Genomic DNA, 115343 nt, shown 5'->3' on the forward strand with positions numbered 1-115343 from the left:
TATTTCACCGACCAAACCATATGGTAGTTAATATTACACACACAAGTCCTATAATGTATAAGATTTTCTTTCATACATATAGTATATCATATCGAAATGTAATGCGCAACCATTATTCGAACGTATTTTCGTTTTTATTGTATGCCGGTTACGGCATTACTATCAAAGGATGAGAATTATTATACTATTTGCATTGTGCAGATATGCACACTACTGCGCTTTCATCTCGGTAATTGAATTGCCGAGGATTCCCGCTTATTGTCCTAAGAACTTCCGCACGCACTCCAGAAACCGTTCTCCATATTTTTCAAACTTATACGCACCCACGCCGGACACCTCCAGCATCTCCGCTTCCGTGACCGGTTTTAAAATACACATATGCGTCAGCGTCTTATCAGAAAATACGATATACGGCGGCACTTTTTCCTCGGATGCGATCTCGCGGCGCAGCGCGCGGAGTGCCTCGAAGAGCGTCTCTTCCTTCTCCGTAAATTCGGCTGCCCCGGCTGGAAGCTTCGCGCCCCGGCGGCTCTTTTTGCTGCTTCCAGCTGCCTGTTTCTCCCGCTCCTTCGCCATCTTCATCTCGATTGGCTCCGGTGCTTCCAGGAAAGCAGCACCTTTTTCCGTCAATTTGACAATCGAATACTCATCCGCCATGACAAACAGATACTCCTCCACCTGGAGGAAATTAAACATCTGGCGCAGATGCACAACACTCTCCTTCGCCAGCTCCCCATAATGCGGATTCTCATCCATCCGGTAATTGCGGATCTTAACCGTATTCGCCCCGTGAACCGTGTCGAGAATTACCGTTGTTCCATAGCGCTGTCCGCACGACTGCACACAGCCTAAGAGACTCTCTGCCGCCGCCTGAATGTCGATCGTGTCGAATTGCGTCATACAATTCGAACAGTTTCCGCAGTAATTACTTCCATATTCGCCGAAATACCGCAGGATATAATCACGCAGGCACTCATTCGTAAAACAATAAAACGTCATCTTTTTCAGGCGTTCCCGGTCACGTTCCAGCACCACCTGCCGCGTATAGTCGTCAAGCTCCTGATTGTCCTGGTTCCGCTCAATAAAGAGCCGGTTCGTCACCACATCCCGCCCGCTATAATACAGGATGCACTCCGCCGGTTCGCCGTCACGCCCGGCACGTCCTGCCTCCTGATAGTAGGCTTCCAGGTTCTTCGGCATCCCGCAGTGCAGGACAAACCGTACATCCGACCGGTCGATTCCCATGCCGAACGCATTGGTCGCCACCATCACCGGAACCCGGTCATAGATAAAATCATCCTGATTCTTCTGCCGCTCCGCATCAGAAAGTCCCGCATGGTAACGCGTCACTGAAAATCCATCCCGGATTAACTTCTCACAGATTTCCTCGACATTCTTGCGGGTCAGGCAGTAAATTATCCCCCCCTGTCCCGGATGTGCTTCCAGATATGCCCGGATTGCCACATAGCGGTCCTTCGGCGTCTCCACTGCAAAATACAAGTTTTTCCGGTCAAATCCCGTCGTCAGCATCACCGGGTTCTGTAACTGCAAAATGTCGATGATATCGTCCCGGACCTCCTTGGTCGCGGTCGCCGTAAAAGCACTGACCACCGGACGCCTCGGCAGCTTCTCGATAAAATCAACAATCTTCAAATAACTCGGTCTGAAATCCTGTCCCCACTGGGAAATGCAGTGCGCCTCATCGATCGCCAGCATCGCAATATCCACGTGCATCGCAAAATCAAGAAATGCCTCCGTCATCAGACGCTCCGGCGCCACGTAAATGATTGGATAACGCCCCTCGCGCGCATACCCAAGCGCCTTATAATACTGTGCCGTCGTCAGCGAACTGTTCAGATACGCCGCGTGGACGCCCGCCTGATTGAGTGCCGTAACTTGATCCTTCATCAGAGAAATCAGCGGTGACACCACCAGCGTGATTCCCGGAAGAATCAATGCCGGAACCTGATAACACAGTGATTTTCCGCTGCCCGTCGGCATGATTCCCAGCACATCACGCCCATCAAGAATCCCGTCAATCAGTATTTCCTGTCCTTCGCGGAAGCTGTCATATCCGAAATACCGCTTGAGAACTTCATATTTTTCCGATTTCTCATAATTCATATATCTTTATCCAACACCCTTTCATTCTAGTTCTGTCTCAACTATCCACAATCTTGAGCATTTCAAGTCTCAGACATCCACCAGGTCAATCTTTCCTGAAACTTCTCTCCACAGGATGTTTCTCTGAACTCCACACATCCACACAAATTTCACTCTTTATACATATATATCAAACACCAAACCATTGCTTCCTTACAAAAGTCCCAGCTCTTCCATCGCCCGGTAAATCCCATCTTCCTCCACGGTCTTCGCCGTAAACGTCGCATACGGCTCCAGCCCGGCATCGTGTTTTCCCATGACAACCGCATTCGGCACATACTGGAACATCGACAGATCGTTCATGCTGTCTCCAAAGACCCACGCGTCCTCCAGCGCGATCCCATATTGCTTCAAAATCCACTCGATCGCACTCGCCTTAGAATGCCCCATCGGCACACACTCATAGAAGCCGCCGCCCCGGTCAATCACCTCAAAATCCCGAAGTGTCTCAAAAAATCCCGCCGGATCACTGTCTGCTCCGACTGCCACGCAAAATTTACTGATCGAAAAGGACGGATCCGACCAGTCCTTCGCCGAAACAGATCCGCTCTGGTCGAGAATCGAGCGGATCGCCCGCATCGTTTCGGTCTGCACCCCATCTGGCCGGAAAAAGCAGGCGTCCACGCCCTCCATCACTGTATCCATCCGGAACTGCAGAATATCCTCTTTCAGTTTCTCCGCCCGTTCTGGCGAAATTCTCTGGTCATAGAGTGTCTTTCCATCCACGGAAATATAGGTACCACAGCCGCAGAGCAGCCCGTTTACCGGCGCTTCCTCCCGGATTTTGGACGTCTGGCACCAGGTCCGCCCCGTATTAATAAATGTCAAATTTCCCTTTTCCATTGTTTTTTTTAAGGCAAGCACCGCGCTTTGCGGTACCTGCCTTAATTTTTCACTAAACAATGTTCCATCAATATCAAAAAACAATGCTTTTTTATTTATCTTCATTTCTGAATACGATCTCCCCAGTCTCTGCATTCATGCTGTCTACGATCGCCAGTGACTCAACGCGGATGCCCTTATCACGGATGCGTTTGCCGCCGTCCTGAAAACCTTTTTCAATGACAATGCCCGCACCAACTAATTCTGCTCCCGAATCCTGAATCAAAGTGGTCAGACCGTCTAATGCCTTGCCCTTTGCCAGAAAATCATCGATAACCAGAACCTTATCGCCTTTTCCAAGGAACTCCTTGGACACAATAATATCATATACAGTGCCATGGGTAAACGATTCAACCTTCGTTGTATACACTTCTCCGGCAATATTTTTCGTCTTTGTTTTCTTGGCAAATACAACCGGAACATCAAAATATTCGGCTACGATACAGGCAATACCAATACCCGACGCCTCGATCGTCAGGATCTTGTTGATCTCCTCACCCTCAAAACGGCGTTTAAACTCCTTGCCGATCTCCTGGAACAGATGAATATCCATCTGGTGATTCAGGAAACGATCCACTTTCAATACATTTCCTGCTCTTACGATTCCATCTTTACGGATTCTGTCGTATAAAATCTGCATATGTCTATCCCCTTATCTGTATTTTTATGAGACGCTTTCTACTCCGCCTCGTCCTCGGCTGCTTCTGTATTCAGCGCCGCATTGTTCTCCTCAGTGCTGACGGTGATCTTGGCATTTTCTACCAGAAAATCAAGTGTCTTCTGCATCAGTGCCGTATCGTCCACCATCTTCTGATCGATGTTATCGTTCTGAAGCATCGTCTCCAGGCTCTCGTAGCCATAGCGTTTCGCCAGTGCCTCCTTGTCCGAATCGTCGATCGTGATATTTTCCTGCTTCGCAATCTCATTTAAAACGATGGACTGCTTCGCCATTTCCTTGGCTTCCTGGCGGATCTCCTGCTTGAAGCTGTCCTCGTCGCTTCCAATCATGCCCGCATAGGTCGCCAGATCGACGCCGTAGGAGGAAAGCATGTTGGTGTATGCCTTTAACTGTGTATCATATGCCTCGTCGATCGATGCAGTCGAGCATACAACTTCTGAATTGTCCACAACCGCATTGAGAATATCCGTATCTCTCTGATTGTCAATCGAGAGCTGTTTCTGCTCTAAGAGGTTCTCACGGGTGGATTCACGGTATTTCTCCACGGTTCCATCATCCGGTGATACGGAAGCAACAAACTCATCCGTCAGTTCCGGAACGGAGCGCTCCTTGACCGCATTGACCGTTACCTCAAATACAACCGCCTTACCTGCCAGATCCGGGTTGTTCGGATACGGATCCGGGAAGGTCAGGTTTAAGTCTTTCTGATCGCCCTTCACAGCGCCGACCAGCCCATCCTCGAATCCATCGATAAAGCTGCCGGATCCCAGTGTCAGGTCATAGCCCTCGGCGGTACCGCCCTTAAATGCCTCACCGTCCAAAAGTCCCTTATAGTCAATGTTGACCTGATCGCCCGTCTGGGCTGCCCGGTCTACCTCGCGGTACTCGGCCTTTGAATTCAACACCTGCTGAATCTGGTTTTCTACTTCCTCGTCCGTCACGGATGCCTCGGTCACGGTCACAGCGATGCCTTTGTACTCGCCCAGCTTCACGCTGCTCTCTGCGACATACTCCTCTGTCTCTGCAGCCGTGCTCTCTGCTGCGGTCGTCTCAGTCCCTGTCTTTTTTCCGCATCCAGATGCCGCTGCTGCTACCGCAACCGCCAGACAGATGCCTGCTATTTTCCATCTCTTCATTTAGTCGTCCTCTATCTCTCAATTTCCTGCCTGCGCCATCCGGCACCTGGCTTTCAAACGCACATATGATATATCTGCACGTATGTCTTACCAATCATCATACCACAAACCAGCCTGTCGCAAAAGCGATTTTTCAATATTTTCAATATTTTACATATTCTATCTTTTCAACGTTTCTTTTTTCATATTTCATCACTTTTTCCAATTTAAAGAAGCCGGATATGACTTATTTGATAAAAAAGAATGTGCCTTTTTTGTAATAGGAAATTCCTTGGAATTTCCTATTACAAAAAATTCCGCCAGAAAAAAACATTTTGTCTTTCCTGACGGAATTTTCTGGCTATTTTTTAGCTGCAAAATGCTGCAAATGCCAGATATGTGTTATAGATATCCAGTTTCGATGCCAGCTCAAATGGGGCATGCATGGATAAAATCGGAACACCCATATCCACAACGTCTACATCCATGCCAGCCACAAACAGGGCAACCGTGCCGCCGCCGCCGACGTCTACTGCGCCCAGCTCGCCGATCTGCCAGTATACGCCTGCCTCATCCATGATCTGGATCACTTTCGCCATCGTCTCCGCGCTCGCGTCGTTGCTGCCGGATTTGCCACGCGCACCCGTATATTTCGTCAAAACGACACCCTTATTCAGATAGCAGGAGTTTTTTTCTTCAAATACACTCGCAAACGTCGGGTCATACGCCGCATTGACATCCGCCGACAGGCACAGAGAATGCTTCAGCACTTTGCGAACATCCACATTTCCTGCCTTGCACAGTCCCTCAATATAATGCAAGGTAAAATCGGAATTTAAGCCAGTATTTCCAACGGAACCGATCTCCTCTTTATCTGCCAGAATCGTAACAGTCGTATATTCCGGGGACTTGGCTTTCATCTCTGCGGTCAGTGCCGTGTACGCGCACACCTTGTCATCCTGTCCGTAAGCACCGACCAGGCTGCGGTCCAGACCAACATCTGTTGCCTTTACTGCCGGCACAAACTCGATCTCTGCACGCAGGAAATCCTTCTCCGTCATGCCAAAGCGCTCATTTAAGAGCGACAGCGCCAGCAGCTTGACCGGCTCCTTGATCGAGTCTTCTTCCTCGCACGGATACGGCAGGGAGCCAACGATGATATTTAATTCCTCGCCCTTGATGCCGTCCTTCAGTTTCCGCTCATTCTGTTGTGCGGCAAGATGCGGAAGCAGATCGGTCACGCAGAAGACCGGATCACCCTCTTTTTCGCCGATGCAAATATCCATCGATGTGCCGTCCTTTAAAATCACAACACCGTGCATCGCCAGCGGGATCGTCGCCCACTGGTATTTGCGGATACCGCCGTAATAATGGGTCTTGAAATATGCCGCCTCTGCCTTCTCATACAGCGGGTTCGGTTTCAGATCCAGGCGCGGGGAATCGATGTGAGCCACGTTAATGCGGACGCCGTCCTCCAGCGGACGTTTTCCGAACGTGCTCATCAGAAGCGCTTTCTTGCGGTTGATCTGGTATACCTTGTCGCCCGGCTGATAGATTTTTCCTTCTTCGAACTCCTCATAACCAGCCTCTTTCAGGCGGAGCACCGCTTCGCGCACAAATTCGCGCTCGGTCTTTGCCGCATTTAAAAACTCCTTATATCCCTCGCAATACGCAAATGCCTTTTCCTCCTGCTCCGGGGCTTTCTTTCCAATATTAGGAAATTCCCAGATCAGTTTTTCTCTCTGTTCTTTCGCTACTGACATATCCTTCCTCCTTTTGCAAATCATTTCTTTTTCACTATCGTATCACTATCCAGCAGAATCGTAAATGGTCCATCGTTTAAAAGCTCGACCTTCATATCTGCCCCGAAAATACCGTGCTCGACCTTCCGCACCTGTCCGGCGCAGCGCGCCAGCGCGTGTTCGTAGAGATGGTTCGCCAGTTCTGGATTTCCCGCACCCGTAAAGCCCGGGCGGTTTCCGTGGTTGCAGTCCGCGTACAAAGTAAACTGGCTGATCAGCAGGATCTCGCCATCCACATCCGCCAGCGAACAGTTCGTCTTGCCGTTCTCATCCTCAAAAATACGCAGCTTGCACATTTTATCCACCATTTTGTCGGTGATTTCCTCCGTGTCGGTGTCGCTGACGCCCATCAGCACCATATATCCACGGCCGATCGAGCCGATCAGCTCGCCGTCTACCTTTACACTCGCGTGTTTGACTCTCTGTAGTACAAATCTCATGTTTTTCTCCTGATTTTTATTTTTCCTGTAATCTTTCTTTACCGCAGCAGCGCCCTCAGCCGCGCCAGCAGATTCTCCGCATTTTCCTCGCCCAGAATGACCTCCCGCGCCAGGATCGGCCGGTCGGTGATGATGTTATCGACGCCGATCATCTTCATTCGCTCCAGTTCACTCTTTTTATTGACCGTCCAGACATGGACCTCCTTACCACAGGCATGGACGCGCTCGACCAGCTTCCGGTTCGCTGAACTGGAGATCAGGCTGATAAAATCGATCGCATCATCCTCGTAATAGCTTCCATATGCTGCCGACAAAATATAGCCCGTATAAATATCTGGATCCGCCGCCTTCACCCGCTTTAAATAAGAAAGACTCGTCGATGTCACGACGCACTGTTCCACGAAATCATTCTCCCGGATACAGTCCACGACCTTTTCCGGCAGATCGCTCGACGCGCCGGCATATTTGATCTCGATGTTCAGCATCATCCGTCCCCTGACATATTCGATAACGTCCTCCAGCTTCGGAATCCGCGTCCCGCTGTACTGCTCCGAATACCAGCCACCGGCATCTACCTGCTGCAGCTCATCCCAGGAAAGCGATCGGATCGTCCGCCGCGTCCCGTCGATCCGCTCCAGAGTGCTGTCATGGAACAATACCAGCACACCATCCCGCGTCTCCTGCACATCCAGCTCTGCAAAATCCGCCATCTGATCGACCGCTGCCTCCATCGCAGGCATCGTGTTCTCCGGTGCGCTCGTCGATGCGCCCCGATGCGCTGTGAGCTGCACTTCCCTCAGCTGATCCGCCGCCAGCACATTGCCCCGGTAAAAAGCGTCGTACATTGCTCCGGCGCTCAATGCCGTCAGAAGTGCCAGCGCCGCCATCCGGTTGCGGCGGCTCATCCACGGAAGACCCGCATGTTCGCCAGCTTCAAACTTCCAGCGCTCTTTGTTCTGACGTTTCCGGTCCAGCTGCACATATAACACCGTCAATGCGCCATAATTGACCGACATCAGCGCGATGCTCATGAGCGGCATCAAAACCATCTCGATCCGGTCGCGCGCCTCTAAAACCAGAATCAATTCCAGACGCCGGTCCGCAAACCAGACAGCAAACACCGCCACAATCACAACCGCAATCAGATAGAGCACCACCGTTACCGCCGTAACTGCCAGATTGCACAAAACAAGCGTCCCAACTACCTGTACCCGATTACCGCGCAGCAGCTCCCTGCTTCGCAGAAATCCGCCCCGAAACGACCGCTGCTCCAGCATACAGCCAAAACAGATAAAAATCGTCGGAAGTGAAATCACAACCGCGCCAACAATCACGCCAACCAGTAAAAGCCGCCCCCAGTTCTCCGCCAGAAGCGCTGGAAGGATAAATTTGACCGCCTTCACATGACATAACATCCGGTAAATCAAAAATGAATGAAGCACCAGGCCGTGAACCGCCAGCACCAGAAACAACCTCAGATTCCGCTTTCGGATCTCTGATACCGTCAGACGGATGCCTGCCGCAAACATCGAAAAAGCGCTCATTTTCCGCGAGAGTGCCGCCGCCTGATATGCCGCCAGAAGTCCCGCCGCCTCGATGGAAACTCCCACCAGTAGGATCGCTGCCATCAAAACCAGAATCGCGATCGTAACCGGCCGCAGCAGGTAGGAAACCAGATTGCTGACCGTCACATAACTGTAGCCAGACGCGCGCACCGACAGCCGGAACAGCGCCGCCACTGCCTGCAAAAGAAGCGGCAGCGTGAGCAAACGGAAAGCCAGCTCAAACAGCAGAATATTCCCCCCATTTACCTGAACAATCTGCTTTGTCTCACCCATCCGCCTGCGTATCTTCATTTTCTTCGTCTCTTACTCTCCGGCTTCTTTCCGGTTCCCGGACGCAGATTCCCCGCTCCGTTTCCCGTCTTTCGGCTCCTGCTCGTTCCCCGCGGGCACATCCTCCCGCTCTGCTTTCTTCATTTCCTCCGCCACTTTCGCAGCTTCCTTCTCCTTCGCCTGTTCCTCCGCAATCTTCGTGATCGCCTGATTCAGGGAAAACATCTTATTATCCAGCATATCCGCCATATCCGCGCAGGCTTTCAGTTCCTGCTCCAGATAATCCGGCGCATTTCCTTCAAATTTATAATAAATCTTGTGTTCCAGACTTGCCCAGAAATCCATCGCTATCGTCCGTATCTGGATCTCCACCTTCGTATCCACCGGACCATCGCTTAGATAAATCGGGATCGTCACAACCATATGGTAACTCTTGTATCCGTTCGGCTTCGGATTCTTGATATAATCCTTCACCACCAGCACCGTCACATCTGACTGACGCGCGATCATCTCCGCGATCCGGTAAATATCCGGGCTGAACGAGCAGATAATACGGATGCCCGCAATATCGCTCAGATGCTCAATCATGTTCGGGATCGTTACCTCATATCCACCGCGTTTAAGCTTCTTGACAATACTCTCCGGCGTTTTCAGGCGCGATTTGATGTGCTCGATCGGATTGTAATTATATAAATGAATAAACTCGTTATTTAGAATTTCAATTTTCGTGTTAATCGCTTTCAGGGCAGAATTGTACAGAAACATGACTGTCGTCCACTGGTCAAGCTGATTATACGTCTCAGGGATATTCAATTTTCCCTCTCCTTTACTGCTATTTAGTCAAATTTAAAGCCCTTTAACAGCTCGGCAAACCCGGTTGTCGCCTCGCCTGACTCATGATAATTAAATACTTCCTCTTCCGGCGCTTCGTCCGGCTCTACCTCTTTCATGCTAAGGCTTAGTTTGCCATTTGCGGTAGACAGGATTTTCACCGTCACTTTCTGTCCCACCTTTACGACTGCACCCGGATTCTCCACGCGCTTTTTACTCATCTGGGAAACGTGTACCAGTCCGCTTAAGCCATTTTCCAGCAGGACAAACGCGCCGTATGGCTTGATTGTCTCGATCGTTCCTTCCATGATCGCGCCGGTCTCACAACGCGCAATCCGGCTCTTCTTCTCCGCATCCTGTTTTTCTCTCGCCAACTCTCTGCCGGACAGGACGAGACGTTTCTTCTCCTCATCCGCCTCAATCACCAGCACCGGAATCTTCTTTCCATTCCAGCTGTCCAGATCCTCGACATACGCTGCATCCAGTCTCGACGCCGGTATAAAGCCGCGCACGCCTTCCACCATCGCAACCGCACCGCCGTTTACGACCTCGGAAATAGTAACCTCAAGCGGTGTGCGCTCATCGAGCAGCTGGCGGAAATGTTCCCACGTCATCCTGTCATTCGCCTCCTTGCGGGATAAAACGACATTGCCCTCGCCGTCGTCGGTCTGAATTACCGTTGCCGTGAGCAGGTCGCCCGGCTGAATCTCTTCTTTCATATTAAAATCCGGATCATTGCTCAGATTCTCACGGTCAATCACGCCCTGAGCAAAATATTTCAGATCCACCAGCACCTGGTCGTCCGTCACTGCAACAACCGTGCCAGTCACAATATCGCCCTCATGCAGACGCTTGAAAGACGCCTCCAGCTCCTCGGCATAGTCCTCCATTGTCTCTACCAACTCTTTATTCTCATCCATCCTGGTATTTCTCCTTTCCGTTCCTTCTACACTCTTTTGGGTGGCAAAACTCTATTGACTATTTAACCATATTCCACCCGATATTTCCAGAGTGAATTTGTGAAAATTATCTTAAAATCGATTCGCTACCGCCCGATTCACAGCCTCTGGTTTGCAAACATCCCACCGGAAACAAAAAACATACCTTGCTGAAACCGCACGAAGTTTCCTATGCCACAAAAGACCGCACATGCCTGCGCCTGTGCGGTCTACGTTTACACACACTTCACATCACAGTTTACACGTTATGTAAACTGCAATGCAAATTCATTCATCCAACACCCGTCTCCGCATCTTTCTCCAATCCATGGTTCTTCTGCCAGAATGTCACACCGCCAACCAACACAAGTCCCAGAAGATCCGTCCATGCGCCCGGATCCATCATGCACAGACCGCCCACGATCAAAACCAGCCGCTCTACAACGGACAGCCATCCAAACAGAAAACCGTTAAGCGCCGCCGCAATCCCGAAGATACCGAGCAGCGAGGTGATGCAGATCTGCACAACCTGCAGTGCATTCGTGTCGATGAATACCATCGCCGGGTTAAATGCCAGAATATACGGCACGATAAAAGCGGCAACCGCCAGCCGCGTCGCATTGAGCGCCGTTTTCATCGGAGGCGCTTTCGCGATCGCGGAACCCGCATAAGCTGCCAATGCCACCGGCGGTGTGATATCCGCCACGATTCCGAAATAGAAAACAAAGAAATGCGCGCAGACCAGATTGATCCCGATCTCCGGTGCAATCAGAATCGGCGCACAGGTCGCCGCCATAATACAGTAATTTGCCGTCGTCGGAACGCCCATGCCAAGCACGATACAGCATAACATCGTCAGGAACAGCGCGATCAGCGGTTTTCCCTGGGAAACTGCCACAATTGCCGTGATCAGCTTCGATGCCAGACCGGTCGATGTGATACATCCAGCCACCAGCCCCGCCATCGCACAGGCAACCGCCACCGTGATCGTGCCGCGTCCGCCTGCCTCCAGCGCATCCACAATCTTTTTCAGCGTGATCCGGTTATTCCGGTTCAGAGCACCGACCGCAATCGCGGCAAAGATCGCTACCGACGCAGAAAACTGCATCGTAAATGTATTTGTCGATACCAGCACCACCAGCACAATCAACGGTGCCAGCAGATAGATCTGTTTCATCAGCACCCGCATCTGCGGCAGTTCCTCCCGCGGAATTCCACGAAGTCCCAGTTTCTGTGCCTCCAGATGCACTGCGATATAAATACCCGCAAAATACAGCACTGCCGGAAGAATCGCTTTCAGCGCCACCGTCGCATACGGCACGCCCATATATTCTGCCATCAGGAATGCTGCCGCGCCCATGATTGGCGGCATGATCTGCCCGCCGGTCGAAGCAGCCGCCTCCACTGCTCCGGCAAATTCCGGGCGGTAACCACATTTTTTCATCATCGGGATCGTGACCGAACCCGTTGTGACAGTATTTCCAACCGAAGATCCCGATACCATCCCGCAGAGCGCCGAGGAGATAACCGCCACCTTCGCCGGACCGCCCGCCGAGGAACCGCAGAGACAGTTCGCCAGGTCGATAAAAAAATTCGAGATCCCCGTCCGTTCCAGAAACGCCCCGAAAATGATAAAGACCACAATATATTTTGCACAGACATTGATCGGCGTATTCATAACTCCGCTCGTCGTGTAAAATAAATCATAAATAACCTTTCCAAAACGCACCGTCGCAAATGTATATACAAGCAGTGCACCGACCACACAGAGAATCGGGATTCCCACACAACGCCTGCAAAGTTCCATCAGCGAGAGCACCGCCAGAATCGCCATCAGCACCATAACCGGATTCTTCGTGACCCGCGTCGCCAGCTTAATGATCGCATGCGCGTTCGCCGCAAAATAGAAAAATGGAACCGCCCCCACTGCCATCAGAACCCAGTCGTACCACGGCATATGGTTGATGCGTCCGTCTCCCTTCTGAACCGGATAATGCAGATACCCGAGAATCAGAATCATTCCCAGAAACATCGACAACCGGATTTCCGGCAAGGCGGTACTGAAAAGCGTCACATAAATGCTGTAAACGGAAAATAATACCGACAGCCACCGGATGATCAATGCTGGTTTCCCCTGCCAGACGCGCGTGTTGGACTCGCGGTCATATTTTTTCATGACTAACTCAACATCCGCAGCTGTCCCTGTGTCCGAATCGCCCTTTTTCAGGCTTTCACGTTCCAGGTATTTTAGATCTGGTGCCCTGTTTTTCTTTTCCTTCCATTCACCCATTCGTATAACCCCCTTTCACACTTCATTTCTGGGTTTCCCCCTTATTTCACCGGCACCTCCATCCCTTTCTCTGCGAAATAATCCGCTGCTCCCGGATGATACGGAACCGCTGTGACCGAAGTGGCAAATTCAAGGTTCAGCTCCGCTCCCTTCGCATGCGCCGTCTTGATGGAATCCATATTTTCAAAGACGCCATAGCAGAAGTTATAGATATCCTCTGCCGGAACGTCATCGCGCGCCACTACTACCGCACCGACAGCCACCGTCCTGATATCCTCATCCGTTCCATACGCGGACGCTGGGATCGTGTTTTTGCTGTAATATGGCGATTCTTTAATCAGCTGATCCATATGCTCATCGTCCAGGCTGACGAGATACACATCCTTCGTCGCTGCCAGGGAGGTGATTGCGGTCGTCGGTGCACCCGCTACGACAAATGCCGCATCAATCTTGCCATCCTGCAGCGCCTCTGCGCTGTCCCCAAAGGATTGATACGTCGGATTTATATCTTTTTCGATATCCAATCCATATGCTCCCAGCACATCCACCGCATTATAATAGACGCCTGACCCCGCCGCGCCGACCGAAACATTTTTGCCTTCCAGATCGGCTACCGACTGAATCGACGGATCCAGCGTAACAATCTGCACCTGCTCCATATAGAGCGCCGCCACGGTCGAGAAATCAGCAACTTTTCCATATTCTTCAAAGAGATTCGTACCATTGTAGGCATATGCCATGACATCCGACTGCACAAACCCCAAATCCGCATCATGTGCATCCAGCGCCTCGATATTTGCCTGCGAACCGCCCGATGTGATCGCCGTCACCGAAGTGCTGGTCGATTCCCCTATCTTTCCTGCAAGCACGCCGCCAAATCCATAATATGTACCCTGATCGCCTCCCGTCGTGAAAATGAGGCTGGTTCCGCCATCCTTTCCGCCCTTTTTCGTGTCTGTCACCTGCGCAGCGCCAGCCCCACTCTGACTTTCTTCCTGTCCGCCTGCTGTGTTACCGGCAGTATTCCTCCCGGCTTCATTTTTACCTCCCGCAGATGTCTCTGCCGATACTCCTGTCGTTCCGGTACTGCCGCATCCCGTCAGCGCCAGCCCTGCCGCCATCGCCATGGAAATTGCTACTGCCATGTGTCCCTTCATTCTCGTTTTTTTCGTCTTTTTTGTTCTTCTCATTCTCTCATTCTCCTCCCTGCTTGAACATTTACGTCTTAGATAGACTGTCAAAAATTACCATTACTATTTTATGTGTGGGAGGTAAGAATTATTCCTTGGCACGTTAGTGCCTTTTTGCGTAATAGGGAATTCCAAGGAATTTCCTATTACGCAAAAAAGACCGCTGAGCCGGACTTCCTGTCGCCAGGTTGTCCGAATCAGCAGTCTCTTTATGTAACTGCGTTATGCAATTATATTACTTATACATTCACTCCATATGGTATGGGGAACTACTGACTACCAGCAGATACCCTGAGCCATCATAGCGTCAGCAACTTTCTGGAAACCAACGATGTTAGCACCAGCTACCAGGTTGTAGCCTAAGCCGTATTTCTCAGCTGCTGCTGCGGAACCATCATGGATACCAGTCATGATCTGATGCAGTTTGGAATCAACTTCCTCTGCTGTCCAGCTGTATCTCTCGCTGTTCTGGCTCATCTCAAGACCAGATACAAGAACGCCACCTGCGTTAACAGCCTTGGACGGAGCTACTACCATGTTCTTCTGCTCCATTAAGAACTTAAGAGCTTCGTTGGTAGTTGGCATGTTAGCAACCTCGATGTAGTACTTAAGGCCGTTAGCAACCATCTTCTTAGCCTCTTCCATACGAACGTCGTTCTGAGTAGCAGCCGGCATAACGATGTCAGCCTTAACGCCGAACGGTTTCTCACCTGGGAAGAACTGTACGCCGAACTTGTCTGCGTAATCCTGAACTTTGTTACGTCCAGATGCTCTCATCTCCAGCATGTAGTTGATCTTCTCTTCAGTTACAACACCTTCCGGATCATAGATGTATCCGTCCGGACCAGACAGGGTAACAGCCTTAGCACCCAGCTCAGCCAGTTTCTTGCAGATACCCCAAGCAACGTTACCGAAACCAGATACAACAACGCTCTTGCCTTTGATGTCATCGTTCTCATGTTTCATAACTGCTTCTACATAGTAAACAGCGCCGTAACCAGTTGCTTCCGGACGTACCAGAGAACCACCGAAGGACATTCCCTTACCAGTGATAGTACCGTTCTCGAATGCACCACGGATCTTTCTGTACTGGCCATACAGGTAACCGATCTCACGAGCACCTACACCAAGGTCACCAGCCGGGATATCTACGTCCGGTCCGATGTGACGATATAACTCAGTCATGAAGGACTGGCAGAATCTCATAACCTCTGCATCGCTCTTGCCGTTCGGGTCGAAGTCAGAACCACCCTTAGCACCGCCCATCGGCAGGGTTGTTAAGCTGTTTTTGAAAGTCTGCTCGAAGCCTAAGAATTTCATGATAGACAGGTTTACAGAAGGAGCGAAACGTAAGCCTCCTTTGTACGGTCCAATAGCGCCGTTGAACTGTACACGATAGCCACGGTTTACATGAACAGCACCGTTGTCATCAACCCACGGTACACGGAACTCGATAGTTCTCTCCGGCTCAACCATTCTCTCAAGAAGAGCAACCTTCTCGTACTCCGGATGTGCATCTACAACCGGACCCAGAGTGGATAATACTTCCTCTGCTGTCTGAAGGAATTCGGCTTCATGTGCATTTTTCTCTTTGAGTTCTGCAAGAACTCTGTCAACATACTTGCTCATTGGATAATACCTCCTGATATGTATATAAGTTTGAATAGTTCACTGAACTATGGTTACCACAAATACTTGACGATGGTTTCATCAATCTTGTACATAATTCCCTCTGGTTCCAAATTGTTTTTGTGAACTTTTCTGTTTCTATAATGTATTATAGATCATTTCTTCGTCAGAATCAAATAAAAATAGTGTTATAGATGTTATTATTATTTGCTTATGGAGTTATATTGTTCCTGATTATAACTCGGAGATGGACAACGAATGTGTCCTGGCACATTCGGGCGCCTCGCGCGGTCGCTTGCAACATATTTCTGCTTCGTGTGAGTGCGCATCATTGGCACGTTAGCGCCTTTTTGTGTAATAGGAAATTCCTTGGAATTCCCTATTACACAAAAAAAGAGGCCTGCCGAAAAGCAGACCTCTTGAAATTCGCATCTATTAGCCCAGGAAGCTGATGAATCCTGTCAGGATAGTTGCGTTTACAAAGTCGATGAATAAGGAACCTACCAGCGGAACAACCATGAATGCAGTCGGAGCCGGACCATATACGCCGGTGATTGCCTGCATGTTTGCCATAGCGTTCGGGGTAGCACCCATACCGAATCCACAGAAACCACTGGTCATAACAGCAGCATCGTAGGATTTGCCAAGTACGTTGAATACAACGAAGTTTGCATAGAAGAACATAAGTACTGTCTGTGCAAGAAGCATAACTACCATCGGTACAGCCAGCTCAGCTAACTGCCACAGCTTCATATCGATCATAGCCAGACCCAGGAATACGGAAAGGGAAGCACCGCCCAGTGTGCTGATCTCTTCCATCGGGATCTCTTTGTTCTGAACATCCATGATGTTACGGATGATAGCACCAACTAACATTGCGCCGATGTAGAACGGGAATGTCATAAACTTGCCAAGGAACATGGATACGATAGTACCAGCACCGATAGCAACGATTAAGTACAGAAGACCGTCAAGGATTCTAGCGGAATCGATTGCACCAGTCTCATCTGTCTCTACAGTCTCAGTCTTAGTAGCTGCCTCAGCAACTGCGGACAGTTTGTACTTACGGATCTTAGCAGTTGCAATAGGACCACCGATTACGCAGCCTGCAACCAGACCATAAGTAGCGGAAGCGATAGCTACAACGCTCGCATTTGCTACGCCTAATTCCTCAAGTAACGGTCCGAAGGAACCAGCAGTACCGTGACCACCTACCATCGGGATGGAACCGGTTGCCAGACCCAGACGAGGATCCAGACCAAATACGCTTGCCAGACCAGCACCCAGAACGTTCTGAAGAATTACCATAACAGCTGACAGAGCCAGGAATACAACTGTCTGAACGCCGCCCTTCTTCAGCATACGGAAGGATGCTGTGAAACCTACGCTACAGAAGAAAGCTACCATGAATACGTTTTTAAGTGTCATGTCGCAGGAAATTTCCAGAATGCCCATGCCTCTTACGATGGTATGAACAATTGCATAAAGGAAACCACCAACTACAGGTGCCGGAATACAATACCGACGAAGAATAGAAATTTTAGCTACCAGAACACGTCCCAGTAACAGTACAAGTGCCGCAACTGCGGTTGCCTGATACATATCAAGCTCGATTGTCTTCATACAACTACCTCCAACCTATTTTTTTTCTTGCTCGCAAGTGTATAATACTGTAGCCCCGACAAAAAACTACAAGATCCATCATAAAAACATAAAATTTTTATAACATTTTTTTAACTTATGATAAACAGATTGGAAAGTTTTGTAAATCTACCCGTTATACCTCACGATCTACCGCCAGCATCAGGCTGTCGATGAACTTTTTGATGCTGACTTTGCCGCCGTAACGGCGTTTACCGCGGATGTGATCCATCTCTGCCCGGATTTCCTCGAATGGGAACAGGGTGCTGGAGTATGCAGTAAAGGTTTCATTCATGAAATCCTCAATACCCAAATGTGCCAGGTTCGACATGCCGACCGCGATCGCACGGCGGACACGCTGCTCCATGTTCTTCGGCGCATCGCTCAAAAGCTCGCAGAGCTGACCGATGCTGACCTGGGAGATCGGGCGTCCGTTGTTGTGCAGATACTCGCAGATCCGAAGGATATCGTCGCCGCCCTTCTCGCCGGACATGCCAAGACGGTTTAAAATGTAAAGCACCTTTCTGCCGTAACCGTCATCTTTTTTCTTCTCCTTCGGCATATCCGCGATCTCTGCCATGAACATTTTCTTAATATTCGTCAGTGTTTTCTCATTCTTGATCTGCTCATCCACATTGCGGATGACCGATTTTACCTCAATGATATTGATTGGCTTGCTGATGAAGAACTCAACGCCCGCATCGTATGCCTTGCCGATCAATTCTTTCGCCGCCACCTGGGAAATCATGATGCATTTTGCCTTGCAGCCTCTTTCCCGCAGCTCACGCATGACCTGAACACCGTCCTTTTCCGGCATCAGAAAATCAATCAGAACCATATCCGGGTTCTTTGCCAGGATATCATCCACATCCGCCGGCTGTCCCTCTGAAGTTCCGCAGACGATTCCCAGATCATTATCTTCAATAATATCCTGCAGGACGCTGATCACTGACATATCATCTTCAACAATATAAATCTCCATTTACTCTATTTCCTCCAATTTCGCTATCGGTATCTCAATATGGAATTTCGTTCCTCTTCCCTCTTCCGAATCCACTGAAATACTACCTTCAAACTGCTCCTCTACCGCGTTTTTCACACCGCAGAGCCCGACGCCTCTATATATATTGCCGGTTTTTTCATCAAACTTCGTTGAATATCCCATATTGAAAATCCGTGGGAGATGTTTTTCTGAAATTCCCGGTCCGTCGTCCGCTACTTCAAACACATAATTACCATCTTTTTTGTACTCCCGAATCCAGATCATCCCACTTTTTTTCGTCGATTCGATCGCTTCCACCGCATTTCCTACCAAATTTTTGAGAATCGTCATAAGCTGGTAGTGTTCCTGCGTCATAAAATTGTCCCGGCAGTCAAACATCAGACGGATATCCAGCTTTTTCTCCGCCATGGTCCGATAGGTGGATGATTCCAGAATCCGAAGAAGATCCTGCAGGCTCATCGTTTCCTCGTTCGACTCTTCCTCGATCGCCTCCTCAATGCCCTGAATGATGCGGATGTAATCTTTCTTGATCTCATGGACATCCCGCGCTATCTCAAGTCCCATCTGCTGCATTTCCCGTGGAAGATCCTTTTCCAGAATCTGCTCATAGAGCTTGTATGCATTGCTCATGACGCGCTCGATCTCCTCGGTGTTCTTATGCATCAGGTAAATCTCAGTCTTGAGTCCCGTTGTCATAAGAAATAACCGCTGATAACGGCTCTCATGATCCGCTTTCGTAAGAAGAAGCCGGTACTGCTGTTCTCCGATCAGTGCCAGTGCCACAAAAAGTGTGCGGACTGCAGCGATCATAAAAAGCTTTTGAATTATATCCGGTCCCGGCATCGCATTGTTTTTAAGAAGCGCCGCCAGGAAGTTTTCGAATATATTCGAGCATAAGTCACAGAAAAATGCCGCCGCAATCACATTTTCCAGATTCGCGATATGTTTATTCCGGATCTGCAGCTTGAACATCATGCCGTACACGATATAAAAGAATGCTCCGGGCATCGCAAGCTGTACCAGCATCTCGGATGGCATTCCCTGCAGATAATATATCACAATTCGGAATAAAAAAACAATGATCGACGTCACCGTACAGATCGTCATCGTGTGAATCTGGCTTCCGACTGTCATAATCAGCACCGGAAGCAGGATAACCGACGCTGACACACGGAAATTGTTGACAAATACGTTCCAATAAAGCTGCGAAGTTATCGCTATGATAAAACCTATCGCTAATGTTCGTCTCCAGGATTTCATTTCTGCCTTTCTCCCTCTTTAAACGGTACGATTTCACATGGCCTTTAGCCTGAGTAAAACAGTTTTTACATATTCATATAGTATACTTAGTTTCGTGAAATCTGTAAAGAATTTTATAGCAGATGTGAAACTCTCGTTACTGTTCACACACGTGTGCCCAGCAACGGGATTTTGCCGATGCTACGCATTCCAAATCGGCAAAATCTGCTGCCGGAACTGTATCGTACGGAATTTTCAGTTCAAAAAATTCCTACCTGTGAACAGTTACAAACTCTCCCAGTGACGCTGCCCTGCTTATAACCCCTCTTTACCTATATAATAACGTCTCCCGGATTCTCTCCGCAAACGCTTTCATCCGCTCCTCAATCCCCGGCAGCTGCATCGCTGCCCCGGCATTGTTTGCCGTCTCCATCATCGCAAACTGCCCCGGTAGATAGAAGGTTTTGTTCATATTTAACGCCGCGATAAGCTGTTCAGCCACGATATCGCTTCCGGAATAGCCCGACACAACCACCGCAAACAGCGCTTTGTCATAAAACCGCGTCGTCCGGAACAGCGAAGTCAGGCGGTTGATGAACGCAGTCAGGTTTGCCGACAGCGCATCGTTGTAATTTGGACAGAGCATCACGATCGCATCCGCCTCGCGGACCGCCGGATAGACATCCTCGACCATCACTCCACCGTAGAAACAGCTTCCCTGCTCGCCAAAATGCAGACACATCTTGTAAGGGCATCCGGCACAGTCGGAAAGCGTACCGTTTCGAAGCCCTATCTCCCTTATCTCCATCTCCGGGAGCTGTTCTTTTACCCGGCTCCAGATCGCATAGGTGTTGGAGGTTTTGTGGCTTGACGCGTGCAACACCAATACTTTCGGACGTTTTTTCCTGACACAATCCATTCCCAGCACTTCTTTGACCAGCCCCGCCGCGCTCTCGCGGTATGCCCCCATCAGATCGGTTCCAAGATTATTGGAAACGATCGTGTAATTGGAAAGTGTCCGCGTGCCTTCGACGAGCGGACGCCCCACGAACGCGCAGCCCGCGCAGTTAGCGGCAAACACCAGATCCTTCGCCGCCGATTTGGAATAGAGGTCATTTTCACTGTCCACCAAAAGCCCGCCGACAAAACCGTTCAGAAAATCCGGATGTTCCCGCAGAAAGCGAATCAGGCGGTAAAGCTCCAGGTTGATACCAGATGTGCCAAGCGGCACGGCAAACAGGATACGTCCCTGGACTGGATTTTTTCGATTCTGTGTCTTTTTCAGGCGCCTCCATCGGTTTACATAATCTTCAAACGTGCTGATTTCCGTCGCTGTCTCATAGACGTAGCCGTCCAGCGCATAGGATAACACCTCCGAAAGGCGCGCATCCGCACCTTTTTCCTCCTCGCGCAGATGGACGAGGAGGAGTGGCATTTCTTCTATATAAATATCTCCTTCTGAATTTGAATGAATCACTTGTTTTCGCTTCCTTCCTGCGATAAGACTCATTGATCAGACAATCCTTTTCAGATTTTCCTCCGCCGTCACAATCCGCTCATACAGCGCATCCGGCAATGGCAGAATTTCTGTTTCCAGACCATATTCGGTATAACGGTTTTTCACGCCCATGAAGATACCGCCCATGAAGACGGAACCGCAGTGCCATTCGCCGCGCATCATCAGAATCAGGGAGATCGCGCCGGAGGAATATGCCGGTGCGATAAACGGCTTGAAACCGATCGCACGCATATGCAGGTTTGCCGTTACCGTCAGCTGGGTCAGTTCTTTTGAAAGCTCGTCGTTGTAATTTGCAATGGAATCTGCGATGACGAGATCCTGTCCATGCGGTCCGAAGGAACGCCCCTCCGTCAAAAACTGTGAAAACCGCCCGTCGCGCTTCGCATAATAAGCCGCGCGCGCATTCATAACGCCGAGTCCGAAGCCCTGCACCTGTTCCGGGCGGAGTCCCTTTAAATCAAGGATGCCGTTTTCGTCCTTGTTGCTCTCCAGCCATGCCGTCTTTGTCAGCGGGTCAACCGGATCGGAGACAACGGCAAATAAGCCCTTGAAATGCTCGGCTCTCGCCTGTCTTGCATACTGCGCAACGATCTTGGAGTTATTTTCAAACTGGTACATCCGCACATCCTTGACGCCAGAACCAACCGGCGGGATTCCCTTAGAAGCGACAAATACAAATACATCACACTTGAAGAGGTCTTCCGGTTTTACCACATCGACCTCCGGCAGCGCGTCATATGCCCACGGATACGCGATCTGGTTTTCCTCAAATTCCCAGCGTGCGGTCACTTTATCGGAAATATCACAGATGCCGATCGAACTGATGCAGTCGCCGCCCAGAAGATGAAGCCCGGTCAGAAGCGTGCTTCCGACGTCACCGATCGCCAGCACATGGACTCTTTTCTTTGTTTTCTGCGGTTTTTCTGCCAGAATTGTCTCAAAATCCGGATGCAGACGGTTGACTGCGCGCATCATACCCTGATCGATCGCGGCTTTGACAGCCTCGTCAAGTTCGCAATTCATCTTTGCTGGCGCGCCACTCTCAGATGCACCGCTGCCTGCCGCTTTTTCCGTCGATTCTGCCAGCTTTTTCTTCATCGTCTCCGCCTGCGCTTCCAGCTTCCGGCTGCTCAGCCAGGAAACATTCTCTGCCTCCTGGAATAAAAGCAGCGGCGAGTTTACCTTAAAAGACTCTCTTCCTGTTCCCGGCTCGCGCTCGAATAAGAATGTGAGCGGTGTGCCCGGGTGCGGCATTTCTGCCCTTTCGTATGATAAATTTCCATTGAAGGAACAGCAGATTTTATCTCCAATTATATAATAGTACATATTGCATACCCCCTGCTCTTTTTTGATATCTTATATAATATTATTTTGCATTATTTGACATAATTTCTCACTTCCGCGTCCGATACAGCATCTCCAAATCATTTTCCAGATACACCGACGCTGCCAGATTCGGATCGTAGCTGACACACTCGCCTTTATCCGGGCAGAGCGGCAGGATGACCGCTTCAGACAAGCGGCTTAACGTCAGGTTTCTCGCAAACAGCGCCCGGTACTCGGATTCGAGCACCAGAAGGATGTTGCGCGCGTTGCGGATGCAGCACGCGGAGAACTCAAACGCGGCTTCCGGCGTACTTCCCTGTACCGGCGGTGCGGCATACGGCAGGATCATATTGATCGACGGCGTCAGTCCCGCCACCTTCACGGTATCGCGGCGCACCGTATCGCCTCCGATGAACGGGTACAGTGTGGACTCAACAAACCAGTTCCGCAGATTCGGAATATAATAAATACTGTCTACCGGCACGCCCTTCGTCGCCATCGTGTCGCGCCCGTAGCCTGAAATCATACCTAACACCAATTTTTTGATTTCCACGCCCTCTTCGCGCAGCATCGGTTCCAATGCCTCGAAACGTCCGCCGTGATGCAGCAGATCATCAACCAGAATCACCGGGCGGTCAAAGGACTTGATAGCCTTGATCTGGCTTCGCAGCGGTGAATAGTACGGGAACGCTTCGATCGACTTCTCTTTCAGCTCCGGATCGTACACTTTATCTGTATGCAGCGTCTTCGTCACCGTATTCGGAATAACTTTTCCACGCAGGATCTTGCCGAACGGCACGCACATCGCCCCGCCGAGGTGTCTCGGCGTCACTGGGTCACGCGGCACACCATTTAACGCCGTGATCCGTTCCACCAGACGATGGTAAATCACGCTCGCAGACATCGAAAGAACCAGCTGTCCCGGATAGAAGCGCGTCATCGCCATCTGCAATTCCCGATGCGCCTTGTAGATCGCATCCAGAACGCGCGGATTGCTGGAAAATGGTTCTTTTAACGTCGTTTCCAGATTCTGCACTAATACAAGCGGCGCATGCATATCGACCAGATAGAGCGGCGCGTCTTCCGGGGATTCCGGCGCCTTCACAAAGCCCTGGCGGACCACCGCCGACAGCACGCGCTCCGGGCAGTAACCGTCTGCCGGGAAGAAAAGTGCATAGCCGCATTTATACTCAAAGGACCGTGCGATCGCCTCGGTTAAAAGCAGCTGTTCCGCGTCGTAGATCATCGGATCGCGCTCGACATAGATACCCGAAATCAGAAGAATCTCACCGTAGGTATGGCGCCGCACCTGATCTGCCAGACTGACCTGTCCCAAAACGGCAAACAGTTCATCCGGCGCCAGATAACGAAGCCGTGCCACGCCGACCAGCCGGTTTTCCTGCACAGTATTCCTAAGAAGCAGCAGCCGGTCGCCCGACTCCTTCATCGAATTCAACAGGTCCTCGCGATCTTCTTCGTCCCGCAGAACGAAATTCGAAATTTCCGCCAGAAGCATTTCATCCGGCATCTCCACCTCCTCATAGGAGATCGCACGCGCGCGGATATATGGTTTATATTCCGGCTCGCGCAGATACAGACCATTGTAATAGATATATTCCTGCACAGACGGGTCAATCAGGTTCGAAATATCTCGGTTCAGATCGACATTTTCACGGATTCTCGTCGAACTGATGTCCTCCAGATGCTCCGGAAGCTCCAGCTCCACGACCTTGCCGCTGATCTGATCCATCATCTGACGGTTGTATTTATTGTCCGACTTGACATCCCCCACGCGTCGGAACGCGATGTGGTTCATCGAATGAATCGAATTTTTGACCGGTTTCTTCTTATAAGAAGAGGCATTGGCAATGACATCGCTACCGACCACGATATACAGCTCTTTTCCGGAAAACACCTCTCTCAGGCGTTTCAGATCCGCCGGATTGGCGATATTGACCGGAATATCATCCGGGAACAGGTTCACATGGAACTCATCCGCCACCGACATACTCACAATCTGACGGCGGATCAGATGCGGCTGCGCCTTTTTCGACCAGGAAAATTCATCGACCGCCAGAAATACCTCATAGCCGAGGTCGCGAATCTCGCGGACAATCTCCTTGTGTGACAGCGTAAACGGGTCAAATGTGCCTGGGAAGAATGCCACCTGGTTCCGCTCCTTGATCTCTAAATTGCCCTCGGTCATATGATACTGCGTGATGAACCGGTAAATATTAGAAAGGGACGCCGCACGATAAAATGCCGTCAGCTCATTTCCCTTATTTTCATTGAATAAGAACAGCATCTTGCGGAAGGACAGGGCGAACAGCTCTTTTTTCTCCCGGCACTCCATCCAGGATGAGCCGAAGACGGTCTGCCCCAGCACCAGCATCGCCTCCTGGCGCACCGACTCGCGGTAATTCGCCAGACCGCTGAGCAGGATGCCAAGCAGACGTCCGCGCCGTTCCTCGCATATCTCTTTTTCCTCCGCAAAGCGCTCTGGGTAGCACGAATACCGTTCCAGCAGCACGCCGACCGTATCAAGCGCAACCGAGACTATCTGGTCGTTTGCATTTGCCATCATGCCATGCAGGTAGGAAACGATCTCCTCCAGCTGTTCCGGCGGCAGCCACAGCGCCGCCTGCCCCAGATACTGCGGAATATATTTGGAAAATTCGTACTCACCGACTTCCAGCCCCTTCATCAGCTCAACCACGATCTCATTTCTCTGATCCGGTGTCAAAAGCCCGATGATGCGAAGCAGGGCGGTTCCGGCATCATGGCGCACGATCACGTGCTCGCTGACTTTTACAAGGTTTGAAAGATGCGCTGCGATATGCAGCATATGTTCCTGTTTACCATGCGCAATCTGATCGACGAGCAGCTTGATATTGGCCGACTTGATGACCCACGGCGTCGCTGTTTTGAGGTTATCCAGGAAAATATCGGAGACAACGTCACGGTCGTACAAAAGTTCCTGTTCTCTCGCCGTGTCCTCTCCGAGGTTATTTAACACGCGGTATTTGAGAAAGGTCATCGTGATATTGTCCTCAACCTGCGCCTCCTTCACGCACATGCCGATCTCGGCACAGCACGGATGATCCGGCTGATACGCCGTCAGAAGCTTGAACGCGCGCCACGATGCGATCCGCACATCCGGTTCCCCGCTCTGCGACTCAATCAGGGCAAATTTTGCGATTTTCCCCAGTTCCTCTTCACTCAGCTTATCAAACGGCATGAAATGCACCGTATCCAGCAAAGAAAATGCCTCGCCCGGATCCAGCTCATCCGCCCGGTCATACCAAACCAGAAATGCCTCCAGAAATTCCCGCAGATCGCCCGGCGTCGCATGATCAACCACCGATGCCAGCACATTTTTCAGGTGATAACGGATGCGCCGTTTCTGCTGCAGCATCAGCTTGTGATCCGGCCGGATGATCATTTCCAGATATTGCTTCCAGATCTCCATCACCCGCTCCTCGGCAATATCCGGCATACCCGCCGGGCGCTCCTTGCGGTAACCGGCGTTGAACTGCGCGATCACGTGTCCGAGCAGCCTCGCCGCCTGCGCGCGGATGTCGCCCTCGCGGTGCATCAAAAGCTCATATAAAAAGCCCAGCGTCTGCTCTTTCTGCTTGTCGTTTGTATATGTAAAATATTCACGGAAAATGTTTAAATACGCGCGGACACTCTTCCAATCCTTCTCGCTGCGCGCCGCCTCAAGGAGATTGCCAAACTGGCGTTCCGCCCCCATCTGATGCATGACACGGATATTATGCTCAATACCCATGAAAATGAGGGACTGCACCGTCTGCTCTGCGTTCCGAAGGGAAATATCCGGCAGCACCTCCGGCTTTTTCGGGTGTCCATTCAAATCCACATCCACACCGAGAGACCGCATATAATCCTCAAAATCATGCAGTTTGGAATAAACAAAGCGGTAACGGTTTAATTTGACCTCGTCCACGTTGTCGAGTTTCGAGAGGATGACGTTGAACGCCTCATCCAGATTGGAAATGTAGGTAATCTCGCGCCCGTCGTCGCCGCGGCTCTGTTTTACACGGAAATCGGCATAGATCAGCACCAGGGATTCAACCGACAGGTTTTCCGGTTCCAGATCCCAGGTCGAATGGTTCGCCGCGATATGGCCGATGTATTCCATCGAATGGTTGTTGAACCACTGGTTTGTATAATAGTAATGAAGATACGGAACCCGCTCATTTGGCTTGCAGCCGAATTTGCCGAGATCATGTCCCGCAGCCGCGCCCGAGGTCAGCGTCAGATCGATCGGAACACCCGCCTCGTAAAGCCCGCGTGCCACCGTCATCGCGACGTAATGCACGCCCGCGATGTGCTCCAGCGTCCGAAACGGCGTCACCTCCGCATTGAGGCGCATCATCTCATAGATGTATTCCTGTGCGAAAAACTTCTTGAAACGGCTGTATTCTGCCGCGCACTCAAAGCTTGAAGCTTCCTCATCACCCAAAAATGCAAAGTCCTCCATCGGTTTGTACGGAAGCACCGCCCGCTCGCGGTCAAACACGAACTGAAGCACTGCCAGATAGAACTCCGCACCGGCGGAAAAAGCAGCATTTTTCTTCTTAAACTCCGCATCCGGGTAGAGAATATGGCACACATACTGGTAGGTAAACTTCATCCAGCCCTCTTCCGGCTCATGCCCTAAAAGGCTTAACGGTTCCTCGCAGATTTCGTAAACCGCCCTGCAGGAAATCCGTTTTTTAATCGGGAAAATATGGGCAAACTGTTCCTCCCAGTGATCCTTGTTCATGAGCATCATGACATTTTTCCGGCTCAGCCCCGACCGGTCTAAAAAGTCTTTTTCACAAAGGCGCTCGGTCAGTTCCGCAGCCGCCTGACGTACCTCTTTTTTACTCATCCACATCCCTCACATTCTCTGGATCTCTCAGATGCTTCTTTGCTGTGCAAAAACCATCTGAGTCATTGCAAATATTCTTTTCATATCAAATTTTATAATACTTGAATTATACCACCAGGTGGGGAAGTGCGCCATACAAAATAACGGATAATTCATCGCCATACGGCACAGTAAAACCACAAAAGACGCCTGCAAAAATGCAGATAGCTCATCTACCTTCCATTTCTGCAAACGTCTTTGTTTTTACAAGTCAATCGTTTTATGGCTGCTCTTTCCGAATCTCCGGAATCTCAACTCCCAGCTGTTTCGCCATCGCATCCGCGATCACCTGATGATCGTCCCAGTGTTCCATGCCGGATACCATCACATAGGCAAAAGGACGGCTTCCATCTCTCATGAAAACCGGAATGCAGCCGCCGCACACGAAGAAGTTCTCCTCGCGCACTTTCCAAGATGCTTCCAGTTCTCCGGCTCTCGATGCCGTCAGCGCCCGCAGCGAGCTCATCCCCGTGAGCCGCGATGCTGCCAGCTTGTTGGTCATCCACCAGTCTGCTTCCAGCGTCGCGCCCTCCATCTTGTAGGCAAAGACGGTCGTCTCGTCCTCCACGATGCGGACAGCGACCGAACCGTGATATTTTTTCTCCGTGACCTCTGCAATCAAAAGCCCCAGCTCAAGCGCCTGTTTCCGGGTAAATGTATCGTAGCAAAGTACGGATTCCTGCTGTTTCAGAATCTCATTCCACTGTTCTTCGGTGTAGAAATTCTTCATGTGTTCCCCCTCCTGTGTCGGTTTGTTTTCCCCTTGTGAATCAGATTATGATCCCCCAGGTTTCATTATATCATACGTATTCTCACCCGTCCACTCACGAACCCGCGCTATCGCGCTCTACCGCCCTGCTTCGCATGGCTGTTCGTTCGTTAATGGCGCAAGAAAAGAATATGTCTGCTTCGCAGCCGCATTCTTTTCTCCTGCGCTCATTATATTTTTTCATGAATACAGCTGTAAACACATTGGAATTTCATTTTGACTCGGCTTCATAAGGTATTTAGATAGAAGCCGCAATCAATCAAACTTCGACCTAAATGTTCTTTTTACTGTCTGTCTTTCCCATCCCACACACCATTTTCATCTACATAGTAGCCGTCCGGTGTCAGACGTCCGACATACAGGATACCTTTTCTTCCGTCTGAGGTCGGGTGGAAATAGTGCCATTTGCCGTCAATCAGGACCCAGCCGGTCTGCATGCCGTGTTCCGGATCGAGGTAGAACCAGCCGCCATAGTCTTCGTCGCGCATCCAGCCGGTCTTGATATAGCCGCTTTCATCGAACGCCCACCAGTTGCCGTTTACCTGCTCCCATGCATATGCAATGCCGTTTGTACCGCGTTTTTCTGCCTTCGGGTAGCTGCTGTCTGCGAAGCGCAACCACCATCCATGTTCATCCTGCATCCAGTGACTCTTTCCGTCATTGGCAGTGCTGTTGGCAGTTCCTGTGAGAATACCTATGCTGCTGTTGATTCTTCCCTTCACCGGATCCTGCCTGGTCGCTCCGCTGCCAGAAGACTTGTCACGTCCGGAGGAAGAACTCTGGCTGCCTGATTGGTCTGGCTTGTCGGAGTTATCTGGCTTGTCGGAGCCTTCTGGCTTGTCGGAGTTTTCTGGCTTATCCTCTGCCGGTGGAGCTGCCTTACTGATTTCAAATGTAAGGGATGCCGGAGCTGGTGTGTTGTATCTGGATTCCCACGTATCAAATTCACCAAAATCAAACTCGGCTTTGATTGCGTGGGTGCCTACAAATGATTCTCCCGGCTTCGTCCACTTGAGTACAGCGGTTCCATCTTCCCCTACCGAAACTATATCTGCATCCGGATTTTCATTATCATAGAAATGAACATAACCCTGCAGCTTGTCCTGATAAACTCCCTGCACTCTGGCAATGATGTCGAAATCTTCTTTCTCTGTTCCGAGAATTCCTTTCGCAAGCTGTACTCCGGTCGTCCGGTTCACAGCTGTTAAGGTAAGAGTGGGGGTTCCTTTTTCAATGGTTATGGTTTTCTCTGCCGATGTGCTTGTACCGAGATAATTCGTTCCCTCTGCCATGGTGATGCTTACCTTTGCAGAACCGACACCTTTGATGGTCACCTGTCCCTGTGCGTCCACGGTGAGAACCTTTTCATCCGAGCTTGTATAGTTCAGAACTCCATCTCCCACTTTCTTCACACCTGTCAGTGGAAAGCTGTCGTCTCCATAGGTTTTTTCTCCGGTCCATGCTTGCCGATCGATCGAAACCGAACCCTGTATCTGATGGATCGTTCCGGTCTGGGCTGGATATATGATACGGTAATTCTGCAGATTCACTGCACTCTCGCCTGTCTCAACCTTTGCCTCTGAGGAATCAATGGTTACCGTCTTACCGGTTCCGGCATTGGCATCTTCAAAGTTTCCTTTCAGACCGCGGATGGTATAGATTGGGCCCGGAGTTCCTATCGCTACCGTCGCCGCTAATGCGATGTCGGTATTTCCGTCATAAGGCTTTTCAATAGGTGTCGTAACAACTGCGGTCAACTCTTTCGGAGATATCTCCGGAATCACACTTCTTTTCAAACTATTTCCATACTGCCCTTCCGACGCTCCATCCGGTATAAATTCTGCCTGATATGCAGTGGTTCCCGTTACCTCCGGATAAATGGAGGAAGCGGACTTTCCGCTCTGATCCGCACTGAACTTCCATGTTCCTAAAACCGGTGATCTATTATAATTAACAACCTGAAATCCTTCTGCCAGCCGTACCGGAATCTCTGAAAGTGCCTGTCCATAGGTTCCATTCGCTTCAAAGGATACGTCGCCAGCGGGACCTTTGAACTGTAAGATATCCGGCGTTGTCACAGATAAGCGATCAGCCGACTTCGATGCAAAACTGTTGTCTGTTGCTTTCACGCGAAGGGTTATATAATAGGTGTTAGCCGGCTTCGGTGACGTAAACGTCTTCTCCGTCCGCCATTGAAGCTCACCAGACTCAGATTCAGCAATTCCATACTCATACTTGGCATCAGTCGGCTCGACAATTTTGATAGAGTTGCTGGTTTTCGTTATCTTTGTTATCTTATCCGGTTTTGCCGGTCTTACCGGAATCGTTATTGCGGCTGCTTCACCTGCTGTGGAACCTGCGGCTGCCTTTCGCACATACAGGGTAATCTCTCTCGCATTCTCCGGCTGATTGTCCAGAATTTTCGTCAGAGAAGCTTCGCCTCCTGCCCGGATCTTCGTCCAAGTTGCAGAATTCTCGGATTCCGCATATTCGAGCTCATACAGAGCCGTATTTTTCAGGACTTCCCTTTGATAATCAATAGAAGTCTGTTCACGCTCCAATACATTCTCATCTTTACCTGCCTCAACCTTTCCGGTAAATTCCACACCGCCAAAGGAGGCTTTCACTGCCTCCGAAGCCGGAAGGTACATATAGAGCTTTCCGCTGGAATCTGTCCGGACATCCTTAAAGCCGTAGGAGCTTTCTTCAATACTTGCATCTCCAACCAGTGTATTATTATCATAGATACCGGTCAGATCCGCTGTGGTGTAATAAACCGGGGTACCGTTCCCATCTTTTATTGTATTATTCTTCTGCCACGTTTTGCCTACCTGCTCCCAGCCATAAATGATCGGTCGCGGTATATATCCATCCGCCTCCTTCAAACAGATCGTTCCACCCGTAATCGTCACATCAGTTTGTACCTGTGTATTACTACTTTCTCCCATCCCAATATGTGCTACTTTCCTATACCCTGTCGTTTTTTTATCCAGACATATGGTACCACCGTCAATCAGCACCTTCGACGAACTATCCAAACCACTTCCGATGCAGGCTCCCCGTTCAGAATAAGCTGTAATCATTCCGCCATGAATCCCAATCTCTGCAGTTATCGCCGGTTTACTACGGGCATATCCAATACCACTTCCAATTCCGGCACCGTTCTCCGAGCTTGCATTCACCGTTCCGCCTTCTATCACGATTTTACCGGTTCTTTCCTGGCTATCAGCACTTCCTGTTCCGATTCCGGCACCCCAACTACCTTTTGCAGTTACAACTCCTCCGCTAATCCGTATTTCTTCTACACTTTTTCCTGCCGAAGCACCGATGGCAGCTCCCCTAGGATTGTAATCCGTCATTTTTGCAATTACAGTTCCCCCCTTGATGTGAATGATTCCTGTATCCTGTCCTACATTTCCTCCAATTGCTGCACCCGTCTTGCTTACCTTTGTGTTATTGAGCACCTCTATGGAGCCCTGCTGTTCCGGTTCACTGTCAATCGTAAGCTTCGCACCTTTTGCCACGCTGATGCCGGCAGGTGAAGATGAAGATTTCCCTGATTTATTAATCAAAATCTTGTTTTCCCCTTCCAGATAGGTAGTCACATGGGACGCTCCGTTTATCTGAATCGGTGCGATAGCCTCTGCCGGTGTAATCGTAAGGTTCCTTAATACGAGCTTTAATTCCTCGGAAGCTGGGGTATTCACAGAGAGATGATAATTCTCTACTTTCCCAGATGAAGTGATCCGATAGCATTTACCATAGGACTGGTCTATTAGCCTTGCTGTAACCACCTTGCCGGAATCATCTGTTTTAGAATATGAAATTGCCAACTGACCATTTTCCTCGGAAAAAGATATATTTCCAAGGGACAGATCCAGCTCTCCCTCCAACGCCTCTGCATCATTTAATATGATGATATCCGTTCCTGCATCCTCTGCCTTTACCGTTCCGCTGTCTATAGTAAATCTTCCACCGGAGCTGCCTAATTCTCTGATGCCTGTATTTATCAAAAACCGGTAATTTCCGGCCGGAAGATATGCCAGAGCATATGCATGATTGCCTGCTGCTTCATCAATTGTCAGCTTCCCGTCAAAGGCAAACTGGCCTTTGTCCTGCTTTAAATCCACCGAAGCTTCTGAAGCAGCTCCAGCCAGCCGTTCGGCTGTCAGGGATACATTCTCTGCCGCCTGCACCTTTGATGAGTAGAAGTGGAACCGGACAGGATACAGGGATTCTCCGATGGTAAGGGAAAGATTCGTTTCCTTCTCTGACTTCATCGAGAGGGATCCGGTTACTGTAAAGCTATTCGTATTTTCTCCTTCTTCCTGTACCTGAACCGATACCGGAATCTCTCCGGACAGAGGCGTATACCAGCTGACTTTACCAGTCTTTATCTGATAACCGGAAGCTTTTTGAGATAAATAGGTTACTACATCCGGTGCAGCGCCGCCTTCACTTGCTTCTTCCCCGATTTGAACCGTCAGTGTATAATTCTTATCGTCCCTCAAACGGCCATCATGGATGGTCAGATCCATTGCCTTCTGGTAAGCGGCTTTTCCCAGCGTGACGGAGATGGTTTCATCCTTTCCTTTGTTTAGAACAACGCTTCCCTCCATCGTCTTAACTGTCCCGCCACCGGAAGGCTCCAGCGCTACAACCATCTGCATATTTCCGGAATAGCCCATCCACTGGGTTATATCCGGTATCGTTCCCCTGAATCCTGAGACGGTCATCTGAGTGCTTTTTTCATAAACCGGATTTTTTCTCTCTGTATCATTTTTCCAATACAGGGCTATGTCAGCCTGATAGGTTTCATTTTGTAGCTGGTTATCATAAGCGGTGATCTGGAATGTTTTTTTCCCGTAGGTACATTCTTCTCCTCGGGGCGCAATCTTGCTTTCAAGCGGCAGCTCCAGCTGCACCTCCTCGGAAATAGTGACACTGCCGCCTTCCATTCCATTTCCATCAAGAGGCCATAACTCTCCATAACCAATATTTCCACCCGTTACCTTCACAGATCCACTTAATATCTGGATATCGCCACAGGATAATTTTAAATCAGTCACTCCATTCCATCCGCTGCCGATGGCAGCTCCCAGATATTCTGATTTTTCATTCTTATAAAAAGATACGGCTATATTGGGAGCTTCGTCTTTCCTCCCGTCGATCACGATCGTGTCTACACTTCCACCCATTCCGCCTCCGATTCCAGCTCCTGTCTGCCTTCCTCCTTTTGCGGTTATCGTTCCACCCAGTATTTTAATGGTTCCGCCGATTCCATAGCGACCGGTTCCGATTCCGGCTCCTCCATGATAATCCCTCGAATAGGAAACCCAATAAGCTCCACCTTCAGCTTCGATAGTTCCGCCCTTGATTATAATCGTTCCTGTCCTACAGTTATTATCTGCACCTTCGTCACTTGCTGTTCCTTTTCCTCCGATACCGGCGGCCCCATAGGCACCTCCCACTGCCTTCAGGCTTCCGGTACTATTCTCCGTAATAACCAGTGTTGCTCCTTTTCCCACCTCAATTCCGGCTCCCTCATCCAGTCCCACAAGTGTATTGGTTCCTTCTAAGGTCAGATTCAGCTGGGCATTGCCTTTCAAGTAAATACCGGCCAGATTCCATCCTCTGGCTCCACCAGATTGGATCGTTACATTTTTAATCGTCAGATCGACCGTAACATTATCAATTATGATGCCGCCCTTGATGTCTGTATAAGTGGCCTCCGGTCGATTGGTAGGGCAATATCTGCCGGTTATGGTTTTTCCGTTAAACTCATTTTTGTTAGCACTATTAATGAGTAGCGGCTCATTATTCAGATCATACTCCTCGCCTGCCAGAGTCATCAGCTGCATCTCTCCTACGAGAACGCAGATTTCCGGAAGCTCTGCTTCCTCTCCCATCGGATATTCCTCCGGCAGAACCGGTGTGTAGACATAGGCACAGCCGTTGTAGTCCTGATTTGCCTCCTCATAGCCCGCCCAGGTCTTCGTCGAAGTCTCGACCGGCTCTCCGTCCTCGTCAAATTCTTCGAAATAGTCTTTTTCGGAAATGCCGCCGTGAAACTCCGGAAGATCACTCTGCTCTTCGTCCAGTTTCCAGGTTATGCCTGAAATCTGCCAGACTGCCGTTTCCGCATCTGTATCTTTCTCTGTGCCCTTATCCACTGCTTTCACCAGATGCACATTCTGGCTGTCTTCCGCCAGCGTTTCATCCGCCTCTTCCACCTCAACCTCCAGTATATCCGGCAGGATGATATCGCTTTCTTTGGCACCCAGAGGAAGCTTCTGCACCGCAACTGTCTCATCTAACTCCGAAAATCCAATGATTGCCGGACCTTTTTCTTCTGGCAGCACCGTCACCTCGATGCTTGGCAAAAAGCCGGTATCCAGTTCATAGCGGCTGCTTTTCAATTCCGCATCAAACACATAGGTACCCGGTGTTTCTCCGTCGTATGTATCTTTCTCACTGAAGGTCTCATCCAGAACCCAGCGGACCTTTACTTCCTTCCAGTTTTTATCGGTTTTCGTCCCGTCCGCATCGGATGGGGATGCTTTCTGCTCAGTGTCATCCACCCCCCCTATTTCCGATTTTTCTGTAGCATCTGCCTCAGATGGGGATGCTTTCCGAACTGTACCATCTGTTTCAGATGAAGAAAGCGTCTGAAACTTTTTTTCTGTTTCCACTTTACCGTCTCCGCTTTGAAGCTCCGACGGCGTAGCAATCTTTTCTGCACCGTCTTCTTCATCCGATGCTTCTTCTGCCAAAACCCGCACCTTCAGCTTGTCCGGCAGCTCCAGATCCTTATATTTCGTTCCATACGGAACCTCCTGATGCAGGATTTCATCCGAAAGCTCCTTCACTTCCTCGATATACTGCACCGAACTGCCTGCCAGCACCTGCGGGTGCCAGTCACAGGTATTCCATATCATCACCGCCGCCAGCGCCGCTGCCAGGGCACGCTTATATTTCTTTTTCATGCTGTTTTCCTCCATTTATTCTGAGCGAATTTTTCTATTTCAGTCTGTTTCCCACTTGAACAAAATACTCTTTCTTCCGATCCAGCAGGCTTTCGCTGCACGCCGCCAGAAGTTCTTCTAATTCTTCTTTTTTCGTCGGAAATACCCCGAATGCAGTCACATGGATCCGCCAGGATTCAAGGGCATTGTCTCGGTCGGAAAGCCAGATTAAGGACGCCGCCGGGTTATTTTCCCGGATTTTTTCTACGATTTCCACTCCCTGTCTGCCCTGCACGGACGCCAGCATAATGAGGTAGGGATTCCCCTTTACAAAGTGCAGATATTCGTCCAGATCGCTGATATACGTGTGAATCATCGGCCATCTGCAGTTTTCAGTCAATATTTCACGCAGCATCATTTCCAGACCTTCAATGTCGGTCGGTTTTTCTCCATATATCACTACCCGTACCATATCCCACCTGCCTTTTTTGATTTATCTGTAACAACATTTCATTTACATTTCAGGTCATAACTTTTATACTATAAGCATACCAAATGAGCGATTTAATGAAAACCACATCGACGCAAACGGTCAAACCTCGACCTAAATGGTCACGGTTTTGAATAAAGGAGGCGGTTGAGCTTTGATGCATTTTGCGATTGTTGAGGACTTGAAAATAGATCAGAATCATCTGATTCATTTGATACAGGAGAACTTGGAGAAGCACGGGGAAACGGCGCACTTTGACTGCTACGAGAGCGGCGAGGCATTTCTGGAAGCGTTCCGTCCGGGACTTTTTAATGCGGTTTTTATGGATATTATGCTGGACCGGAACGGGCGCAATGGCATTGACACGGCGCTGGAGCTTCGCAAGAGCGCGCAACGTCTCCCGATCGTTTTCACCACATCGGAACGCGATTATTCGCTGCAAGGCTATCGTGCCCATCCCCTTGATTATCTCTTAAAACCGGTTGAGGAAAAGGCGCTTGCCTGGTGTCTCGATGAGATCCGGACATTTCTTGCCGCGCCTGCCTACATCGAAATTCAGGCGGCGCTCGGACGGGGACAGTCATCCACGCAGCGGATTCTGCTTGATGATTTTCTGTATGCGGAGACGCAGAACCACCGGCTGATCATCCACACCAGTTCCGGTGACACCGCCACACGGATTTCTTTTTCGGAGCTAATGTCGCTGCTCCCGAAGGGCAGACGTTTTTACATGAGCGGACGCGGGCTGCTTATCAATTTTTCACAGGTTGCCTCGGTGGACGAGGACGGTTCTGTCCATCTGAAAAACGGCAGCTGCTTTTTCTGCAGCCGCCGGAAGAAAAAAGAGACAAAAGAAGCATTTGCAACCTACTTGTTTGACACATTGCGGAAGGGAGGTACTCTATGAACTGGTCTGTGTTTGGCAAGGCATTTCTCGTTGAAACCGTCTATTCCATTCCTTTTTTTATTTTATCGATTCTGCCATTTAAAAAGCAGCTTCGATTTCCGATTAAAATCCTGATTCTGTTCATTTTTATCGGTCAGCTGCTCCAGTCCTCCCTGTATACCTACCTGATCAGCCACGGTAAACCGACCCGGGTCACCGACACGGTATTTGCCTTCGTTTCCCTGGCGATCTATTTTTTATGTGTGAAGGCTAATTTCTGGAAACTTCTGTTTCTGGGAAACTTCATCCTGAATTATTTTGTCACAGTCCGGGGCATCTGTTTCTTTCTGGAAAGCCGTCTGTTCTACGATCCCAGCATTACCTATTATTCACTCCGCGATCAAAGCCTGCTGCTCATCTCGATTCTTCTGCTTCTGACGCTCCCCCTCGGGCTCAAATTTATGAAAAATGCCACGGAACGCGTTTTTCAGGTAGACAGCTCCGCATTCTGGCAGAAAGTCTGGTTTATTCCATTTTCATGCACCCTGATTATCTGCGCTTATAACTTTGATTTAAACATTGATACCGTCCGCAAGTTCCGTTTTATCCTCACGCGCCTCTGGCTCTTTGCTATGACAATTCTCATCTACTATGTCCTTTTGGAAGCGCTCAATGCAGTCCGCCAGCAGGCGCAGCTGGAAGAACGCGCGGCGCAGCAGGACACCCTCCTGGCGATGCAGTACACACAGTATCAGCAGCTTTCCCGCCACATCGAAGAGGTGCGGGAGGCGCGCCACGACCTGCGCCAGCACTTAAATCTCATCGAGCATTACCTGCAAAGCGGGAAAACGGAGGATCTGAATACCTACATCGAACAATACCGTATGACGCTTCCACCGGACACCGCGCGGACCTGGTGTGAAAATTATGCGGTCAACACGATTATCAGCTATTACGGCGAGGAGGCACGCAAGGCGTCGGTCGATTTTTCGGTCCGCATCCAGCTTCCGCCCTCTCTCCCGCTGGGTGAGCCGGAGCTCTGCTCGATCTTCGGCAATCTTCTGGAAAATGCCCTCGACGCCTGTCGGGAATGTACGGACAGCGCGCCGTTTATCCGCATCTGCGCCCAGGAGGATGCCGGTCACATCGTGATCGCCGTTGACAACACCTGCTGCCATCCGCCGATCGAGGAAAATGGGCGGTTCCGCTCGACCAAACATGACGGCTTCGGCACGGGAACCGCCTCCATCCGTTCGATCGCTGAGCGGTACCAGGGTCTGGTGGATTTCCGGTATGAGGACGGGATCTTTTATGCATCGGTGATGTTGAAATTTGACTCTAAAATTTCTCACGGAAATCTTTGAAAAAAGATTGACTTTCATCGCGTCAGGACGCATAATATAAATAATAATCATTATCAATATTATTTAGAAGGATTGGAGTGTCGCTTATGAAAACCTTAAAATACAGCCGTCAGCGCGAATCGATCAAAGCCTGCCTGATGAGCCGGAAGGATCATCCGACCGCCGACGCCCTTTACACCAGCATCCGGGAACAGTTTCCGAATATCAGCCTTGGAACCGTTTACCGCAATTTAAACCTGTTAGTTGAGCTGGGCGAGATCCGGAAGCTGTCCTGCGGCGACGGCACGGATCATTTCGATTATGATACATCCCCACATTACCACTACGTCTGCCGCCAGTGCGGACGGGTCATGGATATTCCGATGGAAGCAACCAAGGAGCTGGAGACAGCCGCCAAAGAATTTGCGCCGGGAACGATCGATGACCATACCGTGTTTTTCTATGGGATATGCGATGAGTGTCTGAAAGGGGAAAAACACTAATATAGAAGCGGCTGATTTTGTATCGGAACAGACGGGACCAAATGAGCCGCTTCCCGATTTCTGCCATGCGCTGACCGGGTATGAATACATCACCAGCGAAAAAGTTCTGAGAATATCCAGGTTATCGATAAAAATGAAAAAAATAAGAATTATTTCTATTTTTTTATTGACAAACACAGGAATCTATGATATCTTAATATCAGTAATCATTACTGATTTCATTTAAGCCAAATAAACGATTTCGTTTTAAAAGCTCCTATGAAACAGAATGGTTGCAAGCAACTTTACTATCTATTTATTGTTTCTATAAAACACGAAATTAAAAATTTATTTTAGAAAAGGAGAATTGACTATGAAGAAATTTGTCTGTACAGTATGTGGTTACGTATACGAGGGTGAGGCTGCTCCGGAGAAATGTCCAGTATGCGGCGCTCCGGCTTCCAAGTTCAAAGAGCAGTCCGGCGAGATGACATGGGCAGCTGAGCACGTAGTTGGTGTGGCACAGGGTGTCAGCGAGGATATTCTCGAAGATTTAAGAGCTAACTATGAAGGCGAGTGCAGAGAAGTTGGTATGTACCTGGCGATGGCACGTGTAGCTCACAGAGAGGGCTATCCGGAGATCGGTCTGTACTGGGAGAAGGCAGCTCACGAAGAGGCTGAGCACGCTGCTAAGTTTGCAGAGCTTCTCGGCGAGGTTGTAACTGATTCCACCAAGAAGAACCTGGAGATGCGTGTAGAGGCTGAGCACGGCGCAACCGAAGGCAAATTTGACCTTGCAAAACGTGCGAAAGCTGCTAACCTGGATGCAATCCATGACACCGTTCATGAGATGGCTCGTGATGAGGCTAGACATGGCAAGGCATTTGAGGGTCTGTTAAAGAGATACTTCAACTAATCTGAGTGAATGAATGGACAGCGCATTACGGCGCTGGTGAATAAAAGAGAACGGATGAGGGCGTGTGAAAATGGGAAATTCCTTTTTCACACGCCCTGTTTATTTTATGCAGATTTGTTTTATGTCTCTGTTCAAAAAGACGCCAAAATCTTATCTACCGTCTCCTTCTCCATCTCCCCAATCGGAATCATCTCCGCCGGTACGTCCTCATACGGCAGCAGCGCTTTCTCATACCAGGTAACATCGTGCCATTTTCCGCTCTTATAACCGGTATTTTTGCACACGCCCATCGTCCGGAATCCGCATCCGTTATGCATCGCATCGCTCTTCACATTCGGACTTGTCACCAGACTGTAGACGGTGTGGACGCCCTGCGCCTTTAAAAGTTCCAGAAGCACCAGAAGCATCCGTTTGCCGATGCCCTTCGACGTCACCCGACTGTCCAGATACTCAGAAAGCTCTGCATTCCAGCGGTACGCCGCGCGCTCAAGCTGCTTATGCCCATATGCATAGCCAATGATTCTGCCCGTTTCATCCTCGCAGACAATCCACGGATATTCTGTCGTGATCGCCCGGATGCGCCCCTCAAATTCCTCCAGGGACGGCAGCTCCGTCTCAAACGTGATCGGCGTGTCCATATATTGTGCATAAATTTCCAGTATCGCAGGTGCATCGGCGATGGCGGCCAGACGCAGGCGGCAGGATGTATGGTCCATAAACTGGTTCCTCCCTATCATTTTCGGTCATTTTTCCTTTACAGGCAACTATATATGAATCTTCCCGTTTCGTCAACTATTTGCAACCGGATTCATGCCTGCCCGTGCCCCCCTCAATCCACCAGCTCATTCTGATGCCTCGACAAATGCTCATACGGCAGAATCAGCCGCCCCCGGTACAGCCCGCAGCCGTCATTGACAAGGTCGTTGTTGATTGCCGTAAACATATTGACATCCACTTCAGCTAAATTGAGCGATACCAGGCGCTGGCAGCGTTCATATGCCTCATCAAAATAAATACATGCACCTTCCGGTATCTCATCCCGCCTGGCCCGCTCGCCCTCCTGGCGCTTTTCGTAGCTTAAATGATTGGCCACGCCGATCTCCGCGATATCGTCCATGTGCTTCGTGCGAAGCTGGACTTCCACGTAGCTTCTGGAACAATTATCATAAAATGTAATATGAAGAGACTGGTAATCATCCGCGCTGTTTCCGCAGACATAATCCCGGTAGTAAGGTCTCACATCCTCATCCATCATCGGGGAGGCGCTTTCCTTGATCCCATAGGCCGGTTCTGCTGTAAACCCGCGTTCCTCCAGAAATCCCGGAAGTTCATTCGCAATCTGGTAGAGGTACCGGATATCTGCCTCCTGCTGCGATTCCCCCGGTTTCAGGTAACACTTCGGCAGTGAAATCACGATCCGGTACGCGATCAGATCGCGGAAACAGCTCAATCTCTGCTTCAGCAAAAAAGGGACGGTGCATAGGATAACAATGCCCCAGATGCACCAGCCCCCTCATTTATAAAATAGAGCTATTTATTTTCCGTAAACCTTCTTGATCCGCTCCATTGCCTCTTTTGTATTCGCAGTCGTACCAAATGCAGTCAGACGGAAGAATCCCTCTCCATTCTTACCAAATCCGCTGCCCGGTGTGCCGACCACATTTGCCTTGGCAAGCAGATCGTCGAAAAACTCCCAGGATTTCATGCCGTTCGGGCACTGCATCCAGATGTACGGTGAATTTTCGCCGCCGATGTGCCAGATTCCAAGCTCTTTTAAGGTCTCTGTCATGATCTTCGCATTGGTGCGGTATACGTCCAGGTGCTCGCGGCACTGTGCCATGCCCTCCGGTGAAAGAGCTGCCTCTGCGGCGCGCTGTACCGGGTAGGAAACGCCGTTAAACTTGGTTGTCTGGCGGCGCAGCCACATCTTGCGGATGGAAGAACCACCGCGCTCTAATTCAGACGGAACCACAGTATAGCCACAGCGGGTTCCGGTAAAGCTTGCCAGCTTCGAAAGGGAGCAGAACTCGATCGCGCAGGTCTTTGCGCCCTCAATCTCAAAAATACTTCTCGGAAGCGCCGGATCTGCTACGAAGGACTCATACGCCGCATCAAATAAAAGAATCGCATCCTGCTCGTTCGCATAGTCAACCCACTCTTTTAACTGCTCACGGTTGTACACACCGCCAGTCGGGTTGTTCGGGGAGCAGAGATAAATAATATCCGCTTTCTGTCCCTTCGGAGGCATCGGAAGAAAGCCATTTTCCACATTGGCATCCATAAATACGATCTTTCTGCCTGCCATCACGTTCGTATCCATGTAAACCGGGTATACCGGATCCGGGATCAGGACCGTGTTGTCCGCATCAAAGAGATCGAGGATATTTCCGACATCACTCTTCGCGCCGTCGCTGATGAATATATCCTCCGCCGCCACCTCAACCTGGAAGGACGCATAATACTTCTGAACTGCTACGCGCAGAAAATCATATCCCTGCTCCGGACCATATCCATGGAACGTAGCCGCCTTGCCCTGCTCCATAGCTGCTTTTGCAAATGCGTCAGCTGCTTTCTGGCAGATCGGAAGGGTTACGTCACCGATACCCATTTTGATTACTTTTGCCTCTGGATGGGCTTTGGTGTATTCATCTACTTTTTTAGCGATGGTGGAAAACAGATAGCTTTCTTCCAGATTTTTATAGTTTTCGTTGATCTTCATACTTTATTTTCTCCATATTTTAAGAATTTTTTTCCTTTACCTCCAGAGCCGCTTTCACAAACTCCCGGAAGATCGGATGTGCGCGGTTCGGGCGGCTCTTGAACTCCGGATGGTACTGAACTCCCAGATAGAACGGATGTCCCGGAATCTCCATCGCCTCTACCAGCGTACCGTCCGGAGACTGTCCGGAAAAGATAGCGCCATGCTCCATATAAACTTCCCGGAACTTGTTGTTAAATTCATAACGATGGCGATGTCTCTCTTCGATCAGACCTTTTCCATACGCTTTCATCATCAGCGTATCCGGACTGATGCGGCACGGATATGCACCCAGACGCATCGTTCCGCCCATGTCAGCCAGATCCATCTGCTCTTCCATCAGGGCGATAACCGGATGCTTGCTGTCCGGCGCAAACTCGGTTGAGTTCGCATCCTCATAGCCTAACACGCCTCTGGCAAATGCGATCGCCGCGATCTGCATACCAAGGCAGATGCCAAAGTACGGGATATTGTTTCTTCTCGCATAATCAGCTGCCGCAATCATGCCCTCGATGCCTCGGATGCCGAAGCCGCCCGGCACGATGATACCAGTCGAACCGCCCAGGATTTCCGGCGCTGTCTCCGGAGTGATCGTCTCACTATCCACCCAGTTGATCTCCACCTGCGCTCCATTTTCCCATCCGGCATGGTGCAGGGATTCTACGATAGACAAATAAGAATCGTGCAGTTTGACGTACTTGCCGACCAGGGAAATCTTGACCGTCTTGCTGCTGTTCTTGATGCGGTCCAGCATATGTTTCCACTCAGTCAGATCGCACTCCTGCGGCGCTTTCTCGATGCCCAGTTCGCGAAGCACGATCTTGGCAAGTCCTGCTTCTTCCAGCATGATCGGCGCCTCGTAGAGAACCGGAAGGGTCAGGTTCTCGATGACGCAGTCCTCTTTGACGTTACAGAACAGTGCGATCTTGCGGAAAATGGATGGATCGTCCACCGGACGGTCACAGCGCGCTACGATGATATCCGGCATGATACCAAAGGACTGCAGCTGTTTAACCGAATGCTGCGTCGGTTTTGATTTATGCTCGCCTGAAGATTCCAGATATGGAATCAGGGTTACATGGATGAAGAGGCAGTTGCTGCGTCCCGCCTCGCAGGACACCTGGCGGATGGCTTCCAGGAACGGCTGTGACTCAATATCGCCGGTTGTTCCGCCGATCTCTGTGATAACGATGTCCGCATCGGTCTTTTCCTGCACGGAATAGATAAATGATTTTATCTCATTTGTGATATGTGGAATTACCTGTACCGTCTCGCCCAGATATTCGCCGCGGCGCTCTTTATTTAACACATTCCAGTAGACCTTACCGGTCGTCAGGTTGGAATACCGGTTTAAATCTTCATCTATAAAACGCTCATAATGTCCCAGATCCAGATCCGTCTCCGCACCGTCGTTTGTTACGAATACTTCGCCGTGCTGATACGGGCTCATGGTTCCTGGATCGACGTTGATATACGGATCCAGCTTCTGCGCTGCTACCTTAAATCCCCGTGCCTTCAAAAGACGGCCCAGAGACGCTGCTGTAATACCTTTCCCCAATCCCGATACAACACCGCCTGTCACAAAAATAAATTTTGCCATCTGCTTTTCCTCCTCTTCCTTTCTTTAAATATTAATCCACTTTTTCCGTCATATATGATTCTGTCAGATTTTGCCTTCGCAAAAGATTTCAGCCTGCACGGATTCCGCAACCCTCAAAACGCAGAATCCATGCAGACCATCGTTCTTTTTAGTCGTTTTCATGCTCCTGAAGCACATAACCCGGAATCTGGATTTCTTCCGGTTTTTCCATCTGGCCCAGCTCTTTTCTAGCCGCTGCACCATGTGCAATGTGCGCGATATCTACCAGTTCAACGTTGTCCTCGTTGTACTTGCTTTCCAGTGTCAGCGCCAGGACAGCCGCGGTATCAAGCGATGTCAGGCACGGAATACCAAGCTCGACTGCCTTTCTTCTCAGGCGGACACTGTCGCGTCCCGGCTGGCGTCCCGTCTTGGAAGTGGAAATCACATAGCTGATCTTTCCTTCTTCCAGCAGGGAAATGGTCGTCTCCTCGCCCTCTTTGGCTTCCTTCGGCTTCTTGACTAACGTTGAAGAAATGCCGACGCTGTTTAACCGGCTTGCAGTACCGGAGGTCGCGTAGATGTGGAATCCCATCGCCACGTACTCTTTGACCAGCTCGCGCAGGTCGCTCTTATCGGTATCGCGGACACTGATTAAGACGCCGCCCTCGCGCTTCATCGTATATCCGGCTGCTACCAGGCCTTTGAACAGCGCTTCCTCCATCGTCCGGGCGATACCCAGTACCTCGCCGGTCGATTTCATTTCCGGTCCGAGCTGTGTGTCTACGTTGGACAGCTTCTCAAAGGAGAAGACCGGAACCTTGACTGCGTAGTACGGAGAGCACGGATACAGACCTGTCTCGTAGCCCATGTCAGCCAGCTTCTCGCCCATCATGATGCGGGTTGCCAGATCGACCATCGGCACGCCGGTTACCTTGCTGATGTACGGCACGGTACGGGACGAACGCGGGTTGACCTCGATGATATAGATCGTATCCTCATGCAGGACATACTGGATATTGATCAGGCCTTTCGTATTCATGGACAGCGCCAGACGGATGGAATAGTCCACCAGACGGTCTTTCTGGCTCTCGGTCAGCATAAATGCCGGATATACCGCGATGGAGTCGCCGGAATGGACGCCCGCACGCTCGATGTGCTCCATGATACCCGGAATCAGAACCGTTTCGCCGTCGCAGATCGCGTCGACCTCCAGCTCGGTACCCATCAGGTATTTATCAATCAGGATCGCATTCTCAATCTTGTGTGAGAGAATAATCTTCATATACTCATGAATATCGGCGTCGTTGTACGCGATAATCATGTTTTGTCCGCCTAATACATAGCTCGGACGCATCAGAACCGGATAGCCCAGATGATTTGCCGCCTGGATTGCCTCATCCTCAGTGTAAACGGTCTGACCCGCTGCCTGTTTCATATTTAATTTTTTCAGCAGGGCTGCGAAACGTCCGCGATCCTCCGCCATATCGATGCTGTCTGCCGGAGTGCCGAGAACCGGAATATTGTTCTCTACAAGACATTTTGTCAGACGGATCGCTGTCTGTCCGCCAAAGGCTACAACTGCGCCGATCGGCTTCTCGATCCGGATGATATCCAGCACATCCTCCGGTGTCAGCGGCTCAAAATACAGACGGTCTGCTACGTTGAAGTCGGTGGAAACGGTCTCCGGGTTGTTATTTACGATGACAACCTCATAACCGGCTCTCTTTAACGACCATACGCAGTGAACGGATGCGAAATCAAACTCGATACCCTGACCGATACGGATCGGACCGGAGCCAAATACCATAACAACTGGTTTTCCGCTTGCATTCTCTTTAATAAATTCTTCTGCCTCATCTTCCTCGCCGAAGGTGCTGTAGAAGTAAGGGGTACTTGCCGTAAACTCAGCGCTGCAGGTATCAACCATGCGGTAGCATGCCGGAACATGCTTGATTTCCGAAAGCCCGGTCATCTCCTTGATGACTGCATCCGGGAATCCGTTCTGTTTGGCTTCCATATAAAGCGCATCGCTCAGAGTCTCAGACTGCATCCGGCGTTTCAGGGACAGGATATGCATCAGTTTATTTAAGAACCACTCGTCGATCTTGGTCAGCTCATGAATCTCGGCAACGGTCACGCCGCGCTTGAAGCTCTCATAGATTGCAAACAGACGCTCGTCATCCTGCGCCAGAATTTTTTCTCTCAGCTCTTCCACACTCATCGGCGCCAGTTTCTTCATGTTCAGGCTGTTCTGGGAGATCTCCGCGCCGCGGACTGCCTTCATGAGCGCCTGCTCAAAGTTGCGGCCGATCGCCATAACCTCGCCGGTTGCCTTCATCTGGGTACCCAGCTTCCGGCGTCCGTAAACGAATTTATCAAATGGCCATTTCGGGAATTTAACCGTTACATAGTCAAGGGCCGGCTCGAAGCATGCCATCGTCTCGCCGGTTACCTCGTTCGGGATCTCGTCCAGATGATAACCGATCGCAATCTTGGTTGCCACGCGGGCAATCGGATATCCGGTTGCTTTCGAAGCAAGGGCGGACGAACGGGATACACGCGGGTTTACCTCGATAACGGCATATTCAAAGCTCTCCGGATTCAGCGCAAACTGGCAGTTGCAGCCGCCCTCGATACCCATCGCCTGGATAATATTCAGCGCTGCGGAACGAAGCATCTGGTATTCCTTATCCGCCAGCGTCACAGCCGGTGCGATAACAATGGAGTCGCCGGTGTGGACGCCGACCGGGTCAAAGTTTTCCATCGAGCAGACCGTAATCTCGTTGCCGATGGCATCGCGCATTACCTCAAACTCGATCTCCTTCCATCCGGAAATACATTTCTCAACCAGAATCTGATTGATCGGTGACAGGCGGATACCCGCCTCCGCGATGTTGTAAAGCTCTTCTTTATTTGCCGCAATACCGCCGCCGGTACCGCCCAGGGTAAAGGCCGGACGCACGATAACTGGGTAAGAAATAACCTCGGCAAAATCAAGCGCATCCTCGATGGTGGTGACAACCTTGGACGGAATGACCGGCTCACCGATAGCTTCCATCGTGTCTTTAAAGCACTGGCGGTCCTCCGCCTTATCGATGGTCTCCGGGGACGCGCCGAGAAGCGTTACATTGTGGCTCTTTAAGAAACCTTCTTTGGCAAGCTCCATGGACAGTGTCAGTCCGGTCTGTCCGCCCAGGGTGGACAGGATGCTGTCAGGCTTCTCTTTTTCAATGATTCTCTTGACAAATTCCAGGGTCAGCGGCTCGATGTATACGTGATCCGCGATGGCGCTGTCCGTCATGATGGTTGCCGGGTTGGAGTTTACTAAAACGACCTCCAGACCTTCCTCTTTTAAAGCCCGGCACGCCTGCGTTCCTGCATAATCAAACTCTGCCGCCTGACCGATGACGATAGGACCGGAACCGATTACCATAACTTTTTTCAGGGATTTATTTAACGGCATGACGCGCCCTCCTTTTCCTTATAATCTCTCATCATCTGAATGAAACGCCCAAACAGCTCTTCCGTATCCTTCGGACCTGCACAAGCCTCTGGATGGAACTGGACGGTAAATGCCGGCATATCGTGGTAGGTGATGCCCTCGCAGGTGCCGTCGTTGACATTGATAAATGTCTCCTCCGCGCCCTCCGGCAGCGTATCGCGCAGTACCTCATAGCCGTGGTTCTGGCTGCTGATGTAGACGCGTCCGGTCGTCAGATCCTTGACCGGCTGGTTCGCACCTCTGTGACCGAATTTCATCTTTCCAGTCTTCGCGCCCTTGGCAATCGCCAGCAGCTGGTGTCCCAGGCAGATGCCGAACATCGGTTTTCCAGCCTTCGTAATCTTTCGGATCTCCTCGATGAGCTCCGGGTTGTCCTCTGGGTTGCCTGGACCGTTGGAAAGCATGATTCCGTCCGGATTCATCTTAAGAATCTCCTCCGCCGTCGTACCAGCCGGAAGGTCAGCCACGCGGCATCCGCGCCTGGTCAGCTCGCGGATGATATTTTCCTTTGCGCCAAAATCCCAGAGCACAATCTGGAACTCTTCTTTCTCATCCGCCGGTTTGATCTCACATTTCTTTGGTGTAACGGTTTCAACCGCCTTTGTAATGTGGAAGTTTTTCACTTCCTCCAGCTTTTTCGCATCATACGGCGGCTTCACCTCGGTCAGCCAGCCGTTCATCGAACCGGATTCACGAATGGTTTTTGCCAGCTTTCTCGTATCGATTCCATAGACGCCCGGGATGTTTCTTTCTTTAAAAAAGGTGTCAAGATCCCCACTGCATCTGAAGTTGGAAGGTTCCTGACACCACTCTTTTACGATATAGGCTGATAAATATACCTCTTCATTCTCGAAGTCCTGCGGAATCACTCCGTAGTTTCCGATTAACGGAAATGTCTGAACGACAATCTGTCCAAAATAGCTGGGATCTGTGATCGTCTCAAGGTATCCTGTCATACCGGTTGTGAATACGACTTCTCCGGTCACTTCACGTAAAGGAGCGCCAAAGCTTTTTCCCTCAAAATAGTCGCCGTTTTCCAACAGAAGATATACCGGTTTCTCCATCTGGTCACCATTCCTTTCTCTCTCGTACCCCGCCTTCTCAAACCGCTTCGTCGCCAGACCGCTTTTTCTTGTATTTGGACGATTTACCGCTTCCGTTTACATAGGATGTATGCGGCAGCTGGCTCTTTTTACTGTCTGTTCCGGCAGTTTACTTTTTCATTCTCAATAACCTTACATTTGAGCAAATCCGTTGTTACTGTTCACACACGTGTGCCCAGCAACGGGATTTTGCCGATGCTACGCATTCCAAATCGGCAAAATCTGCTGCCGGAACTGTATCGTACGGAATTTTCAGTTCAGAAAATTCCTACCTGTGAACAGTTACAATCCGTTTTCCTTAGATGCTTTTTTCACATCATTACAGACACATTTTATAAATTGTCTGATTATGCAGAAAAAGCGTCCATGAGCCTAAGCCCATGAACGCCCTTGTTCATATTCTGAAAGATTATAGCATAGTAAAGTTCTATGCGTCAAGAGATTTTTTATACATTTTTTTATGTTTTATACGTCATTTATGCATTTTTATGCATTTATGCATTTCTTGCTTTAAATGTAGTAGCTGGCTTCCGCGTTTTTAAGACTGCAAAAAAATAAGTGCTTGTTCTTATGCCTGTCTCTTTATATAATGATGTTAGGTCAAAAGAATTTTGGCATTTTTGATTTAGGAGGTATTTTTTCATGGATAAAATCACCAGCTTTACTATTGATCATCTGAAGCTGCTTCCCGGTGTCTATGTTTCCCGCAAGGACCGCGTGGGCGATCAGGTCATCACCACCTTTGATATCCGCATGACACGCCCAAACTATGAGCCGGTCATGAATACAGCTGAAGTTCACACCATCGAACATCTGGCTGCCACCTGGCTTCGCAACAATGAAGAGTGGAAAGACCGCGTCCTCTACTTCGGACCGATGGGCTGCCGCACCGGCTTCTACCTGCTTCTCGCAGGCGACCTGACATCCGAGGAGATCGTTCCGCTGATGAAGGGGCTCTTTACTTTCATGCGTGACTACAAAGACGAGGTTCCGGGTGCTTGTGCAAAAGATTGCGGCAACTACCTCGATATGAACCTGACGATGGCAAACTGGCTGGCTGACCGCTTTCTGCGCGAAGTCTTAGATGGAATTGGTCCGGAGAGACTGGTTTATCCGGAATAAAAGACAAGAATAGCAGGCGGTATGCTTTGAAACACAAAACCCCCAGATGCTGCAGCATCCGAGGGGTTTTATTCTATATATTTTCTATTTTCCCTATTTTCTTGCATCCGCAGCCGCTGCATGTCCAGATAATCCTTCTCCATGCGCCATACGCGCTACAAGCGGTGCGATACGCGCGGATGCCTCCGGGGTCATGCTCTGATGGGTACAGGTCTTTAAGAATGTACCAACCCAGACACCGCCGGTATAACGTGCCGCCCGAAGAGTCGGAAGTGTGTGGTTGGTTCCGGAAGCATAATCACCAAATACCTCCGCTGTATTCTGACCGATAAACAGGGAACCGTAATTCACCAGCTTCGGAATCAGTGCATCCGGATCTTCCACGTTGATCTCCAGATGCTCCGGTGCATACTCATTCGCATACTGAACTGCCTCGTCCAGGCTGTCTACCACACCGATCTCTCCAAACGTATCCCAGGACTGTCTCGCAATCTTTGCCGTATCCAGAATCTTCAGCTCTTCCTCTACCGCCTCAATCACGCTCTTTCCAAATGCCTCATCCGTTGTCAGAAGAATGCCTTTCGCATTGACATCATGCTCGGACTGTGCCAGCAGATCGGCCGCTACCACCTTCGCACTCGCTTTTCCGTCGGAGATTACCAGGACCTCGCTCGGCCCGGCTACAAAGTCGATGCCGACCTGCCCGTAGCACTGACGTTTCGCCTCGGTTACGAAGCGGTTACCCGGCCCTACAATAATATCCACCGGCTTGATACTCTCCGTTCCATAGGAAAATGCCGCGATCGCCTGTGCACCGCCCAGTGCATAGATCTCATCCACGCCAGCCAGATCCATCGCTACCAGCGTCTTGGCATTGATATGACCCGTTCCACGCACTACCGGAGAGCAGGCGGTGATACGTTTTACTCCCGCTGCCTTCGCCGGAGTCGCTAACATCAGTGCCGTCGAATACAGCGGATAATTGCCGCCCGGCACATAACAGCAGCAGGACTCCACCGGAATGATGCGGTGTCCTAAAAAGACTCCCGGCTCCGGGCTGAAATTGTCAAGGGGTTTCACGGTCTGCCTCTGCGCGTTCGCAAATGCCTCAATATTGTGATGCGCCGCTTTCAGATCCGCCAGCTCCTGCTCGCCCAGCTCCTTATAAGCCGCATCAATCTCCTCCCGGCTGACCCGCAGCGATTCACGGGTACATCCGTCAAACTTCTCATTGTACTCCTTCAGAGCCGCATCCCCGCGCCCCCGGATCTCACCAATAATCCCTGCCACGGTCTCCCGCAGATTCCGGTTATCTTCCTCGCTTCGAACCTGTGCCTCTTTTATAATCTTGATCATACATTCTGCCTCTCTGTATAAGTTTTATCATTTTTTCCAAGTATAGCACAAGTTTTTTTATTTTGCGATACAAAATAAACCTATCCAGCACATCTGAAACCAGAACGTTACTGTACACGGGTAGGCACTTTTGGAACCGAAAGTGCCGTAAGAAAACGTGGTGGCAGCAGGAATTTGCCGTATTTAAATGCGAAGCCACGGCAAATTCCGTTACTGGGCACGTTTGCGTGAACAGTAACACCAGAACAGGATCACACTTTTTCTCTTAGACAACCGTCTCAATATTCTTAACCACAAATCCCTCTTTTTCAACCGCTTCCTGCAGCTTCGCATCGTCCACGCCATTCTCATAGAACACGCGGGCAATGCCTCTGTCTACGTCCGCATCTGCACGGATGACGCCGTTCTGGGCGGTCAGGGCTTTTTCAACGGATTTCTTGCAGTTTGCACAGTGCATACCCTCGATCCGCATGATCTTGGACGGGGTACCCGCTGTAACCGCTTTCTTGGAAAGATCTTCGCCGCGCGCACCAGCATTCCCATCGCTGCCGCAGGAACCGCAGCTTCCACCGGAGCATCCGCAGCATCCGCCGCCTTTTCCCGTGTAATGACGGATCGCCGAACGTAATGCCAGCAAAAGCAAAATCGCTACTACAATTAAAATTCCAATATCAATCGGTCTCATACGTTATCGTCCTCTCTTCTCTGACTTTTCGATGAATGGCTTCGGAGTATCTTTTTTATTTTATCATACACACGGCAGATAAAATATCCTACAAAATAAACTACCAGAAAACCAATCACACCATAAAACATGGATCCGGATGAATCTCCCATCTATGCTTTCTCCTTTTCTTTTTTGAAATCGAATAAAACTGCCTCCAAACAGCAGACTTTCATTCTGCTATCCGAGGCAGCCTTATAAAGGATTAATTTTATCACTTATGATTACAGGCACCTGCCGATGCCCGGTCAGCGGAAACGCAAAACCACCGGCCGGACGGCAGAACCTGTTTTATTTTTCATTTAGAAACTAACTTATGAAGCTGCCTCTACAGAGCTTCTTGTGTAGCTCTTCTGATCCTTGTATGGATCCGGACGGAACAGCATGAAGAGCATGAATACCAAAAGGACTGCTGCCACGATAGTCCATACGTTGAATGCAACTGCGCCAAGTACCAGACCACCTAACTGATATACAATCAGGGATACAGCGTAAGCGAAGAGATTCTGATACAGGATAGCGAACCAGAACCATTTTCTGGACTGGAGCTGCTGTGCCATCGTTGCGATAGCTGCCAGACACGGAGAGTCAAGCAGGTTGAACAGCAGGAATGTAAAGGCTGCGATGGTTGTCGGGAACCATGTCTGGATTGCTGCTGCTACGACATCGGTCTCCTCAGACAGATCCTCGGATACATTTGCCAGAACGCCCATGGTGGAAACGATAGCCTCTTTTGCTGTGAAACCAGTGATGGAAGCTGCAACCGGCTGCCACTCGCCGAAACCAAGCGGACGGAACAGGATTGCGATAGCGCCGCCCAGCATAGCCAGGATAGAATCAGCAGATTCTTCTACCAGACCAAATCCACCGTCTACAAATCCGAAGGAGGACAGGAACCACATAACAACGCAAGCCAGGAACAGGATTGTACCAGCCTTGATGATGAATCCCTTCAGACGCTCCCAAACATGAAGGAGAACGGTCTTAGCGGACGGAATGTGGTACGCCGGAAGCTCCATAACGAACGGAGCTGGTTTGCCGGAGAACGGTTTGGTCTTCTTTAACATGATCGCGGATACAAGAACCGCAGCGATACCTACAAAGTACATGATCGGAGCCATCATAGTAGCCAGATCCATGTCGCCGCTCATATAACCAGCCATAACGCCGCCCATCAGAGCGATAACCGGCAGCTTCGCACCACACGGAACGAAGGTTGCTGTCATGATGGTAAGACGTCTGTCGTTGTCCTGCTCGATGGTCTTGGACGCCATGATACCTGGAACACCGCAGCCAGAGGAAATCAGCAGCGGGATGAAGCTCTTACCGGACAGTCCGAAGTGACGGAATACACGGTCCATAACGAATGCGATACGTACCATGTAACCACAATCTTCCAGAATGGAAAGGAAGAGGAACAGGATAGCCATCTGCGGAACGAAACCAAGAACGGCACCAACACCGCCGATGATACCATCCACTACAAGGCTTACAATCAGGTCAGAAGCGCCTGCTGCTGCCAGTGCATCGCCAGCCCAGCCCTGAATTGCGCCAACAAATGTATCATTGGTCCAGTCTGTTACGAATGTACCAACGGTAGTAACGGATACATAGTAAACCGCCCACATAACAAGAACAAAGATCGGAATACCAAGTAAACGGTTGGTTACGATGCTATCGATCTTATCCGAAAGACTCATCTTCTGAGCCGGTTTCTTTACGGTCTCCTCGATAACCTTCTGGATGTATACATATCTCTGGTCAGTGATAACGGACTCAGCGTCATCATCAAACTCTTTCTCCAGCTCCTTGGTGTAACGGGAGAAACGGTTGTCTGCACTAAGACCAAGCTGCTCTACAACCTTGCTGTCATTCTCGAGAACTTTGATTGCGTACCATCTCTTCTCTGCTTCCGGAATGCTGGACGGAAGCTCTGCCTCGATTGCGCTTACTTTATCCTCTACGCTGCCCTCGAAAATAGCGCTTACAGTGCCTGTTGCATGGCTCTTTGCAACTTTGATTGCCTCTGCAATAACTTCCTTTAGACCGGTTTTCTTCAGCGCGGAAGTCTCAATGATCGGGCAGCCAAGTTTCTTGGACAGTGCCTTTACATCAATGTTGATGCCGTTCTTCTTCAGAAGATCGCACATATTTAAAGCGATAACAACCGGAATACCTGTCTCGATCAGCTGTGTGGTCAGATACAGGTTACGCTCAATGTTGGTTGCATCGACTAAGTCTACGATGACATCCGGATTCTCTTTTAAGATAAAATCACGGGTTACAACTTCCTCCAGTGTATACGGAGAAAGGGAATAAACTCCTGGAAGGTCCGTTACATTTACCTCTTCTCCCGAAGCATCTTTTAATTTACCGGTTTTCTTCTCAACTGTAACACCCGGCCAGTTACCTACATACTGGTTTGCACCCGTCAGTGCGTTAAACATGGTTGTTTTACCGCAGTTCGGGTTACCCGCCAAAGCAATATGAATTGCCATTTTTCATCCTCCTGCTTTTTTAATCAAACTTATTAAACTGTCTGAACATCTACGCACTCAGCATCGGCTTTACGAAGTGAAAGCTCATATCCACGAATCGTAACCTCTACCGGGTCGCCCAGCGGAGCTACTTTTCGAATAAAAATCTCGCTTCCCTTCGTGATGCCCATATCCATGATGCGGCGTTTGTATGCGCCTTCGCCATGAATCTTGACAACTTTGACGGTAGATCCAACCTGTGCATCTTTAAGCGTCATTCTCTGTTCCTCCTAACCATTCCAATTTTTTACTCGGGATTCCGTCTGCTTTTCTACCATACAACCTGCTCCGGAATATCCCCATTCCCTTGTCTTAGACCAGAATGTGTCTTGCCTGATCCTTATTTATAGCCACTCTGGACTCCTTTACGTGAATAATCACGTCTCCGTCCAGCTGGGTTATCAATTTTACTTCGGTTCCCTCGTTAAATCCCATGGATTTTAAATGAGAACGAACCTCTGTGTTTCCGCTGATCTTTTTGATCGTATAGGCGGTTCCTACGGTTGCCATCGAAATCGGCATTGCTCCCTGCATACGATTCTCCTTCCTCTGTTTTTCCACCTTCTGCCCGTCATGATGTCTCACTTGGCGGAAACGGCTGTTTTCATCTGCCGGTAATCTAATTGATTCGCGTACATTAATTTTCATTAGTGCCTGCTAACAGTTGTTAGAGAGAGCTAATTTTCATTAGATGAGACTAATTTTCATTAGTTTCTCCTAACCCGTACATAAGGTTAGCACATGCTAACTTTATTGTCAAGTTTTTTTGCCTGACCTGGAAATAAAAAAAGGGCGTGTTTTACGCCCGAAAATTGTCAAAAATTCCCATAGGATAAAAGTCATCCCAGCCATTTTCCCACAAAATACAGCGTCAAAAGATGCGCCGGATAATAGACATAAAAGAAGGAACGAAATCTGCTCCGACCTCTGGAGCCATCATATAACATGAAGCAGACAGCCGTGAGCGCCAGCACCCAGAGGGGTTCCTGCCACGCGAACGCTCCGATGAGGACGGCAACGATTATCTTCATAAACACCCCTGCCGTTTTCTCATGAAAAAGAATGTTCCTTGGCACGTTAGTGCCTTTTTGTGTAATAGGGAATTCCAAGGAATTTCCTATTACACAAAAATAGAATGCCAGCACCATTCCCATCCCCCATGCGCCGCCGTCTGCTCCCGCCGCTTCTGTCAGCGTACAGAACACTGCCGTTAGCACCAGCTTCTCCCAGATACCGTTTCCATACCGCTCTAACAGCTCCATCGCAACCAGCGCCAGAAAAAAGGTCAGGCAGACATTCTGGTGCTGTGCATCCATCCACCGTCCGGAAAATGCCAGATCATACGGAATCTCCGACACAACCGCCGCCAAAAGCAGCCTCCGTCCATAACATCTGCGATCCCGCGTGTGAAAAAAACCTTCTACTAATAAAAAGGCGAACAATGGAAACGCCAGATCCCCAAATGTCCGGAATCCCGGAACCGGTCTGCAGATCACCGCAATGTGGTCTGCCGTCATCGCCAGGAGTGCTAAATATTTAAGGGCGGAGGCGCTGAGATGGAGGCGGGTTAAAACCACTCTTTCCATCCCCTCTGATTTCTCATTCTGCTTTTCCTTGATTCGATCTTTTATCGCACTCTCCTCCCTTCGTTTCCTGTCCATTCTATCTCTATTCCATCAAATTATACTGAACATTTCACCCGCTGTCCATCCGCACTTTTCCATTCCCTTTTTCTCCATCTCCCCTATTTTCCCATTCTCATTTTCCACTCTTTCTCCCCATCTTTTTTCTTTATTTTCTCTAATAAAAAATGTAGTTTTTTCTTATAAATAAAGGCTTTTCGGCACTTTTCCGCGTCTTTTTTACACTAATTTTACATTTTATTTGACAAACGAAAAACCGTGTTATATTCTGTAAATGGTGCTGGTGCGAGATCCTGCTGAAAAAGCAAAAATCCCGCACCGCTCTTCATTTTAAATACTAAAAAATACACGGACAAAAGAGGTAGAATCTCATGGCAGGTTTAGATATTATTTGCATTGGCGCTATCAATTATGACTATATGTTTCACTGCACCGGGCTCGATCTGGTGGAGACATCCGCCGGTGGAGGCGACGAGAACTTAAGCAACCCGATTTCCGATGTGGAAAACGATATTCAGGAGCTGGCGATAAAAGGCAAGGAATACACAACCCAGATCGGCGGTTCTGCTTTCATCACCCTGAAAGTGGCAAAGCATATTCTCCCTAACCTGCAGGTCGCTTACGTCGGCGTGTGCGGCACGCCCAGTCCATTCGATCTGCGCTTCGGCAAGACAAATGACATTGACGCCGAGCTGGCGCACCTGGATAACCGTGACTGGCTGTTTACCACGCGCGAGCGCTTCGACGATCCATATTCCAAAGCGATTGCCAAATCGATTGTCCGCCTTTATAATCACACGCGCAATTGCATCAAGATCGCGCCGTGTGCCAACAACACTCTCTTAGACCGCATCCATGAACAGGAAGCCCGGACGGGAACCACACTGGCGGAGTACCTCGCGCAGGCCCGCTGGATCCACCTGTCATCCCTGTCTGATTTCGACCAATTCGAGGCAATCATGCAATCGGTCATCCAGGCAAAACATTTAAATCCTGCCATGAAAATCAGCATGGATCCTGGTTTTGAGTATACATCGCTGCGCCGTGAGCGCTTACAGCCACTGATCGCATATGCCGATTATGTTTTCTTAAATAAATCCGAAAAGAAAAACCTCGGCTTCAATGCCCGCAGCGCCCGTCCGCTCTACGCGAACCTCTGTGAGTATTTTTCTGCGATCAACCCGGATCCCACCCGCACCCTCATTGTCAAGCACGATGACCGCCATGAGCTGATCCATTTTAAGGACGGCGTATGTCAGATCCGCACAGTCCGCCACAAAAAGCTCTACCAGTACCAGCTAAACAACGATACCGGCGCCGGTGATTCCTTTGCCGGCGGTTTCATCAGCGGTATGCTCGATGATCGGCTCAATTCGGATATCGCTGAGCCGATCCAGCTCGGTGTTCTGGCTGCCAAGGGACGGATGCGTAGTTTTGATTATGAGAACCCGTATCTGAATATACAGAAATTGACCGATGCTTTTTTCGAAGCTCTATAATATTTTTTTCAAGTGCTGTTAAATAGCGCAGCGTGAATTGCAGCCATCATTTCAGGAGAAAAGTACGTTACTTTTCTCCTGTTTATCCTTATATAATTATATATATAATGTCTGTACACATCTAAAAACTTCTTTCATATATTAATATCAATTTGATATTGATTTTGGAGATCCCATGATCCGCCTCAGCCTATGTATGATCGTCAAAAATGAAGAAGCCGTTTTGACGCGTGTTTTAGCATCTGCCATACAATTTGCGGATGAAATCCTCGTCGCCGACACCGGTTCCACCGATCGAACTGTAGAAATCGCCCGGCAATACACCAAACATATTTATCACTACCCGTGGAACGATGATTTCGCCGCCGCGCGCAATTTCATCTGTGAAAAGGTCACAACCGAATACTGGATGTGGCTCGACGCCGACGATGTCGTTCCCGCCGAATCGATTACATCGATTTTAAAGTTGAAAGAAACTTTAAGCAAATCCCCGCAGCCCGACGTTGTCATGATGAAATACATCGCTGGATTCCAGCCGGACGGCACACCTGCATTTACCTACGATCGCGAACGGATTCTGCGAACGGACCGGCATTTTCGCTGGAAAGGACGCGTCCACGAAGCCATCGCGCCACGCGGCAGAATTCTCTATTCTCCTATTCAGATCGAACACCGAAAGCCTGCTTCTGCTCTCACCCATTCTGACCGTAACCTGAAAATCTATGAAACAATGCTTGCGGACGGCGAACTGCTCGATCCACGCCATCAATACTACTACGCCCGCGAACTCATCGACCACAAACAATATGAAAAAGCCCGTCCGGTTCTGGAATATTTCCTGAACGAACCGGCCGGATGGTATGAAAATAAGACAGATGCCTGTCTGCTTCTGGCGCGCTGCCATGAAATGCTCAGAAATACGGCTGCCAGCCAGCTTTCTCTGTTCCAGAGTTTCCTCTACGACCGCCCACGTGCTAAAACTTGCTGTGAGATCGGACGGTTGAAACTTTCCCTCGGAGAAATTTCCCAGGCTGTTTTCTGGTACCAGCTTGCCCTCAAAGACCGACCAGAATATCATCCAAATGCCTTTATCGAAGCCGATTACTATGATTTCATTCCTTTAATCCAGCTCTGCGTCTGCTATGATCGGATGGGAAACTATGATAAGGCACTATATTATCATAAGGAAACAAAAAAAATCCGCCCGGATTCTCCGGCGGTTTTGACAAATGAAGAATACTTTCAAACCATATCCTCAAACCATAAAACAAACGGATTACCTATCTTGTGACATTCTCTCCGACCTCTGCAGTGGTCTGAGCAGCGGACTGGGAGTCGTTCCATCCAGCGGCATCCACACTTCCTACATTCATTCTTACCGTCTTCCACACTTATAATATTCCACAGTTCCCAGCCCTCAATTTCCCAGCCCTTTTCTGCTAATGCACATCTCTTTCATCGCACACATATACTACATCAGGATGGATGTCCTAAATCTGGAAAGGAGTTTTTTATGTTTCGTCATTCATGTAATTTTCCCTACTATTTTGATGATAGTGACTATGAAAATAACGGCTATGGGCGCTGCGGACGCGATCGCGGCTGTCCCGGTTCTTTTGAACCCTACAACTGCTGTCGTCCCGGTCCCATAGGACCACGCGGCTGCCCCGGACCGATCGGACCTGTCGGTCCCACTGGTGCTGCCGGACTCGATGGACTGGACGGCGCTACGGGTCCGGCTGGGCCGACTGGTCCGACCGGGCCGACCGGGCCGACCGGCGCTACCGGTCCTGCGGGTCCAGCTGGGCCGACCGGCACTACCGGGGCTGTTGGTCCGACTGGGCCGACCGGCGCTACCGGCGCTGCGGGTCCGGCTGGGCCGGCTGGCGCTGACGGGGCTGCGGGCGCTACGGGTCCGACTGGGCCGGCTGGCGCTGACGGGGCTGCGGGTCCGACTGGGCCGGCTGGCGCTGACGGGGCTGCGGGTCCGACTGGGCCGGCTGGCGCTGACGGGGCTGCGGGTCCGACTGGGCCGGCTGGCGCTGACGGGGCTGCGGGTCCGACTGGGCCGGCTGGCGCTGACGGGGCTGCGGGTCCGACTGGGCCGGCTGGCGCTGACGGGGCTGCGGGTCCGACTGGGCCGGCTGGCGCTGACGGGGCTGCGGGTCCGACTGGGCCGGCTGGCGCTGACGGGGCTGCGGGTCCGACTGGGCCGGCTGGCGCTGACGGGGCTGCGGGTCCGACTGGGCCGGCTGGCGCTGACGGGGCTGCGGGTCCGACTGGGCCGGCTGGCGCTGACGGGGCTGCGGGTCCGACTGGGCCGGCTGGCGCTGACGGGGCTGCGGGTCCGACTGGGCCGGCTGGCGCTGACGGGGCTGCGGGTCCGACTGGGCCGGCTGGCGCTGACGGGGCTGCGGGTCCGACTGGGCCGGCTGGCGCTGACGGGGCTGCGGGTCCGACTGGGCCGGCTGGCGCTGACGGGGCTGCGGGTCCGACTGGGCCGGCTGGCGCTGACGGGGCTGCGGGTCCGACTGGGCCGACCGGGGCTGACGGCGCTACCGGCCCAACTGGCGCTACAGGAGCTACCGGCGCTGCGGGTCCGACTGGCGCTACAGGTCCTACCGGCGCTGCAGGAGCTGTCGGCGCTACAGGAGCTACCGGCGCAACGGGTCCTACCGGCGCTACAGGTCCTACCGGTCCCGCCGCCACCGTTACCGCCGCTGCTCCCGTCGCAGATGCAACAAGTGCTGAAGATGTCGTTGAACGCTTCAATGAACTTCTTGCCAACCTGCGTGCCGCCGGACTTCTGGCAACCGACAATGCGTAAAAGGCTGAAATTCTGTGAAAAAGAATGTACCTTGACGCATTCGGGCGTCTCGCGCGGTCGCTTGCGACATGTTTCTGCTTCGCGCGAGTATGCATCCTCGCGGAGCGTTTGTTGTTTCATAGAACGCAATTTCCTATGAAACAACAGAAAAACCCCGGAAACCTTACGGTTCCGGGGTATCTCTTACGTCTGGACACAATGCGCTTCCTGGAAGCGACTTTATATTATATATACGGTACATCTTCTTGCCTGCTGCACATACAAGAAGCACCTTTGTTTAATTCATTGATTACTCGATGATAGTAGCAACTCTACCAGATCCTACTGTACGACCGCCCTCACGGATAGCGAAACGAAGACCCTGCTCCATAGCTACCGGATGAATCAGCTCTACAGTCATCTCTACGTTGTCGCCCGGCATACACATCTCGGTACCAGCCGGTAACTCGCAAACACCTGTAACGTCAGTGGTTCTGAAGTAGAACTGCGGACGATAGTTGTTGAAGAACGGAGTATGACGACCACCCTCGTCTTTTGTCAGAACGTAAACCTGAGCAGTAAATTTCTTATGGCATTTTACAGAGCCCGGTTTAACCAGACACTGACCACGCTGGATGTCAGTTCTCTGAACACCACGAAGCAGAGCACCGATGTTATCACCAGCCTCAGCCTGATCAAGCAGCTTACGGAACATCTCGATACCAGTTACAACAGTCTTACGAGTCTCCTCGTGAATACCAACGATCTCAACCTCATCGTTCAGTTTCAGAGTACCACGCTCAACACGGCCGGTAGCAACAGTACCACGACCTGTGATGGTGAATACGTCCTCGATCGGCATCAGGAACGGCTTATCTGTAGCACGTACCGGATCCGGAATGTAGGAATCTACAGCGTCCATGAGCTCCATGATCTTGTCGCCCCACTCGCCGTTCGGATCTTCAAGAGCCTTCAGAGCAGAACCCTGGATGATCGGTGTGTCATCGCCCGGGAACTCGTACTCGTTCAGCAGGTCTCTGATCTCCATCTCAACCAGCTCAAGCAGTTCCGGATCGTCTACCATATCGCACTTGTTCATGAATACTACGATGTACGGTACGCCTACCTGACGGGAAAGCAGGATGTGCTCTCTTGTCTGAGCCATAACACCATCGGTAGCAGCTACAACCAGAATAGCGCCATCCATCTGAGCAGCACCAGTGATCATGTTCTTAACGTAGTCAGCATGTCCTGGGCAGTCAACGTGTGCGTAATGTCTCTTCTCTGTCTGATACTCAACGTGTGCAGTAGAGATAGTAATACCACGCTCTCTCTCTTCCGGAGCTTTATCGATATCCTCGAAGTTCTCAGCTGTGTTACCAGCTACTCTTGCAGCCAGAACTTTTGTGATAGCTGCTGTCAGGGTTGTTTTACCATGGTCTACGTGTCCGATAGTACCAATGTTACAATGCGGTTTAGTTCTTTCAAACTTTGCTTTTGCCATTTTAAGACGTCCTCCTTAATTTACACCCAATACGGGTATCTCAATTTATGTTAGGCTGACTCTAATTATATTCGATTAGAGCCGTTTTTTCAAGCCTAATATTGCTTTTCCGGGCAGTTATCTGCCCGGAAAAGGCAATATAGTTACATTTTTAATTATTTCTCAGCTTTTCCAGCAAGAACTTTCTCCTGAACGCTCTTCGGAACCTGCTCATATTTCTCAAAGAACATGGAGTAGTTACCACGTCCCTGAGTTCTGGAACGAAGGTCGGTAGAATAACCGAACATCTCTGCCAGCGGAACATAAGCCTTAACCAGCTTGCCGCCGCCGATGTCTTCCATACCCTCGATACGACCACGACGAGAGTTGATATCACCGATGATATCACCCATATACTCTTCCGGCATGGTTACCTCAACCTTCATGATCGGCTCAAGCAGTACCGGGTTACCTTTACGCATAGCATCCTTGAATGCCATGGAACCTGCGATATGGAAAGCCATCTCAGAAGAGTCGACCTCATGGTAGGAACCATCGTATACGTCAGCGTGAACGCCGAGTACCGGGAATCCGCCGAGGATACCTGCCTTAGCAGCCTCTTCGATACCTTCGCCTACAGCCGGGATGTACTCTTTCGGGATAGCACCGCCGACAACGCTGGACTCAAACTTGAAGGTCTCTTCGCCGTTCGGATCCATCGGAGTGAAGTGTACCTTACAGTGACCGTACTGACCACGACCACCAGACTGTTTTGCATACTTGCTGTCTACATCTACAGCCTTTGTGAAGGTCTCTTTGTAAGCTACCTGCGGAGCACCTACGTTAGCTTCAACGTGGAACTCACGAAGCAGACGGTCTACGATAATCTCCAGATGGAGCTCGCCCATACCAGCGATGATTGTCTGACCAGTCTCTTTGTTTGTATAAGCACGGAAGGTCGGATCCTCCTCTGCCAGTTTTGCAAGAGCCTCGCCCATCTTGTCCTGACCAGCTTTGGTCTTCGGCTCGATAGCGATGTCGATAACCGGCTCCGGGAACTCCATGGACTCCAGGATTACCGGATGCTGCTCATCACAGATAGTATCACCTGTGGTGGAGAACTTGAATCCGATCGCTGCTGCGATATCACCGGAGTAAACCTTTTCCAGCTCGTGACGCTTGTTGGCATGCATCTGAAGGATACGTCCAACACGCTCTTTTTTGTCCTTTGTTGCATTCAGTACGTATGAACCGGAGTTCATAACACCTGAGTACACACGGAAGTAAGCCAGCTTACCTACGAACGGGTCGGTCATGATCTTGAATACAAGAGCAGAGAACGGCTCTTCGTCGGAAGAATGTCTTACAGTCTCGTTGCCATCCAGGTCAACACCCTTGATCGGCGGGATGTCAAGCGGAGACGGCATGAACTCGATGATTGCATCCAGGAGCTTCTGAACACCCTTATTTCTGTATGCAGTACCACAGCATACCGGGATTGCCTGACACTCGCAGGTTGCTTTTCTTAATACTTTCTTTAACTCATCTACAGACGGCTCTTCCCCCTCAAGGTAAGCCATCATCAGATCGTCGTCCAGCTCGCAGATCTTCTCTACCAGCTCGGTGTGGTAAAGCTCAGCGTCATCCTTCATATCCTCCGGGATATCAAGGATGCTAATGTCCTCACCCTTATCATCATTGTAGATGTATGCTTTCATCTCGAACAGGTCGATAATTCCCTTGAAATCATCTTCCTTGCCGATCGGAAGCTGTAAACAGATAGCATTCTTACCAAGTCTGGTCTTGATCTGCTCTACACAGCCATAGAAGTTTGCACCCAGGATATCCATCTTGTTGATGAATGCCATACGCGGTACATTGTAGGTATCAGCCTGACGCCATACGTTCTCAGACTGCGGCTCTACACCACCCTTAGCACAGAATACACCTACAGCACCGTCCAGTACACGCAGGGAACGCTCAACCTCAACCGTGAAGTCAACGTGTCCTGGAGTATCGATGATGTTGATACGATGCTCCAGAGCGCCTGGTTTCGGTTTGCAGTTTTCCTGCAGAGTCCAGTGACAGGTTGTCGCTGCAGAAGTGATGGTAATACCTCTCTCCTGCTCCTGAGCCATCCAGTCCATGGTAGCAGTACCTTCATGAGTATCACCGATCTTATAGTTAACACCAGTATAATACAGAATACGCTCAGTAGTGGTAGTCTTACCAGCATCGATATGAGCCATAATACCAATATTTCTGGTTCTCTCTAACGGATATTCTCTTCCAGCCAAAGCTTTTTCCTCCTATTAGAATCTGTAATGAGCAAATGCCTTGTTAGCCTCTGCCATCTTATGCATATCTTCTTTCTTCTTCACAGATGCACCAGTGTTGTTAGCTGCATCCAGAATCTCTTTTGCCAGTCTCTCTTCCTGAGTCTTCTCGCCTCTCTTACGGGAGTACAGAGTGATCCAGCGAAGTGCAAGAGCCTGTCTTCTTTCCGGCTTAACCTCGATCGGTACCTGATAGGTAGCACCACCGATACGTTTTGCCTTAACTTCCAGAACCGGCATGATGTTGTTCATTGCCTCTTCGAAAACCTCTACAGCTTCCTTACCGGATTCTGCAGCGACACGATCAAACGCGCCGTATACGATCTTCTGAGCAACGCCCTTTTTGCCGTCCAGCATGATGTTGTTGATTAATTTAGTAACAACCTTATTGTTGTACAGCGGATCCGCTAATACGTCTCTTTTCTGAGTATGTCCTTTACGTGGCACGTTACTTCCCTCCTTAATATCTGCTCCGGCGGGGAGCCGCGGGAGCCATTCATTAGATCTTAGGTACTCGCATTGAACACTTAGCGAGGTTCCTCACGAGCTTAGTGTTAAAGCGCACCTGCGAAACGAGCGAGTCTTTCAGCGCGACATTGAGCATGGTGCTTCCTCTCTTCCTACTCGGCAGGTTCTCTCTAAGTTCAACCTGCGTCTCGTGCGCGGTTCTATGATTCCCTGCAACCTACAGGATCAATATCAAAGTCCGGCACATTCATTCTAAATCTAATAGAACTTCTACCTAATTAAAATTATTTCTTGTCTTTCGGTCTCTTAGCGCCGTATTTGGAACGCGCCTGTTTTCTGTTGGCTACGCCTGCAGTATCAAGAGTACCTCTGATGATGTGGTATCTGGTACCTGGTAAGTCCTTTACACGACCACCACGAATCAGAACAACGCTGTGCTCCTGTAAGTTGTGTCCCTCACCCGGGATGTAGCTTGTTACTTCGATACCGTTGGAAAGACGAACTCTGGCGATTTTTCTAAGAGCAGAGTTAGGCTTTTTAGGTGTTGCAGTCTTAACGGCTGTACACACGCCTCTCTTCTGCGGTGCAGAAACGTTGATAGCTTTCTTCTGTAAAGAGTTGTATCCCTTCTGCAGAGCCGGAGCTGTTGATTTCTTTTCAGATGTCTGTCTTCCCTTTCTTACTAACTGGTTAAATGTAGGCATCCTTTTCACCTCCTGTGATATTGTCTGTGGTTGCTTTTTTAAGCTTGTATTTCCGCGCAGAAATTCCTTGAATTTTGCACGCTTACTTATTATAGCTAGTTTGAGTTGCACTGTCAAGGTATAAAATGCAAATTTTTCCCGTAAAATAAAGGGTTTGTTACTGTTCACGCATACGTGCCCAGTAACGGAATTTGCCGTGGCTTCGCATTTTAATACGGCAAATTCCTGCTGCCACCACGTTTTCTTACGGCACTTTCGGTTCCAAAAGTGCCTACCTGTGAGCAGTAACAAGGGTTTTGCGCTGTAGACAGGTACAGTGCAAAACCCTCTATTGTCTCATCTGACTCTTTTTTTCTGGAAAATATCTTAAATATCCCGGAACTTCATTTCCGCTACTCCTGCGGTCCCATGTACTCCGAATCACCAAAACCAAGAATCAGCATAAAAAGCGGATTCAGAAAAAATAAACCAATCGTAAATCCTATCCCGTGACCATAGGCACACGCCAGCTTATAGAGTGCCACCACATTCATGAGTGCTGTTCCCAGAAGCGCAAGCGAACCGATAACTCCCACGATTCCGCCGAAGGAATTTAAAATACCTCCGCCGACCGCCAGTCCCAGTGCCACCCAGAAATACTGCACATCCCAGGTCAGCCGGTACTGTACATAGCCATTGTAAATCGGAATGATGGATTTCCATCCTTCTTCCCCGGCTTTTGTAAAAATCTTCCAGTATGCAATTACCTGCAGAATATAAAAGATAAACGCAAATAATGCATATGCCATAATAAACGCCACCAATCCCATATGTTTTCCTCCTTTCAGTTTTTACTGTCCGAAGAACGTATTCACGCCAGCCAGCAGTCCGTTCGCCAGCGTCTCAAGCGTCGCACCCGAATGATCGGACGCCTTATCTCCCAGCTCAATATCCACACTCGGAATCGTCGAATAGGAAGTCTGGGTCAAATCCATCTCCATGCTGCCTTTGGAATAAATCTTCACACCCGCGCTCTTTAAGCCGCTGATCAGCGACTCGCCCAGTTGGTTGTGCTGCTTCCAATGAGAGGCAACCGGCTCCATCGCACGGTAGGTTGCGTTGCTTGGAACGCTCATGAAAAAGGCACCCTTGTTGCTGCTGGTTGAATCCCAGTGCAAGGCTATATGACAGTCCGCGTTGTTATTCGCAATGACCGTACGGGCTATATTATCCAGCTGTACATCATCTGATTCACGGATCATCAGTACATCATAGCCTGCATTCAGAAGTTTTGTCTTAAGCACCTTTGCCATAGCAAGTGTTACCTTGCTCTCTGCTGTTCCATCTGCAAAGGTCATACCGCTGGAAACTGCCACTGCTGAGGTAGCACCGGCTCCGGTTGTGCCGCCGGTTACTTTCGCACTTCCATCCGGATGACACTGGGTCTTGACGCTTCCGCCACCGTTTGTTCCATGTCCGGCATTGACACAGACCACTTTATTTTTCTTGTTGGAAGCAGTCGAGCGGTACAGGGTCGCAGTTCCGCTGTTGATCTTCGAATAATTTGCGTATTTATAATTAGAAGAAAGTGCGATCGCCGTGCCGCCGGATGTCTGCGCTCCCGCTGCTGTCTGGCTGGTTGTCTGGACAGCACCTGCAGATGCCGGTTTTTTGCTTGTCACATAGGCAGATGAAACGTAATACTTCTTTCCATTCAAAAGAATCATCGTCCACTGCCCGCTGGTTCCCACGCGCTCCAGCTTCTGGCCGTAGGACAGATTGCCCGCGATATTATTGTCCTTGATCTGCGCGGATGTCCGGTAGCGCAGGGAAGACGTATTGACATACACCGAGTCGCTTGCCAGCGCGATCTGCGACATACCGGCTGTCATCAGCAGAGCCGCCGCCAGTCCCAGTGTATGTTTTTTGAGCCGATTGTGTCTCTTCATCTATATAATCTCCTTCCAATGTCTCTATTTTTTAAATAATTGTTTCTGTTTTGAAAGTCTAAAATCGTTAAATTTGTTTTTTAAATTTATACAATTCAATCACATTACTTTGGATTTTAAACATTTCCTTTATAAGTATAACGGATTTTCCCCTTCGATTCAACCAATCCCGCGCTTCTATTTCTTACGGTTTTATGAAACAAAAAAAGACCGCCGCATCTCTGCGGCGATCTCCAAAAAACGATTCCGTTTTTCATTTTTAATTATTCTTCACTCAGCTCATCCTCGTTGAGTACAATCTTGTCTGCCTCGTCCAGTTCAGCCGGCTCGTTGAAGTCGTCCTCTGCCAGATCGATATCATCCTCTTCCTCAACATCGGTGTTCAGCTTGATGGAGCGGTAACGCTTCATACCGGTACCAGCCGGAATCAGCTTACCAATCAGAACGTTCTCCTTCAGACCAATCAGCTTATCTACCTTTCCGTTGATGGCAGCCTCGGTCAGAACCTTGGTTGTCTCCTGGAAGGATGCAGCGGATAAGAAGGAGTCGGTTGCCAGAGATGCCTTGGTAATACCCAGCATAACCTGACGTCCGATCGCCGGCTCTTTGCCCTCGGCTTCCAGCGCCTCGTTCATCTCGTTGAAATCGAGTACATCCATGGATACGCCCGGCAGTACGTCGGAATCTCCACTTTCCTCAATCTTAATCTTCTTTAACATCTGGTGTACGATCATCTCAATATGCTTATCGTTGATTTCTACACCCTGTAAACGGTATACACGCTGTACTTCCTGGATCATGTAATCCTGTACGGCGCGGACGCCCTTGATCTTCAGAATATCGTGCGGGTTCACGCTACCTTCGGTCAGCTCGTCACCAGCCTCCAGAACCGCGCCGTCCTGAATCTTGATACGGGAGCCGTAAGGAATCAGGTATGTCTTGGAATTGCCCGTCTCATTATCCGTGATAATGATCTCACGTTTCTTCTTGGTATCTTTGATGGTTGCCACACCGCCGAACTCAGCGATGATAGCAAGTCCCTTCGGCTTACGTGCCTCGAAAAGCTCCTCGACACGCGGAAGACCCTGTGTGATATCGCCACCGGCAACGCCGCCCGAGTGGAACGTACGCATGGTCAGCTGTGTACCAGGCTCACCGATGGACTGTGCCGCGATGATGCCGACTGCCTCACCGACCTGAACCGGCTGACCGGTTGCCATGTTGGCACCGTAGCACTTCGCACACACACCGATATGGGATTTACAGGTCAGGACGGTACGGATCTTGATGGAATCTCTGCCCTGTTTCTTCAATGCTGCCATAACAGCCGCTGCACGCTTCGGCGTACACATATGATTCTTCTCAATCACCACTTCACCTGTATCCGGGTCTGTGATTGTCTCAGCGATGAAACGTCCTGTGATACGCTCCTGCAATGTCTCGATGGTCTCCTGACCATCCATGAATGCCTTGATCTCCATATACGGAATCTCCGGCTTATCCCAGCAGCAGTCCTCCTCGCGGACGATCAGATCCTGGGATACATCTACCAGACGTCTGGTCAGGTAACCAGAGTCGGCAGTACGCAGAGCCGTATCGGACATACCTTTTCGAGCTCCGTGTGCGGAGATGAAGTACTCCAGTACGTCCAGACCCTCACGGAAGTTGGACTTGATAGGAAGTTCAATCGTATGACCGGTCGTATCTGCCATCAGTCCTCGCATACCAGCAAGCTGTTTAATCTGCTTATCCGATCCTCGCGCACCGGAGTCAGCCATCATGAAGATGTTGTTATATTTGTCAAGTCCTGTCAGCAGGTCGTGAGTCAGCTGATCATCGGTTGCCTTCCAGGTCTCGATAACTTCTTTGTAACGCTCTTCCTCTGTGATAAGACCACGGCGGAAGTTCTTTGCGATATGGTCAACCGTTGCCTGCGCGTCAGCAATCAGCTTCGGCTTGCTTGCCGGTACGGTCATATCGGAAATCGATACGGTCATGGCTGCACGTGTAGAGAACTTGTAGCCAATCGCCTTGATATCATCCAGGGTGATCGCTGTCTGGGTTGCACCATGGACATTGATAACCTTCTCCAGAATCTGCTTTAACTGCTTCTTGCCTACGTGGAAGTCAACTTCCAGTTTCAGCTCGTTCTCTTTCTGGGAACGGTCTACGAAGCCCAGATCCTGCGGGATGATCTCGTTGAAGATGAAACGTCCAACGGTAGACTCGATGATACCAGTCTTCGTTGTGCCATCCGGCATCGTGCGGGTTACTCTTACTTTGACACGGGAATGCAGGGTAACAACCTTGTTCTCGTATGCAAGAATCGCCTCGTTGATGCTCTTGAATGCCATACCCTCGCCCTTGGCGCCCGGACGTTCCTGGGTCAGATAGTAAATACCAAGTACCATATCCTGGGAAGGAACGGCTACCGGACCACCATCGGACGGTTTTAACAGGTTGTTCGGAGAAAGCAGCAGGAAACGGCACTCTGCCTGTGCCTCCACGGAAAGCGGAAGATGTACCGCCATCTGGTCGCCATCGAAATCGGCGTTGAATGCGGTACAAACAAGCGGATGCAGCTTGATTGCCTTACCTTCTACCAGAATCGGCTCGAATGCCTGAATACCCAAACGATGCAGTGTAGGAGCACGGTTTAACATAACCGGATGCTCTTTGATTACATCCTCGAGAACGTCCCAAACCTCCGGCTGAAGGCGCTCTACCATCTTCTTTGCATTTTTAATGTTATGAGCGGTTCCGTTGGAAACCAGCTCTTTCATAACGAACGGTTTAAACAGCTCGATCGCCATCTCTTTCGGCAGACCGCACTGGTAAATCTTTAACTCCGGTCCTACGACGATAACGGAACGTCCAGAATAGTCAACTCGCTTACCCAGAAGGTTCTGACGGAAACGTCCCTGTTTACCCTTTAACATATCAGAAAGGGACTTGAGGGCACGGTTGCCAGGACCGGTAACTGGACGGCCACGGCGGCCATTATCAATTAATGCGTCAACTGCCTCCTGAAGCATACGTTTCTCGTTGCGCACGATGATATCCGGTGCGCCGAGCTCCAGAAGTCTTGCAAGACGGTTGTTACGGTTGATAATACGACGATACAGATCGTTTAAGTCGGAAGTTGCGAAACGTCCGCCATCCAGCTGTACCATCGGACGGATATCCGGCGGGATAACCGGGACAACGGTCATGATCATCCACTCCGGTTTGTTGCCGGAATTTCTGAATGCCTCTACGACTTCCAGACGCTTGATGATGCGGGCACGCTTCTGTCCGGTTGCATCCTGTAACTGGTTTCTCAGATCCTCAGAATCCTTCTCCAGGTCGATCGCCTTTAAAAGCTCCTGAATCGCCTCGGCACCCATGCCGACACGGAAAGAACCGTAACCGTATTTCTCGATCTCGTCACGGTACTCCTTCTCAGACAGAACCTGCTTCATCTGCAGTCCGGTCTGTCCCGGATCCAGCACGATATAGGAAGCGAAGTACAGAACCTTCTCCAGAGTTCTCGGAGAAATGTCCAGAATCAGACCCATGCGGCTCGGAATTCCCTTGAAATACCAGATGTGGGAAACCGGAGCTGCAAGCTCGATATGACCCATGCGCTCACGGCGGACGCTGGCTTTTGTAACCTCAACGCCGCAGCGGTCACAGATAACACCTTTATATCTGATTTTTTTATATTTACCACAGTGGCACTCCCAGTCCTTGCTCGGTCCAAAGATTCTCTCACAGAACAGGCCGTCTTTCTCCGGCTTTAATGTTCTGTAGTTGATGGTCTCCGGCTTTTTAACCTCGCCGTGAGACCACTCCAGAATCTTTTCAGGGGATGCCAAACCGATCTTGATTGCGTCAAATGTCAATGGTTGATATGTTTCATTTGTCTCTGGCATGAGCGGTACTCCCTCCTATCGATTATTCTTCGTCGTCAGATCCATTATCATCGGAAACGTCTGCATAGTCATCGTCCGTATAGCCGTCTGCCTCTGCTGTATACTCATCGTGCTCTACATCGGTCAGCTCACCATCTTTAAATTCCTGCTCCTGGTAACCGTAGTTGCCGAAGGACTCATTCTGAGAGTAACGCTTACTGTCACCCTCGATGACGGAACGAAGATCGGTATCGCCTTCGTCGATGTTCTCCTTGAGCTCGATCTCGGAACCGTCTTCTGCCAGAACTCTGACATCCAGACCCAGGGACTGAAGCTCTTTTAAGAGTACCTTGAAGGACTCCGGAATACCCGGCTCCGGAATATTCTCGCCCTTGATGATTGCCTCGTATGTCTTCACACGACCTACCACATCATCGGACTTCACGGTCAGGATCTCCTGCAGCGTGTAGGATGCGCCATACGCCTCCAGAGCCCAAACCTCCATCTCTCCGAAACGCTGGCCACCGAACTGAGCTTTACCACCCAGCGGCTGCTGTGTAACGAGGGAGTAAGGACCTGTGGAACGTGCATGAATCTTATCATCAACCAGATGATGCAGTTTCAGGTAATGCATGTGTCCGATTGTAACCGGGCTGTCGAAGTATTCGCCGGTACGTCCATCTCTCAGGCGGACTTTACCGTCACGTCCGATCGGAACGCCCTTCCAGAGTTTTCTGTGCTCCAGATGGGTACCCAGATACTCCATAACTTCCGGATCTACAATATCTTTATATTTTGCTTCGAACTCTTCCCAGGAGGTGTTGACATAGTCATTTGCCATCTCCAGAGTGTTCTGAATATCTTTCTCGTCTGCTCCGTCGAAAATCGGGGTGGATACATCAAAACCAAGTGCTTTGGCAGCAAGGCTTAAATGAATCTCCAGGACCTGTCCGATATTCATACGGGACGGTACGCCCAATGGGTTCAGTACGATGTCGAGCGGACGGCCATTCGGAAGGAACGGCATATCCTCAACCGGAAGTACACGGGAAACGACACCCTTGTTACCATGACGACCAGCCATCTTATCGCCGACGGAAATCTTTCTCTTCTGTGCAATGTAGATACGAACGGTCTTATTTACACCCGGAGCCAGCTCGTCGCCGTTCTCTCTTGTAAATACCTTCGCATCAATGATGATACCGTATGCACCATGCGGTACTTTCAGGGAAGTATCACGAACCTCTCTTGCCTTCTCACCGAAGATCGCACGTAACAGGCGCTCTTCTGCGGTCAGCTCGGTCTCTCCCTTCGGAGTAACCTTACCTACCAGGATATCACCGGCACGAACCTCTGCACCAATGCGGATGATACCGCGCTCGTCCAGATCTTTCAGTGCATCCTCGCCGACACCCGGAACATCTCTTGTGATCTCTTCCGGTCCCAGCTTGGTATCACGTGCTTCTGCCTCGTATTCCTCGATATGGACGGAGGTATATACATCCTCCTGAACCAGACGCTCAGACAGAAGAACGGCATCCTCGTAGTTGTAGCCTTCCCAGGTCATGAAGCCGATCAGCGGGTTTTTGCCCAGACCGATCTCACCGTTGCAGGTGGACGGACCATCTGCGATAACCTCGCCAGCTTCGACATGGTCATTCTTGTATACAATCGGTTTCTGATTGTAGCAGTTGGACTGGTTACTTCTCTTGAATTTTGTCAGATGGTATACATCGCGGTTTCCATCGGAATCTCTCTTGATGATGATCTCGTTGGAAGCGGAGCGCTCAACCACACCGGCATTCTTTGCAACGACACACACACCAGAGTCAACAGCTGCCTTCGCGGAAATACCGGTATCGACAACGGCTCTCTCGGTGGTCAGAAGCGGTACCGCCTGACGCTGCATGTTCGATCCCATCAGAGCACGGTTCGCATCGTCGTTCTGCAGGAACGGAATCATGGAAGTAGCTACGGAGAATACCATCTTCGGGGATACGTCCATCAGGTCGATTTTCTTCTTCTGGAACTCGGAGGTCTCCTCACGGAAACGACCAGATACGTTATTGTGGACGAAGTGTCCTTCTTCGTCTAACTGCTCGTTTGCCTGTGCAACAACAAAGTTATCTTCCTCGTCTGCTGTCAGGTATACAACCTCATCCGTAACAACCGGGTTGGACGGATCGGTTTTATCTACTACACGGTACGGAGCTTCGATGAAACCGTACTCATTGACACGTGCGTAAGATGCCAGGGAGTTGATCAGACCGATGTTCGGTCCCTCAGGTGTCTCGATCGGGCACATACGGCCATAGTGTGTGTAGTGTACATCTCGTACCTCGAATCCGGCACGGTCCCTTGACAGACCGCCAGGACCCAGGGCGGAAAGACGTCTCTTATGGGTCAGCTCGGACAGCGGGTTGTTCTGATCCATGAACTGGGACAGCTGGGAACTTCCGAAGAACTCCTTGACTGCTGCTGTAACCGGCTTAATATTGATCAGGGACTGGGCAGAAACACCTTCCATGTCCTGTGTTGTCATACGCTCACGTACCACACGCTCCATACGGGACAGACCGATACGGTACTGGTTCTGAAGCAGCTCGCCGACCGCACGGATACGACGGTTGCCCAGATGGTCGATATCATCTGGATTGCCGATGCCGCCTTCCAGATGCATGTTGTAGTTGATGGAAGCGATGATATCTTCCTTCGTAATGTGCTTCGGAATCAGGTCATGGATATCTCTGCGGATAATCTCTTTTAACTCCTCATCAGAAGCGCCGGCATTTTCTTCCAGAATACCCTGGAGAACCGGATAGAATACTAACTCTGTGACGCCTACTTCTTCCGGATCGAAATTCACATAAGCGCCCAGATCTACCATCAGGTTAGAAAGAACCTTGTGATTCTTCTTCTCACCCTGAATCCATACAAACGGAACGCCTGCGTTCTGGATGTCAGTAGCAAGTTCCTTGGTAACCTTTGTTCCCTGCTCCGCCAGAATCTCTCCGGTAGTTGTATCAACCACATCCTCAGCCAGAACGTGACCTACGATACGGTTCTTAAAGTGAAGCTTTTTATTGAATTTATAACGGCCTACCTTTGCCAGATCGTAGCGGCGCGGATCGAAGAACATGCTGTTTAACAGGCTCTCTGCGCTGTCTACGGAAAGCGGCTCACCCGGGCGAATCTTCTTATATAATTCCAGAAGACCATCCTGGTAGTTGTTGGACGGATCCTTCTCGAAGCTCTTCTCCAGTTTCAGCTCATCGCCGAACAGGTCAATGATCTCGGCGTTAGTACCGTAACCAAGAGCACGGATCAGAACAGTAACAGGAACTTTTCTGGTCCGGTCTACACGCACGTAGAAAATGTCGTTGGAATCTGTCTCATACTCCAGCCAGGCACCCCGGTTCGGGATAACGGTGCAGCTGTATAACTCTGTACCGATCTTATCGTGCGCGATTCCATAATAAATACCAGGGGAACGAACAAGCTGGCTGACGATAACTCGCTCCGCTCCGTTGATAACGAAGGAGCCGGTGTCGGTCATAAGTGGAAGATCACCCATGAAAATCTCATGTTCATTGATCTCATCTTTATCTTTATTGCAAAGTCTTACCTTTACCTTCAGAGGAGCTGCATAGGTCGCATCGCGCTCTTTGCACTCTTCGATCGTATATTTGATATCGTTTTTACACAGTGTAAAATCCACAAATTCCAGACTCAAGTGACCTGCGAAATCCGTGATCGGGGAGATATCAGCAAACACTTCTTTCAGTCCCTCATCCAGGAACCACTGATACGAGTTTTTCTGAATCTCAATCAAATTCGGCATTTCCAGAACTTCTTTTTGTCTTGAGAAGGTCATCCTTACACCTTTACCGGTTTTTACCGGACGCATCCTGCTTTTCTCCATTCGATGTTTCACCCCTGTTTTCTTTCTATCTCTATGGTTTGCATTTTTCCATCTCCGAACCAGCCTTGTTTCATGCCGCCGGAGCTGCACTGTCATTTGGGCATACGAATACCCGGAAAACACAGTTTTCCACAATAGTGCATTCTCCATCTTAGCATGGGATTTGATGGGTGTCAAGTGGTTTTTTGATGGATTTGGAAAATATAGCCTTCCCTCTTCTCATTTCATTGTATCATGCGGCAAATCATGGTATAATTTAAGAATATTCACTACAACATATGGAGGAAACCGATGCCATAGTTAAGTGGATTTGAAAGAATCGCTTATGCGGACCAATGCACTAACACATCCGAAATCATCTCAGTAAAAGCGCTCGATAACATGATTTTGGTTTTTTCTATTTTTTTAAGTCCCCATCGCCATAGTTACCCGTCTATTTTTCTTGCCATTTCCCCTCTCCAATGCTATAATACATAGTAATTGCGCGGCTATTTTCGTTATTTCTGCGAAATGGGATTGGATTTGTGTCCCGCCGCTATCTACAACGGAGGTATATATATGTCATTTTGGAATGTACTGCTAGTTATTATCGTCATTCTGGCTATCCTTCTTGTCGTACTGTATATTCTGGGTTCCCGGATGCAGAAACGTCAAGCAGAGCAGCAGACTATGATCGACGCTTCGAAACAGACTGTTTCGATTCTGGCGATTGACAAAAAGAAACTGAAAATCGGAGATTCCGGTCTCCCGAAGATGGTTATTGACCAGACTCCATGGTATATGAAGTGGGCGAAGCTCCCGATCGTAAAGGCTAAGATCGGACCGAAGGTTGTGACCATGATCGCGGATGAGAAGGTATTCCTTCAGTTACCGCTCCGCACCGAGGCAAAGGTTGTCATCAGCGGTCTTTATATCACAGAGATCAAGAGCGTGCGCGGAGGCATCCCGCCGCTGCCGAAGAAGAAAAAATTCTTTGACCGTTTCAAGAAAAATACAGAAGAGGCAGCAAAGAAAGAAGCTTCCAAGTCCAAGAAAAATAAATAATGGATCTTAAAATCCCGGAAATGTAACTGATTGCACGTTTCCGGGATTTTTGATTCATCGATTTTATTTCTTTGTTTCTATATTCTTTTATATTTACTGCTCTTTCAGGTTCAATTTCGCCGTCGCCTTCGATTTCACATCAATTTCAATATGGCTTTGGCTGGTCTGCTCATAGTTGAGTTCCAGCGTATAATCAATCTGGATTTTCAGATGATCCGGACCTTCATTGATCTTGATGCGGTCGGTCGTGACGCCCACGATCATCTGACCGTATGGAGTCACATAACAGCTGACATTCGGACGGTTCTCCTGAAAAATCATATGCGCCCGCGCATCGCCTCCCTTGATCATATCGACGCTGTCCGCATTGGCTTTGATGGTATTGCGGATGCTTCCTTCCTCGCCCTCCAGTATCTCATCATAGATGATATAATGCTTGCCATTTTTGAAATAATAGCTGCCTGCCGTGATAACCTCCAGGTTATTCGTCTCCCCGTCCGCAATATGGGCACCGCGCACGGATACAAGCACATCTTTCGTCATATTTTAATACTCCTCAATGTTAATCTGTTTCGTGTCTTTTACCTCTTTTGGAAGAATCGCCTTGGCAAAACGCGTGAAATTCTCCGCCCGGTCGCTGACAAAGAACTGATACTGGTCAAGAATCGGCTCCCCGGCAGCAGCGCGGCGGCTGTTTTCCTCCGAAAAACGTTCCAGATCCTCCGAACTGCGTGTCAGATCCATGTCCCGCAGCAGAGTTTTAAGTTCAACCGCCGTCTCATATGCCGGATTTACCAATGTCACCTCGTTGCCCATCAGCCGATGCAGAGTCGAACGCAGCAGCGGATAATGCGTACATCCCATAACCAGCGTATCAATGTATTTTTCTTTCAGCGAAGAAAGATACCGGGAGGCAATCTCATCTGTTACCGAATCATGGAAGAGTCCTTCCTCCACCAGCGGCACAAAGAGCGGACACGGTTTTCCAATGACCTCAATATCCGGGCGCAGCTTCTGCATTTCTCTGGTATAAATACCGCTCCGGATGGTCGCCTCGGTTCCAATTACGCCAATCTTTCCATTATGGGTTGCCTCGGCAGCCGTGCGCGCGCCCGCGTAGATAACCCCGATGATCGGGATATCCAATTCCTGTTTGACCGTCTCCAGTGCACACGCCGAGGCCGTGTTGCAGGCAATCACGATCGCCTTGACTCCCTGTGTTTTCAGAAAACGGATGATCTGGCGGGAATAGCGCAGCACCGTCTCCTGCGATTTGCTTCCATATGGAACGCGCGCCGTATCTCCAAAGTATACGATGCGCTCCTGCGGCATCTGACGCATGATCTCACGGGCTACCGTCAGACCGCCGATGCCTGAATCAAAAACTCCGATCGGGGCATTTCTATCCATGTTTACCTTCCTTTCGGCAAAATTCTTATGGTCATGTTTCCATTCTTTCCCGAACATCTGTGTATATTGAATCATATAACGTCCAAAAGTAGATTCTCTCACACTGTTTCAGGATTCTGAAACATTTTTATTTATTTCTAGGCTTCGTAGCGTTTCAGTCCGTGTTCAATCAGCTTTGTCACCATCTCCGGCTTCGGGATTCCGGCCGCCTCAAAGAGCATCGGGTACATACTAATCGCGGTAAAGCCCGGCATGGTATTGATCTCATTGAAGATAACCTCGCCGTCCTTCGTCACAAAGAAATCGACACGCGACAGACCATAGCCATCTACCGCCTTGAAAATACGTCTCGCCGCCTGACGCACACGCTCGGTCGCATCGCCCGGAAGCTCTGGATTTACCACGGTTCTGGACTCTGCGTTGTAATATTTCGCATCAAAATCATAGAAATCGGCTGCTGCCAGAATCTCGCCAACACCGGAAGCGATGACCGGTTCTGTGCCATTTCCAAAGACCGCACATTCGATCTCACGGCCGACAATCGTCTCCTCAACCAGAATCTTGCGGTCATGGTGCGCCGCCTCCTTTAAGCCTGCAATCAGCTCTTCGCGATCCGACGCCTTGCTGACACCTCTGGAAGAACCTGCATTGGACGGCTTGATAAATACCGGATATGAGAACCGGTTCTCGATGCGTGCCACAACCTCATCCATCTTTTCAAGTTCTTTGCGGATGACCAGCTCATATGCCGCCTGGCGCACGCCTGTGTGGTCAACAATCTGTTTTGTATACACTTTATCCATCGAAACGCTGGACGCCAGCACACCGCATCCGACATACGGGATTTTTGCCAGCTCAAAGATGCCCTGAATGGTGCCGTCCTCGCCCCAGAGTCCATGCAGAACCGGGAATACCACATCAATGCGGATCATTTCCGCCTTACCATCTTTCAGGACGATCACGGATTTCTCCGTTGCATCCGGGGAAAGGATCGCGGTCGTCGTGTTCTTTCTCCAGCTCTCATCCTCGATCTGCTCGACCGAGTCAACCAGCAGCCATTTTCCCTCTTCGGTAATTCCGATCAGGGTTACATCATAGCGCTCTGTATCTATATTTTTAATGACATTGATTGCCGACATACATGAAACAATATGTTCCGAAGACTGTCCGCCAAATACCACAAGTACACTCTTTTTCATAATATCCGCCTTTCTGCCGAGTGTGGGAAGCTTCACCACACGCCGGAATGCTATTCCAAAATATAGTTTAGATTATACCATAACTGTCAATACTTGCGACAAGAAGATTCGATTTCTTTCAGTAAAAGGAGAGCCATTATGTTAAATCAAGTGATTTCGTTCCAGTCTGAAAATTCTCTGTCATCCGCATCCAGGATTCATCCACCTGTTACCAATAAATGCCGCCATTTTTCCACCGATTCCTGCAAGTTTTCCCATATCTACGATGGAATACTCCCGCTTCTCGCATTATGTTCCATGCTCTTATTTCTGCTTTTCTGCCTGCCTCTTCTCACTTTTACCAGAAACCAGATTCAGCAGAAAGTCCTGGCGTACGCGATCGCCCCGCCGATCCTGCAGACTCATGTGATCGACAACTGGTGGGGTGTTCTCTATCCGCCGCCCGCCCTGTCCGGAGGTGTCATGCCGGAAGAAAACTCAAAAAATCAGAGCGCCGATTCCGTCTCTGACGCTCTGATTTTTGATAACGATATGAACTGGCTGTCGCAAAAGAAGCATATCATTTTTGATGTAAATAAGAAAGATACTGCTCTGATTTCCTCTAAAGCTGACCCGATGACTTGCTCCAATCACTCGGAACGTTCTGGAACAGCTTCAGCTTCAAAAATAACCACCGAACCGACAGAATCTTCTTCGAACTCAAAAATAGCAGCCACGCACACCGTTTCCGCTGACAGCAGTCTGCCGGATAAAGCTCATGCTTCCTCCGACAATTCGATTACTCTTCGGGTAACGTGTCGTTTTTTATCTTTCCTTCCCGGAGGCTCGGAGTGATGAAATTCTCATAAGAATAGTTCCACAGCGTCTCCGAGCCCTTGGCGGTATTCTTATTTCTTCCAAGAATCTGGCTCAGGTGCACGCCGCGCGTCGCCCACGCCTTTCCCTTGGAAGCATCATTGAGCATCGTCGGCTGGATGTTGTCCATCGTATGTGCAAACCGTGCTTCCGGCGTCTCCCCGGCTTCAAATTCATCCCAGAGAGCGCGCAGTTTTTCGCCCTGATCCGGCGGCAGCATTCCGAAAATGCGCTCTGCACCCTTTAATTCTCTCTCCCGCTGGGTTTTCTTCGCCTCCTCATCATAGGCATATGTGTCGCCGGCGTCGATCTCGACCAGATCGTGAATCAGAAGCATGGTAACCGTTTTCAGCACATCGATCGGCTCATTGGAATACTCCGCCAGAAGCACCGTCATGATCGCCATATGCCATGCGTGCTCCGCGTCATTTTCCTTCCGCTCGCCGTCTGTCAGATACGTCTGGCGACCGATAAATTTCTCCTTATCTATCTCCCGGATAAATGCAAACTGCTGCTCCAGACGTTCTTTCTGTTTCTGATTTATATCCATTGTTTCCGCCTCCCTGGTCTATTTCACCACATTTCTAGTTACTGTTCACGCATACGTGCCCAGTAACGGAATTTGCCGTGGCTTCGCATTTAAATACGGCAAATTCCTGCTGCCACCACGTTTTCTTACGGCACTTTCGGTTCCAAAAGTGCCTATCCGTGAACAGTTACGGAAAAATGCCTCTTGCATTTATCCTCTCTTTACAGTCTCTTCCCTGCAAGAACCTCTTTATAATCCTTATAATTCTCCTCCAAAAGCTTCGGCGTATCCAGACCATACGGGCACATCGACTTGCAGTGTCCGCAGTGCAGGCAGTCCTCTATCTTCTTCATCTTCGCCTGTCCCTCCGGGGAGAGGTATCTCGCTGACGGAGAACGGCGCAGAAGCAGGGACATACGCGCACAGTTGTTGATCTCGATTCCTGCCGGACACGGCATACAGTAGCCGCAGCCCCGGCAGAATTCACCTGCCAGCTCTTTCTGGTCTTTTTCAATAACAGCTTTCAGCTCGTCCGTCAGTTCCGGTGGATTGCCGATGTAGCTTAAAAATTCGTCCAGCTCGCTTTCCTTCTGTACACCCCAGATCGGCAGTACATTCTCAAACTGTGCCATATAGGCATAGATCGCAGCCGAATTGGTCAGCAGACCGCCCGACAGACCCTTCATTGCGATAAATCCCATTTCGTGCTCCGCACAGGCCTTCGCCAACGCGATCTCCCGCTCGGTGGAAAGATAATTAAATGGGAACTGCAGGGTATCGTAAAGTCCCGACTCGATCGCCTCCTCCGCAATGCTCATGCGGTGGTTCGTGATGCCGATGAAACGGATTTTCCCCTGCTCTTTTGCCTCGAGCATCGCCTCATAAAGACCGCTTCCGTCTCCCGGCTTCGGACAGACTGCCGGATTGTGGAACTGGTAAATGTCCACGTAGTCTGTTTTTAAATTATGTAAACTCGTCTCCAGATCCTTCCAGAAGCCTTCCGCCGTCGTTGCCGCTGTCTTGGTCGCAATATAGATATGCTCGCGCACGTCGCTCAGCGCATAGCCGATCTTCTCCTCACTGTCCGTATAAAAGCGCGCCGTATCAAAGAAACGGACACCCGCGTCATACGCCTTGCGAAGCAGTACCTTCGCATCATCAAAAGAAATACGCTGGATTGGCAGCGCGCCAAATCCATTTTTATTAACGATAATATCCGTCTTTCCAAGGGTAACCGGCGTACCGGCTACCCTTTCTCTTTTATCCAGCATCTCTTTCAGCGCCTCGTCGCTGTCATCGATCCAGACATCCTCCTCATCGGCGTTGAGACCGAGATATTTTGCCAGTGTCCGCTCATCATCCGACCGGTTCCAACGGGAAATATAGCGATCGATTTCCTCAAATGGAATCTGTCCGGACAGGTACAATTCTTTAAATGTCATACTTCCTTCCGCTCCTTTAAATTCTTAAGTACCGTGATTTCCTGGTTATCTATGTGCCCCCTGGCTACCGCCTTTGCCTCCGCCATATGGCGCAGACGCAGTGCCGCCAATATTTTTTCATGCTCTAACTGCAAAATCTGCCGTTTATCCTCGTCCTTGATGTATTCCAGACGGAACCGGTACATCTGCTCACGCAGGTTGTTCAAAATCTGCACCAGACGCTTGTTGCGGGTCGAATGGTAGATCACGTCATGATATGCCTCGTCCGTCTCCGCGATCTTCATCGCATCGCCCTGATCAATTGCCGCTTTAAATGCTTTCTGTGCTTCTTCCAATGCCTGCATATCTTCTTCCGTCATGCGCTGGCACGCCAGCTCAATCGCCAGTTCCTCCAGCGAACGGCGCACTTCCAGCACATCTTTCAGGCTTTTTTCCGAAATTCGCGCCACCTCCGCGCCGCGCCGCGGAATCATCAGAACGAGTCCTTCCAGCTCCAGCTTGCGGATCGCCTCACGGATCGGGGTGCGGCTGACGCCCAGCTTCTGTGCCAGCTGAATCTCCATCAGGCGCTCGCCCGGTGCCAGCTCTCCCTTTAAGATTGCCTGGCGGAGTGTGTTGAATACCACATCCCTGAGTGGGAGATATTCATTCATTTTAACCTCAAAATTGTTCCCCATCTGCGTGCCCCTTCCTGTTGTAAAAACTAGTCAGGTATACCTGTTTCGCCAGATCCTGGCTGCTGCCATAGCGGAGTTCCTCATACGCCGCCTGCGCCGCCGTCTGGTTCGTAAACAAGCCAAATACGGTTGGACCGCTTCCGCTCATCAAAGAGCCGTCCGCGCCCATCTCCATCATCTTATCTTTGAGTGTCTGAATCACCGGATTTTCCGGGATCGTCACCGTTTCCAGCACGTTTCCAAGCTGTGAAACGACGCCGGAGAGGTCTTTTTTCTCGATCGCCGCCCGCATCGCATCAATATCCGGATGCGCCTCTGCGCCCAGAGACGGCAGGTTTAAGCTCTCGTACACATGCTTCGTTGAAACGCTGACCGCCGGTTTGGCAATCAGCACGCGGCACTGCGGCATCGGCGGAAGCGGTGTCAGGATCTCCCCGATTCCCTCCGAAAGAGCCGTTCCCCGCATGATACAGTACGGCACATCCGCCCCCAGACGGACGCCGCGCTCCATCAGCTCCTGTTTCGAAAGCCCCAGTCCGAACATCTTGTTGACACCAAACAGGACTGCGGCCGCATCGCTGCTGCCGCCTGCCATCCCGGCTGCCACCGGGATAAATTTCTTCATCTTGATCTCCACACCGTCGCGGATTCCAAACTCATCCATCAGAAGTTTCGCCGCGCGGTAACCTAAGTTATTTTCATTGTCCGGCAGATAATAAAGGTTCGTTGAAAGACGGATTCCCTCTTCCTCCGTCCGGTTCAGTTCGATCGCGTCGTACACGCGCACCGTCTGCATGATCATCCGCACTTCGTGGTAGCCGTCTTCTCTCCGGCGGACTACATCCAGACCGAGATTGATCTTTCCATATGCTTTCAGCTCCAGATGCCTGATCATCGGTCATTCCTCCCATCGTTCCCTTAGTGTAATCACACTAGATTGTATTTTTTCATTATTTTGTATACAAGCTATTATATCCTTTTTGCATACAAAATACAATAGAATCCTTGCAGGATGAAGGTACCTGAACGAATTCCATTTTTTCCGCCAATATCCGTGAAGCCGTGTTGGAACGCTTCGTGCAAATCCGGATCTTATCCAGCTCCAGCGTTTCAAACCCATATTTCACAATCGCCCGGCAGGCTTCCAGCGCATATCCCTGACGGCGGAACGGTTCATAAATATGATATCCCAGCTCTCCGTCCGTCAGCCCCGCCTTTCCAACCAGCACACCGTCCGCGCGGCGTTCCAGCGCCCACAAACCGCACTCGGCAAAGCGGTACTGGTGTTTCCGGTATTCCTCGCGCTTGTTCCAATCAGAAAAAGTTCCGTCGGCATCCTCAGCGGATGCCGGTTCCAACGGATCGTCCTGGGAAAATTCACGGATGATGAGGCGGTCAGTTTCAGCAATGAGCCACGGGAGAGCCAGGTGGCGGCGGACGACGCGTTCCAGGAATGTTTCATCGGCGTCTTCAGGGTCTGTAATAAGGTAAAGGCAAGATGAATAGTCGGCTGGCTGTTTTTCCTTATTTTCCCTCCATAAGCCAACAATAGCTCTCCCGGCTGCTTTCGCAGCCTGAAGAGCTTCGTTTTCATCGGAGAGAATCACCGGGTATGTCTGTCCCGCAATGGTTACTTCTCGTTCGATTGTCATAGATTATCTTTCTTTTCCTTTTTCCGGCTCCGGGTACTCCTCGCCGAAGGTGTCAACGGTCATCTTTTTGATCTTCTGCTCTTTCAGCGGACGATCGCCCCAGTCGGTGCGGACGCCGGCAATCTTGTCCACGATATCCAGACCTTCAACTATCTTCCCGAAGGATGCATACTGACCATCCAGATGCGGGGAAGTCTCATGCATGATGAAGAACTGGGAACCTGCGGAGTTCGGGTCCATCGCACGCGCCATAGAGAGAACGCCCTTGGTGTGCTTGAAATTGTTCGTAAAACCATTCTGGCTGAACTCACCCTTGATGGTATACCCTGGACCGCCCATACCATTTCCATTCGGGCATCCGCCCTGAATCATAAAGCCCTTGATGACACGGTGGAAGATCAGACCATCATAAAAGCCCTTCTTGATCAGGCTGATAAAGTTGTTGACTGTGTTCGGCGCAATCTCTGGGTAAAGCTCTGCCTTCATGATATCGCCATTTTCCATCTCAATGGTAACAACTGGATTTTTCATGTATGTTTCCTCCTGAATTTTAAAAAATACCTCATTAAGTGGTCACATTATACCATAAGAACGTTCGAAAATCGACTGTTTTTCGTTCCATATTTGTCCATTTTCTTTACATTTCGTAAGTTTCTCCTCACAATTCGTTCACATTTATGGCTTAAGATGTATAGCACAATGTCGAAATGGACATTCTATGCGAAAAGATGAATGTTGCGCTCAGGAATCATCATCTGTCCTGCATCATACATCTGTGAGCAAACTAAGTCAAAAGAAAGGTTGGTAATGTACTATGAAAAAAACATATTTTGCTATCCTGGGCGCGGCTGCGATCCTCTCGCTCGCAACCGCCTGCTCTTCCAAAAACGTGAATGAACCGACTGCTAATGAATCGTCCCAGTCCGCCTCCTCCGAGTCCAGCTCGAATGGCATGGACGAAAGCAGCCCGATGGATGATTTAAAAGAAGACGCCAAAGACGCCGTTCTTCCATCCGAAGGAACTGCCGATGCAAAACAGTCCACAATGACTGGTACGATCAGCGACATCAAAGACTTTATGTTTACGATCACCGCCGACGGAACCGATTATGAATTCAGCTTCGAGCAGGATCAGAAACCGGACGGGCTTTCTGATGTAAAAGATGGGGATAAAGTTACCGTAACGTATACGGGAACCGTCAGTGAAGTGGATGCATTCAGCGGAACCGTTTTATCAGTTAAAAAAGCGGAATAAGGATTGTTGACACACTTTATACCCGTATTTTTTATGGCAGTCTTGACAGACGAAGCACGCAAAATATCTGCGCTTCCTGCCCAGGCTGCCATTTTCGATCCTCTGAACATCAAACATACTTACCAGGATCATGGAATCCATGTTCCGCGTTCATATTTCGTTCACACTTCATTAAAAAACCTTTTACACAATTAACATGGTTTCTTCACGATTTTTCCCTATACTATAACCATAGCAACAAGCAATGCTTACAAATTTTTTTCATAATACCGAGCTGAGTTTATATCAGCTCTCCTCCCTTTTTCAATACCAAAAGACCTCTCACTGCTGGAGAGGTCTTTTGTTGTATCTGAATCCCTCAATTCTCTCACTGTTCCGGTCTTCGTACCTTCCTGCCAAGCACCACCAGCGCTGCAAGGTTTGGCACCGCCATCAGCCCATTGAAAATATCAGATACCGCCCAGACGGCTTCCATCCGGCTGACGCAGCCGAGAAAGACCGAAACAAGATAACCCCCGTGATACAAAATACATATTTTGTCGGCGCGCTTCTGTGGGACATCCCGCATCAGCCATCCAAGGGCCTGATCGCCGATGTAAAACCAAGCAAGGATCGTGGCAAAGGCAAACAGCACCATGCACGCCGCCGTCACCATGCCGCCTGCATTCCCAAAACGGGCTGCCAGAGCCGCCGCCACCGCGCCGCTGCCGCCCAGGGAACCGATCTTCTCGGTCAGATTGTGTGGAAATACACAGAGCAGTAAAAAAGCGGTCAGGCTGCACCCTATGATCGTATCGAAAAACACCTCGAAAATCGCCCACATTCCCTGTTTCTGCGCTTCCTGCCTCTGTCTTAGCCTCCCCTTTCCCTCACTCATCCCATGCAGCACCGCCAGACTCCCCAGGCCCGCCTCATTGGAAAACACACCGCGCGATACCCCGCTCCGGATCGCCGCTGCCATTCCGTACCCGGTCATCCCGCCCGAAATTCCTGAAAAATTCAAAATACTGCTTCCATCCGTCTGTCCTGCATTATCTGCCAGTCCAAATGCCCCGCCCACAATGTTCCCCAATATTTCTGGTATCTGATCATAAAAGCTGAACACGGCGATTCCACCTGCCAGCAGATACAGCCCCGCCGATACCGGTACCAGCACCGAAGCCGTCCATCCGATGCGTTTTGCCCCGCCAAAGAGTACCACGGCGGTCAAAACTGCCAGTATGATACCGGTTCCAAGCGGCGGCAGGGACGCTGCATAGCGCAGACTATCCGCCAGAGCCCCCGCCTGTACCATACATCCCATTCCAAGCGACGCCAGCACGCAAAACAGGGCATAGCATTTTCCAGCAAAACAGCTTCCAACCCCATTTTCCAGATAGACATAAGGTCCGCCCCCATACAAAATTCCCAGATAAACCTCCGTATATGCCAGCGCCATCCCCAGAAATGCCGCCGCCCACATCCAGAACACAGCACCCGGACCACCGATCGCCAACGCGGCTGCCACGCCCGTGATATTTCCCGTTCCGACCGTCGCCGCCAGCGCGGTGCAGGTCGTCAAAAGCTGTCCTTTCCCGCCGCTCCCAACCGTCTCTCCCCACCAGACTCTGATATGACAGATCGGAAATCCCCGCAGACGCACCATGCAGAGGACTCCAACCGCCAGAAACAGTCCCAGAAGCCACGGTCCCCACACCATTTTCTGTACGATTCTGAGCGCTTCCATCCGAGCACCTTTCTATATCTATTTTCACTCTATCAAACCAATCTTATGATTTACTATGATATTTTATTCTCCAAGCCGTGATATTGCCTTCCGAGAACTCTCTTTCCATCCACATTTTCTTACACTTTCTGTAAACATCCGCAAACCCCATGACAAACCAGACCGGCAGTGCTACAATAAGCATATCGGACAGGCGGACAAATTTCCAAATCTCTGTCCATCTGGAAAGGATGAAAACAATATGCCAGGTTTTACCACGCACTATATATTCGGCATGAAAGCATACAACGATATGCCGTTCACACCCTTAAAACACACGATCGCCAAATACCGCTGGCTCTACCAGCTCGGTCTGCAGGGACCGGATATGTTTTTCTATAATATCCCGATCCTGCGCCACCGCGATTACCGCAACGTCGGTTCCTATATGCACGAACACAAGGTAAACGCCTTTTTTGAGTGCTGTCTGCGCCGTATTGGAACCATCCGCTCGCGCCAGCAGCAGGAGGAAGCCATCTCCTATCTGGCCGGATTTATAAACCATTACATTGCCGATTCGATCTGTCATCCTTACGTGTACGGGCGCATCGGCTATCCAGTGGATGCCCCGACCTCCATGCATCACGGGATGCACGCACATCTGGAAAACGAGCTCGACGCGATCCTGCTCTGGAAATATAAAAAAAAGAAGCCGTCCGAATTTAACCAGACCGCCACGATCTGTCTAAATGGACAGGAAATCCAGTTTATTTCCCATTTCCTGGCTTCCTGCATCAACGAAACCTATTATCCGATCACCTACCGCAACAACTTCCAGGTTACTCCGGCGATGGTGCACCGCTCCATCTGGGCGCTGCGCTTCGGCTGCCGGACACTCTCGGACAAGAACGGCAAGAAAAAATTCGGCATTGCACAGGTCGAATCCATCTTCGTCAACCACCCAGTTGCTTCCGCGAAAATGGTAACGGACTCCGTAACCGACTACCGGAGCAGCTGTAACCTAAACCACGAAGCATGGGGCAACCCGTGGGATCCGACCCGCGTCTCAACCGCCTCGTTTGTTGATCTCTTCCATGAAACATTGGACAAATGCAGCCGTGTCTATGCGCTTTTAAACAGCGCCGTCACAGACAACATGCCGTTAGATAAACAGGATTTATCGCCGCTTCTGGCTGAACTGGGGAATGAGTCTTATCACAGCGGACTACCTGTTGAGTGAAAACACGTACTTCGGTTCCTGGTAAATAAAAGCTGTCATATGAAGAACACTCATCTGTTTCTCATATGACAGCTTTTTTGATCACTTTTCTCTTAATTATACACAGAAAATATCCCGTGTCTGTGCAGACAACCTCTTATTCTGCGTTCTCTGTCTCTTCCTCCGCCTCAGTCGTATCGTACTCGCCTGCTGCTTCTTTCTCTTTCACCTTGGAAATCAGCTCTTTGGTATCCGGAAGTTTGAAATCTGCGCCAGCCTCATAGGAACCACTGATAAACCATGCGTCCTCGTTATCCTGGTCGCTCTCCGGAACGATGCTGTAGGACAGTGCATACTGTTTCCACAGTCCGCCGTAGGAATCTTCACCGGACATCTCAATCGAGAAGTCCTGGGTGTGGACAATGTCGTTGAATCCCTTGATTAAATCTTCCGCATAGGTTCCTATCTGATCATCCGGCAGATCATCTGCCACTACCCAGATCAGCATGATCTGTTTCTTGTTCGGCTCCATATAGAAATGGAAATCGCGGCCGTACTCGTAGGTACTTGTATCCTTAAACATGTCTTCCGCGTCCGTGCTGACCTGTGTCCAGTCGATCTCAACATTTTCCTGGGTCTCAAAATTCGGATCTCCGACTACCGTCTCAGAAGTCGGTTTTACAATCGTACTCTCCGTGCATCCGCTGAGCAGCGCCATACACGCAACCATCATTATCAGAAGTTTTTTCATCGTGTTCTTCTATCCCTTCATTCACTCATTCACAGCCGGAACCAGCCCGAACCGCATGGCTATTATATAATATCGCCTTTTGTTTTTGTAGTCATTTTAGAAAAATTCAAAAAATCTTCATACTTTCCAAAATTTCCCGTAAACAATCCATCTGGACCATTTTACCGCCATTTAGCGCATCCAGGTTGTCAATCCAAATCCTCAACCGTAAGCTCTGTGTCATCCTCCTGCACACCCTGCTGTGTTTTGGCATCCTCTGCCTCTTTCTGTGCAGGTTTTTCTTTCAGCGGCTTCTTTTCCGTGGAACCAGTTCCTACTTTTCCACTCTCTGCCAGCCGGGACGCGGCTGCATCTGCCGCCGGAACCTGTCCTGAACCAGATCGCACATCCATGTCAGACTCCGCCTGCTCTGTGCTCTCATCTGCCTCCGCTGTGCCAGGCGCCCTGTAGGACGCGCCCATCCGCTTTTCAAGCAGTTTTTCAAACTCTTCCCGCGAACAGCCGATCTCCTGCAGACGCTGTCTTCTCCGTTTTCTCCGCTCCTCCTGGCGTCTCTTTTCTTCCTGATGACGCTGGTAGAACAACCATACAAGCGCCGCACACGCCGCTGCCAGAAGCACACTGACGACCACAATCAGCACCGTTCTCACCGATACTTTCGGAAGTTTCGGCAGGGTCAGGTGGAACGAAGATTTCGCCTGCTTCGGTTTTCCGGACGCGCCTGTATTGGATGCTGCCGGATCCGATGCCGTATTTCCGTCATCCGGAGCCGTCTCCCCGTTTGCTGCCGCTTCTGCCGCCGATGCGCTGATCAGATACACCTGTCCGATCTTGCGGTCGTTGTATTTGTAAGAAAGCAGTGCCACCGCGCCCAGCGGTGCATCCTCCGGCAGATCCGTTACCACCGTCTTCTCCGCATCCGCAAACGAAGCATCCTTCGGGATCGTGATGACTGCCGACGTATCCATCGATAAATCGGACGGCTGATAGCTATTGTCTCCGATCTGCACCGGCTGATCGCCGCTTGTGTATGCCGTCTCATTTTCCGAAATATTTACATTTTCAAACCGTAGAAAGCCGAAATCCAGCAATGCAATCGTATCCTGATAATGGGTCGCCTGCGTACTCTTCATCGTGACCGCAATCTGGCGTCTGTCATCCTTGATCGCATAGGTAACAAGCGTCTGCCCCGCAACGGATGTGTAACCGGTCTTTCCGGCCACCGCATATGGATAATAGTTCGGACTCTCTGTGTCAGTCGTGATAAGAAGCTTATGCTCCGGCTGAATGGTCACACCGTCCGGATTGTTCTTCGTCGCCGGTAATCGGTAGCTCTTATCCTTACTGATCGTTAAAAGCGTGTCATTTTTATACGCCGCCGATGCGATCAGCGCCATATCATACACCGAAGTGAGCTGTGTGTCGTCATTCAGACCGGACGGATTCGCAAAATGGCTGTTCTCACAGCCAAGCTCCGCCGTCTTCTCGTTCATCATCTTCACAAAACCGTCGCGGCTTCCGCCCACATGCTCCGCCAGCGCATTCGCCGCCTGGTTGGAAGAACGCATCAGCAGCAGGTAGAGACAATCGCGCACCGAAAGCGTGTCGCCCTCCTCGATGGCGTTCTTGTTTCCGCTGCCATCTTCCACGTTGTAAACGGCATCGTGGGAAAATGTGACCGTATCATCCAGACTGCTGTTCTCAATGACTACGAGCGCCGTCAATATTTTCGTGATACTTGCCGGCGCCTTCTGCACATGGATGTTCTGCCCGAATAAAACCGCCCCGGAGTCCGCATCCATGACAATGCCTGCCTCCGACTCGATCCCCGTATCCGAGGGCCAGTCCGGCTTTGCAAATGCCGTCATCGGCATTCCGGCAGCCATCAGTGCCGTGATCATCAAACTTATCAGTAAACGTCTTAATCTCTTCATACGATTCCTTCCTGTCAGCTTTCCTTTTCCGGAAATCCTTTTGTATCATGAACGATATAAATTGGACGATCCTTCAATTCTGTAAACAGGATCGCGATATACTCCCCGATAATTCCCACAATCACGAACAGCATCGCGAACATAAAGCATAAAAGCACTACGATCGTCGCGTAACCATTGGGCGTTCCTTTGACCGCCCACTCATAAATCGTTTCCAGCATCACGAGCAGCCCCAGAAAGCCCACAATAATTCCCGAGTAAATGCCGAGCTTTAGCGGCAGATCCGAAAAGCAGAGAATCGTATTGATCGAAAATTTAAATAATTTCCGGATGCTGTACTTGCTCTCGCCCGCCACCCTGGCTCTCGCCTCATACTCGATGGTCGTCCGGTTAAATCCGATATTCTGCACATAGCCGCGCAGGAAACGCACTTTTTCCCGGTAATTGGTCTTTAACACCTGCGCCGCATTGGCAGTCAGCGCAAAGAAATCGGATGCGTTATTTTCCAGCTTCACATCTGAAATCTTGTTCAAAAATTTATAAAAAGCAGAAGACGTCAGGTTTTTGATGAATCCAGCCGATTTATTTTTCGTCCGGACCATGTTGATAACCTCATAGCCCTCTTCGAATTTTTCGATTATCTGCGCCACACATTCCGGCGGATGCTGCAGATCGGCATCCATACACACGATGCCCTCCCCGATGCTGTGATCCAGCCCCGCAAGCATCGCCGCCTCATGGCCAAAGTTGCGGGAAAAGTTGATCACACGTACCCGCGGATCCGCTGCCGCCAGTTCTGCCAGAATCTGCCCCGAGGCGTCCGCACTTCCGTCGTTGACAAAAATCAGTTCGTAATTCCACGGCAGCGCCTCAAAAACCGGAGTTGCCTCCCGATAGAACTCATGCAGCGCCTTTTCCTCGTTGTAAACAGAAATCACGATCGAGATCGTCTTTGGTTTCTGTCCGTTCATATTTTCCATCCTGTTCTGCATGGTCGACTGTCTGGTTTCATTTTTCTTCTTATCTTCCATGCTGTCTGTCCGTTTTTTCTTATCTTTCTTACTCATATTTCATCTTTCAATTAAGCATCCGGGTCATCCAAAATTTCGATCGCTATCGAAGAATGTGCCGGAACCCGTTTTTCCACCGGCGGCAGCGTCATATAGTCGCCGTAAATCCACTCCAGCACATGCTCATAGCCCACCGGCACCATCAGCTTTGTGTCCTCAAACGGCAGATCCACCGCGTGCTCGCACCATGCGCCCTCCAGCGTTACATAGAGATAATCCGGCTGGTAATTGCTGTAATACCAGTGTTTCGTTTTCTTTTTGCGATCCTTCGCCGCTGCAAGTCTCTGCAGCTTAAATAAAACCGGCATCGGGACAAGGTGTCCCACACCTGCCAGCACACCAACCCGCAGCTTATCCATCAGGCTGTATTTGCTGAAATCAATCTGATCACGGTGTGCGATCGCCATTCCATAAATAACCTTCTGAAGAAATTTTGCGCTCCACGCGCCCACCTTACTATCCGGCAGGCGGTCAAGGACGAACAGATCCACCCAGAGATGGTTTAATTTTCCCTCATAAAACTGCATCTGCTCATTGTCCTCATGGACGCGGCTGTTGTCATAGATGACGCGCGTTGTAAAATCATAAAACACCTTGCCACCCCGGATCTCCTCCGGGCGCAGCAGGGACATTCCCTCCGGCAGCTCCCGCGGCGCTACCTTCAAAAACATCTCATAATTGGCACGTGTAAATGCCAGATCGACATCATCATCCCACGGGATAAATCCCTCATGGCGCACTGCGCCCAAAAGTGTCCCGGAATCCAGCATATAGGAAATCTTGTATTTCCGGCAGATCCGGTCTATCTCCTTCAAAAGGCGCAGATTCGCCCGGTGAACCTTCTCAAGCCCCGGATACGGCGGCAGTTTGACCGCCCTGCGGCTCTCTGATTTTTCCTCATTCATGATGGTTGTCCCCTCATTTTCTCCTGTAACTGTTCATTCTCTGTCACAGCTGCTCATTTTCACAGGCATTTTCTTACAGGCAGAGTATCTCCCCGCCTGTGAATTGCCGCGGTCCCCGTCCCTACTGACGGCATGCCTCACGAAGTGTCTTTGCCATATAATCAATCATTTCATCTGTCATGCCCGGATAAACGCCGACCCAGAAGGTATCGCGCATGATACGGTCGGTATTTTCCAGAGTTCCGGCTACGCGGTAGCCGCAGTTTTCTTTCCGCATCTCATCAAAGCACGGATGCTTGATCAGGTTTCCGGCAAAGAGCATACGCGTCTGCACGCCCTTTTCCTCGACATATTTGACTACCTTGTTCCGATCCACGCCCTCTTGGCAGGTCAGAAGGAAACCAAACCAGCTCGGCTCGGAATGCTCACAGGCAACCGGCAGGATATATGCGTCCTCGGTTCCGGCAAGTCCCGTTTTCAGACGGGCGAAATTGTGTTTTCTGCGCTCCACGAAGGATGGAAACTTTTCAAGCTGCGCGCAGCCGATCGACGCCTGCAGGTCGGTCGCCTTTAAATTATATCCAAAATGGGAGTATACATATTTATGGTCGTAGCCAAGCGGCAGCTCACCATACTGGCGGTCAAATCGGTGACCGCAGAGGTTATCGCAGCCGGACGGGCAGACACAGTCGCGTCCCCAGTCGCGGAAGGAACGGATAATCTTGTTTAAAAGCGGATTGTCCGTGTACACGGCGCCGCCCTCGCCCATCGTCATGTGGTGCGGCGGATAAAAGCTGGACGTTCCGATATCTCCGATCGTACCGGTAAAATGCCACTCGCCGTTCAGCTCATAGCGGCTTCCGAGGGCATCACAGTTGTCCTCCACCAGCCACAGGTTATGACGGTCACAGAATTCTTTTACCTTCTGTAAATCAAACGGATTTCCCAGTGTGTGGGCGATCATAACCGCTTTCGTCTTCTCTGAAAGCGCCGCCTCCAGCTTATCGGCGTCGATGTTGTATTGTGGAATCGTCACATCCACAAACACTGGAACTGCGCCATACTGGATCGCCGGGGTTACCGTCGTCGGGAAACCTGCCGCAACCGTGATAATCTCATCGCCGCGGCACACCCGGCGCTCTCCCAGCAATGGGGAAGTCAGCGCCATAAATGCGATCAGGTTCGCGGAGGAACCGGAGTTTACAAGGGAACAGTATTTGACGCCCAGGTAGTTCGCAAGCCCCGCCTCAAACTGATCGGTGTAACGTCCGGAGGTCAGCCAGAACTCCAGCGCACTGTCTACCAGATTGACCATCTCATGGTTATCGTAAACACGGGACGCATACGGAATCCGCTGTCCCTCGGTAAATTCTTTTTTCTGATTATGATATTTATCACAATACTCTGCCACCAGATCGAGAATCTGCTGACGCGCAGCCTCTTTTCCGTCCGACAGGGTTACTTTTTCTTCTGACATGTTTCTCCTCCTGCTTTTGCTACCGTTCTCTGCCGCAGCCGTATCAGCTCTGCCTGCTGCCAGACACACCTTTCGTGCAGCCGCCTGCATCTATCTATTTTTCTTCAAACCGAGCCGCATACGCCCGGATCTGCTCATCCGTCACCTCGCGCATATCCGCTCCGGCAAGCCACTTCTTCGACCATTCCACCGTCGCAGCCATCGCCTCTTCTACATGGAAGTGCGGCTTCCAGCCAAATACCTTTTTCACTTTGGAACAATCCAGTTTCAGAAAATTCGCCTCATGCGGACCTCCGTCATAGCGGTTGATCCAATGCATCCCGCCGCCCCATGTTTCACAGAACAGATCCGCCAGACGTCCTGTATTGACGCAGTCACAGTCATCCGGTCCGACGTTGTAGCAGCCCGCCAGCTCCGCATTTTCCCACTGCGCCTTTGCCACCGTCAGATACAAAAACAGCGGCTCTAACACATGCTGGAACGGGCGCGTCGAATGCGGATTCCGCACGATGATCGGCTCTTTCTTTTCCGCTGCACGCACGCAATCCGGCACGATCCGGTCCGCCGCAAAATCACCGCCGCCGATCACATTGCCAGCACGGCAGGTTGAGACGGCGCAGCGGCCGTCCGTGAAGAACGACTGCTTATAGCTGTGTGTCACCAGCTCCGAACAGGATTTACTATTGGAATACGGATCATAGCCGTCCAGCGGGTCATTTTCGCGGTAACCGTACTCCCATTCCTTATTTTCATAAACCTTGTCCGTCGTCACATTGACGAGAGAGCGGACGGATTCACACTGTCTGGCGCATTCCAGCACATGAACCGTACCCATGACATTCGCCGCATACGTGCCGACCGGATCCCGGTACGACTCGCGCACGATCGGCTGCGCTGCCAGGTGGAGTACAATCTCTGGCTTCGTCTCATCAAACACCTGTTTTAGATGGGCAAAATCGCGCACATCCCCATCCACATGGTGAATCGTCTCCCCCAGATGCAGGATCTCAAACATCGACGGCTCGGTCGGCGCTTTCAGCGCATAGCCGGTCACCTCCGCCCCCGCCAGATGGAGAATGCGGACCAGCCAGCTTCCCTTAAAGCCTGTGTCACCAGTCACAAGAACCCGTTTTCCTTTATAAAAATCAAAAAGTTCCATGGTTTTCCTCTTTTTAATTATTTCGTGTTCGTTCGTTAATGGCGCAAGAAAAGAATATGTCTGCTTCGCAGCCGCATTCTTTTCTTCTGCGCTCATTATATCACGATTCGCATCTTCGATGCTTACCGCTGCTGACGCAGCTATCGTGATCGCCATTCGCCGTTCGCCATAAATCTGCAAGCAGCTTTCTGGCTCACTTGCGCTCATTATATCATACTTTCTTACAGGATTTGTGTATATTCCTTGAATTTTCCCTTACAGTATATTATTGTTACTGTTCACGGGTAGGCACTTTTGGAACCGAAAGTGCCGTAAGAAAACGTGGTGGCAGCAGGAATTTGCCGTATTTAAATGCGAAGCCACGGCAAATTCCGTTACTGGGCACGTATGCGTGTACAGTAACATATTATTTCCACAGCTTCCAGGGTGCATTTCCTTCCTGCCACATCTGTTCCAGCTGCATCTTGTCACGCTGGGTATCCATACATTTCCAGAAACCGTCGTGGCGGTATACCATCAGCTGTCCGTCCTTGGCAAGCTGCTCCAACGGCGCTTTCTCAAAGACGGTATCATCGCCCTCGATATAGTCAAAGACGCCCGGTTCGAGTACCATGAAGCCGCCGTTGACGATCTTGCCGTCATCATCGTTCTTCTCACGGAACTCGCGGATGTGTCCGTCGCTGTCAACATCCATGACACCGAAACGCTGTCCGATGTTGACGCCGGTCAGGGTCGCGATCTTGCCATGCTGCTTGTGGAATGCCACCAGCGCGTCCAGATCCACGTTGGAAACGCCGTCGCCGTAGGTCAGCATGAACGTCTCATCCCCAATGTAATCGCGGATACGTTTGATACGACCGCCCGTCATCGTGTGCAGTCCGGTATCGACCAGCGTCACGCGCCACGGCTCGGAATAGTTGTTATGCACCTGCATCTCGTTCTTCGCCAGATCGAAGGTCACATCCGACGTATGCAGGAAATAATCAGCAAAATACTCTTTTACTACATACTGTTTGTAGCCCAGGCAGATCACAAAATCATTGAACCCATACTGGGAATAGTGCTTCATGATATGCCAGAGAATCGGCTGTTCTCCGATCTCGATCATTGGCTTTGGTTTTAAATGGCTTTCCTCGCTGATTCGTGTGCCGAATCCACCCGCTAATATTACAACTTTCATTGCACTTCTCCTTCTGTCCATCGTTTTTATCGAAATATATTCAAATGGTTTTCTTCCAAAATTCTCATCGCCTCCCGCACTGCATCCGGGTCGTTATGCAGGTAGGTTTCCAGATCCTCATCGCTCGCCGTCCGGTAATTCCGTCCCAGCTCCCTTGATACCTGTAAATATGCTTTCCGGTACGGCGCTGTCCGGATTTCTGCCCGGGTTGTCCATGCATTTCCAAAGACCGTCAGCACGGTAAATGCCAGCATACAGACCTTTAAAGGTGTGCGGGCTGCCCGTTTCTCCGGTGCGCGTGTTTTCGCCTTATCTGCCTCTGTTTCCTGCGCCTTTTCCCGGCACATACTCCAGACGAGTGCAAACGTAAGCAGAATTCCTACAATTCCCATCTGATACTGTATCTCGTACCGCGAGGACATCCCGTACTCGTCCTTCAGGAAAATCCACCGCGCCGCCAGCACCAGCAGATGGTTACAGCCGCCGCTGAGAACCAGCAGAAGCGGAAAAATAGTCTTTTTATAAAGCTGAAACCGCACATTCAGATACAGTGCCAGCAGATACGAAACAAACACTGCCAGCCCCAGCAGATACACCAGATGCAGCCGGACAAACCAGGGGCTTCCTGCCTCCAGCTCCTGAATCTGCGCCACGCCGATCACCGACGATGCCACCGCTTTCAGCAGAAACCGCAGGAAAAAGAGCGGCTGGGCGGCAAATTCCTGAGCGATTGAAACATCAGTCACTGCTCCACGGTGCACGTAAACTGCCTGTGAATTGCTCCAAAGATATAATACCATCGCAAGAACCGTTGTCAATGCCCCGATGCACCAGGTTCTCCGGCACTTTCGGCTCCAGGAGCGGCTGCTTGTTTCAGCACCCCCGCGCCGATCCGCCAGCCACAGTGCGCCGTATGCCAGCACCAGAATCACCGCATAGCCGCCGCTGTACGGTCCTGCCACCAGCACGACCAGCAGGATCGGCAGAATTGCCAGAAGCACCCGGTCAGACATATTCCGGCACCGGGTCGCCGCTGCATGGTCAAGGACTGCAAAATGGAATAAAAATCCGGAGATCGACAGAGTGCAGACCCAGCCGGTCCCGTTCGTCATCATTTCCCATTTATTCAGACTGAAATATACAAACTGAATCAACAGGAAGGAAAGATAGCCGACCGAGCGGTTCCGCTCTGCGTAGAGCGCCAGCACCGCCGCGCCCGCCCCCAGGCTCAAAACACCCAGAATCATATCAAAATACGTATTATAGCCAAATAGTTTCACATTGATAATGCGCCCCAGATACGTGATCGGAACGCGCGTCAGGATATCCGGTACAAAGAATTTCGCCGGATTTGTCACATCCGGCAGATACGAATTGATCAGCCGGATATAATCCGAATACGCCACATTGTCCGAGGCATGAAATATATACCAGATATAAAACAAAATCCCCAAAATAACCGGAAGCCCTAAAAATACACGGCGTTTCATCCGTTTCTCCTCTTTAAAATGCTCAGCTGGTTCAAGTAAAGTTCAAATAACTGACGGTGTTTCTTCGTAATAACCTCCAGAATCACACCACTGATCCACAACAGGAACGAAATCACATAGAGTCCGGAACACGCGATCAGGGTCGGGAACTTCGGCACCATGCCGGTTGCCAGATAGCCGCTGAGCACCGGCGCGAAAAATGCCGTTGCAATCGCAAAACAAATGAGTCCCAGCCATCCAAAGAACGCAAATGGCTTGTAATCCCGGAAGAGTCTCGCGATCGTGCGTAGCACCTTAAATCCATCCGAAAACGTATTTAACTTTGACACACTTCCCTCCGGGCGGTCACGGTATCCAACCGGGATCTCCACCAGCTTAAAGTTCTTGTCCAGCGCATGGATGCTCATCTCCGTCTCAATCTCAAATCCGGTCGAAAGAATCGGGAAGCTCTTGACAAATTCATAGTTAAATGCGCGCGCGCCTGTCATGATATCCTTGATATTGCTCTTGAAAATCAGGTTGATAAGCCCACGCACCAGACGATTTCCCGTATTGTGGAACGGACGCTTATTTTCGGTAAAATACGTCGAAGAAAGGCGGTCGCCGATGACCATATCCGCTTTTCCCTGTAAAATCTGGTCTGCCAGCTTTCTCGCGTCCTCCGCCGGGTAGGTGTCATCGCCGTCCGTCATGACATAGCACTCCGCGTCAATGTCGCGGAACATGCTGCGGATGACATTTCCCTTGCCCTGCTGGTATTCATAGCGCACAACCGCGCCTGCCTCCCTGGCAATCTCATCCGTGTGATCCGATGAATTATTGTCATATACGTAGATCGTTGCCTCCGGCAATGCCTCGCGGTAGTCCTTGACCACCTTGGCAATCGTCTGACCTTCATTATAACACGGAATTAATACCGCTATCTTGTCCATTTTTCTCCTCCCGTTTTCACTCTTCCACCATTCCGGCGGACCATTCCGGATTGATCACAACAGCCCGTTTTGTCTCAGCTGTACTTACCAATTCCAATTTTATCTCTCTCTGAAGCCCTGTCAGATCAAGCTGTACTTCCATCGGTTCATATTCCTTCTGTCCCGCCTGGATCACAGCAGCCGTCCGGCTGTTTGTCCCATCCGAGGCAATGATTTCCACTTCAAATGGCTGCTTCAGCACCCAGTAGTCCGGATCACACAGAACCGCCCGGATAGTCGGATGATCGTCCCCGCTGGTATTCTCCCAGCGCCATTCTGGTACTTCTTTTTCCGGTTCCTGTGCATCCATGAAAATCTCCTGTGTGCGGTACCAGCAGTTTTCGCGTCCATGCGCCATCTCAAGCCCTGCCAGTGTAAAGGACTGGCTACCCTGCAGGATTGTTTCCTGATACTCCATATCATGCACGTACCATCCCGCCTCATTCATCCATTCCAGATAGCTTTCCAACGTCTCAAGTCCCTGCGGGATCATGTCATAGACGCCCTCGCCTGCCTCCATCGCCGCCTCGATTTCATCGATATAGGCGTCTTTCTGCTCCGAAAGCTCATTGACGATCGAATACCGGTTCCAGACCGGCACATCTTCGCCCGCAAGCCGCGCATAACTTCCCACATCCGACCAGGTCAGGAAAATGCGGTCAATCTTGGAACGTTCTTCCGGTGTAAACAGCTGATGATCGTGAAATACGTAAGGCAGGTTGCTGCGGATACTCTCACGGCTCACCGCCCGCATCGCCCATTCCCCGCCGTTCCAGACACAGGTGTAGGCATTGTAAGCGCGCCCGGCGTAAACAACTATAAACATAATCGCAAATACAACGCCGCCTGTCAGCCTGGGAGAAATGGAAGCCATTCCCTGCAGCACCAGGCACCCGCAAAGCATTCCGGCAAATAAGATTCCGCCCATAAAATAGCGGCTGTGTCCCGTCGTTGCCGCCCAGAGAATAAAGGATGTGGCATACAGCAGAAATAGGGTTCCCGTCCTGCTGCTGACCCGCTTCCAAATCCAGCAGAGCCCGGCTCCCGCCGCTCCCAGATACATCAGCGCCAGATCCAGGTTGTATTTCGCCGGGATCTCACTCAGGCGGTAATCTGGATGCCGGATCATCGAATATGCCCACAAAAGAAATTCTTTTATATTGCTGGGTCCCCATCTCGGGTCCTTAAAGTCCGTTTCCCCAAAATACGGCGAATGAAACAGGCTGTTATAATAAGGATAAACTGGATTTTTCATCGCTATCCCATTGTAAATCAGGTACACGCTGACGGGAATCACCCCCGTCACCAGACACCCCAGAAACAGCTTCGGTGTCAGATACTTCCGGATTTTCCACAGATACAGAAGCACCAGCGGCACCAGATACACGATATTCGTCATCTTGAGGCAGAACAGGATTCCACCAAACAGGCAGAATAAAACCGCCTCGTGCTCCCGCTTCGCCTCATCCAGCCCGCGCAGAAGCAGAAATACCATTTCCAGCAGAAATGGTAGCGCCAGAAGCTCGACCATGTAGCTGCCGCTCTCCTGAATCAACTCCAGGCGGCTGACAATCAGAAATGCCAGTACCGGCGCAAGATGCTTCGACCAGCTGCATTTTTTTTCCAGCCGGTCTGCCTCCATGCTCAGGAACACCGTTACCTGACGATAAATCACAAGCATCGCCAGTGCGTTTAACATTGTCCCCATCCGAAGCCCAAAAAGCGCCCTGAATGGATAAAACATCCGGTCGCCCAGCCGGAAACCGAACATCTGGAACCGTCCCGGTATCACATGATAATGAAGGTTGTCCACAAATCCGGGTATCTGCGACAGCAGGTGATAGTTCTGCGTATCATAGCTCTGATCCGGGGCAAATCCCTTGACCGAAAAGAACGCCAAGATGAACAAGCTTCCCACTATAAAAAGCGGACTCACTCCCGCATGGTCCCATTCAAATCTTCCGATTGCCACCATGACAGCGCCACATAAAACGAGCGCTGCCGCCCGCGACAAAACCGTTCCCTGTGGTACATGTAAAAGCCATGCCAGAAGATCCAGCACTTCCAGCCACCAGATAAAAAGCGTATAGGCAAGCAGCACTGCAAAGCTGCGGGTACTGACTCTCCATTTCGCCGTTTTGTCTGCCGGCCTGTTTCCAAATAACATACTTTTCCCTTGTAATCATCCAGTTTTCTTCATGAACCTGCTGAATCATTACTTCCTTTCCATGAAACAAAATATATCCTAAAAGAAATACTCCTCCAGCATCAGGCACAGTGCATGGTACACCGGAAGATGCAGCTCCTGAATCTTAAATGTCTCCTGCTCCGGCACGACAATCGCAGTGTCGCTGTACCCACGGATCCGCCCGCCGTCGCGTCCCAGAAGCCCGATAACCTTAAGCCCCTTTGCCTTTGCCGTCACGGCTGCATACAGGACATTTTTTGAATTGCCCGAGGTTGAGATTCCGAGGAACACATCCCCCTCTTTTCCATATCCAAGCACCTGTTCCGCATAAGTCATGCTGCCGTCCACATCATTCATAAATGCGGTGGTCAGTCCTGCATGGCCGGTCAGCGCGATCGCCGGAAGTCCCTGCTGCAGCTTTTCGGAAAGTTCCGCTCCCATCTGTGGATCCACCGTTTTCAGTGCCTTTTCTATCTCTTCCGAAACTGGGCGTTTCTTCACAAACCCCTTCATCAGCTCGCCCACGATGTGCTCCGAATCCGCACAGCTTCCGCCATTTCCGGCAATCAGAAGTTTTCCGCCGCGCTCATAGCACTCTTTCATCGTCTCATACGCAGTGCGAATATCCGCTTTCACCGGTGCAAGAACCGGATAGCGGCTGATCAGCTCGTCTAGGTACTCGTATTCCTTCATGATTTCTATTTCCTCCTGTCAGTTTTTTCGATGTCTATTGAGCTTCTGCATCATAAAATAAATACTCCTGCTCAAACATTTCCAGATTGTTCTGCGCTTCTTCCTCCGGCACCGCTGTGTCGGATACCCGCGCAAGCATATTTCCATTTTCAAAAAACAGATCGGTCAGGCTGCCTCTGCGGATCAGCTCCCGCAGAAGATCCAGACTCCACTCCCAGCTTCCCGGTCCCAGATAGCCTGCTTCCGCGTAGACATAATCTGTCTTCGCATACGCCATATAGGTTTCAAACGCCTCCGGCGAGTTGACGAGTTCGACGTTGCCCCACGGCGATGTAATATCCTTATACGACTCCACATTGCACGGAAACTGCAAACAGTACGGATGCGTTCCAAATGCGATCACCCGGTTTTCCGGATCCTGCGATACTTCCTGCCAGATCAGCGTGTTTCCCTTTTCCTCCATCCGCGCCTGTTCCTGCGCCCGGTGATTGACACGCCCTTTATTCAGAAGATGAATCTCCGAAAATCCAGCCGTCCACGCCCAGCTGCTGATCGCCGTGACAATCAGATTTAATACCAGCAACGGCGTCAGGCACTTCGACGCGAGCGGATAAAAGCCGATTTTCTTAAAATACACCATCGCCCGGCATGCCCCCAGAATCAGCATAGAATACAGAAGCATGAAATAATTTCCGTCGATCTGGTAAAGCATCGACAGGCTGATCAGGCTGACGATCACAAATGGGAAGAAAATCACCAATGCCGCGTTCCAGATATGGGACTGCTCATCTCCCTTTTTGGAGAAAATCCCATAAAGCACCAGCATCACAATCAGCACCGCCATCAGCGAGGTTCCCCACGCCAGAATTACATGCCCCATATCTTCACCCTGCGGCTGCATCAGAATCTGCCAGATGCGCCGCGCCAGCACATGAAGCGTTGATTCCTCCTGATAATTCTGCGGCAGCTCCGAGGTAGCAAATGGGTATTTCATTTTAAAACCAAACAATGCAAAAATCGAAGTAAACACCGAAGTGACCGGCATTCCCGTGATCTTCATCGTCCGCGCCCAGATACCGGCCAATGCCCCAAACGGCAGACATAATGAGACAATCAGGCGGACCATATGGTGAAACAGGTCAGCCGCCGCCCCGCGCTCATGAAACCAGAACCATAGAAGGTACAGCCCCATCATGCCAAATACGGCAGTGGAAAAGACCAGAGAGGTCGGCTTCATCGTGAGGGACAGGAAATAGGAACCGGCTGCCCCGGAGAGGAATATCCAATGATTTTCATACACATGAATATACTGAAAGAAACATCCCAGCATAATAAGCTGCAGCAGCCACGTAATCAAATCCGCCTTGGCTGTGAGCGCCATATTCATGATGCCCGGCACCGAAACCGTCAAAACAGCTGCCATAATTCCCGGCAAGACGCTGTGATACGTTAGTTTCTTTTCTGTCTCCTGCTTTCGATTGCCCGTCAGCAGCACCGCATTCCAGACCATCGCCCCGATTCCCAGAACTGCCAGCCAGAGGTTAAAGAACGTCAGGTAGCTGTGACTCGCCAGATCGCAGAGCGGCAGAGTCAGCACCTCAAAGCCCTTCGAATACACATAGACCATGCCGACCAGCCCCGGATTCTCATACAGCCCGGTTCCGCCTGCCACAATGTACTGGGAGCGAACGCCATACCAAAGTGTATCAAAATCGAGTGCGATATTCAGGCGTCCCACCTGAATCAGGAACATCAGGGCACACCAGCCAGCCGCCAGCATCCATGCCCGGCGCACCCGGCGCGGTATTTCCCTCGATCCCCCGCTGTCAGCCGGTTTGTTACTGTTCACGCATACGTGCCCAGTAACGGAATTTGCCGTGGCTTCGCATTTAAATACGGCAAATTCCTGCTGCCACCACGTTTTCTTACGGCACTTTCGGTTCCAAAAGTGCCTACCTGTGAACAGTAACGCCTGTTTCCCTGTCTCAATCACCTGAACCGACACCTTGTCCCTGCCATCCAGCATCCAGGAAAGCGTCTGCCATCCCATGATGCACTGGCAGGAAATCGAGGAAAAATCAAAGCCCAGCGCCGCCACACCCAGAGCATAGACGCTCAGACGCATCCAGGCGATTTTTCCAAGGCCAAGGGCAGAAAGTAGGCAATACACAACGATTGCAAAGGAGGCGCCAAAAAGGAAGTCCATATAAAAAGAAAAATAAGGCCGCTCCCAGACCGTTCCCCTGAAAAACACCCGTTTTCTCAAAAACCGCCCGATCGCCAACAGGCTAATCAGATACACCGCCGACACCACCATCGGCAGAAATACCACATGAATCCAGGAAAACACCAGCACAACCGCCGTCAGCCAGTACATCCGGCTGCGTCCGCGCTTCAAAAGCGCCAGCCCCCCAAAGATCAAGACTGCCAGAATCGCAATCTCCACATACATCCGTTTCGATTCCGTAAAATGAATGTAATCTGCAAAAAAACCATTTCCCGTAAACAGCGTTTTCGCCGGAATCAGAACCGCCGCCACACAGAACAGCGCCAGAAAAAGACCAGCCATGCGCACGGCTGCGTCTGGTCGTCCGTTTTGTCTCTGATTCTGCATGTCGATGGTTCCTCTCTTTCTAGTTTATGTACTCCCGGAATCTTTTTGTGAGCCGCATTCTATATACGCCCGCCTAAAATCCCGCGCACCGCATCCAGCAGCGTCTCCGCATACGCATCATAACCGCCCGCCGGACAGCTTCCGTCCTCTTTTATAAGTCCAGCCGCCCTATCTTCCGCGTGTTCTTTTGCCCCATAGCCAGTTCCGACAAGGACTCCGGTCACGCCAAAGTTTTTTCCTGCCTGCGCGTCGATGCGCTTGTCCCCGATCATATAGGAATGCACCTTATCAATGCCCTCCGGCAGATCGCGCTCTGCCATCTCAAACATTCCCGTCTCCGGCTTGCGGCAATGGCATTTTTTCTTATAAAGTCCAATCCCATGCTCCGGGTGGTGCGGGCAATAGTAGAACGCATCTACGTGTGCTCCGTCACGCTCCAGCACCTCATTCATATAATCATGAAGGATTTTTACATCCGCCTCGGTATAGTAACCTCTCGCCACGCCCGCCTGGTTGGTAATGACGATCACCTTATATCCGGCCTCGTTCAGGAGACGGACTGCCTCTGCGGTACCGTCAATCAGCTTCAAATCTTCTTTTCGGTGAAGATAATTGACCTCCACGTTCATCGTGCCATCACGGTCGAGGAATACTACTTTACAGCTATTTTTACACATGGAATGTATACTCCTTATCCGGCATCTGCACCTGAATATCGCGGTAGTCCCAGCGGTCCTCATCGCAGATCCAGCTCTGAGCGCCGCGCAGTTCGAAATTCCAATCCATCAGCTGTCCGCCTGCCGCTTCCAGACGGCGCGCCACCTGATGTTTAACGTTGTATGGGCAGTACACAAGCAGGAAGCCGCCGCCGCCAGCACCTAAAAGCTTTCCGCCGAGGGCGCCCGCTTTTTTCGCCTCGTCATAGAGCATATCAATCTGCGGATTTGTGATCTTGCTGCTCATCCGCTTCTTGCTCTCCCAGCCGTAATCCAGGAGGCGGCCAAAATTGTGGAGATTTCCCTTTAAAAGCTCGTCCTTCATCGCATAGGAAAGCGCCTTTACCTCGCACATCGCCTGAAATGCGTCTGGTTTCTTATAGTTGCTTACCTGATCCTTGATAATATTCGCGGATACATGGATATTGCCCGTGTAGCATAACAACAGGTTATACTGCAGCTCATTGATAATATCGCGGCGGATGCGGAGCGGGTTTACCACGACGTTGTTGCGTCCGTGAAATTCGATAAAGTTAAAGCCGCCGAAGGTCGCCGCATACTGATCCTGATAACCGCCGGAAATCCCCAGATCGATCCGCTCCACGCCGTAAGCCAGATCCGCCATCGCATAATTATCCAGCGTGATTCCTTTCCAGCGCGCCATCGCGGTCAGAAGACTTACCATGACGGTCGAGGAGGTTCCAAGTCCCGAACCAGCCGGAGCATCACACTGTAAATAAACCTCGCATCCCTGCTTGATATCCATCGCCCGCAGCGCTGCCGTGACAAGATCCAGCCGTCCATCGCAGACGTAATTTTCCTTCGCATTGTACTTGACTGTCATATCAAAATCCAGGGAATGAACCGTGATCTGGTCATCATCCCTCGGAATGATCGAACAATATGCATATTTATTGATAGTACTTCCGATAATGGCACCGCCCTGTTCTACACAGAATGGTTCTACATCCGTACCGCCGCCGCCAAAGCTCACGCGCAGCGGCGCTCTTCCTCTGATTACCATGTAATGTCTCCTTTTCTTACATCCTCCTGGAACCGGAAATAATCCTCCGGCACACCGATATCAATAAAATAGCCATCATTTACGATGCCGCCGAGACGTCTTCCCTCCTGCATCCACCTGGGGATGCACTCATTTTCCAGCGAAACTTTTCCCTCCGGAATCTCGTCCAGCAGCGCCCGCTTCATCAGGTACACACCGCCGTTGATCGTGCCCGCCCCAGTATTGCCGTTTTTCTCATTAAAAGCGGTCAGCAGCCCGTCGGTCAGGCGCGCCGCCCCATAACGGGAAATATCCGGCACACCGCGCAGAACCAGCGCCATCTCCAGATTTTTTTCCTGCTGAATCCGGCTCAAATCGCCGAAATCCATCTGATAAAATGTATCGCCATTCAGGACAAAAAACTGCTCGTCCGTCACATATTTCCCGGCATTCTTGATCGCGCCCGCCGTGCCGAGCAGCTCTTCCTCATACGCATACCGCGCCCGGATGCCAAACCGCGCTCCGTCTCCAAAATATTCTTCCACCATGCCGCCCTTATAACCGACGGCAAAAATAATATCATCAATTCCGCTTTTTTTCAGCCCCTGAAGCACATACTCCAGAAACGGCTTACCTTCAACCAGCGCCATCGGTTTCGGACGATCGCTTACCACACTGCGAAGCCGCGTCCCCAGTCCGCCAGCCAGAATGATTGCCTGCATACTGTACTTCCTTTCTGTCTGTTGTTTTTCGTTTAATTATCTCTACTTCTATTCTTAAACTTTAACGTTTAATTTTGATCGCATTCCGACTAGATTATTCCTTGTTTTCACTTCTGGTATCTAAGCCGTTCGTCAACAGCTGGTAAACCCAGTTTAACTTATATATTCTACCACAGTTTACTCGCGATTTCTACCGCCAGAACACCTTTTTAACCTTATCCTCTCTATATAACAAAAAATACAGCCGGTTTGGGGAAACCGACTGCATTTTTGTTTGTATCAATGGGGATTGATCATATTTAGTTGCAATGTGATTCGTTCTATTCTGCCGGGAATCTCTTGATTCCCATTGTAACAATCTCCCTAAAGAGACGTATAATTGCCAGATGTACCGATTCCGGGCATCCGTCTACGCTCGGTGCAACTCTGGAACCAATCGAATCATGGAATTCAACGCGCCAGCAGCTGTCCAGCACTCTCTTTTCTATCTCCTCGCTGCACATGGCGTCCAGATTTCCTTCTGCCAGTCCAAGCAGGCAGGCAATTCCATAACCAGCCCAGTTTGAGATAGCCGCCGAAAGCAGAACATCCACCTTTGCTACATCCAGTGCAATGCCGGAATGACACGGGCATTTACACATATTTCCGTTCTTTACCTTTTCTCGCACTGTTTTTTCAATATTTGCCATGCCAATCTCATTACCGCCATCGCCGATACCGATTGTCGCGATCCCGCGTTCACCGGCGCCGGTAAAGAGATAATCCATCTTCGCCTGGCTGGCAGAGAAGTCAAAGCCTCCCATTCCGTGGATCCTGCCATGCTTATTCATACCTCCACGTTCAATCGCCAGACAAAGGGATGGTTTATAGTGCTCCAGCAGTTCTTCGGAACGAACCCGGCAGGCTTCCTGATCAATCGGCATACCAATTACCGCAATCGTAGGAACCATTTCAAATCCCAATTCATCCGAAAGAGATGTTGAAAGTTTTTCCGGCTCTGTAATTGAAAAACCACAGCTTGACATAACCTTCTTCATATCTTCTACCAGATAATCATCTGTAATGACAATCGGCAGACCTTTTAATGTCAAGCGGATAGCTCTTGCAAGAGCCGCCGTACCTGGCGGTCCATCCGTCTCACTCTTCGTCGGGATATTGGCTGGCTGATCCGCCCATCCGGTTGTGATAAACACATAATCGCCGGGCTTAATCGACTTTTGCATTAATTCTACCGCCGCCAGCGTCATAGGCTTTCCATTTAAAAGCTCTCTGGCTGCATCAAACAGCACCTGTGCCGTACCACGCGCACCAATATCCACATTCATCAGCCGGTCGATTGACTCTGCTACATTTGCAAGACCGACATCTGAAATTAATTTGCGCATTTTCTCTCCTCCTTCTTTTGTTATTTATGGATGCATACTCAATCTCTTCAGACTGAAATACTCCTCAAGACCCCAACCGGAAGCGTCGCATCCGACGCCGGATTCACGAACCCCGCAATGCGGAAGCATCGGTCCGGTACTAAATCCATTTACATACAATTCTCCAAATTCCAAAACTTCATATGCTCTGGCAATCGCCCTTGCATCATGTCCGAATAAATAAGAAGTCAGTCCGGCTTCCGTATCATTCGCTTTTTTCAATACATCCTCAAAATCTGTATACGGGCGTACTGAAATAACCGGTCCAAAAATTTCTTCTCTGGATATCTTCATATCCTCATTCACATCTGCTACGACTGTCGGACTGATATAAGCGCCCTTTTCAAAGCCTGCAGGAACATCTCCGCCACAAAGTACCTTTGCGCCGCGCGCTTTTGCATCTGCGATTAAATCCAGTACCCGATCCCGCTCGCGGAAACTGATCATCGGTCCCATGACCATTTCCCCGTCGTCACGTCCCGCTCCAATCGTTACTTTTTTCAGGCGATCCAATACTTTCTGGCAGAACTCCTCATAACGTTTTTCATGTACATAAATACGGTTATAACCGATACAGGTCTGTCCGGTATTGCACACCTGGCTTTTTACAATCAGATCCGCTGCCAGATCCACATCTGCATCTTCCATCAAAATCGCCGGTGCATTGCCTCCCAGCTCAAGTGAATATGTTTTAACTGAAGACGAGCCTTGCGCCATAACCTGGCGGCCTGTTTCCGTCGAACCGATTAAGGTAATCATTTTCGGAATCCGGCTCTTATTCAATACATCTCCAAGTTCTCCCGCCGGACCTGAAATAATATTCACCACGCCAGCTGGAAGCCCGATCCGATGCAGAATCTCCCCCAGATAAAGGGTTGCCAGCGGTGTCTGGCTGGATGGTTTTAAAACGCAGCAGCAGCCAGAAGCGATTGTCGGCCCAATTTTAAGCGCTGCATTTCCAAGTGGATAATTCCATGCAAGATGTCCTACCACAACGCCAAGCGGGCGGCGATCCACCAGATGATAGAAATTTCCCCGGCGGCCTGCGTTATCTGAAAACGTAGTACCTGTCACCCTGCGGATCTCTTCTGCGAAAAACCGAAGACTGGAAATCCCCCAATCAAAATCATAGCATGCTTCCGCATATGGTTTGCCGGATTCCTGTGATAACAAATCTACAATGTATTCCCGCTCTGACAAAAGTTCTTTCGTATACTTTCTCAGCCATTCCACACGCTCATCCAGCGGCGTCCAGGACCATGTCGAAAATGCTTTTTTAGCCGCCTCCAGCGCTTCTTCTGCCTGTGCCCCGGTAGCTGCCTTAAACGATTCGAAATCGGTGCCGTTTGCCGGGTTCATAACGCGGAGCATTGTCCCCTTTCCTTCCACCAGTTCTCCACCAATATACTGTTTAAACATCTGTTTCCCCACTCCTTCCCTCATGAAACAAAATCATGACCGCTTAAAAGAGGCTGCGAATATAATTCTGGACGCTCTCTTTGTCATAACCATACTTTTTATAAAGTTCCTTTGCATCTCCAAACCCCGGATATACCTGCGGGATTCCAAAACGCTTAAAGGATTCAAGTGCGATACAGTTATCCGTAAGCACATCGCTGACTGCACTGCTCAGACCATTGTTCATCAAATGATCCTCCCAAGTGATAATTCTTCCTGTTTCCTCTGCTGCCCTGATAACCGCTTCCCGATCCAGCGGTTTCACTGTAAACATATCCAGCACACGGACACTGATTCCCTCTTTTTTTAATTCCTTTGAAATCTTGATCGCTTCTGCTACCATCTCTCCACAGGCAATAATGGTAATATCCGAGCCCTCGCATGCGGTATATGCCTTTCCGATTTCAAACTGAGCATCTTCCGGATATAAAACCGCATTGTTTTTGCCCGGATCCATGCGGATTGCCATCGGTCCTGCCCAATCCACGCTCTTTAAAATTATCTGACGGAGCTGCTCCGGATCAGCCGGTGCGCACACTGTCATATTTACCAGAGATGAAAATAATGCCATATCTTCCATTGCATAATGGGTAGAACCGCCGTTACCTGTCAACCCCGAGTAATTTGCAATAATACGAACCGGGAGATTCTGATAACACAGATCCGTGCGGACCTGTTCCAGATCCCGCATACTCATAAACGGCATCATACCGATAATAAACGGAATGCTTCCTTCCAGTGCCAGACCGGCAGAAACTCCCACTACACACTGCTCTGCAATTCCCGTATCGATAAATCTGCCCGAATAAGCTGCCTTAAAATCTGCACACCCCCAGCCAATATCCGGTGTCAGAAGCCAGATACGGTCATCTGTTTTTGCCAATTCTGTAATCGCATCTCCAACTACCGTCCGCCCAGAATTGAATTTTTCCAGTGTATACGATTCCTGCATAACTATCCCTCCATTTCCCGGGCAAGCCCTGCATCCAGATCCGCCAGTGCCCGTTTTAAATCTTCTTCATTCAGGCTTCCACAATGCCACTTAATCTGTTTTTCCATAAAGGAAACTCCATGACCTTTTACTGTGTTTGCCACAATTACCGTCGGTACCTTGCTATCCGGTGCCGGTAATTGATCCAGTGCATCCACAACTGCGTTCATATCATTTCCATCGATCTCTACTACATTCCAGCCAAAAGCTCTCCATTTGTCTGCATATGGCTCCAACTTTACTGAGTCTTCACTAAAGCTGGTCATCAGCTGACGGTTCCGATCCACAATCGCTATCAAGTTTCCAAGTTCCTGTGCGTGACCATTAATTGCTGCCTCCCAAACAGAACCTTCGCAGGTTTCTCCGTCTCCCATCATGCAGAATACCCGGTGTTTTTCTCCTTTATAACGCGCATGGGCTGCCATTCCGACACAGATAGCCAGTCCGTGCCCCAGGGAACCGGTTGACGCCTCTACGCCTGGAAGACGCACTTTACACGGATGCTGTCCATATGCACTATCCAGTTTTCCGTACGTCCTTACTATCTCGTCATAGTCAAAAAATCCACGCAGCGCCATGGTTATGTACATACATACCGCGCCATGTCCTTTGCTCAAAATAAACCGATCCCGCTCCGGCATCCGGATATTATTCGGATCAATCTTCATTGTATGGTGGAACAGACAGGTCAGAATATCTGCCATCGACATATCCCCGCCCATATGAATGTTTCCCTGATAACTGCCACAAAGCTTGCAGAGTTTAGTCCGAAGCTGGTACGCCATTTCTTCCAGGCGTCTTACTTCCTGTTTATCTGCCATATCCTTCTCCTCCTTTTTACGAAATTGTCAATCCGTTCTCTCCGCCTATCACACGTTTCAATGTAAAAAAAGCAGATAATGGTGTATATGCCCCTGTCACCAGTCCTTTCGGAATGCTGCATACTTCAATATCAAACTGAACTCCATCTGCGGTCACTTCGATTTTATGGGTATTTCCCTTTACATCCGGATCCGCCACAATTCTGGAGCGCGTCTTGTCAAATCCAAGCCCCGCAATCGCAATTCCAGCATGCACATTTACATTGCGCGGGAACTTCTTACAAGCTTCTCTGGTGCTTCCTTCAAAAAGAACTGTTTTCTCTGTTACGCTGCTCCCCAGATTCGCCGGTTTTTTTGTTGTTGTGATGCATACCTCTTCCAGTACTTCCCTGCCGTCAAAAATGCCATCATATCCAAGCACAGCGCCATGCGGAATATAGATCTTTCTTCCCCATTCACTGCAGAGGTGCTTCGCCAGTTTTTCAAACTTTTCTTCTGCAAATGCACAGGATGAAAATGTCATCATATCCGCATATGGCAGAATTAACGGTGCAAGCTGCTGTACCGCCTGATAAGTAGCTGCTTCTACTACCAGATCCACGGAAAGCTCCTTCATTTTTTCTACCAGCTGCTCCGGTGTACTGATCACAAGTTCTGGCGGAAGACTGGCTGTCGCCTCTGGGTTCATATCATATATGAACCCAAGCTTCACATCGCCAAGCTCACCTAAACGTTCTTTTATATACCGGCCAATCAGGCCAAATCCTATCAGTCCTATCGTCTTCATAACAATTTCCTCCCACTCTGCCTAATACGTCAACATTCTAACCCTTGCTACCGTCTCCCATTCATCTACAATCTTTCCGTTTTCTGCCACAAGAATCGATGGATATAAAACCGTAGTCGGGCAAATATGGCTTGGTATCACATATAAAATGTCGCCAATCTGAGGGCGTTCCGCCTCATGGCCTTCCTCCATCTTCCAGAGCCAGTGTTCCTCACTCTGGAACATTGCTTTCGCCGCCACTCCTACCAGTTCGCCCCGAACCGGCTGGTCACAGGAAATTCCTTTGCTTCCCAGATCCAGTGTAAATGTATTTGATGCCGGATGACTGACAACCCGCGTCATAATCGCTCCCGCTTCCCAGAGCTTCAAATCCGGGGCATCTTTTCCGTATCTGGCATCCATGACAAAGGAAGTTCCCGGAGAAAGGAAATAATCGCTTACCTTTGCATGGCACGGAAATGACGGTGTTCCGCCTACAATCACTGTATCGCAGACAATTCCGCGTCCGAGAATATCTTGACGGACCTCTTCAATCTTCCGATCCATCTCATCTACCGCTTTCTGTCGTTCTTCCACATCCACCTGATGGTTATGTCCGTCATAACAGTGAAGTCCACGCATCTGAAGATTCGGCAGACGACTGCATCTCTCATAATAATCGGCTGTTTCAGACAGCAAAACTCCTGTCCGATCCTGTCCCACATTGACATCCAGAAGAACCGGAATTGTAATACCTTTTTCCCTCGCCGCTGCCGAAAGTTGAAGAAGCGTATCGTAGTCATCTCCAAGCGCCCAGAACTGGGTACCCGGCATTCCGAGCGTCAGGTCAATAAACCGTTCGATATTCGGTCCTACCAGCGCATAGGCAACCAATACATTTTCTGCCCCTACCGACGCTGCCATCTCTGCCTCGGAAATAGTAGCGCACATAAAATGTGTAAATCCCATCTCCATCTGCATCTTAACCAGTTCTCTGGTTTTATGTGTTTTTACATGATACCAGAGCCGGTTTGCTCCCCCCGCCAGTTCAATGGTTCTCTGTGTATTCTTCACAATCGCATCTCTATAATAAATCAACGCCGGGCTTACAATCTTTTCTTCACCCTTTACATGATAATTTTCCAATTTCATATTCATCACTCCTGCTCTGAACGCCTATTTTTTTAAGTATTTTCATTTTGGCAGAGAGGCAGCTGTTCCAGCCTCTCTGCCCATTTTTCTTTATTTCTTATTCTTCTGGAATGACACAAACTTTAATGCACTGACCGCTGCGTGCCAGATCAAGTGCCTCGCCGTAACGGGACAGCGGGAATGTATGTGTTACAATCTTTTCCAGCGGAAGCACACCGCTTTCGATGATACGGGCTGTCTTTTCCATGTAATATTTTCCAAGGAATACGCCATGAATTTCTACTTCTTTTTTCAGAACCTCTCCAACCTTGATCGGAGCTAATGCAGTCTCATCATGTCCGCACTGAAGCACTTTTCCTCTCGGGCGTACACAGTCGATACAATCCATCAACATTGCGGCAACCGCTTCAATACAATGATCGACACCTTCACCGTTTGTTTCTTCCATGCACACCTGTTTGATATCCTCAACATTCGGATCCACAACTCTGGTTGCACCTAATTCCAGCGCCTTATTTCTGCGGTACTCGATCGGCTCAGAAAGAATAATCTTTCTTGCTCCGCTTGCCTTCGCCAGTGCCAGATAAAGCTGTCCAATCGGACCGCCACCCAGGATGCAGACGGTATCTCCCACATGGATATTCAGCTTTTCAAGGGAATATCCACAGCATGCCAGCGGCTCTGCCAGCGCCATCAGTTCTGCCGGTGTATCAGCTGCGATTTTATACGCAAACTTTTCCGGAACCAGTGTATAGCTGGTTAATCCGCCATCCTTAAATACGCCCATCGCATTCGCCTGGCCTTCCAGTCCCGGCTCATCCAGATACAGATTCTTACACATTTCCGGAAGTCCGGCACGGCAGGCATCACAGTAACCACACGGTCCATGCGGGTCTACGATTACTTTATCGCCCGGTTTTAAGCTTGTAACCGCTTCTCCTACCTCTACAACCTGTCCGCAAAATTCATGTCCAAAGATAATTCCCGGACGGGACGGATGTTTCTGCGGAGTTGCAAAAATGTTAATATCTGTACCACAGATACACACTCCCAGCACTTTGATCATCACATCATCTGCTTTTTTGATGATTGGTTTCGGTCTATCTTCAATCGCAAATTTTCCAGGTCCTTTATAGATAATTGACTGCATATGCTCCTGCCTCCTTTTCTTATTCTACTTCTACCCATTTCGAATCATTGTCGCCGCTCTTCATAACTGCATGAACGAATTTAACGCCCGATACACCAGTTTCAACATCCGGGAAGTCCAGATCGTCCGCTGTAAGCGGTTCACCATTTTTACGTTTGATCAGATAATTGATAATATTTTTATAAATATTAGCTTCCGCAACGTAGTATCCTTCCGGATGTCCGAACGGGAGACGGAAATGACGTTTTTCTTCATCTGAGAAATAACTACCTCCACGTGTCAAAACCTGTGTTGCCTCTCCATATTTATGGAAGATAACCTCATCCGGGCGAATCTGCTGCCACTCTAAGCCCCCCTTTGTTCCATATACACGGAATACCATTTCATTAGATTTACCACATGCCACCTGGCAGAACCAATAGGAACCATGGACACCATTCTCATATTCCACCAGAATATTGTCATTGAAATCCAATTTTTTTCCAAAACGGTCAACCGTAGCTGCTACTTTTTTAATTTTCAGTCCTGTAACATAATGAACCAGATGTTCAATGTGGGTACCGTCATCCGCACAGGTGTTGGAAATGCCGGAAAGTTTCGGATCCGAACGCCAGATCTTACTGTTAATCTGGGAATCTTCATGAAGCACATTTAAGAAACAGCCCGCCGTGTACTCTGCATTGATAGAAACGATATCTCCCAGTTCGCCTCTCGCTACCATTTCTTTCATTACCTTTACCATCGGATAACCCGAATAGCAGTAGTTCACTGCAAAAAGAAGGTCTTTCTCTTTTGCCAATGCAGCCAGTTCCTCTGCTTCTGCCACTTCAAAGCACAGCGGTTTTTCGCACATAACGCCGATTCCATGCTCCAGAAAGCACTTTGCAATTTCATAATGCACAAAATTCGGCGTACAAATTGCCACAAAATCAATTTTACCGGCCTCTGCCTCTGCCATTTTTTTGTAATCGAAATAGATTCGCGATTTGTCCACGTTATAATAATCCGCGCATTCTACGTTCAGCTCATCAATCGCTGAAAAACAT

88 protein-coding genes (1 of these 88 running past the window's edge) are annotated in these 115343 nt (G+C 50.1%); 12 read left to right on the forward strand and 76 right to left on the reverse strand.

Translation table 11 applies throughout. From position 1 onward, the window contains the following. Positions 1–255 precede the first annotated feature (255 nt). From recQ to PG862_RS00105, 21 genes are all read right to left on the reverse strand, one after another. Entirely contained in the window at positions 256–2124 is a 1869-nt protein-coding gene (recQ, locus tag PG862_RS00005) for a DNA helicase RecQ (RefSeq protein ID WP_270706128.1), read from the reverse strand. A gap of 192 nt (positions 2125–2316) precedes the next feature. Next, positions 2317–3111, reverse strand: coding sequence for an HAD-IIB family hydrolase (locus PG862_RS00010; RefSeq protein WP_243105031.1), 795 nt, complete (start codon positions 3109–3111; stop codon positions 2317–2319). Further along, positions 3098–3685, reverse strand: a complete 588-nt coding sequence (locus PG862_RS00015; protein WP_022359972.1) for a xanthine phosphoribosyltransferase — start codon at positions 3683–3685, stop codon at positions 3098–3100. The genes PG862_RS00010 and PG862_RS00015 overlap by 14 nt, the downstream gene beginning before the upstream one ends. A 38-nt stretch (positions 3686–3723) precedes the next feature. Further along, entirely contained in the window at positions 3724–4860 is a 1137-nt protein-coding gene (tig, locus tag PG862_RS00020) for a trigger factor (protein WP_270706131.1), read from the reverse strand. Between the two features lie 347 nt (positions 4861–5207). After that, positions 5208–6602, reverse strand: coding sequence for an aminopeptidase (locus PG862_RS00025; protein WP_118491719.1), 1395 nt, complete (start codon positions 6600–6602; stop codon positions 5208–5210). A gap of 20 nt (positions 6603–6622) precedes the next feature. Beyond that, complete coding sequence (gene dtd / locus PG862_RS00030) at positions 6623–7081, reverse strand: D-aminoacyl-tRNA deacylase (protein WP_270706132.1); 459 nt, start codon at positions 7079–7081, stop codon at positions 6623–6625. A gap of 38 nt (positions 7082–7119) precedes the next feature. Next, the gene (locus PG862_RS00035; protein ID WP_118672590.1) at positions 7120–8937 is read right to left on the reverse strand and encodes a glycerophosphodiester phosphodiesterase family protein; all 1818 of its coding nucleotides are present in this window, start codon (positions 8935–8937) and stop codon (positions 7120–7122) included. 12 nt (positions 8938–8949) lie between these two features. Further along, positions 8950–9729: a GTP pyrophosphokinase gene (locus PG862_RS00040; protein WP_118523080.1), complete on the reverse strand. Its 780-nt coding sequence runs from the start codon at positions 9727–9729 to the stop codon at positions 8950–8952. Positions 9730–9752: 23 nt separating this feature from the next. Next, the gene (locus PG862_RS00045; RefSeq protein ID WP_270706133.1) at positions 9753–10667 is read right to left on the reverse strand and encodes a S1 RNA-binding domain-containing protein; all 915 of its coding nucleotides are present in this window, start codon (positions 10665–10667) and stop codon (positions 9753–9755) included. A 310-nt stretch (positions 10668–10977) separates the two neighbouring features. Beyond that, positions 10978–12975 carry a TRAP transporter permease gene (locus PG862_RS00050; protein ID WP_270706134.1) on the reverse strand — a complete coding sequence of 666 codons (1998 nt, stop codon included), beginning with the start codon at positions 12973–12975 and terminating at the stop codon, positions 10978–10980. A 41-nt stretch (positions 12976–13016) separates the two neighbouring features. Beyond that, complete coding sequence (locus PG862_RS00055) at positions 13017–14165, reverse strand: TAXI family TRAP transporter solute-binding subunit (protein WP_270706135.1); 1149 nt, start codon at positions 14163–14165, stop codon at positions 13017–13019. A gap of 276 nt (positions 14166–14441) precedes the next feature. After that, complete coding sequence (gdhA, locus tag PG862_RS00060; RefSeq protein WP_118524395.1) at positions 14442–15794, reverse strand: NADP-specific glutamate dehydrogenase; 1353 nt, start codon at positions 15792–15794, stop codon at positions 14442–14444. Between the two features lie 435 nt (positions 15795–16229). Then, positions 16230–17417, reverse strand: a complete 1188-nt coding sequence (gene gltS, locus PG862_RS00065) for a sodium/glutamate symporter (protein WP_118469477.1) — start codon at positions 17415–17417, stop codon at positions 16230–16232. Between the two features lie 154 nt (positions 17418–17571). Further along, positions 17572–18417 (reverse strand): DNA-binding domain-containing protein, encoded by an 846-nt coding sequence (locus PG862_RS00070; protein WP_117796260.1) that lies wholly within the window; start codon positions 18415–18417, stop codon positions 17572–17574. Beyond that, entirely contained in the window at positions 18418–19698 is a 1281-nt protein-coding gene (locus PG862_RS00075; protein WP_107000642.1) for a sensor histidine kinase, read from the reverse strand. A 307-nt stretch (positions 19699–20005) separates the two neighbouring features. Continuing rightward, the gene (locus tag PG862_RS00080) at positions 20006–21154 is read right to left on the reverse strand and encodes a flavodoxin family protein (RefSeq protein WP_270487464.1); all 1149 of its coding nucleotides are present in this window, start codon (positions 21152–21154) and stop codon (positions 20006–20008) included. Between the two features lie 36 nt (positions 21155–21190). Further along, entirely contained in the window at positions 21191–22522 is a 1332-nt protein-coding gene (locus PG862_RS00085; RefSeq protein ID WP_270706137.1) for a Rossmann-fold NAD(P)-binding domain-containing protein, read from the reverse strand. A 67-nt stretch (positions 22523–22589) separates the two neighbouring features. Continuing rightward, positions 22590–27419 carry a nicotinate-nicotinamide nucleotide adenylyltransferase gene (locus PG862_RS00090; protein WP_270706138.1) on the reverse strand — a complete coding sequence of 1610 codons (4830 nt, stop codon included), beginning with the start codon at positions 27417–27419 and terminating at the stop codon, positions 22590–22592. 259 nt (positions 27420–27678) lie between these two features. Then, positions 27679–28188: a heme-binding protein gene (locus tag PG862_RS00095; protein ID WP_118469480.1), complete on the reverse strand. Its 510-nt coding sequence runs from the start codon at positions 28186–28188 to the stop codon at positions 27679–27681. Positions 28189–28511: 323 nt separating this feature from the next. Further along, entirely contained in the window at positions 28512–35213 is a 6702-nt protein-coding gene (locus tag PG862_RS00100; protein ID WP_270706141.1) for a YDG domain-containing protein, read from the reverse strand. Between the two features lie 34 nt (positions 35214–35247). Further along, entirely contained in the window at positions 35248–35664 is a 417-nt protein-coding gene (locus PG862_RS00105) for a hypothetical protein (protein ID WP_270706142.1), read from the reverse strand. Between the two features lie 175 nt (positions 35665–35839). On the opposite strand from PG862_RS00105, the gene PG862_RS00110 reads away from it, so the two are divergent. The 4 genes from PG862_RS00110 (at position 35840) to PG862_RS00125 (ending at position 39309) form a co-directional block, all read left to right on the forward strand. After that, entirely contained in the window at positions 35840–36589 is a 750-nt protein-coding gene (locus PG862_RS00110) for a LytR/AlgR family response regulator transcription factor (RefSeq protein ID WP_117796267.1), read from the forward strand. After that, positions 36586–37932 (forward strand): ATP-binding protein, encoded by a 1347-nt coding sequence (locus tag PG862_RS00115; protein WP_270706144.1) that lies wholly within the window; start codon positions 36586–36588, stop codon positions 37930–37932. Before PG862_RS00110 ends, PG862_RS00115 begins: the two co-directional genes overlap by 4 nt. A gap of 86 nt (positions 37933–38018) precedes the next feature. Then, positions 38019–38414, forward strand: coding sequence for a Fur family transcriptional regulator (locus tag PG862_RS00120; RefSeq protein ID WP_107000649.1), 396 nt, complete (start codon positions 38019–38021; stop codon positions 38412–38414). A 352-nt stretch (positions 38415–38766) separates the two neighbouring features. Beyond that, on the forward strand, positions 38767–39309 hold the full coding sequence (locus PG862_RS00125; RefSeq protein WP_022359001.1) for an NADH peroxidase: 543 nt from the start codon (positions 38767–38769) through the stop codon (positions 39307–39309). 131 nt (positions 39310–39440) lie between these two features. Here the strand turns inward: PG862_RS00125 and PG862_RS00130 are convergent, their stop codons facing one another. From PG862_RS00130 to PG862_RS00155, 6 genes are all read right to left on the reverse strand, one after another. Further along, a complete protein-coding gene (locus PG862_RS00130) occupies positions 39441–40025 on the reverse strand; it encodes a GNAT family N-acetyltransferase (RefSeq protein WP_270706147.1) in 585 nt (194 codons plus the stop codon). A gap of 113 nt (positions 40026–40138) precedes the next feature. After that, positions 40139–40759 carry a hypothetical protein gene (locus PG862_RS00135; protein ID WP_456298763.1) on the reverse strand — a complete coding sequence of 207 codons (621 nt, stop codon included), beginning with the start codon at positions 40757–40759 and terminating at the stop codon, positions 40139–40141. Positions 40760–40843: 84 nt separating this feature from the next. Then, positions 40844–42028 (reverse strand): LL-diaminopimelate aminotransferase, encoded by a 1185-nt coding sequence (locus PG862_RS00140; RefSeq protein WP_107000653.1) that lies wholly within the window; start codon positions 42026–42028, stop codon positions 40844–40846. 19 nt (positions 42029–42047) lie between these two features. Beyond that, on the reverse strand, positions 42048–43667 hold the full coding sequence (locus tag PG862_RS00145; protein WP_270706148.1) for a CTP synthase: 1620 nt from the start codon (positions 43665–43667) through the stop codon (positions 42048–42050). A 148-nt stretch (positions 43668–43815) separates the two neighbouring features. Further along, complete coding sequence (carB, locus tag PG862_RS00150) at positions 43816–47112, reverse strand: carbamoyl-phosphate synthase large subunit (protein WP_270706149.1); 3297 nt, start codon at positions 47110–47112, stop codon at positions 43816–43818. Further along, positions 47103–48215: a carbamoyl phosphate synthase small subunit gene (locus tag PG862_RS00155; protein ID WP_270706150.1), complete on the reverse strand. Its 1113-nt coding sequence runs from the start codon at positions 48213–48215 to the stop codon at positions 47103–47105. The genes carB and PG862_RS00155 overlap by 10 nt, the downstream gene beginning before the upstream one ends. A 681-nt stretch (positions 48216–48896) precedes the next feature. Between PG862_RS00155 and PG862_RS00160 the strand changes: the two genes are divergently transcribed. Then, positions 48897–49376 (forward strand): S-ribosylhomocysteine lyase, encoded by a 480-nt coding sequence (locus PG862_RS00160; protein ID WP_270706151.1) that lies wholly within the window; start codon positions 48897–48899, stop codon positions 49374–49376. Between the two features lie 93 nt (positions 49377–49469). On the opposite strand, the gene hisD is transcribed toward PG862_RS00160, so the two are convergent. From hisD to PG862_RS00195, 7 genes are all read right to left on the reverse strand, one after another. Then, the gene (gene hisD / locus PG862_RS00165) at positions 49470–50732 is read right to left on the reverse strand and encodes a histidinol dehydrogenase (protein ID WP_333563172.1); all 1263 of its coding nucleotides are present in this window, start codon (positions 50730–50732) and stop codon (positions 49470–49472) included. A gap of 265 nt (positions 50733–50997) precedes the next feature. Further along, a complete protein-coding gene (locus tag PG862_RS00170; protein ID WP_107000658.1) occupies positions 50998–51417 on the reverse strand; it encodes a heavy-metal-associated domain-containing protein in 420 nt (139 codons plus the stop codon). Next, positions 51414–51569, reverse strand: coding sequence for a hypothetical protein (locus tag PG862_RS00175; protein ID WP_022359011.1), 156 nt, complete (start codon positions 51567–51569; stop codon positions 51414–51416). The genes PG862_RS00170 and PG862_RS00175 overlap by 4 nt, the downstream gene beginning before the upstream one ends. Positions 51570–51770: 201 nt before the next feature. Continuing rightward, positions 51771–53954: a ferrous iron transport protein B gene (feoB, locus tag PG862_RS00180; RefSeq protein ID WP_118538194.1), complete on the reverse strand. Its 2184-nt coding sequence runs from the start codon at positions 53952–53954 to the stop codon at positions 51771–51773. 32 nt (positions 53955–53986) lie between these two features. Further along, a complete protein-coding gene (locus tag PG862_RS00185; protein ID WP_022359013.1) occupies positions 53987–54211 on the reverse strand; it encodes a FeoA family protein in 225 nt (74 codons plus the stop codon). 94 nt (positions 54212–54305) lie between these two features. Continuing rightward, on the reverse strand, positions 54306–54641 hold the full coding sequence (locus PG862_RS00190; protein WP_242995768.1) for a FeoA family protein: 336 nt from the start codon (positions 54639–54641) through the stop codon (positions 54306–54308). Between the two features lie 191 nt (positions 54642–54832). Further along, on the reverse strand, positions 54833–55654 hold the full coding sequence (locus PG862_RS00195; RefSeq protein ID WP_118524391.1) for a TraX family protein: 822 nt from the start codon (positions 55652–55654) through the stop codon (positions 54833–54835). A 353-nt stretch (positions 55655–56007) separates the two neighbouring features. Between PG862_RS00195 and PG862_RS00200 the strand changes: the two genes are divergently transcribed. Continuing rightward, a complete protein-coding gene (locus PG862_RS00200; protein ID WP_270706153.1) occupies positions 56008–57135 on the forward strand; it encodes a carbohydrate kinase family protein in 1128 nt (375 codons plus the stop codon). A 196-nt stretch (positions 57136–57331) separates the two neighbouring features. Beyond that, the gene (locus tag PG862_RS00205; RefSeq protein ID WP_333563173.1) at positions 57332–58426 is read left to right on the forward strand and encodes a tetratricopeptide repeat-containing glycosyltransferase family 2 protein; all 1095 of its coding nucleotides are present in this window, start codon (positions 57332–57334) and stop codon (positions 58424–58426) included. Positions 58427–58758: 332 nt separating this feature from the next. Here the strand turns inward: PG862_RS00205 and PG862_RS00210 are convergent, their stop codons facing one another. Then, positions 58759–58953, reverse strand: a complete 195-nt coding sequence (locus PG862_RS00210) for a hypothetical protein (RefSeq protein ID WP_270706157.1) — start codon at positions 58951–58953, stop codon at positions 58759–58761. An 11-nt stretch (positions 58954–58964) separates the two neighbouring features. Here PG862_RS00210 and PG862_RS00215 point away from each other — a divergent pair, with 11 nt between their 5' ends. Then, positions 58965–60101: a translocation/assembly module TamB domain-containing protein gene (locus PG862_RS00215; protein ID WP_270706159.1), complete on the forward strand. Its 1137-nt coding sequence runs from the start codon at positions 58965–58967 to the stop codon at positions 60099–60101. A 150-nt stretch (positions 60102–60251) separates the two neighbouring features. Here the strand turns inward: PG862_RS00215 and tuf are convergent, their stop codons facing one another. The 8 genes from tuf to rpoB all read right to left on the reverse strand — a co-directional run bounded on the left by tuf (position 60252) and on the right by rpoB (position 74675). After that, positions 60252–61445, reverse strand: coding sequence for an elongation factor Tu (gene tuf, locus PG862_RS00220; RefSeq protein WP_107000672.1), 1194 nt, complete (start codon positions 61443–61445; stop codon positions 60252–60254). Between the two features lie 155 nt (positions 61446–61600). After that, positions 61601–63721: an elongation factor G gene (gene fusA / locus PG862_RS00225; protein WP_107000673.1), complete on the reverse strand. Its 2121-nt coding sequence runs from the start codon at positions 63719–63721 to the stop codon at positions 61601–61603. A gap of 15 nt (positions 63722–63736) precedes the next feature. After that, on the reverse strand, positions 63737–64207 hold the full coding sequence (rpsG, locus tag PG862_RS00230) for a 30S ribosomal protein S7 (RefSeq protein ID WP_022358473.1): 471 nt from the start codon (positions 64205–64207) through the stop codon (positions 63737–63739). A gap of 305 nt (positions 64208–64512) precedes the next feature. Beyond that, complete coding sequence (rpsL, locus tag PG862_RS00235) at positions 64513–64932, reverse strand: 30S ribosomal protein S12 (protein ID WP_022358472.1); 420 nt, start codon at positions 64930–64932, stop codon at positions 64513–64515. A 392-nt stretch (positions 64933–65324) separates the two neighbouring features. Further along, a complete protein-coding gene (locus PG862_RS00240) occupies positions 65325–65741 on the reverse strand; it encodes a DUF5684 domain-containing protein (RefSeq protein ID WP_022358471.1) in 417 nt (138 codons plus the stop codon). Positions 65742–65762: 21 nt separating this feature from the next. Beyond that, a complete protein-coding gene (locus PG862_RS00245) occupies positions 65763–66860 on the reverse strand; it encodes an N-acetylmuramoyl-L-alanine amidase (protein ID WP_333563174.1) in 1098 nt (365 codons plus the stop codon). Between the two features lie 263 nt (positions 66861–67123). Continuing rightward, positions 67124–70774: a DNA-directed RNA polymerase subunit beta' gene (rpoC, locus tag PG862_RS00250; protein ID WP_107000676.1), complete on the reverse strand. Its 3651-nt coding sequence runs from the start codon at positions 70772–70774 to the stop codon at positions 67124–67126. Between the two features lie 22 nt (positions 70775–70796). Then, positions 70797–74675: a DNA-directed RNA polymerase subunit beta gene (gene rpoB, locus PG862_RS00255; RefSeq protein WP_118672574.1), complete on the reverse strand. Its 3879-nt coding sequence runs from the start codon at positions 74673–74675 to the stop codon at positions 70797–70799. Positions 74676–75233: 558 nt separating this feature from the next. Here rpoB and PG862_RS00260 point away from each other — a divergent pair. Beyond that, the gene (locus PG862_RS00260; protein ID WP_022360091.1) at positions 75234–75719 is read left to right on the forward strand and encodes a hypothetical protein; all 486 of its coding nucleotides are present in this window, start codon (positions 75234–75236) and stop codon (positions 75717–75719) included. Positions 75720–75812: 93 nt separating this feature from the next. Here the strand turns inward: PG862_RS00260 and PG862_RS00265 are convergent, their stop codons facing one another. The 3 genes from PG862_RS00265 to PG862_RS00275 all read right to left on the reverse strand — a co-directional run bounded on the left by PG862_RS00265 (position 75813) and on the right by PG862_RS00275 (position 78328). Next, a complete protein-coding gene (locus PG862_RS00265) occupies positions 75813–76262 on the reverse strand; it encodes a DUF1934 domain-containing protein (RefSeq protein ID WP_022360090.1) in 450 nt (149 codons plus the stop codon). A 3-nt stretch (positions 76263–76265) separates the two neighbouring features. After that, on the reverse strand, positions 76266–77129 hold the full coding sequence (gene murI, locus PG862_RS00270) for a glutamate racemase (RefSeq protein WP_270706163.1): 864 nt from the start codon (positions 77127–77129) through the stop codon (positions 76266–76268). Positions 77130–77266: 137 nt separating this feature from the next. Further along, positions 77267–78328 (reverse strand): D-alanine--D-alanine ligase family protein, encoded by a 1062-nt coding sequence (locus PG862_RS00275; protein WP_181357193.1) that lies wholly within the window; start codon positions 78326–78328, stop codon positions 77267–77269. Between the two features lie 462 nt (positions 78329–78790). Here PG862_RS00275 and PG862_RS00280 point away from each other — a divergent pair, with 462 nt between their 5' ends. After that, positions 78791–79162, forward strand: coding sequence for a hypothetical protein (locus PG862_RS00280; protein ID WP_270706165.1), 372 nt, complete (start codon positions 78791–78793; stop codon positions 79160–79162). Here PG862_RS00280 and PG862_RS00285 read toward each other — a convergent pair. The 6 genes from PG862_RS00285 to PG862_RS00310 all read right to left on the reverse strand — a co-directional run bounded on the left by PG862_RS00285 (position 79107) and on the right by PG862_RS00310 (position 84014). Beyond that, positions 79107–79733, reverse strand: a complete 627-nt coding sequence (locus tag PG862_RS00285) for an HD domain-containing protein (protein WP_107000681.1) — start codon at positions 79731–79733, stop codon at positions 79107–79109. The two genes, PG862_RS00280 and PG862_RS00285, sit on opposite strands and share 56 nt — an antisense overlap. Positions 79734–79933: 200 nt before the next feature. After that, positions 79934–81154, reverse strand: coding sequence for an aldo/keto reductase (locus PG862_RS00290; RefSeq protein ID WP_270487419.1), 1221 nt, complete (start codon positions 81152–81154; stop codon positions 79934–79936). Beyond that, a complete protein-coding gene (locus PG862_RS00295; protein WP_107000683.1) occupies positions 81151–81831 on the reverse strand; it encodes a GntR family transcriptional regulator in 681 nt (226 codons plus the stop codon). Before PG862_RS00295 ends, PG862_RS00290 begins: the two co-directional genes overlap by 4 nt. Continuing rightward, on the reverse strand, positions 81815–82726 hold the full coding sequence (gene ispE, locus PG862_RS00300) for a 4-(cytidine 5'-diphospho)-2-C-methyl-D-erythritol kinase (RefSeq protein ID WP_022360083.1): 912 nt from the start codon (positions 82724–82726) through the stop codon (positions 81815–81817). The genes PG862_RS00295 and ispE overlap by 17 nt, the downstream gene beginning before the upstream one ends. A gap of 55 nt (positions 82727–82781) precedes the next feature. Beyond that, on the reverse strand, positions 82782–83483 hold the full coding sequence (locus PG862_RS00305) for a GNAT family N-acetyltransferase (RefSeq protein ID WP_270706168.1): 702 nt from the start codon (positions 83481–83483) through the stop codon (positions 82782–82784). A gap of 3 nt (positions 83484–83486) precedes the next feature. After that, a complete protein-coding gene (locus tag PG862_RS00310) occupies positions 83487–84014 on the reverse strand; it encodes a peptidylprolyl isomerase (protein ID WP_022360081.1) in 528 nt (175 codons plus the stop codon). Positions 84015–84297: 283 nt separating this feature from the next. Between PG862_RS00310 and PG862_RS00315 the strand changes: the two genes are divergently transcribed. Next, positions 84298–84738, forward strand: coding sequence for a hypothetical protein (locus tag PG862_RS00315; protein WP_107000687.1), 441 nt, complete (start codon positions 84298–84300; stop codon positions 84736–84738). A 367-nt stretch (positions 84739–85105) separates the two neighbouring features. On the opposite strand, the gene PG862_RS00320 is transcribed toward PG862_RS00315, so the two are convergent. Beyond that, entirely contained in the window at positions 85106–86464 is a 1359-nt protein-coding gene (locus tag PG862_RS00320; RefSeq protein ID WP_270706169.1) for an alanine/glycine:cation symporter family protein, read from the reverse strand. A 241-nt stretch (positions 86465–86705) separates the two neighbouring features. Between PG862_RS00320 and PG862_RS00325 the strand changes: the two genes are divergently transcribed. Then, positions 86706–87683, forward strand: coding sequence for a zinc dependent phospholipase C family protein (locus PG862_RS00325; RefSeq protein WP_117796288.1), 978 nt, complete (start codon positions 86706–86708; stop codon positions 87681–87683). Positions 87684–87819: 136 nt separating this feature from the next. Here the strand turns inward: PG862_RS00325 and PG862_RS00330 are convergent, their stop codons facing one another. The 23 genes from PG862_RS00330 to PG862_RS00440 all read right to left on the reverse strand — a co-directional run. Continuing rightward, the gene (locus tag PG862_RS00330) at positions 87820–88413 is read right to left on the reverse strand and encodes a hypothetical protein (RefSeq protein WP_181357194.1); all 594 of its coding nucleotides are present in this window, start codon (positions 88411–88413) and stop codon (positions 87820–87822) included. 188 nt (positions 88414–88601) lie between these two features. Next, positions 88602–90347: a D-alanyl-D-alanine carboxypeptidase family protein gene (locus PG862_RS00335; protein WP_270706170.1), complete on the reverse strand. Its 1746-nt coding sequence runs from the start codon at positions 90345–90347 to the stop codon at positions 88602–88604. 14 nt (positions 90348–90361) lie between these two features. After that, positions 90362–91414, reverse strand: coding sequence for a glycosyltransferase family 2 protein (locus tag PG862_RS00340; protein WP_353956893.1), 1053 nt, complete (start codon positions 91412–91414; stop codon positions 90362–90364). 14 nt (positions 91415–91428) lie between these two features. Further along, a complete protein-coding gene (locus tag PG862_RS00345; RefSeq protein ID WP_118469173.1) occupies positions 91429–92322 on the reverse strand; it encodes a LicD family protein in 894 nt (297 codons plus the stop codon). 121 nt (positions 92323–92443) lie between these two features. Next, a complete protein-coding gene (rfbH, locus tag PG862_RS00350) occupies positions 92444–93799 on the reverse strand; it encodes a lipopolysaccharide biosynthesis protein RfbH (RefSeq protein ID WP_270706172.1) in 1356 nt (451 codons plus the stop codon). Positions 93800–93893: 94 nt separating this feature from the next. Continuing rightward, positions 93894–94958: a CDP-glucose 4,6-dehydratase gene (gene rfbG / locus PG862_RS00355; RefSeq protein WP_270706174.1), complete on the reverse strand. Its 1065-nt coding sequence runs from the start codon at positions 94956–94958 to the stop codon at positions 93894–93896. Between the two features lie 406 nt (positions 94959–95364). Further along, a complete protein-coding gene (gene rfbF / locus PG862_RS00360) occupies positions 95365–96138 on the reverse strand; it encodes a glucose-1-phosphate cytidylyltransferase (RefSeq protein ID WP_022360069.1) in 774 nt (257 codons plus the stop codon). A 26-nt stretch (positions 96139–96164) separates the two neighbouring features. Continuing rightward, positions 96165–97628: a hypothetical protein gene (locus PG862_RS00365; RefSeq protein WP_270706176.1), complete on the reverse strand. Its 1464-nt coding sequence runs from the start codon at positions 97626–97628 to the stop codon at positions 96165–96167. Further along, positions 97625–98560 carry a glycosyltransferase family 2 protein gene (locus PG862_RS00370; RefSeq protein WP_022360066.1) on the reverse strand — a complete coding sequence of 312 codons (936 nt, stop codon included), beginning with the start codon at positions 98558–98560 and terminating at the stop codon, positions 97625–97627. Before PG862_RS00370 ends, PG862_RS00365 begins: the two co-directional genes overlap by 4 nt. A 16-nt stretch (positions 98561–98576) precedes the next feature. Beyond that, a complete protein-coding gene (locus tag PG862_RS00375) occupies positions 98577–100766 on the reverse strand; it encodes a hypothetical protein (protein ID WP_270706178.1) in 2190 nt (729 codons plus the stop codon). Between the two features lie 78 nt (positions 100767–100844). Continuing rightward, on the reverse strand, positions 100845–101480 hold the full coding sequence (locus PG862_RS00380; RefSeq protein ID WP_270487409.1) for a D-sedoheptulose-7-phosphate isomerase: 636 nt from the start codon (positions 101478–101480) through the stop codon (positions 100845–100847). A 34-nt stretch (positions 101481–101514) separates the two neighbouring features. Continuing rightward, positions 101515–104094: a potassium transporter KefB gene (locus PG862_RS00385; RefSeq protein WP_270706180.1), complete on the reverse strand. Its 2580-nt coding sequence runs from the start codon at positions 104092–104094 to the stop codon at positions 101515–101517. A gap of 59 nt (positions 104095–104153) precedes the next feature. After that, entirely contained in the window at positions 104154–104771 is a 618-nt protein-coding gene (locus tag PG862_RS00390) for a D-glycero-alpha-D-manno-heptose-1,7-bisphosphate 7-phosphatase (RefSeq protein ID WP_022360062.1), read from the reverse strand. Beyond that, positions 104764–105834, reverse strand: a complete 1071-nt coding sequence (locus PG862_RS00395; RefSeq protein ID WP_118469188.1) for a GHMP family kinase ATP-binding protein — start codon at positions 105832–105834, stop codon at positions 104764–104766. The genes PG862_RS00390 and PG862_RS00395 overlap by 8 nt, the downstream gene beginning before the upstream one ends. Next, on the reverse strand, positions 105828–106535 hold the full coding sequence (locus PG862_RS00400; protein WP_118522165.1) for a nucleotidyltransferase family protein: 708 nt from the start codon (positions 106533–106535) through the stop codon (positions 105828–105830). Before PG862_RS00400 ends, PG862_RS00395 begins: the two co-directional genes overlap by 7 nt. Positions 106536–106855: 320 nt before the next feature. Continuing rightward, positions 106856–107920, reverse strand: coding sequence for a glutamate cyclase domain-containing protein (locus tag PG862_RS00405; protein ID WP_270706181.1), 1065 nt, complete (start codon positions 107918–107920; stop codon positions 106856–106858). A 24-nt stretch (positions 107921–107944) separates the two neighbouring features. Beyond that, complete coding sequence (locus tag PG862_RS00410) at positions 107945–109378, reverse strand: aldehyde dehydrogenase family protein (protein WP_182427282.1); 1434 nt, start codon at positions 109376–109378, stop codon at positions 107945–107947. A 43-nt stretch (positions 109379–109421) separates the two neighbouring features. Beyond that, on the reverse strand, positions 109422–110369 hold the full coding sequence (locus PG862_RS00415; protein ID WP_118522168.1) for a transketolase family protein: 948 nt from the start codon (positions 110367–110369) through the stop codon (positions 109422–109424). Positions 110370–110371: 2 nt separating this feature from the next. Beyond that, positions 110372–111229 carry a transketolase gene (locus PG862_RS00420; RefSeq protein WP_118522169.1) on the reverse strand — a complete coding sequence of 286 codons (858 nt, stop codon included), beginning with the start codon at positions 111227–111229 and terminating at the stop codon, positions 110372–110374. A gap of 16 nt (positions 111230–111245) precedes the next feature. Next, a complete protein-coding gene (locus PG862_RS00425; RefSeq protein ID WP_118522170.1) occupies positions 111246–112016 on the reverse strand; it encodes an aspartate dehydrogenase domain-containing protein in 771 nt (256 codons plus the stop codon). A 21-nt stretch (positions 112017–112037) separates the two neighbouring features. After that, positions 112038–113147 (reverse strand): D-TA family PLP-dependent enzyme, encoded by a 1110-nt coding sequence (locus tag PG862_RS00430; protein WP_118629163.1) that lies wholly within the window; start codon positions 113145–113147, stop codon positions 112038–112040. A 97-nt stretch (positions 113148–113244) separates the two neighbouring features. Continuing rightward, on the reverse strand, positions 113245–114297 hold the full coding sequence (locus tag PG862_RS00435; RefSeq protein WP_118629161.1) for a zinc-dependent alcohol dehydrogenase: 1053 nt from the start codon (positions 114295–114297) through the stop codon (positions 113245–113247). Between the two features lie 19 nt (positions 114298–114316). After that, positions 114317–115343: the 3' portion of a Gfo/Idh/MocA family protein gene (locus tag PG862_RS00440; protein ID WP_118522173.1), read on the reverse strand. Its footprint extends 107 nt past the window's final position; 1027 of the gene's 1134 nt are visible here — the last part of the coding sequence; the start codon falls outside the window, past its right edge; it ends in the stop codon at positions 114317–114319.

The organism is Clostridium fessum (genome assembly GCF_027698965.1).
Classification (GTDB): Bacteria; Bacillota; Clostridia; order Lachnospirales; family Lachnospiraceae; genus Otoolea; species Otoolea fessa.

Bases quoted from the DNA above. Each gene is read 5' to 3' on its own strand.
- recQ (WP_270706128.1), bottom strand. From the start codon at position 2,124: ATGAATTATGAGAAATCGGAAAAATATGAAGTTCTCAAGCGGTATTTC.
- PG862_RS00010 (WP_243105031.1), bottom strand. From the start codon at position 3,111: ATGAAGATAAATAAAAAAGCATTGTTTTTTGATATTGATGGAACATTG.
- PG862_RS00015 (WP_022359972.1), bottom strand. From the start codon at position 3,685: ATGCAGATTTTATACGACAGAATCCGTAAAGATGGAATCGTAAGAGCA.
- tig (WP_270706131.1), bottom strand. From the start codon at position 4,860: ATGAAGAGATGGAAAATAGCAGGCATCTGTCTGGCGGTTGCGGTAGCA.
- PG862_RS00025 (WP_118491719.1), bottom strand. From the start codon at position 6,602: ATGTCAGTAGCGAAAGAACAGAGAGAAAAACTGATCTGGGAATTTCCT.
- dtd (WP_270706132.1), bottom strand. From the start codon at position 7,081: ATGAGATTTGTACTACAGAGAGTCAAACACGCGAGTGTAAAGGTAGAC.
- PG862_RS00035 (WP_118672590.1), bottom strand. From the start codon at position 8,937: ATGAAGATACGCAGGCGGATGGGTGAGACAAAGCAGATTGTTCAGGTA.
- PG862_RS00045 (WP_270706133.1), bottom strand. From the start codon at position 10,667: ATGGATGAGAATAAAGAGTTGGTAGAGACAATGGAGGACTATGCCGAG.
- PG862_RS00050 (WP_270706134.1), bottom strand. From the start codon at position 12,975: ATGGGTGAATGGAAGGAAAAGAAAAACAGGGCACCAGATCTAAAATAC.
- PG862_RS00055 (WP_270706135.1), bottom strand. From the start codon at position 14,165: ATGAGAAGAACAAAAAAGACGAAAAAAACGAGAATGAAGGGACACATG.
- gdhA (WP_118524395.1), bottom strand. From the start codon at position 15,794: ATGAGCAAGTATGTTGACAGAGTTCTTGCAGAACTCAAAGAGAAAAAT.
- gltS (WP_118469477.1), bottom strand. From the start codon at position 17,417: ATGAAGACAATCGAGCTTGATATGTATCAGGCAACCGCAGTTGCGGCA.
- PG862_RS00070 (WP_117796260.1), bottom strand. From the start codon at position 18,417: ATGGAGATTTATATTGTTGAAGATGATATGTCAGTGATCAGCGTCCTG.
- PG862_RS00075 (WP_107000642.1), bottom strand. From the start codon at position 19,698: ATGAAATCCTGGAGACGAACATTAGCGATAGGTTTTATCATAGCGATA.
- PG862_RS00085 (WP_270706137.1), bottom strand. From the start codon at position 22,522: ATGTACTATTATATAATTGGAGATAAAATCTGCTGTTCCTTCAATGGA.
- PG862_RS00090 (WP_270706138.1), bottom strand. From the start codon at position 27,419: ATGAGTAAAAAAGAGGTACGTCAGGCGGCTGCGGAACTGACCGAGCGC.
- PG862_RS00095 (WP_118469480.1), bottom strand. From the start codon at position 28,188: ATGAAGAATTTCTACACCGAAGAACAGTGGAATGAGATTCTGAAACAG.
- PG862_RS00100 (WP_270706141.1), bottom strand. From the start codon at position 35,213: ATGAAAAAGAAATATAAGCGTGCCCTGGCAGCGGCGCTGGCGGCGGTG.
- PG862_RS00105 (WP_270706142.1), bottom strand. From the start codon at position 35,664: ATGGTACGGGTAGTGATATATGGAGAAAAACCGACCGACATTGAAGGT.
- PG862_RS00110 (WP_117796267.1), top strand. From the start codon at position 35,840: ATGCATTTTGCGATTGTTGAGGACTTGAAAATAGATCAGAATCATCTG.
- PG862_RS00115 (WP_270706144.1), top strand. From the start codon at position 36,586: ATGAACTGGTCTGTGTTTGGCAAGGCATTTCTCGTTGAAACCGTCTAT.
- PG862_RS00120 (WP_107000649.1), top strand. From the start codon at position 38,019: ATGAAAACCTTAAAATACAGCCGTCAGCGCGAATCGATCAAAGCCTGC.
- PG862_RS00125 (WP_022359001.1), top strand. From the start codon at position 38,767: ATGAAGAAATTTGTCTGTACAGTATGTGGTTACGTATACGAGGGTGAG.
- PG862_RS00130 (WP_270706147.1), bottom strand. From the start codon at position 40,025: ATGGACCATACATCCTGCCGCCTGCGTCTGGCCGCCATCGCCGATGCA.
- PG862_RS00140 (WP_107000653.1), bottom strand. From the start codon at position 42,028: ATGAAGATCAACGAAAACTATAAAAATCTGGAAGAAAGCTATCTGTTT.
- PG862_RS00145 (WP_270706148.1), bottom strand. From the start codon at position 43,667: ATGGCAAAATTTATTTTTGTGACAGGCGGTGTTGTATCGGGATTGGGG.
- carB (WP_270706149.1), bottom strand. From the start codon at position 47,112: ATGCCGTTAAATAAATCCCTGAAAAAAGTTATGGTAATCGGTTCCGGT.
- PG862_RS00155 (WP_270706150.1), bottom strand. From the start codon at position 48,215: ATGGAGAAACCGGTATATCTTCTGTTGGAAAACGGCGACTATTTTGAG.
- PG862_RS00160 (WP_270706151.1), top strand. From the start codon at position 48,897: ATGGATAAAATCACCAGCTTTACTATTGATCATCTGAAGCTGCTTCCC.
- hisD (WP_333563172.1), bottom strand. From the start codon at position 50,732: ATGATCAAGATTATAAAAGAGGCACAGGTTCGAAGCGAGGAAGATAAC.
- PG862_RS00170 (WP_107000658.1), bottom strand. From the start codon at position 51,417: ATGAGACCGATTGATATTGGAATTTTAATTGTAGTAGCGATTTTGCTT.
- PG862_RS00175 (WP_022359011.1), bottom strand. From the start codon at position 51,569: ATGGGAGATTCATCCGGATCCATGTTTTATGGTGTGATTGGTTTTCTG.
- feoB (WP_118538194.1), bottom strand. From the start codon at position 53,954: ATGGCAATTCATATTGCTTTGGCGGGTAACCCGAACTGCGGTAAAACA.
- PG862_RS00185 (WP_022359013.1), bottom strand. From the start codon at position 54,211: ATGACGCTTAAAGATGCACAGGTTGGATCTACCGTCAAAGTTGTCAAG.
- PG862_RS00190 (WP_242995768.1), bottom strand. From the start codon at position 54,641: ATGAAAATTAATGTACGCGAATCAATTAGATTACCGGCAGATGAAAAC.
- PG862_RS00195 (WP_118524391.1), bottom strand. From the start codon at position 55,654: ATGGACAGGAAACGAAGGGAGGAGAGTGCGATAAAAGATCGAATCAAG.
- PG862_RS00200 (WP_270706153.1), top strand. From the start codon at position 56,008: ATGGCAGGTTTAGATATTATTTGCATTGGCGCTATCAATTATGACTAT.
- PG862_RS00205 (WP_333563173.1), top strand. From the start codon at position 57,332: ATGATCGTCAAAAATGAAGAAGCCGTTTTGACGCGTGTTTTAGCATCT.
- tuf (WP_107000672.1), bottom strand. From the start codon at position 61,445: ATGGCAAAAGCAAAGTTTGAAAGAACTAAACCGCATTGTAACATTGGT.
- rpsL (WP_022358472.1), bottom strand. From the start codon at position 64,932: ATGCCTACATTTAACCAGTTAGTAAGAAAGGGAAGACAGACATCTGAA.
- PG862_RS00240 (WP_022358471.1), bottom strand. From the start codon at position 65,741: ATGGGATTGGTGGCGTTTATTATGGCATATGCATTATTTGCGTTTATC.
- PG862_RS00245 (WP_333563174.1), bottom strand. From the start codon at position 66,860: ATGAAGAGACACAATCGGCTCAAAAAACATACACTGGGACTGGCGGCG.
- rpoC (WP_107000676.1), bottom strand. From the start codon at position 70,774: ATGCCAGAGACAAATGAAACATATCAACCATTGACATTTGACGCAATC.
- rpoB (WP_118672574.1), bottom strand. From the start codon at position 74,675: ATGGAGAAAAGCAGGATGCGTCCGGTAAAAACCGGTAAAGGTGTAAGG.
- PG862_RS00260 (WP_022360091.1), top strand. From the start codon at position 75,234: ATGTCATTTTGGAATGTACTGCTAGTTATTATCGTCATTCTGGCTATC.
- PG862_RS00265 (WP_022360090.1), bottom strand. From the start codon at position 76,262: ATGACGAAAGATGTGCTTGTATCCGTGCGCGGTGCCCATATTGCGGAC.
- murI (WP_270706163.1), bottom strand. From the start codon at position 77,129: ATGGATAGAAATGCCCCGATCGGAGTTTTTGATTCAGGCATCGGCGGT.
- PG862_RS00275 (WP_181357193.1), bottom strand. From the start codon at position 78,328: ATGAAAAAGAGTGTACTTGTGGTATTTGGCGGACAGTCTTCGGAACAT.
- PG862_RS00280 (WP_270706165.1), top strand. From the start codon at position 78,791: ATGCCGGAAGAAAACTCAAAAAATCAGAGCGCCGATTCCGTCTCTGAC.
- PG862_RS00285 (WP_107000681.1), bottom strand. From the start codon at position 79,733: ATGGATATAAATCAGAAACAGAAAGAACGTCTGGAGCAGCAGTTTGCA.
- PG862_RS00290 (WP_270487419.1), bottom strand. From the start codon at position 81,154: ATGACATTTAAAGAATTGTACCTGTCCGGACAGATTCCATTTGAGGAA.
- PG862_RS00295 (WP_107000683.1), bottom strand. From the start codon at position 81,831: ATGGGGAACAATTTTGAGGTTAAAATGAATGAATATCTCCCACTCAGG.
- ispE (WP_022360083.1), bottom strand. From the start codon at position 82,726: ATGATCAGGCATCTGGAGCTGAAAGCATATGGAAAGATCAATCTCGGT.
- PG862_RS00305 (WP_270706168.1), bottom strand. From the start codon at position 83,483: ATGACAATCGAACGAGAAGTAACCATTGCGGGACAGACATACCCGGTG.
- PG862_RS00310 (WP_022360081.1), bottom strand. From the start codon at position 84,014: ATGAAAAATCCAGTTGTTACCATTGAGATGGAAAATGGCGATATCATG.
- PG862_RS00315 (WP_107000687.1), top strand. From the start codon at position 84,298: ATGAAAAAAACATATTTTGCTATCCTGGGCGCGGCTGCGATCCTCTCG.
- PG862_RS00320 (WP_270706169.1), bottom strand. From the start codon at position 86,464: ATGGAAGCGCTCAGAATCGTACAGAAAATGGTGTGGGGACCGTGGCTT.
- PG862_RS00325 (WP_117796288.1), top strand. From the start codon at position 86,706: ATGCCAGGTTTTACCACGCACTATATATTCGGCATGAAAGCATACAAC.
- PG862_RS00330 (WP_181357194.1), bottom strand. From the start codon at position 88,413: ATGAAAAAACTTCTGATAATGATGGTTGCGTGTATGGCGCTGCTCAGC.
- PG862_RS00335 (WP_270706170.1), bottom strand. From the start codon at position 90,347: ATGAAGAGATTAAGACGTTTACTGATAAGTTTGATGATCACGGCACTG.
- PG862_RS00340 (WP_353956893.1), bottom strand. From the start codon at position 91,414: ATGAGTAAGAAAGATAAGAAAAAACGGACAGACAGCATGGAAGATAAG.
- PG862_RS00345 (WP_118469173.1), bottom strand. From the start codon at position 92,322: ATGAATGAGGAAAAATCAGAGAGCCGCAGGGCGGTCAAACTGCCGCCG.
- rfbH (WP_270706172.1), bottom strand. From the start codon at position 93,799: ATGTCAGAAGAAAAAGTAACCCTGTCGGACGGAAAAGAGGCTGCGCGT.
- rfbG (WP_270706174.1), bottom strand. From the start codon at position 94,958: ATGGAACTTTTTGATTTTTATAAAGGAAAACGGGTTCTTGTGACTGGT.
- rfbF (WP_022360069.1), bottom strand. From the start codon at position 96,138: ATGAAAGTTGTAATATTAGCGGGTGGATTCGGCACACGAATCAGCGAG.
- PG862_RS00365 (WP_270706176.1), bottom strand. From the start codon at position 97,628: ATGAAACGCCGTGTATTTTTAGGGCTTCCGGTTATTTTGGGGATTTTG.
- PG862_RS00370 (WP_022360066.1), bottom strand. From the start codon at position 98,560: ATGGACAAGATAGCGGTATTAATTCCGTGTTATAATGAAGGTCAGACG.
- PG862_RS00375 (WP_270706178.1), bottom strand. From the start codon at position 100,766: ATGTTATTTGGAAACAGGCCGGCAGACAAAACGGCGAAATGGAGAGTC.
- PG862_RS00380 (WP_270487409.1), bottom strand. From the start codon at position 101,480: ATGAAGGAATACGAGTACCTAGACGAGCTGATCAGCCGCTATCCGGTT.
- PG862_RS00385 (WP_270706180.1), bottom strand. From the start codon at position 104,094: ATGCAGAATCAGAGACAAAACGGACGACCAGACGCAGCCGTGCGCATG.
- PG862_RS00390 (WP_022360062.1), bottom strand. From the start codon at position 104,771: ATGTGTAAAAATAGCTGTAAAGTAGTATTCCTCGACCGTGATGGCACG.
- PG862_RS00395 (WP_118469188.1), bottom strand. From the start codon at position 105,834: ATGGTAATCAGAGGAAGAGCGCCGCTGCGCGTGAGCTTTGGCGGCGGC.
- PG862_RS00400 (WP_118522165.1), bottom strand. From the start codon at position 106,535: ATGCAGGCAATCATTCTGGCTGGCGGACTGGGGACGCGGCTTCGCAGT.
- PG862_RS00405 (WP_270706181.1), bottom strand. From the start codon at position 107,920: ATGCGCAAATTAATTTCAGATGTCGGTCTTGCAAATGTAGCAGAGTCA.
- PG862_RS00410 (WP_182427282.1), bottom strand. From the start codon at position 109,378: ATGTTTAAACAGTATATTGGTGGAGAACTGGTGGAAGGAAAGGGGACA.
- PG862_RS00415 (WP_118522168.1), bottom strand. From the start codon at position 110,369: ATGCAGGAATCGTATACACTGGAAAAATTCAATTCTGGGCGGACGGTA.
- PG862_RS00420 (WP_118522169.1), bottom strand. From the start codon at position 111,229: ATGGCAGATAAACAGGAAGTAAGACGCCTGGAAGAAATGGCGTACCAG.
- PG862_RS00425 (WP_118522170.1), bottom strand. From the start codon at position 112,016: ATGAAGACGATAGGACTGATAGGATTTGGCCTGATTGGCCGGTATATA.
- PG862_RS00430 (WP_118629163.1), bottom strand. From the start codon at position 113,147: ATGAAATTGGAAAATTATCATGTAAAGGGTGAAGAAAAGATTGTAAGC.
- PG862_RS00435 (WP_118629161.1), bottom strand. From the start codon at position 114,297: ATGCAGTCAATTATCTATAAAGGACCTGGAAAATTTGCGATTGAAGAT.